We start from the raw sequence: 109,395 nt of genomic DNA on the forward strand, positions 1-109,395 counted from the left end.
CCCCCCCCCCCCCCCCCCCACCCCCCCCCCCCCCCCCCCCGCCAATGGCAGTTTTACCGGCTCGGCGACGCTGTCGAGCAGCGCGAACAGCTTCGCGGGCAACCTCAACCTTGCGCTGTTCGCCGGCTATAACGGCGCGCTGACCGGCCATTTCTACGGCCCCGGTGCGGAGGAGGTCGGCGCCAGCGCCGCATTGACCGACGCCGCGGGCGAGGCCGCCGCCGTCACGCTCACCGGCGCCAGGGCCGCCGGCAGCAGCGCCGCCGGCAGCACGCCCGCGATCCCCGATTTCTCGGGCGATGCCGCCAGCGGCTATGGCATTGTCGGCTTGCCCGGTCTGTCGGAAACGCTGGTCCTGCTCACCGCTGCCGACCGCGAGGCGATCACCAGCGATGTCGGCTTCGACGTCTATCGCAGGGCGCTCGCCACCGGCACCGTGCAGGCGCGGATCTATGACGCCGGCAAGGGCCCGCTGGCGCTCAGCTATGCGAGCTTTGCCGAGCTGAGCTATCTGGCGAGCAACGCCGCGGCGGGCAGCGATCCGCTGCGCTGGTATCTGCCCTTCGGCCAGCGCACCACCGCCGATCAGATGCCGCGCACCGGCACCGCCAGCTACACGGGCCTGGTATTCGGCAGCGGGACCGCCGGCGGCGCCAGCTACACGCTGGGCGGCAGCAGCAGCTTCGCCGTCGACTTCGCCCGCGCCAGCGCCTCGGGTTCGCTCGCCATTACCGGCAGCAATGCCGCCGGCGCCCGCGACTTCGGCAGCTTCGGCTTCCAGGCCAGCGGCCTGTCGAGCAACGGCTTCACGGGCGCGCTCTCCGCCAGCGGCGGCGCGGGCAGCCTGACAGGCTGGTTCTTCGGCCCGCAGGCGCAGGAAATCGGCGCGCGTTTCGATGCGGTCCGCACGCTGGCCAACGGCGACAAGGCGGTTCTCAACGGCGCGACGGTCGCTAAGAAGGCGCAGTGACCGACCGCTCGCTGATCGCCCTGGCGCTGGCCCTGCTCGCGCCTGCCCCCGCCCTTGCCCAGACGACCGAGCAGCGCCAGGTCTCGGCGGTCGAGCTGTTCACTCTCGCCGCCCGCGCCGAGGGTGTCGGGCGCCCGGCCGACGCCGAGACGATGTACCGCGCGCTCGCCAAAGACCCTGATGCCGAGGTCCGCGCCGAGGCGCGCTTTCGGCTCGGCCAGCTGCTCGAACGGCTGGGCCGCAAGCGCGAGGCGGCGACCACCTATCGCGCGCTGCTCGACGAGAAACCCGACGCCGCGCGCGTCCGGCTCGAACTCGCCCGGCTGCTCACCCAGCTGGGGGACGAGAGCGCGGCGCGGCGGGAGCTGCGCCAGGCCCAGGCCGGCGGGCTGCCGCCGCAGGTGGCGCAGATCGTCGACCAGTTCGCCGCCGCGCTCCGCTCGCGCAAGCCCTGGGGCGCCAGCCTCGAGGTCGCGCTGGTACCGGACAGCAACGTCAACCGCGCGACCGACGCGGCGACGCTCGATACCGTGCTTGCCCCCCTCCAGCTCTCGCGCGACGCCCGCGAGCAATCCGGCATCGGCGCGCGCATCGGCGGTCAGCTCTTCGCCCGCGTGCCGGTGGCGACCAACCTCGCGATCGTCCCGCGCCTATCCGGCCAGGGCGATTTCTACCGCCAGCGCCGTTTCAACGATACCTCCGCCTCGGCACTGATCGGCCTGGAATGGAGCCTCGGGCGCGATCGCCTGCGTCCCTCGGTCGGCGGCACCCAGCGCTGGTATGGCGGCAGCCCCTATGCGCGCACCGCCACCGCGGCGATCGACTGGCAGCATCCGCTCGGTACCAGGGCCCAGCTCACCACCAGCGCGACCGTGGCCGACACGACCTATCGCGGCAACCCCCTGCAGGACGGGCTGCTGCTGAACGGCGCGATCGCCTATGAACGTGCCTTCTCCCCCCGCGCCGGCGGAAGCGTCACCCTGTCCGCCACCCGCCAGACGGCGAACGATCCCGGCTATGCCACCGCCGCCGGCGGCGCGACCCTGCTCGGCTGGCGCGAGTTCGGCCGGACCACCGTCTATGCCACCGCCGGCTTGCGTCGGCTGGAGGGCGATGCCCGCCTGTTCCTGTTCGCGGAACGGCGCAAGGACTGGAACGTCAGCCTCGGTGTCGGCGCCACCTTCCGCCGCATCCAGATCCGCGGCTTCGCGCCGATCGTGCGGCTGGATTGGGAGCGCAACCGCTCCACCGTCGGCATCTATGATTTCACCCGAAAGGCGGCGACGATCGGCCTCACCCGGGCCTTCTGAAACCGCCTCCGGGCTCCCCCGGAATGCACCAAGATACAGGGGAGGTTGGCAATGTTTCGTCACACGCGAAGTCCTGCGGCTACGGGCTGCCGTTCTATAAATCGGGGTGACGCTGATCGCGCCGGTTCACAGGAGTCCCGCCGTTGCACCCCGAACTCGCCACCCGCCTCGAATTCGTCGGTTACACCACTGAAAAGCGCGCGTTGCTCAGCGAGGCGCGGGACACCATCCAGCAGGCCATGGCGCCCGCGCTGGACCGTCTCTACACCCAGATCGCCGCGCATCCCGAAACGGCGAAGATGTTCTCCGGCCAGACGCACATCGCGAGGGCCAAGCAGCTCCAGTCCGAGCATTGGGCGCACCTGTCCGGGGCGGCCTTCGACGACGACTATGTCGCGCGCGTGAAGCGGATCGGCGCCCGCCACGCGCAGATCGGCCTGACGCCGCAATGGTATATCGGCTCCTATGCGATCATCCTCGATTCGCTGATCGAATCGATTGGCGCGATGGACACCGGCCCCCGCCTCCCCTTCGGCCGCCGCAAGGCCGACAGCCGCTTCGACCGGTTGCGCGCGATCGTCACCGCCGCGCTGATCGACCTCGAAATGTCGGTCTCGATCTATTTCGAGCAGGAACAGGCCAGCCGCGCCGACGCGATGAAGGCGCTGCAGGAGCGCGAACAGTCGCTCGCCGGCCTGCTCGTCACGATCACCGAGACGGTGGAGGCGATCAAGACCGGCTCGCAGGAGATCGCCCAGGCCTCGGGCGACCTCGCCCGCCGCACCGAAGCCAATGCCGCCAGCCTCGCCCAGACCGCGTCGTCAGTGCAGGAGATGGACCAGCGCCTCAAGGCCACCGCCGACAGCGCCCGCCGCACGGTGGAACGCGCCGACGGCGCCAAGGCGACGGTCGACACCGGCCGCACGATCACCGAACAGGCAGTTTCGGCAATGGAACGCGTGTCGGACAGCGCCAAGGGCATCGACAGCGTGATCGAGGGCCTCGACAAGATCGCCTTCCAGACCCGCGTGCTCGCGATGAACGCGGCGGTGGAGGCCGGCCGCGCCGGCGAGGCGGGCCGCGGCTTCGCGGTGGTGGCCGACCTCGTCTCCGCGTTGGCGATGCGCGCCGAGGAAGAGGCAGGCCGCGCACGCGACCAGCTGACCGCGACCCAGGCCGACATCGTCACCGCGGTGGGGATGGTCGAGAAGGTCGACGGGGCGCTCTCCAACATCTCGGGCGACGTGGCGGCAGTGAACGCGCTGCTGACCGAGATGGCGCGCGACAACCAGGTCCAGGCCGGCGCGATCACCGAAGTCTCGTCGACGATCGGCGACATGGACCGCGCCACCCAGCAGAACGCCGCGATGGTGGAGGAAACCTCCGCCGCCGCGCAGAACCTCGCCCGCGAAGTCGACAAGCTCGCCCGCCAGGCAAGCAGCTTCGGCGGCGCCGGCGCCCCGGCCCCGAGTGCCGGTGCGCGGGCGACGGTACGGGCGCTGAGCGCGATGGCGACGTTCTGAGTTCGGATCGGGCGCGACTCCCGCCCTTGCGCTGACGCCGGATGGGGACACGGGCGGCGTCTCTCCCACACGCATCGGGGGCGATCGGGCGCGATCGGGCCTCGTCTCCGGGAGACATCCCCGATACGGGACGGGCGGGCATGTCCAGCCCCCCGGCCCGAACATGCCCACCCGAGAAGATGCCGCATCCCCCCAGCTGCGGCATCCTGGGAGACTTGGTGCGCCGGAAGCCAAATGGGGAAGACCTCGGCGCCGGTCAGGGTCTGTCATCAGACGGGCCCTTTTGCGCGTGACCGCCGTCACGCCGACCAACAGGAAGTACGGGTCCCCGCAATGACCTTGCATCACGCCGCGCCAGGAGGACCAAATCGCTTGTCGGGGCCATTCCCCCTCGCCTAAAAACGTTGCGAGGGGGAAATATCGTGAAACACTCTGCAAGCTCGATTGCCGCGCTAGCGGCCTGTGTCCTGCTGTCTGCCTGCAGCGGCGGCGGCGGTGGTGGCGGCGTCGGATCGACGCCCGCACCGGGGGCCGGTACGGGAACGGCACCGGCGCCTAGCCCGACACCCGCGCCCAGCACAACGCCCACGCCGAGCCCCACGCCCACGCCGAGCTCCACGCCCAACGCGTCGCTGCTTGCGCTCAGCAACAGCGAAACGTTCGGAACAGACGCTTCGGCGATCGCTGCCAATTATCCAGCAAACAGCGCCGGTACTGTCACCGCAAGTTCGCCCACAATCTCCGTAGCCTTCGACGCCGTGACCGGAAACTATACGGTGACGTCCGGCAACCGAAGCCAGATCTTCCGGCCTGCGGACAAGGACACCGCCAACAGCAGCGCGCAACTCACCATCTTGCAGCGCACCGTCGGAGACACGACCGATTCGCTCACGCTCACCAATACGGGCACGTCGGGCCCATATCGCTATCAATATGTCGGCGCCGGCTTCTGGCAACGCACGGTGCAGAGCGGTGGGGCGTTGTCGGGTACCGTCGACGCCTTCACCTACGGCGTTCGCACCCCCATCTCAGCGGTGCCGCGTACGGGTCTCGCCAGCTATGCGGTCGACCTGATCGCCGTGCAGGCATATCCCGCCGAACTTGCCAGTCTCGCCGGCACCGGCCAGCTTGACGTAGACTTTACCGGCGGCAACCTCAGCATATCCGGAAGTGGCCGAAGCCTTGGCCTCGTTCAGGGCCGAACCGTGGTTTTCGATTTTCTGGGCCGTGCCACGCTTGCCAGCGCCAGCAACCAATTCACCGGCACGATGTCGCTGTCCTCGTTCGGCGAATCCGGTTCGCTCGCTGGCCGTTTCTATGGTCCAGGCGCGGAGGAGATCGGCGCAACCTTCGCCGCCACCAGCAATACCAGCGACGGAGCGATCCGTACCGTTGGCACGATCACGGGACGCAAGAACACGGTCAACACCGATACGCTCGCCAGCGTCGTAACGCCGCGAAGTTTCGATCTGATAACCATGCCGCTAACCTATTATAGCGATAGTGCCACCGGCTTGGTTACCTCGGCCAACGCCGGGAGCCGCAATCTGGATACGCTGCGGTTCGACCGTTCAGCCGGGAGCTATATGCTGTACGGCACAAACTTCACTGCCGCCACCCTGGTCGCCGCCGAAAGCACGGCAAGGATCAAGACATACCGCGTGACCAACGGTAACGACGTCACGACCTTGAAGATCTATGTACCCACCGGCAGCAGCGGTGAGCTGGTGCTGAGCTATTCGGGCTTCGGTGTTTACAACGCTCAAACCAAGCCGGTTCAGGGGCAGGATGGCTTTGCCTTCCGTTGGTTCGGCTATGGATTAGACACGGTGGCTTCGGCCCTGCCACGCAGCGGCTCCGCAAGCTTCACCGGCCAGCTTTACGGTAACGCGCAGCGTCCCGGGGGCAGTAGCGGCTACGATATGCGTGGAACCGGCAGTCTCACGGTCAGCTTCATGACCGGCGGCGGGGGAAGCGTGAGCGGCACCTTATCGCCGGTGTTCACACCCACCGGCGGCGGCGCTTCATTCGACTACGGGCAGCTCAGCTTCACCGGTCAGCTCCCCTCCGGCCTGAACGCATTCGATGGACCGATCACGCAAGCGGTGGGGGCGACACAGACCTTCTCCGGCTATGGTTTCGGAAGGTTCTTTGGCCCGAACGCCGAGGAAGCCGCGCTGCAGCTATCCGGCAACTACAAGCCGGCCAGCGGGGGCACCCCCAACGACCAGCTTTCGGTTAGCGGCGTGTTGATCGCGCGCCGACCCTGAGCGATCTCCCGGGGGGACTGCAGGCCGCACTGCCCCCCGGTACCCCTCGCAGTCGCGGCATTGGCTCCCTATCTCCGATCTGGAAAACCATTCAGAACAAAGATAGAACCCTCCCCTATGGCACTCACCACGATCTCCGTCCGCGGCGCGCGCGAGCATAATCTCAAGGGCGTCGACATCGACATTCCCCGCGACACGCTGACGGTGATCACCGGGCTGTCCGGCTCGGGCAAGTCGAGCCTCGCCTTCGACACCATCTATGCCGAGGGGCAGCGCCGCTATGTCGAGTCGCTCTCGGCCTATGCGCGCCAGTTCCTCGAACTGATGCAGAAGCCCAATGTCGAGCATATCGAGGGCCTGAGCCCCGCCATCTCGATCGAGCAGAAGACCACCAGCCGCAACCCGCGCTCGACGGTGGCGACGGTCACCGAGATCTACGATTACATGCGCCTGCTCTGGGCCCGCGTGGGCGTGCCCTACTCCCCCGCCACCGGCCTGCCGATCGCCGCGCAGACGGTGAGCCAGATGGTCGACCGCGTGCTGGCGCTGCCCGAGGGGACGCGGCTGCTGCTGCTCGCCCCCGTGGTGCGCGGCCGCAAGGGCGAGTATCGCAAGGAACTCGCCGAGTGGCAGAAGGCCGGCTTCAGCCGCGTCCGCATCGACGGCGAGATGTATCTGATCGAGGAAGCCCCGGCGCTCGACAAGAAGTTCAAGCACGACATCGAAGTGGTGGTCGACCGCCTGGTGGTGCGCGACGATATCGGCACGCGCCTGGCGGAGAGCTTCGAGACGGCGCTCAAGCTGGCCGAGGGGCTGGCCTATGTCGACCTGGTGGATACCACGGTCGAGGCGCTGCAGGGTACGGGCGCGGCGGTGCGCGAGGCGCCCCAGACGTTCGCAGCAGAAGGACAGGATAGCCCCCACCCCAACCCCTCCCCTGAAGGGGAGGGGCCTAAGAAGCAGAAGGGGATGAAGAACACCGGCCTCCCCGACAACCGCATCGTCTTCTCCGAGAAGTTCGCCTGCCCGGTCTCCGGCTTCACCATTCCCGAGATCGAGCCGCGGCTGTTCAGCTTCAACGCCCCCCAGGGCGCCTGCCCGGCGTGCGACGGCCTCGGCGAGAAGCTCGAGTTCGACGAGGATCTCGTCGTCCCCAACCACGATCTCAGCATCAAGAAGGGCGCGGTGGTGCCCTGGGCCAAGTCCAACCCGCCCTCGCCCTATTACATGCAGGTGCTGGGCAGCCTCGCCCGCGAGTTCGGCTTCAGCCTCGATACGCCGTGGAAGGACCTGCCCGGCGAGGTGAAGCTGATCATCCTTCACGGCACCGGCGGCAAGGCCGTCACGCTCACCTTCGTCGACGGCCGCAAGAGCTACGACGTCAAGAAGCCGTTCGAGGGCGTGATCGGCAACCTCAACCGCCGCATGCTGCAGACCGAAAGCGCCTGGATGCGCGAGGAGCTGGGCAAGTACCAGGCGAGCCACCCCTGCGAGGTGTGCGGCGGCGCCCGCCTCAAGCCCGAGGCGCTGGCGGTGAAGGTGGCGGGCAAGGACATTTCCTATGCCACGCATCTCTCGGTGGTCGACGCGCTCGGCTTCTTCCAGACGCTGCCCGAGACCTTCACGCCCCAGCAGCGCGAGATCGCCCGCGCGATCCTCAAGGAAATCGACGAGCGGCTCGGCTTCCTCAACAATGTCGGGCTCGACTATCTCAACCTCGATCGCACCTCGGGCACCTTGTCCGGCGGCGAGAGCCAGCGCATCCGCCTCGCCAGCCAGATCGGCAGCGGCCTGTCGGGCGTGCTCTACGTGCTCGACGAGCCGAGCATCGGCCTGCACCAGCGCGACAACGACATGCTGCTCGCCACCCTGAAGCGCCTCCGCGACCTCGGCAACACCGTGCTCGTCGTCGAGCATGACGAGGATGCGATCCGCACCGCCGATTATGTGATCGACATGGGGCCGGGCGCCGGCGTCCATGGCGGCGAGGTCGTCGCCAAGGGCACGCTGGCCGAGGTGCTGGCGACCGAGGGCAGCGTCACCGCCGACTATCTCAACGGCACCCGCGAGGTGCCACTGCCCCCTAAGCGCCGCAAGGGGAACGGCAAGAAGATCACGGTGCACAACGCCACTGCCAACAACCTCAAGGGCGTGACGGCCAGCCTGCCCCTCGGCACCTTCACCTGCATCACCGGCGTCTCCGGCTCGGGCAAGTCGAGCTTCACGCTCGACACGCTCTACGCTGCGGCCGCGCGCCAGCTCAACGGCGCGCGCGTGCTCGCCGGCAAGCATGACAGGATCACCGGGCTCGAACATTGCGACAAGGTGATCGACATCGACCAGTCGCCGATCGGCCGCACCCCGCGCTCGAACCCGGCGACCTATACCGGCGCCTTCACCAACATCCGCGACTGGTTCGCCGGCCTCCCCGAGGCGCAGGCGCGCGGCTACAAGCCCGGCCGCTTCAGCTTCAACGTCAAGGGCGGCCGGTGCGAAGCGTGCCAGGGCGACGGCGTGCTCAAGATTGAGATGCACTTCCTCCCCGACGTCTATGTCACCTGCGACGTGTGCCACGGCGCGCGCTACAATCGCGAGACGCTGGAGGTGAAGTTCAAGGGCAAGTCGATCGCCGACGTGCTCGACATGACGGTGGAAGACGCGGTCGAGTTCTTCAAGGCCGTGCCGCCGATCCGCGACCGCATGGCGATGCTCGCCGAAGTGGGCCTCGGCTATGTGAAGGTCGGTCAGCAGGCGACGACGCTGTCGGGCGGCGAGGCGCAGCGGGTGAAGCTCGCCAAGGAACTGGCGCGCCGCGCCACCGGGCAGACGCTGTATATTTTGGATGAACCCACGACGGGCCTGCACTTCGAGGATGTGCGCAAGCTATTGGAAGTGCTCCACGCGCTGGTGGAACAGGGCAACACGGTGGTGGTGATCGAGCACAATCTCGACGTCATCAAGACCGCCGACTGGATCCTCGACCTGGGCCCCGAAGGCGGCGTGAAGGGCGGCGAGATCGTCGCCGAAGGCACGCCGGAGCAGGTGGCGAAGGTGGCGGGCAGCTATACCGGGCGGTATCTGGCGCCGTTGCTCAAGCCGCGGAAGGCGAAGGCAGCGAAGGTGGCGGCGGAGTGAGGAAATATTCGTTGCAAGTTGCGGGACGAACATGCTCTCTGCCGACAACTGGAGAGAACGATGTTTTTAGAGAAGCACCACCGGTTCGTCCGCCACTATCAGTTTGCATTCACGCCACGTAAGCCGAGTGCGCCACCGCTACCACTGATCGCACCGGAAGGTCAGTTCAGCATCTTCGATGCTCTTAAAAATGCCGCGGATTCAAATAAAGCGCTAGATGTTCGCCCAAATGGTGACATCATCGAATTGATGTCTATCGACATCCATAAGAAAACTGGCGCTGTCGTTGCCCTACTCCATCGCGCAAGTCCTAATGCCGCAGACCCTATGTATCGCCGAAAGGCTCGAGAAGGCGTTAAGTTGCGCAAAGTTAAGCGAGAAGAGGGAGAAGAACCCTCAGTATCAGCGCACCTGATAATTTTGCCAGATCCAATAAAAGAGAACGTATACAACGCAATACTAGAAGAAATCCCGGGCATGAGCATGAGTCTCGTCAAGCCGGTATTGGCAAAGCCATTGCGAGATTACAATTACCTCTACGAAGACAAAAGAAAGAGAGAAGATTCAACTCATATAATACTGAAGCCCCAAGGCGTTAAATCGGAAAGCGTCACGAACGCGCTTAAGACAGGAAACTTCGGCTATATAATATTAAGCCGACCGGCAGAAGCCGCTTTCATTGACGCTGAAGACGTGTTTGAGCCGGTTGACGAAAAGATGAAGATAAAGGTGAAGGGTAGGATCGACCCAGACACGTGGATGGGAATGATCGGAGGTTTAGCACGCCGGGCGCGCGACGCAGGATGGGACGATTTCCAAATTGACATTGAACTAGATGACGATCGCATGCGACGCGTTCCAATCGCACGAGGAGAGGAGGCGAAAGAAGTTCTCTTTATAAGATCATCCGAGATTAATTTAGACACTGAGCTTGAAGTATGCAGCAACGCGGTGGTTGATGAATTTGTCGAGAAGGCCATCCAAGCGATATAATGCCATTTGTCCTTTTCTCTTTTGGATATTTGAATATCCGTAACTCCTCAGGGAGGCTGGCGTTGCTCAGCGACGCCCTGCCCACCCTTGCGCTTTTCACGCCGATAATGAGCACATTTTGCTTGTTAAGGGACGCCAATTTTTTTGGTCAGAATGGTCTTGTGGATAAGATTGGATCGCTCACCGGCTCTTTGACCGGTTTTTACATTGCCGGACTTCTAGCAGTAGCGACCTTTTCAATCGACCAATCACCCCTCGATAAGCCTATAAAAGTTGGCCCAGCCTTTAGATCGAAGGTATGCTTTAATAATAAGAACGCCATGACGAGACGAGAATATACATGTAGCATTTTCGGCTACCTGGCATTCTTGAGCCTGCTCATTGCCTTGTTCTCGGCAATCTTATCGGGTTCAGCAAATTCCCTGTCGAAGGCGCTAATCAAGTTTGAATTTCAGTCATTTGGTTACGTAATAAATCTACGATTATGGGCGAAATATTCCGTAGAAGCACTTTATTTATTGCTAACCACCCATCTAGCTATAACTACTGGTCGCGGAATGTATTATATTATACACAAGATCTACGACCGAGAGCCGATAGTGAAACCCAAGCCACCCGAACCCAAAATTACGATATTTGACGGAGATCACTGAAACTCTTCAGCTGAGCTTCAAATCACTGGCATGCCTGCTGACGAATCTTCTTCTGCCACTTCGACATTCGCGATATCCTCCGGCCATGCCCGAGGACGACTCCGACTTCCCGGACTCCGCCACCGCGCCGCCGGGGCCAATCCCCTCGCCGGAAGCCTATGACGCATGGTTCCGCGCCAAGATCGAGAGGGCGCTCGCCGACCCCCGACCCGGCATCCCGCACGAGGTCGTCATGGCGCACGTGCAGGCGATCCTCGACCGGCACAAAAAGCCGCAGGACTGACGCCGCCATGCCCCACCTCCCCACCAACCCCGCCCATCTCGGCCGCGCCGCCAGCGCCACCGTCGAGCCCGACTTCACCGGCCCCGACTGGTTCGAGGCCTATACCGCCCGCCATGAAGCGGACGGGCAGGAGGGCCGGCTGGTCTCGCAGTTCGCCTTTTCGGAAAGCTGGGATTCGTGGGAGATGCACCCGCACGGCGCGGAACTCGTGATCTGCACCCAGGGCGCCTGCACGCTCCACCAAGAACATGCCGACGGCAGCACCGGGAGCGTGACGCTCGCCCCGGGCGACTATGCGATCAACCCGCCGGGCAGCTGGCACACCGCCGATGTCGCCCCCGGCACCAGCTGCACCGCGATCTTCATCACCCCCGGCATCGGCACCACCCACCGCCCGCGCTGAGGCAGCCGCCCGGCCCTGCGGCCCGGCCAGTGCCCGCCCCGCGCACCGCCGCCGGTTCATGCCGCCCTGCAGCATATCGCGGCACCGCCCCGGCGCGCGGCAGGCGGCGGGCGCTTCGGTGCGCGAATCGGCGACGCGCCGCCAACCGGGGCCTGCGCGGACCAAGCGTCGGATCCGAAACGACTACACTTGTCATCGAAACGGTCGGGGCAGCGGCCGGCGGGCACAGGCGCCGCACTCGTCTTGTGCAGCAACCGCTCTGCCGCAGCGCAGCACAAATGTCGGCGGGGAGCATTGCTACTCCCGAGATTTGATTTAGCTCCCCGGAACATCGCGTTTTCGGAGGAGATCACCGTGATTGCCACGCTCGCCATGCTGTCTGCGATCACGGTCAGCACGAAAGCGCAGCTCAATACCGCCCTCTGGCGGGCGCGGGGGGGCGATGTCATCTCGCTGCAGCGCGGCGACTATGGCGTGCTCAACCTCAAGGGGCGCAAGTTCGCGACGCCGCTCACCATTAAGAGCGTCTCCGCCGATGCGCCCGCGCGGTTCAGCGGGCTTCGCGTGCAGAATGTCAGCAACGTCGTCCTGCAGGACCTGGAGATCACCCGCGCGCGTGGCAAGGATTCGGCCTGGGCCAAGATGGCGGAGATCACCGGGGCCACCAATTTCTCGCTGATCGGCGGCTTCGTCCACGGGCCCGCCAACGGCAAGTGGCAGGACGACATGAACGGGGTGCGCATCACCGATTCCAACGGCGTGCGGATCAGCGGGGTCACCTTTCATGACGTGCGCATCGCGCTGTCGATCGAGGACACCCGCTCCTTCGTGATCGAGAACAACGAGTTCAGCTATATCAGCTCGGACGCGATGGTCATTCCGGGCACCCGGGAGGGGCGCATCGCCAGCAACAGGGTGTCGACGTTCCGGGTGGCCCCGGGCGTCCATCCGGACGGCATCCAGTGCTGGACGGCGGGCAAGCGGAGCGGCTGCAAGAACATCGAGATCACGCGCAACTCGTTCGTCGCGTCGCCGGGGCAGGAATATCAGGGGATCTTCTTCGGCGACGAGGCGGGGGTCGGCGGCTATGACAATGTCCGCATCGTCGGCAACGTCTTCACCAACCTGCTGTGGCATGCGATCAACGTCGCGGGCGCCGGCAAGGCGCTGACGATCAACAGCAATATCGTGACGGCCGGGCCGTGCTGCCGCTCGTGGATCCGCACCGCCGGCGCCGCGAGCGTTTCCGGAAACGTCGCCCCCACCTTCTGGATCGCCGGCAAGAAAGGCGTGCCGGCCGGCAATCGCGAAGGCGGCGTCTACAAGCCCTGAGCCGCGCCCGGCGGATCGCCCCGGTTCGTCGCCCGTTTCGGCATCCCCGCCGCAATCCGGCCCATTGCCATTGCATAAAAGCGCCCAAGCGCCCACATAGGTGCGGCTACAGTCGCAAATCGTTGGTCTCTGGCGCTTTGCGGCTCCGTTTTCCTTCCATCCCTGCCCCTGAAGCGCGAGGTCCGCCCGCACGGGGCGCGCCGACAATGCAAGGAAAACGTTCATGAGCATCACTGGCACCGTCAAGTTCTTCAACGCCGACAAGGGCTATGGCTTCATCGCGCCGGATACCGGCGGCAACGACGCCTTCGTCCACATCACCGCGGTGGAGCGCGCCGGCATGATCACGCTGCAGCAGAACCAGCGCGTGACCTATGAGCTGGAGCAGGATCGCCGCGGCAAGATGGCGGCGGTCAATCTCCAGGCGGCAGACTGACCTGAAATCCAAGACGGCGGCTCCATCCGGGGCCGCCGTTTTCGCATGCCCCTCCCCCTCCAGCGGAGACTGCACCCATGACCGAAATCGAACTGTTCCGCGCCCGTGCCGACGAAGCCGGATCCGCCGCCGCCCAGAGCGATCTCGACAATGTCCGCGAGCGGCACCTGCGTGCCCAGGCCGCATGGGAGGCCATGGCCGTCCGGGCCGAACGCGTCGCCACCCAGCGCGCGCTCAACGAGGCCGAGAAGGAAGCACGCGCCGTCGCCTTCTGAGGGGGACGCCGCTCAGCGCGGCGCCCGCACCTCCATCATCCGCGCGATATCGGCGTGCAGCGCATCGATCTTGGCGTGCAGTTCCTCGATCTGCGCCTCGGCGCGCAGGTTGGTCTCATAGTCCATCCGCGCCTCGAGGCGGTCCTTCGCCGCCTGGCGGTTCTGGCTCATCATGATGATCGGGGCCTGCAGCGCTGCGAGCATCGACAGCATCAGATTCAGGAAGATAAACGGAAACGGGTCGAACGCCCGTGCCGCCAGCACGACCGTGTTGACCAGCGCCCAGGCGGCGAGGAACAGGCCGAAGCCGATGATGAACCCCCAGGATCCGCCGACCGCCGCGACCCGATCGGCAAGACGCTCGCCGAAGGTCAGGCGTTCGTCGAACACCGTGTTGAGGTCCCGCGCCCCGCCGCCGATCCGGCGCAGGTCGTTCAGGAAACGAATGGCTGCATTCATGGATACACCTCACTGCCGACCGGCCCGCCCGGGCCGGCGCGTGAGGTGACCGAGTACGATCAGATCAGCGCGGCGGCCCGGACAGGCGCGGTCGGTCTACTTTGATCGTTACTGGGCATGGTTCCTTCTCGGATCCGTTGCGAAAGAGTCGCGGCTGTCCCGCGACCGCCCCGCAAATGGGCGCGGCCTCGGCGCGTGTCAACCAAGGGAAAGGGCGGCGCGCGTCCCGATGCGACAAGCCGCCGAAACAACGTCCCGCCCCCCTTTGCCGGAAGGCGGGACGCTGGCGATCAGTCGGGCTTCTTCGCCACGGCGACGAGTGCCGGGCGCAGCAGCCGGTCCTTGATCATGTAACCGGCCTGGATCTCCTGCACCACGGTGCCGGGTTCCTTGTCGGCAACGGGCATTTCCATCATTGCCTGGTGCTTGTTGGGATCGAGCGTCTCGCCCAGCGCCTCCACCTTGGAGATGCCGTGGCGGCCGAACACCGCCTCCAGCTCGCGGCCGGTGGCTTCCAGGCCCACGACCAGGCCCTTCATCTTGTCGTCCTCGCGCAGCTCGGCGGGGATCGCCTGCAGCGCACGGCCGAGATTGTCGGCAACGGAAAGGATGTCGCGGGCAAAGCTGGTCGCGGCATAGGCACGTGCATCCGCCACTTCCTTCTCGGTGCGGCGGCGTAGATTCTGCATGTCGGCCTGGACGTAGAGATGCGCCTGCTTGGCCTCGGCCAGCTGCGCCTCCAGTTCGGCGACGCGATCCTGTTCGGATCCCTCGGGGGCGGCCTGTGCAGTCTCCTGCGCCAGCGTTTCGCCTTGGGTCGGTTCGGTATTTTCGGTGTTCTCGGACATGGTTCCCTGTTTTCTTCAGGCCAGCAAACGGGCCAGTGTGGCCGCCGTGAAATCCACCATGGGCACGACGCGGGCATAGTTCAACCGCGTCGGCCCGATCACGCCGACGACGCCGACGACGCGGCCGTCGAGCGCGCGTACCGGCTTGGCGATCACCGACGAGCCGGAAAGCGCGAACAGCTTGTTCTCGGATCCGATGAAGATGCGTGCCGCCTCCCCCTCCCGGGCGCTGTCGAGCAGGCGGGCAATCTCTTCCTTGCCTTCCAGCTCGTCGAGCAGCTGGCGGACACGGTCCAGGTCCTCCGCGGCGCCGGTGTCGATCAGCCGGGCCTGGCCGCGGACGATCAGCACCGGGCGGCGCCCGCTGTCCTCGCTCCATACGGCGAGACCGCGCTCAACGAGATCGGCCGCGGCGGCATCGAGCGCCGCCTGCTGCTGGCGCAACTCCCGCTCGATCCGCACCCGCGCCTCCGCCAGGGTGAGCCCCGCAAGCGTCGCGCTCATATAGTTGGCCGCACGCTGCAGCGACATCGGGTCGACCCCGCCGGGCAGCTCGACGACGCGGTTCTCGACCGAGCCATCCTCGCCCACCAGCACCGCCAGCGCGCGATCCTGGCTCAGCGGCACGAAGCCGAACTGGCGCAGCACCGTCTCCGCCATCGGCACCAGCACCAGGCCCGCGCAGGCAGAGAGGCCGGAAAGCGCCGCCGTGGTTTCCGCGATCGCATCCTCCACCGGCCCGCCGATCCCCGCGCGCGCCTCGATAGCCGCGCGTTCCTCGATCGAGGGTTGGTTCGCCTGCATCATGCCGTCGACGAACAGCCGCAGCCCGCTTTCGGTCGGCATGCGGCCCGCGCTGGTATGGGGCGCGGCGAGCAGGCCCAGTTCCTCCAGATCCTGCATCACGTTGCGGATCGAGGCCGGCGACAGGTTGAGCGCCGAGATGCGCGATATTGTGCGCGATCCAACCGGCGCACCGCTGTCGAGATAGGATTCCACCACAATGCGAAACACGTCGCGCGCGCGGTCGGTCAGCTCGTGGATCGGCGGCGTGATCATGGTGCCCCGTATCTAGGCGGTGAGACGGGCGTGCTTCAAGGGCGCGCGCCGATCAACCCGGCGATCGGCAACAGATCGGGTGCGGACCCCAGCGCATCCGCCATCATGCGGTTCCGCTCGCGATCGCAGCCGAAGTAGAAGGAAAGGGCCCGGTGGCCGGCCTTGCCGTCCCACTGCACCTCCACGCTCGGCATATCGGTGGCCGCCTGCCCGCAGGTAGGTTCGCCGGGAGCATAACGGACCGTGCCGCTTCGGGGTCGATAGGGCGCCAGCCGGGTGAGGAAGGCCGTGTACTGCGCGGGCGTGACGCGGAAGTCGCGCGCGCCGCTGACGGCGGTGAAGCGCTGTCCCTCGAAGGTGCCGGTCCCGTCGGGTCGCACGGTGACCGTGTAGACCGGGCACGCACCGAAGCACGGGCTCGTGGCATAGCGGATCATCTCCCCCCGCACGATCGGGACGGCCGGCGGTGCCAGCGCGCCGGCGGCGACGGGCGGTGGGGCGGGGCGCGACGGCACCGCCGGGGGTGCGGGCGCCGGGCGCATGGGCCGATCGGGCGGGGCCACCTGCGGGATGCAGCCGCCAAGCATCGATCCGCCGAAAACCAGTGCAACCAACAGGCGCATGCGTGTCTTTCTCCCCATGCCTTGTTCTCGCGTTTTTGCGAGACTGGCGGAACGCGCCGCCACGGTCTAGGTGCCCGGCTCGACCTTTAGGGAGACTGAATCGCATGCGCCCATCCGGCCGCGCCCCCGACGAGATGCGGGAAATCACCATCACCCCGAACTTCACCCGCCACGCCGAAGGCTCGGTGCTGATCGGCTTCGGCGACACCCGCGTGCTCGTCACCGCCAGCGTCGAGGAGCGCGTGCCGCCGTTCCTGCGCGGCAAGGGCGAAGGCTGGGTGACGGCCGAGTACGGCATGCTCCCCCGCGCCACCCATACCCGCGGCCAGCGCGAGGCGGCCAAGGGCAAGCAATCGGGCCGCACCCAGGAAATCCAGCGCCTGATCGGCCGTTCGCTGCGGGCGGTCACCGACCTCAAGCTGCTCGGCGAGCGGCAGATCACGCTCGATTGCGACGTGCTCCAGGCTGATGGCGGCACCCGCACCGCCGCGATCTCGGGCGCTTGGGTGGCGCTGCGCCTCGCGGTCAACAAGCTGATGGCCGAGGGCGCGATCACCGTCGATCCGATCACCACCCAGGTGGCGGCGGTGAGCTGCGGCATCTACCAGGGCACGCCGGTGCTCGACCTCGACTATCCCGAGGATTCGTCGGCCGATGCCGACGCGAACTTCGTGCTGCTCGCCAACGGCAACATCGCCGAGGCGCAGGCCACCGCCGAGGGTGCCACCTATGACGAGGAAGGCCTGCTGCGCCTGCTCCGCCTCGCCCGCATCGGCTGTGCGCGCATCTTCGACGCCCAGCTGAAGGCAGTCGGATGAGCGGCGAAGGCGACGCCCCCCAGGCCATCCGCAAGCTCGCCCCCGGCAAGCTGGTGATCGCCAGCCACAATGAAGGCAAGGTGCGCGAGATCCGCGAACTGCTCGGTCCCTATGGGATCGAGCCGGTCTCGGCCGCCGAGCTGGACCTGCCCGAGCCCGAGGAAACCGGCACCAGCTTCGTCGCCAATGCCGAGCTGAAGGCGCTGCAGGCGGCGGACCTGTCGGGCCTCCCCGCGCTTGCCGATGATTCGGGGCTGTGCGTCGAGGCGCTGGGCCTCGCGCCCGGCATCTACTCGGCCCGCTGGGGCATGGCCGCACCAGGCATGGACGGGCTGGCGCCGGTCGCCCCGTTCGAGGGCCGCGATTTCGGCCTGGCGATGCAGCGCGTCGAGGACAAGCTGGCGGCGCTGCCGCCGGAGACCAGCCGTGCGGCCCATTTCGTGTGCGCGCTGGCGCTCGCCTGGCCGGACGGGCATGTCGAATGGTTCGAGGGCCGGGTGCATGGTGAACTTGCATGGCCGCCGCGCGGGCAGCAGGGCTTCGGCTATGATCCGATGTTCGTGCCGCTGGGCCATGCCGAGACTTTCGGCGAAATGGATCCCGCCGCGAAGCACGCGATGAGCCACCGCGCCGATGCATTTCGCCAGTTGGTATCGGCAGTCTTCTGATTGCGGGTGAGATCCGACACCGCAGATATTCGCGATGTGGAAGGTTTAAGCTATACTAACGACGTCCGTATGTTGATCGGATCCCGATCGCTGCCTAAGCGTGTTCCACGATGAGGGAGAAATTGGTGGTGCCGAGCGCCGAACTTTTCCAGGAGGTCGATGCTCGGCTTAGCGAGATCAAGCAGTTGTTCACGCAGTTGGCGAGCGAATCGCCTTCGGCCGTTCCGACGGAAGGTGCTCGGTCGCGCGGACTGGACCACATCGATCTCGCGCGGATGATGCTGTGGGCACGCACCCTGCTGGAAAGCGAAGTCGCCACCGATCTGTTCGCCGATCCCGCCTTCAATATCCTGCTGACGTTATATGTTAGCCGGCACGACGGGCAGGATGTTTCGACCTCCGCCGCCTGCACCGCATCGGGCGTGCCGACCACGACGGCGCTGCGCTGGATCAACGCGCTGACCCGGCGCGGCATGGTGCGCAAGCGTAGCCTGCCCACCGATCGACGCTTCACCTATCTGGAACTGACCGACGATACGCGTGCGGCGCTGGAGCGCTATTTCGATCTCATACTGGACCGCGGTCTGAAGCAACTGGCACCATAATCCCGTACTTGGAAGCAAGTCGTTCCATGGACAGGGAGATGTTCGCCGCTTCGGTATCCTCGCCGAAGCGGTCGAGCAACACGATCGCATCCCGAAGATGCGCGCACGCCACTTCGATCCCAGAACTCCGTTCATCCATCGTGTCAAAAACTCGCGTATCTTTATATCCACAATGGATTTTTATGAACGCGACGACAAGTCAGGAGTTATCCCGGTGCGGGACACACCAAAGGCACGTCTCAACGCATTCGTAATAGACGAGACATTGCACAGCTAAGTCCATTTTGGATATAGGGCACCCTTCCCCTAAAAGGATCGCCCGGTGACGCCGCTTTCTACGCTCCTCGAGCGCGCCGAAGCAATTTACCTCACCCATGGTGCGGGTAGCGCTTCGCATCTGCTCAAACAGATAGAAACCGCGATTCAGCGCGGCGAGCCCGTCCAGCAGATCCGCGAGCTGGACCATCTTCTGCAGCTGATCGAATATCGCGAGCGCACACTGGCGTTGTACGGCAACCGCGAGACATAAAAGGTCCGCTGTTCCGATATACCGCGATCCTGGAGAGGATCGCTCGCAGCGGCGGTGGTGGATAGGGATGGATTCGAACCACCGTAGGGCGAAGCCCGGCAGATTTACAGTCTGCTGCCTTTAACCACTCGGCCACCTATCCATGGAGACCGCCGCTTGCGAGCGAGGGGGCCCAATGCCGAAGCCGGACGTGCCTGTCAACGCCTTGCGTGCACTCTTTTGCCCGCATAGCGTCCCGCGGTCACATTTTTGGGGGAAACCAATGCGCCGCACCATTCTCGCCGTCACGGCAGCCCTGCTCGCCAGCAGCGCGCCCATCGCCGCCCAGACGATTCAGACCAGCGCAACCGATCGGGTGATCGATCAGGGCACCAATCACAGCGAGGTGATGCGAATCGCGCAGTATCTGACCGACGTGATCGGCGCGCGCCTCACCAATTCGCCCGGCATCCGCAAGGCCGAGGACTGGACGCAGGCCAAGTTCCGCGAATGGGGCCTGGTAAACGTCCACAAGGAAGGCTTCGAGTTCGGCCGCGGCTGGTGGAACGAGAAGCTGGCGGTGCGCATGGTCGCCCCCCGCCCGCTCCAGCTGGTCGCCGCGCCCCTGCCCTGGACGCCAGGCACCGGCGGCGCGGTGCGCGGCGAGGTCGTGGTTGCACCGCTGGCCGACGAGGGCGCCTTCGCTCAGTACAAGGGCAAGCTGCAGGGCAAGGTGGTGCTGATCACCGAGCCGCGCGAGCTGGAGGAAGCGACCGAGGCGCCGTTCAAGCGCTGGAGCGTGGAAGAGATGGCCAAGCGCGACTTCTACGACCTGCCCAACGGCGCCGAGGGCGGGCGCGGCTTCAACCCGGCCCGCCTCACCTTCGCCGCCAAGCGCGATGCCTTTCTGAAGGCGGAGGGCGCGATCGGCTATGCCATCATGTCCAGCCGCAACGGCAAGCTGGTGCACGGCCAGAACAGCCAGTTCCAGGTCGGCCAGTCGGGCCAGCTTCCGGGCATCGAGATCGCGGCCGAGGATTATCGCCGCCTCGCCCGCCTCGCCAAGATGGGCGCCAAGCCGACGCTGGAAATCGATGCGATCAACCATTTCGAGGATGGCGACACCAAGGCCTACAACATCCTGGCCGACATCCCCGGCACCGACCCCAAGGCCGGCTATGTCATGGCCGGCGCGCATTACGACAGCTGGGCGATGGGCGACGGCGCGGCGGACAATGCCGCCGGCAGCGCGATGGTGATGGAGGCCGCGCGCATCATCAAGGCATCAGGCATCAAGACCAGGCGGGCGATCCGCTTCGCCCTGTGGTCGGGCGAGGAGCAGGGCCTGCTCGGCTCGATGGCCTATGTCGAGAACCACATCGCCAAGCGCCCGGTCGAGGCCGGCGCGACCGGCATCGTGCGCTACATGACGTGGAGCCGCGCCTTCCCGATCACGCCGGGGCCCGATCACGGCAAGCTCGCCGCCTATTTCAACCTCGATAACGGATCAGGAAAGATCCGCGGCATCTATGCACAGGGCAACACCGCGGTGATGCCGATCTTCGAGCAGTGGTTCACGCCGTTCCACAGCATGGGGGCGACCATGGTCTCCGCACGCCGCACCGGCAGCACCGACCATGTCTTCTTCGACGCGGTGGGCGTGCCCGCCTTCCAGTTCATCCAGGACCCCCTCGACTATGGCTCCATGGTGCATCATACGGACGTCGACACGTTCGATCATCTGAAGGCCGACGATATGCGCCAGGGCGCAACCATCCTCGCCGCGTTCCTGATCAACGCCGCCAACAGCGATCAGCCGCTGCCGCGCGCGCCGCTTGCGACCGCGCCGACGCCGGCCGATCAATTCTATCCCTTCCCGGAGTCCGCACACTGATGAAACGTCGAGGCCATCGTCCCAGCCAGGCATCCGCATCGCGGCCGCGCTTCTACGGCCGCCACGCGGTGCTCGCGGCGCTCGCCAACCCCGAGCGGACGGTGCGCAAGATCTGGGGCACGCGCGAGGCGCTGTCGGCGCTGGACCTGCCCCCGGTCATCCCGATCACCTATGCCGACGTGGCCGATCTCGGCCGCCTGGTGCCGGCCGATGCGCCGCACCAGGGGCTGGTGATCGAGGTCGACCCGCTCGAGGAGATCTGGCTGGGCGATCTCCTGGAGCGGGGCGCGGAGGACAAGCGGCCGCTGCTGGTGCTCGACCAGGTGACCGATCCGCACAATGTCGGCGCGATCCTGCGCTCGGCGGCGGCGTTCGATGCGCTCGGCATCGTCACGCAGGACCGGCACGCGCCGCCCGAGACGGGCACCCTCGCCCGCTCAGCGGCAGGCACGCTGGAAGTGGTTCCCTGGGTGCGCGTGGTGAACCTGTCGCGCGCGCTCGACGAGATCGCCGAAGCCGGCTTCTGGCGCGTCGGCCTGACCGGCCACGCCAAGGCGACGCTCAGCGAGGTGATGGGCGAAGGCCGCGTCGCACTCGTGCTCGGCGCCGAGGGCGAAGGCATGCGCCAGAATACCGAGGCGCATTGCGACGAACTCGCGCGCCTGCCAATCTCGCCCAAGGTGGAGAGCCTGAACGTGTCGAACGCCGCGGCCGTGGCGCTCTACGCGGTGAACACGCGCGGCTGACGGGAGACCGGAGATGGGCAAGATGTGGCGTGCGCTGGCGTTGGTGGTACTGGCGCCGATCGTGCTGGCGAGCTGTGTGTTCGTCCCCGGCAAGTTCGATTCCGCACTGACCATCCACCGTGACCGCAGCTTCACCTTTACCTACAAGGGCGAAGTCGTCGCCATCGACCTGAAGGGCATGGGCGGTGCCTTCATGAAGGCGACCGACGCGGAAGAGGCGAAGAAGAAGGGCAAGGACGCCGAGGCCGAACTGGCCCGCACCGAGGCTGCCAAGGCTGCCAATGCTGCCATAGCCGCCAGGCGCGACGACGAGTATCGCAAGCTCGCCGTCGAACTGGCCAAGGAAGCCGGTTATCGCAGCGTCGAATATCGCGGCAACGGCATCTTCCATGTCGATTTCGCGCTGTCCGGCGTGCTCGATCACGCCTTCGTCTATCCCTACAACCAGGATAACGAGATCATCCTGCCCTGGATCGCGATCGAGCTGCGCGGCAAGGATGCCCTGCGCGTGAAGGCCGCGGGCTTCGCGCGGCAGAAGAGCGATGCGGCGGGGCTTGGCGGCATGGGGTCGGGCCTGATGGACGACACTGCCCAGGCCGCCGACCGGATGGATGGCACCTTCACCCTCACCACCGATGCCGAGGTGCTGAGCCAGAACAACGAAAATGGCGCCGAGACGGTGGGCAGCGAGCGGGTGATCCGCTGGCAGATCGGCACCAAAACGAAGGACGCGCCGATGGCGTCGCTGCGGGTAGCGCCGCTGCGCTGATCGGGGAGCCGCAGGCGGGGGCCGCCTGCACCCCCAAAACAGCGACGGTTGCCGGCCTTACTCCGCCGGCGGTTCCCAAAGCTCGATCGGATTGCCCTCCGGATCATGGATCCGCGCGAAGCGACCGGTTTCGGGCGTGTCCCACTCCGCCCGGGTCTCGATCGCGACACCGGTCGCGTTGAGCTGCTCCAGCAGGCTGTCGATGTCGACCACGCGCAGATTGAGCATCGCGTGCTTGTCGGCGGCGAAATAGCGGCTGTCCTCGGCGAACGGCTGGAAGACGATGCCGCCAGGTTCCGGATACCAGAACCAAGGGCTCGCCTGCCCGCTGGCATCGGTGCCGCAGCCGCCGCCGACGCCGAGCATTTCCTGATACCAGGCCTTTAGTCCTTCGGGATCCTTGGCACGAAAGAAATAGCCCCCGAAACCCACTACCGGCATGCCCTTCCCCCCGATCAGGCGGCCTGGGCGATTTCTTCCCCGGCCGCGGCCTCCAGCAGACGTCGCTCGATCGTCTTGAGTCGCGACGTCGAACTGATCTTATCGCCGATCAGGTCGGTTAGATAGAAAGTATCGACCGCGCGCTCGCCATAGGTCGCGACATGCGCGGAGTGGATCGTCACCTTCGACTGGAACAATGCGTTCGCCAGGCTGTAGAGCAATGCCGGCCGATCGCGGGCATTGACTTCGATGACGGTGAACCGGTTCGACGCCTTGTTGTCGATGAACACATTGGGTTCGATCGAGAAGGCATCGGCACGCAGTCGCACCGGTGCCTTGGTCTTGAGCCGTTCAGAAAGCCGCGCGCGGTTGGCGAGCGCGTCGGCGATGCCGGTCTTCAGCCGGTTGAGCCGCGCTTCCTCGTCGAAGGGCTGACCGAACGGGTCCTGCACCAGGAAATTGTCGAGCGCCATGCCGTCGCGGGTGGTGTGGATGCGCGCATCGATGATGTTCCCCCCCGCGACATGGATCGCCCCGGCGATGCGGTAGAACAGGCCCGGATGGTCGGCGGCATAGACGGTCACCAGCGTCGCGCCGCGATCGGGATAGACCTGCGCCTCCACATGCAGCGTCGCATTGCCCGCCTCCGCCACCATGACGGCATTGCGCGCCAGCACATCGACCGGCTCGGCGATCCAGTAGCTTTCGGTGAAGCGCTTCTTGAACGCGTTCATTCGGCCCGATTCCCAGCCGAGTGCCTCGGCCAGTTCGTCCTGTTTGGCGGCGATCCGCTCCGCGCGGCCGCGCTGCTTGTGGCCGAGCCGCAGCACTTCCTCCGCAGCCTCGTAGAGATTGCCCAGCAACTGCCGTTTCCAGCCGTTCCACACGCCCGGCCCGACCGCGCGAATGTCGACCACGGTCAGCGCCAGCAGCATGCGCAGGCGCTCGGCGCTCTGTACCTGGGCGGTGAAGTCCAGGATGGTCTTGAAGTCGGCCAGGTCGCGCTTGAAGGCAGTGGCCGACATCAGCAGGTGCCATCGCACCAGCCAGGCGACCATCTCGGTCTCGGCGGCGCTAAGGCCGAGGCGCGGGCACAGGCGCTCGGCGACTTCTGCCCCCAGAATCGAATGGTCGCCGCTACGCCCCTTGGCGATGTCGTGCAGCAGCACCGCGACATAGAGCGCACGGCGCGAGGCGAGTTGGTGGAGCAGCCCCGTCGCCAGCGGGTGGTCCTCCTTCAGCTGCCCCTTCTCGATCCGGCTGAGCAGGCCGATCGCGCGGATCGAATGCTCGTCCACCGTATAATGGTGGTACATGTCGAACTGCATCTGCGCGACGACGCGGCCGAAGTCCGGCACGAAACGGCCGAACACGCCCGCCTCGTTCATCCACCGCAGCACGGTTTCGGGATCGCGCGGCGATGTCAGCACATCGAGGAACAGCGCGTTGGCGCGCGGATCGTTACGGACTTCGTCGACCAGCTTGGCGTCGCGCGCGGCGGCACGCATCGCAAGCGGGTGAATCTCCAGCTCGTGCAGGTCGGCGAGTGCGAACAGCTCGATCAGCCGCACCGGGTCCTCATGGAAGAAGCTGTCGCGCGGCAGCGCCAGCCGCCCGCGCTCCAGCACGAAGCCCTTCAGCTTGCGCCGCCCGCGCCACAGTGCCGGCAAGCCGAAACGGCGACCGCGCGCGGCGAACTTCTCGTCCAGATGCGCGAGGAACACGCCCGTCAGGTCGCCCACCACCTTCGCCTGGAGGAAGTAATAGCGCATGAAGCGCTCGACCCTGGACATGCCCGGCCGATCGGCAAAGCGCATGCGGTCCGCGATCTCGCGCTGCACGTCGAAGGTCAGCCGATCCTCGGGCCGGTTGGTGATCAGGTGCAGATGGCAGCGCACCGCCCAGAGGAAGTTCTCCGCGCGGCGGAACTGGCGATATTCGGCCGGTGTCAGCAGCCCGGCCTCGACCAGTTCGGCCGGCTCGCGGACGTTATAGGCGAACTTGCCGATCCAGAAGAGCGTATGGAGGTCGCGCAGGCCGCCCTTGCCTTCCTTCACGTTTGGCTCGACGACATAGCGGCTGTCGCCCATCTTCTTGTGGCGGGTGTTGCGCTCCTCCAGCTTGGCGGTGATGAAGCCGCGCGCGCTGTCCGCCTGCACCTCCGCCTTGAAGCGGCGCGCCGCCTCTTCGTAGAGGCCCGTATCGCCCCAGACATAGCGCGCCTCCACCAGCGCGGTGCACACGGTGACATCGGCCTTAGCCTGGCGCACCATCTCGTCGAGCGAGCGGGAGGAATGGCCCACTTTCAGCCGCATGTCCCACAGCGAATAGAGCATGGATTCGATCACCTGCTCGCTCCAGCCGGTGACCTTCCAGGGCGTGAGGAAACCGATATCGATATCCGAATGCGGCGCCATCTCGCCCCGCCCATAGCCGCCCACCGCGATCAGCGTCATCCGCTCGGTCGCGGTGGGATTGGCGTTCGGATGCAGCCGCTCCACGGTGAAATCCCACAGGAGGCGCAGGATCTGGTCGGTCAGGAAGGCGCCGGCGGCGGCGATTTCCAGACCGCGCGACGGATGCTCCGCCAGCCTACGAGCGATCTCCGCCTGTCCGGCGTCCAGTGCCGCCTTCAGTTCGGTCGCTCCCGCCTGGCGCAGCGCGGCGGTGTCGCGCGCCTGCAGGCCTGCAAGGCGTTCGGCGACGGCGCGGCGGTCGATCAGGGCGCGCCGGTGGGGGACGGAGTCGAAGCGGGACGGCATGAAGAGTCAGATAGGCGGATTTGGCGAGAAGTTCACCCGGCACGGCGATACGCGCGCGATTTTGCTGGGCGGGACCGTGGGTTGGTCAAGCAGAACCGTCGAGCGGTCGGGTAGCGGATCGGAACACCCTCCCGCCCCGGCCCGTTGTCGATGCCGAACCTAAAGGAGATTCCGATGGCATCTGCAAGCAACACGCCCAAGCCCGCCACCCCGCGCAAGCGGGCGCCCAAGGCGGCACCCGCCGCGTCGCCCAAGGCGGGCACGAAGGCCGATCCCGCGGCCGCCAAGCCCACCGCCAAGGCCCGGCCGAAACGCGCGCCCAAAGCCGCCGCACCCGCGACCCACGTCGAGAAGAAGACCTCGGGCATCCGCAAGGCAGGCATCGCCGCGATCGCCGCGACCGGGCTGGGCGCGGTGGGCGCGCTCGCCTTCGGCCTGCTGCGCAATCGCAAGGCTGGCGAGGCCACGACCGGCACCGTCCCCACCGACCTGATGGGCGACGCCCATCCCGACGGCTCGACCCGCGCGATCGAGGACTTCCGCCCCGACCCGTCCGCCCCCGTGCCGGAGAGCGAGCGGGATGCACTCCGCCCGGCGCTGGCGGGCGGCAGTGCCCCCACGCTTGTCGCCGGACAGGCGGACGCGCTGCGCCGCATCGACGCCGCCCCATCCTGAGCCACCCGCAACGGCACGGCCGCGCAACCTTCGCGGCGGTCGCGCATTGCCCGCACACCCCCAACAAGGATCAGGAGAGAGATCCGATGCGCATCTTCGCTCTGGGCATGGTCGCTGCGGCCACGCTGGTTTCCGGCTGTGTCGGCGACGGCTACGGCACCGGTTCGGCCAGCTATGGCGGCTACCGTTCCTACGACTATAACCGGCCGGACCCCGCCTATAACGGCTATTATGCCGACCGCTATTATCGCGACGACGCGCGCTATCGGGAACGCCGCCTGTCGCGCAACGACCGCGTCTATCGCGGGCAGGACGGCCGCTATTATTGCCGCCGCAACGACGGCACCACCGGCCTGATCGTCGGCGGTGTGGCCGGCGGCCTGCTTGGCAACATCATCGCGCCGGGCGGTTCGCAGACGCTGGGCACGCTGCTCGGCGCCGCTGCCGGCGCGGCGGCCGGTCGCTCGATCGATCGCAACAACAACCAGGTCACCTGCCGCTGACCGGATCAGGCCGGGGCCCCGCCCCGGCCCGACTGCATTCCAGGAGCTCCGCCATGACGACGCGTACCGCCACCGCCCGCTACACCGGCTTCGGCAAGACCGGCAAAGGCCAGCTGACCAGCCCGTCGGGCGTGCTGGAAGCAACCCCGTACAGCTTCAACACGCGGTTCGGCGACGAGAAGGGCACGAACCCGGAAGAACTGATCGCCGCCGCCCATGCCGGCTGCTTCACCATGGCGCTCAGCTTCGCGCTGGCCCAGGCCGGTTTCAGCGACGGCACGCTGGAGACCAGGGCGGCGGTGAAGCTGGAACAGGATGGCGACAGCTTCCGGATCAGCCGTTCGGACCTGACGCTGCGCGCCGAGGTGCCGGGAATCGGCCGCGAGCAGTTCGAGGCCCTGGCCAAGGGTGCCGAGGCGAATTGCCCGGTTTCCAAGCTGCTCAAGGCCGAGATCGCGCTCGACTGGGAACTCGCCTGACCGCGTGCGGGCGGCGCGGTTCTGCGCATTCTGGATCAGGAACACCATCAGAAAGGTGACGATGGTGGTGCCGGTGTTGATCACCAGCTGCCAGGTGTCGGACCAGTGGAACAGCGGTCCGCTCAAGCCCCAGACGATGATGATGAGGAAGGCGAAGACGAAGGCGGGCGGTCGACCTGCCCAGCCGGCGACGCTCTGCGCGAACCGTTCGAAAATCCGTCCCACCCGATGCTCCCGATCGATCGACGATGCCGCCGCTGTGGGGAGACGGAGGACGCTTGCCAATGCGGGGGAACACGGTGCGTCAGAAACGCTGAAGGGGCCGACGTCACCGCCGGCCCCCAGCGCATCGATCCAAGGAAACCGTGCCGGAGCGTCGGGTTCCGCAGCATCGACGGCCGGCGCGCTTCCCCATCGGCAGGGAAAGGGAAGCGCGCCATCGGACCCTTCGCGGCGCCAGAACGATCGCACGCGTCGATCCGCGACCCGGCGGAGGCGGTGTCCGATGGACACCGGCACCGGGACGAACCTGTAAGAGGTTGAACAGGCTTGGGTTTCCCGCCAACCAGAACATCCTTCCTTACCCGTTGATGGTCGCACCGAGCGCGAGTCGCACCAAGCCGAATGGAGCGGCCAGCCCCTGTTGATACTGTGGATAACGGGGATAAGCAGCCGTCAGGCGCCCGGCGGCGACCAGCCCGGCGGTGCCAGTTCGAATCCCGCGAAATCAAAGCCGGGCACGACCGTGCAGCTGACCAGCCCCCAACCCTGCGCCGCCTCGGTCGCCTGCCAATGGCCGGCGGGTACCAGCGCCTGCGGCCGTTCGCCGCCGAGCACATCGCCGCCCAGCCGCACTGCCTCCACCGCCCCTCCTTCGGCATCGCCGATCCGCAGGGCGAGCGGCGATCCGGCGTGCCACAGCCACAGTTCGTCGGCATCGACGCGGTGCCAGTGCGAGCGCTGCCCGGCTTCCAGCAGGAACAGGATGGCGGTGCCGGGGGAGCGCCCGCCCGCTACCGTAGGCGCACGCCAGGTCTCGCGATACCAGCCGCCCTCCGGATGCGGGGCCAGCCCCAGTTGCTCGATGATCGCTTGTGCCTCGTCCATGCTTCTGCCTCCCGCCTGAACGGCACGTAGTATCAGGTTCATGCAACCACCGGTAAACCCGACACGTTCGTTTCATCTATCGCAAATCGGGGAGTTTCTGATGCGTACCCTTCTTCTTTCGCTGAGCGCCGCGGCGCTCGCCGTTCCCGCCGCCGTCGTCCTGCCCGCCACCCAGGCCGAGGCCAAGGCGAGCATCGGTCAGGACCGCTATTATCGCGACCATGACGACCGCCGCTACCGCGACGATCGCCGCCGCTATGCCTATCGCGAATGGCGCGGCCGCGACGGCCGCCGCTATTGCCGCAAGCCGGACGGGACCACCGGCACCGTGATCGGCGCGGTCGGCGGCGCGCTGCTCGGCCGCACGATCGACACCAGCGGCGACCGCACCGCGGGCACCGTGCTCGGCGGCGTGGCGGGTGCGCTGGCCGGTCGGGCGATCGAACGCGGCGGCAACAACTGCCGCTGACACGCCGAAGCATTAACCCCGGGGCGTTATAGCCCCGGGCATGCTTCGCGTGCTCGTGCTCTCCACCCTGTTCCCGGATGCGTCGCGCCCGAATTTCGGCATCTTCGTCGAACGGCAGACGCGGGCGCTGGCCGCGCGGGACGGGGTGGAGGTGCAAGTGGTCGCCCCGCGCGGCCTGCCGCCCTTCCCCTTCGACCGACATCCGCGCTACGCCCCGCTCGCCCGCCAACCCGGCAAGGAGCGGTGGAACGGCCTGACCGTCCACCGGCCGCGCTTCACCAACCTGCCGGGAAGCGGCGGCCGACTCCATGCCGCGATGCTGGCCCGGGCCCTGCGCCCGATGCTTGCCGCGCTCCGGCGCGACTTTCCCTTCGACGTGATCAGCGCCGAATTCTTCTTTCCCGACGGTCCTGCCGCGGTCGCGCTGGGCCGCGCGTTCGACGTGCCGGTATCGATCAAGGCGCGCGGATCCGACATCCACCAATGGACCCGCCGCCCCGCGATTGCCCGCCAGATCGCGCGCGCCGGCCAGATGGCCGACGGCCTGCTTTCCGTATCGCTGCCGCTACGCGACGACATGATCGCGCTCGGCATGCCGGCGGAGCGGATCGCGTGCATCGTCACCGGCGTCAACCTTGCCCGCTTCGCGCCCCGCGACCGTCGGGCTGCGAAGCAGGCACTGGGGATGGAGGGGCCGCTTGTCGCCTCGGTCGGCGCGCTGATCCCGCTCAAGGGGCACGACCTGTTGATCGACGCGGTGGCGACGCTGCCCGGCGTTCGCCTCGCGATTGCCGGGCAGGGGCCGGAGGCGGGCCGGCTCGCGGCCAGGATCGAGGCGATGGGCCTCGCCGATCGCGTCCGGCTGCTCGGCGCGATCCCGCCGGAGCAGATCGCCGAGCTGCTCGCCGCCGCCGACGTGATGGCGCTCGCCTCCGCCTCCGAAGGCCTTGCCAATGCCTGGCTGGAGGCGCTGGCGAGCGGCACGCCGGTGGTCATTCCCGATGTCGGCGGGGCCCGCCAGGTCGTCACCGCGCCGGCGGCCGGACGGATCGTCGATCGCACCCCGGCCGCCTTCGCCCGCGCCATCGCCGAGCTGATCGCCGCGCCGCCGCCGCCGGATGCCGTCCGACGCATTGCCGAGCCCTTTACCTGGGCGGCCAACAGCGAACGATTGCACGGGTTCCTAACCCAGTGCGTCGCCCGGTACAGCGGAACCTGAAGGATCGTGCAGGGTTTCCAAGCTGACCGCCTTGGAAGGAACGCGACGATGCAGAAGCCGAAGCCCTATCGCGCCCCGCGCCGCCGCCCCCTTGCGCGCGCGCTGCCCCCGCGTCGCCTGCGCCGCGTCTCCGCGCCGCGTACCGACACCGATTTCGATATCGTGTTCGAATGGGAAGCCGACGCCCCGACCCAGCATTGATTGACAGCACGAATCGGTTGGCGGAAGCTTGGCGCTTCACTCCGGCAAGCGAGGTGCGGGATGGCCGACAAGAAAGCGAAACAGGCGAAAAAGGACGGAAAGACGCCGTCGCTGCTGCCGAAGGTGATCGGAGGCATCAAGCTGCCCAAGGACGCGCGTCGCCAACTCACCGCTCTCGCCAAGCATCCGGTGATCGCCGATCTGCTCGCCGCCGGGCTCGTCGCCCTGGCCGATCGGATCAAGGGCGAGGCATCCAAGCCCGCCCCGGCGCCCGAGCCGACACCCGCCCCGGCGGAACCCCAGCCCGCAGCTGCCCCGGCGACCAAGCCGGTGGTCAAACGGATCCGCAAGCCCGCTGCCAAGCCGTCCGAGCCGGTCGCCGAACCGGCAGCGGCGGCCAAGCCTGCCAAGGCCCCCCCGCCCCGTCGCACCCGCAAGGCAAGCGACGTCGCCCCCAAGCCCCGCACCCGCCGCACACCGCCCAAGACGGACGGCTGATCGCCTGCTAGAAGCGGCCTTGGGGTGAGGGGGAACCGCATGCAGAGCACGCACGCGGCGGAATCGCATGCCCCGGGCCATGCACTGGAACGGCTGATCTTCTTTTCGGACGCGGTCTTCGCGATCGCGATCACGCTGCTGATCATCGAGATCCACGTCCCCGAGGTGCACCCGCCGTTCAGCGACCGGGAGTTCCTGATCGCGCTGGCGAACATCTGGGTGCAGCGCATCGCCACCTCGTCGCCGGTGGTAGGTGAGCGAATCGCCAGGGCGCATTGCCGGGTGATCCGCCAGCGGGGGCTGGCGACACTGCTCGGCACGGTCACGGCCTTCGGCATGGCGCTGGCCTTCCCCTGGGCCGCGCAGGCGACCCTGGCGACGATCCCCCTTTGGCGACTGTTCCTGCAGAAAGTCTCGCCGCCGCTCGGATGATCGCAGCCCATGCAGAAAGGGCCCCGCCTCGCGGCGGAGCCCCTTTGCCTCGATACCGTCGCGAACGGATCAGCGGCGATGGTTGTTGCGATCGTGCTTCTCGTAGCGGATCTTCGCCGAGAGCGCGTCGTAGCGGCGATCGAGGTCGCCGCGCTCCGCCATGGTCAGGCCGGGACGGGACGCACGATAACGGGCCTCCAGCCGGATCAGGCCGCGATACTGGTTGCGGATCTGGGTCGCCTCGCGGCGGCTGAGCGCGCCCGAGCGGATGCCCTGGTTGATGCGCTGTTCGATGCGATCCTGGCGGGCGTTGATGTTCTGCCAGCCGCCCTGGAACGCCGGCGCAGCGGAGGCGGGCACGGCGGCCGCGGCGACACCAAGGCCTGCGATCAGCAGCATGAACTTCTTCATCGGATACTCCTCACTTCGACTGGACCGCCCCTGCGGTCGAGAGCCGTTGTGGAACGCCGATGTCGCATTTTTGTCCCACCGGCCCGGTTTTTGCGTCACCAATTGTCGCAAGCCGGAGAGGTTCGTTCAGGTTCAGGCCGCCAGCAGCCGTTCCGCCTGGGCCCGCGCCTCCGGGGTAATCTCGGCGCCGGAGAGCATCCGCGCGATCTCTTCGCGGCGCTGCTCGGGGGTGAGCGGGGTCACGCCGGTGCGGGTGACGATGCCGTCATGGCGCTTGGCGATCAGCAGGTGCCGCGCCCCGCGCGCCGCCACCTGCGGGCTATGCGTCACCACCAGCAGCTGCGAGCCCTGCGCCAGCCGAGCCAGCCGCTCGCCGATCGCATCCGCCACCGCGCCGCCGACGCCGCGATCGATCTCGTCGAAGATCAGCGTGCGCGCGCCGCCCTCTTCGGCCAGCGCCACCTTCATCGCGAGGATGAAGCGCGACAATTCGCCGCCGCTGGCGATCTTCATCAGCGGGGCGAAGGGCGCGCCGGGGTTGGTCGAGACCTCGAACTCCACCCGGTCCATGCCGGCGGCGCTCCACTGGTTTTCGTCCAGCGGCTCGACCACGGTCCGGAAGCGCGCGGCATCCAGCTTGAGCGGCTTGAGCTCGCTCGCCACCGCCGCATCGAGCCGCGCTGCCACCATCGTGCGCACCGCGGACAGGGTCTGCGCCGCCTCGCGATAGGCGGCATGCGCCTCGGCCGCCGCCTTTTCCAGCTTGGCGATCCCCGCGCCGCCGCTGGTCAGCCGCTCGAACCGTCCCGACAGCTCGGCCAGCAGCGCGGGCAGGTCATCGGGCTGGACCCGGTGCTTGCGGGCGACCGCGCGCAGTTCGAACAGCCGCGCCTCGTCGGCCTCCAGCGCAGCGGGATCGAAGGCCAGCGCCTCGGCGGCGGCATCCACCTGCGCCTGCGCCTCGCTGCCCTCGGTGATCGCGCGGTCGATCGCCGCCAGCGCCTCGGCCAGTGCTGCATGATCGTCGGATATCCGCTCCAGGATGCGCGCCGCCTGGCGCAGCCGGGCGAGCCCGCCATCCGATCCTTCGAGCAGATCGGCGATGCCCTGCAGGTCGGTCGCGATCTTCTCGCCGCGCTGCATCGAGGCGCGACGCTCGGCGAGCCGTTCCTCTTCGCCCTCTTCCGGCGCGAGCGCGGAGAGTTCGGTGACGGCATGTTCCAGCCATTCGCGGTCGCGCTCGGCGCTGTCCTGCTCGGCACGTGCGACCGCCAGCGCATCCTCGGCCGCGCGCCAGGCGCGGTGCGCGATCGCCACCGGCCCCGTGTCGCAGCGCCCGAAGGCGTCCAGCAGCAGCCGGTGCCCGCGCGGGTTGAGCAGGCCGCGATCGTCATGCTGGCCGTGAATCTCGACCAGGTGCGGCGCCAGTTCGCGCAGGAACCCCGCCGAGGCCGGCTGGTCGTTGACGAAGGCGCGGCTGCCGCCATCGGCCTTGACCAGCCGCCGGACGAGCAGAGGCTCGCCCGGCTCCAGTTCCATGCCGTTCTGGGCGAACAGGCTGGCGATCGCACCGTCGGCAGCGGGCGGCACGAAGCTCGCCACGACCACCGCCTGCGCGGCCCCGCTGCGGACCAGCCCGCTATCGGCACGCGCGCCCAGGGCCAGCCCCAGCGCATCGAGCAGGATCGACTTGCCCGCGCCGGTCTCGCCGGTCAGCACGCCGAGCCCTTCGCCGAACTCCAGGTCCAGCGCCTCGATCAGCACCACGTCGCGAATGGATAGCGCGGTCAGCATCGCGGCCCCCTATCGCAGGAACAGAGGAAGAACGGAAGTGGTTTTAGCTCTTGGGCTTGGCAGGCGGGCTGGCCTTGGCGGCCGCCGCCAGCTTGTCCTGATTGTCCTGCATCAGCTGATAGGCATGCTTGTACCAGTCGGTGCCCGGATAGTTGGCGCCGAGCACAGCGGCCGCCTTCTTGGCTTCCTCGGGCACGCCCAGCGCCAGATAGGCCTCGGTCAGCCGCATCAGCGCCTCGGGCACATGGGTGGTCATCTGATAGTTGTCGACGACGGTGCGGAAGCGCAGCACCGCCGCCAGCCACTGGCCGCGCGTCTCGTAAAAGCGGCCGACTTCCATTTCCTTGCCGCCCAGGTGATCGCGCACCAGGTCCAGCTTCAGCCGGGCGTCGGCCGCGTATTTCGAATTCGGGTAGCGGCGGATCAGTTCGCCGAGCGAATCGAGTGCCTGCTGGGTGATCTTCTGGTCGCGGGTGACGTCGCTGATCTGCTCGTAATAGGAAATGCCGATCAGATAATAGGCATAGGGCGCATCGCGGTTGCCCGGGTGGACCGCCAGGAAGCGCTGCGCCGAGGCGATCGATTCGGCATAGTCGCGGTTCAGATAATAGCTGAACGCGCCCATCAGCTGCGCACGGCGCGCCCAAACCGAATAGGGGTGCTGGCGCTCCACCTCGTCGAACAGCGCGGCGGCAAGCTTGTACTGGTGCTGATCCAGCTTCTGCCTGGCCGTGCTGTACAGCGTGCCGACGTCGCGCGCGACATAAGGCAGATCCTTCACCCCGCCGCGCTTGGCACAGCCGGCGGCGGAAAGGGCGAACACCGGAAGAAGCGCGAACGCAAGCGCGCGAGGCAGAGGACTACGCATATGGCGCGGTCTTAGACCGGGGCCGTGGCTGCAAACAATCCTTTTCGGGGCGGGATTGCGGCGGAACCCGCTTCGGGCCACATGCGCTCCCGTTTCCGTGACCGCAATCCAAGGGGATCTTCCGTGCCCGCCACGCTTCTCGCCACCCACCGCGTCGAAAAACCCTGGGGCCGCCACACCCTGTATCCGGGCTTTGCCGATCCCGCCCCGGACGGCGAACCGGTAGGCGAAGTGTGGTTCCAGACCCCCGGCAACTCGACGCCGGACCTGCTGATCAAATATCTGTTCACCAGCGAGAAGCTGTCGGTGCAGGTTCACCCGAACGACGAGCAGGCCCAGGCCGTCGGCCTGCCGCGCGGCAAGGACGAGTGCTGGATCATCCTCGACGCGCAGCCCGAGTCGACGATCGCGCTCGGCACCAAGCAGCCCTATACCCGCGAGGCACTGCGCGCCGGCGCGCTCGACGGCTCGATCGAGGACATGCTGGACTGGAAGCCGGTGAAGGCGGGTGACTTCTTCTACTCCGCCTCGGGCACGGTGCACGCGATCGGCGCTGGCATCACCCTGATCGAGGTGCAGCAGAACAGCGAGACCACCTACCGCCTCTATGACTATGGCCGCCCGCGCGAGCTGCATCTGGACGAGGGCATTGCGGTGTCCGAGCCGGTGCCCTTCGTGCCGCACCCGATGCCGGGCGCCGTCGCGCCGGACCGCACGATTCTGGTCGAAGGGCCCAAGTTCGTGCTCGAGCGCTGGGAAGGCGGCCATCGCCGCTTCGATCTGCCGGAAGGCACGACCGGCTGGCTGATCCCGGTCAAAGGCGAAGGCGTGGTCGACGGTGTCGCGTTCAAGGCGGGCGAGTGCCTGACGCTGGAAGGACATGTCGAGCTGCAGGCCGAGGTCGGCAGCGACCTGCTGTTCGCCTATCCGGGCGACGCGCGTGTCCCGTCGATGGACGCCGCGTGAACCGGGCGTAGTTTACCATTCACGCAACCAGCGGTCGCGGCGGTACGTTCGGCACGCATTGGAAACGATCTGGAGTGATCTGATGCGCATGCTGATACTGGCCGCCGTGGCCGCGCTGACCCTGCCGGTTGCCCCGGCCCTTGCCCAGGGGCATCGCGAACGGGAGGCGCGGCAGGATTGCCGCCGCGATCTCCGCAATGCCGATAACCGGGGCGAATATCGCCGCGAAGCACGCGATTGCCGACAGGACATCAACGAAGCCCGGCGCGACGACCGGCGCGACTGGCGCCAGGATCGCGGCCAGGCCGGCCAGGGCGATTGGCGCCGCTATCGCAACTATGATTACAACCGGCTGCCCGCCGGACAGCGCCGCTATTATGCCGACCAATATTATCGCGACGGCCGCTATTATCAGGAGCGCCGCCAGCGCCGGAACGACCGGATCTATCGCGGCAATGACGGCCGCTATTATTGCCGCCGCAATGATGGCACGACCGGCTTGATCGTGGGCGGCGTGGCGGGCGGCCTGCTGGGCAACGCGCTATCTTCGGGCGGCAATGCGACGCTCGGCACGCTGCTGGGTGCAGCAGCGGGCGGTGCGCTCGGCCGGTCGGTGGACCGCGGCAACGTCCGCTGCCGCTAACGCCTCACGCCACGCACGAAGAGGGGTCCGGTTCGCCGGGCCCCTTTTTTCGTCAGATGAAGCCGCCGGTCAGCATCAGCCGCACCCCGCTGACGATCAGGAGCAGCAGGTTGAGGTTTCGCCCGGCCGTGCCCCGCGAGAGCATCCCCACCACCGTGCCGGTGAGCGCGATCGGGAAGGCGATCCAGTTGATCAGCGGCACGAAGGGGAACGGGATGATCCCAACCAGCGCGAAGGGCAGCGCCACCAGCCCGATCAGCAGCGAGAGTGCGTTCAGCATCGCGGAGATGTGGGGCCGCCCAACCGTATTATCAAAATAGCACACCAACATCGATCGCCCGCCGCAAGCGCTATCGTCGATCGGCGCCGCCGTCTAAGCTGCGGGTCGCGCGGCACCATGCGCGCGCAGGAGGTCTGCCATGCTGCCACCATTCTCGACCGTGCCCCTCGCGCTCCTGCTCGCCGGCGCACTACCGGGCGAACGGACGCTCCCGATCCAGTACACGGTGACCAATGTCGGCGGCGGGCTTGGGGTCTTCGTCGACGAGAAGGTCATCTTCGGTATCGCTTCCCGCGGTCCCGCCGGGCCGCGCTGGATCGCCGAGCGGGTTCGCCACGACCGCCACTGGTGCGGCAAGCAGGGCACGGATGGCAAATGCATCGCCACCGAGACACGCGTCCATGACTGGCTGGACGGCGCGACCTGCACCGCGGTGGCGCCGGCCTTCGCCGCGCTTTGGGCCATCCCGCCCGCCGGCTTCGCGCCCGCGCGGGACTTCGTCATCGTCTCCGATTCGTCCACCGTCACGATCAAGGGCAGCACGACGCAGGCGGGCTTTTTCACCGATATCAGCGTCAGCCAGGAGGCCGGCGATTTCGCGACATGGTGGCACAATTCGAGCAATAGCTGGAAATCCTGCTGGCAGCAGGCCGCACCGCTCGTGGAAGGTCAAGCGCTCACGCCCCACCTGTCCCTTCCTGCAGCCCCCGCCTCCTGACGGCCGAAACCCCGAAACTTCCCCTTTCCCCCGATTCGCGCTAGGGGCGCGGGATGCCCAATCTTTTTCTCGTGATGCTCGGCGGGGCCATCGGCTCCGCGGCCCGCTACGGCGTTGGCCGCTTGGGGCTAGCGCTGCTCGGCCCGGCCTTCCCTTGGGGGACGCTGGCCGTCAACATCCTCGGCGGTTTCCTGATGGGACTGCTCGGCGCCAGCCTGCTGCGCTTCGGCCCCAATGCCGAACAGGCGCGGCTGCTGCTCGGTGTCGGCGTGCTCGGCGGCTTCACCACCTTCTCCTCCTTCTCGCTCGAGACCTTCGCGATGATCGAGCGCGGCGATCTGGTCATGGCGATCGGCTATGTCCTCGCGTCGGTAATCGGCGCGATCGGCGCCCTCGCCCTCGGCATGACGCTGGCACGGGCGGTGACGGCATGAGCGGCGAGAACGACGTCCGCCAGTTCACCGTCGGCCTCGACGATGACGGCATCCGGCTCGATCGCTGGTTCAAGCGGCATCTGCCCGATGTCAGCTTCAACCTCGTCTCGCGCTGGGCGCGGACCGGCCAGCTCCGCGTCGACGGATCGCGGGCGCAACCGGGCGACCGCATCGCCGAGGGCCAGACCATCCGCGTCCCCCCGGCCGAGGCGCCCAAGCCCGCCGCAGCGGCACGGCCCAAGTCGAACCGCCCGCCGCTTTCGCCGGAGCAGATCGAACTGGCGCAGTCCATGGTCATCCACCGCGATGCCTCGGCGATCGTGCTCAACAAGCCGCCGGGCCTCGCGACCCAGGGCGGCACCAAGACGTTCGAGCATGTCGACGGCCTGCTCGACGCGCTGCAGTTCGAGGCGGAAGGCCGGCCGAAGCTGGTCCACCGGCTGGACAAGGATACCTCGGGCGCGCTGCTGATCGCCCGCTCGGCGCGCGCGGCGGCCTATTTCGCCAAGAGCTTCTCCGGCCGCACCGCGCGGAAAATATACTGGGCGCTGGTGATGGGTGTGCCGGACATCGAGGACGGCTTCATCGAGCTGCCGATCGGCAAGCAGCCGGGCACCGGCGGCGAGAAGATGCAGGTCGACATGGAAGAGGGCTCGCCCGCCCGCACCCGCTACCGGGTGATCGAGCAGGCCGGCAATCGCTGCGCCTGGGTCGAGCTCCAGCCCTTCACCGGCCGCACCCACCAGTTGCGCGTGCACATGGCGGCGATCGGCCACCCGATCGTCGGCGACGGCAAATACGGGCTGCAGGAGGCGTTCCTCACCGGGGGCATCAGCCGCAAGATGCACCTCCATGCCCGGCGCATCCGCATCGATCATCCCGATGGCGGGCGGATCGACGTGCGCGCGGATCTGCCGCACCATTTCGCCGAATCGATGCACACGCTGGGCTTCGATCTGTCGGTCGGCAACGCGATCGAGATCGACGACGGCCCGCCGCCGATGAGCAAGGAACTGCTCAAGCAGAAGGCCAAGGCACACGCCAAGAACTACCGCAAGGAACGCCGCGGCGAACGGCGGGGTCGGGGCGCGAAGACGTGACGGCGCTCGGCAAGCAGCGATGAACCGCCTCGCCCTGTTCGATTGCGACGGCACGCTGGTCGACAGCCAGGCGAGCATCTGCCTCGCCATGGAGCATTGCTTCACCGGCCAGAAGCTGGAGCCCCCCGCCCGCGAGTCGATCCGGCGAATCGTCGGCCTCAGCCTGGTCGAGGCGATCGCCCGGCTGCTGCCGGAGGCGGAGGACGATCTCCACCGCCACCTCGCCGAAGAATATAAGCGCGCCTATTTCGCCCTGCGCACCGCCGGCCACATCGAGGACGAGCCGCTGTATGACGGCATCCCCGAAGCCATCGAGACGCTGGACGCGAACGGCTGGCTGCTCGGCGTCGCCACCGGCAAGTCCGATCGCGGGCTGATCCGGGTGCTGGAGGCGCACGGCCTGCGCCGGCACTTCGTCACGCTGCAGACGGCGGACCGCCACCCCTCCAAGCCGCACCCCTCGATGATCGAGACCGCGATCGCCGAGGCGGGCGCGAGCCCCGAGACGACGGTGATGATCGGCGACACCAGCTTCGACATGGCGATGGCGGTGGCAGCCGGCGCGCATCCCTTGGGTGTTGCATGGGGCTACCACACCCCCCATGATCTGCACGCGGCCGGCGCGGTGCGGGTCGTGGAGCATGCGTCGGCGATTCCGGCGCATCTGGAGGCCCTGTGACCGACAGTCCCATGACCGACGCCGATCGGCTGGCGCGCAACCGCTATTTCCTGATGATGGGCGCCAATCTGGTAGGCGTCGCCGGCGCGGTGCTGGCGCTGCTCATCCTCGGTCGCTCGCATACCACCGAACTGACGATGCTGGGCATCGCTCTGATGCTCGCCTCGTTCTGGGTCATGGCGGCGATCCCCAAGATGCTCGCCCGCCGCTGGAGGACACCCCCCGAAGCATGAAACGATTCTGGAAGACCGTCGCCATGGCAGACGGCGTCATCGAACTCGACGGCCGCCCGGTGCGCACGCCCGCGCGCGCACCGCTCGCCCTGCCCACCCCGCAGCTGGCCGAGGCGGTGGCGGAGGAATGGCGCAGCGTCGGCGAGGAACTAGATCCCCGCACCATGCCGCTGACCGGCCTCGCCAATGCGGCGATCGACCAGGTCGCGCCCAACCCCGCCCCCTTCGCGGCGGACCTCGCCCGCTACGGCGAGAGCGATCTGCTCTGCTACCGCGCCGAGATGCCCGAGCCGCTGGTCGAGCGCCAGGCGGCACAGTGGGACCCGCTGCTCGGCTGGGCGCGCACCCGCTTCGACGTGCATTTCGAGACGACCGCCGGTATCATGCACCGCCCGCAGCCGGCGGCGACGATCGCCCGATTGCAGGAGGTGGTGGCGGCGCTCGATCCGTTCCGGCTGGCGGCGCTGAACCCGCTGGTGACGATCAGCGGCTCGCTGGTCGCGGCGCTGGCGCTGCTGGAAGGTGCCGCGGATCGCGACACCGTGTGGCGCGCTGCCCAGCTCGACGAGGACTGGCAGGCCGAGCAATGGGGCGAGGACGAGCTTGCCACCCGCGCCCGCGAAGCCCGCCGCGCGGACTTCGACGCGGCGGCACGGTTTCTGGCGCTGCTGTAAGGCCGTTCAGAGAACGTCCGAGGATTCCCCCGTCGGATCGCCGCGCTTCATCAGGCCGCGGATGAAGCCGATCAGCCCGGTCTGGCGCGAGCGCTTCAGTCGTTCCGCCTTCAGGATGGTGTGGACCGCCTGGAAGCACTGGTCCGCGTCATCGTTGACCAGGACATAGTCATAGCCGTCCCAATGGCTCACCTCATTGGAGGCGCGGGCCATGCGGTGGGCGATGACCTCGGGCGAGTCGGTACGACGGCCTTCGAGGCGGCGATGGAGCTCGGCCATCGACGGCGGCAGGATGAACACGCGCACCACGTCGCCGCCCATCGTCTGGTGGAGCTGCTGCGCGCCCTGCCAGTCGATGTCGAACAGCATGTCGCGGCCCGTGGCGAGCACGGCGTCGACCGGGCCCTTGGGCGTACCGTAGCGATGCTTGAAGACGTGCGCCCATTCGATGAAATGGTGCTGGGCGACCATCTCGCGGAACCGCTCGACATCGACGAACGTATAGTCGACCCCGTTCACTTCGCCCGGGCGCGGTTCGCGCGTGGTTACCGAGACGGAGACGGCAAGATCGGGTTCGGCGGCCAGCAGCTTGCGGGCGATGGTCGACTTGCCTGCGCCCGAGGGCGAGGAAAGGACAAACAAAACTCCGCGGCGATGAAAGCCATGCGGGTCGTTCTGATGCGTGTGGGCCATGCGGGCCTTTGGCGTAGCGGCACCCGGGCCGTCAAGCCCGGGCGCCGCAGTGGATCACGCACCCAGGCCCGTATCGGGACCATGTTCGGTGGTCAGCTTCCGCTTGAGGTAGGTCGCACCGATCGCGCCCGCGCCCAGCACGAACGCCGCCGGCACCACGCGCTTGGCGACTTCCCAGGTCGCGACGCCGACGGCCGCGCCCACTGCGCCGCCTTCGCCGTCCCGCCGGTCGATCTTGCTGCCGATCCACCCTGCAATCAACTTGCCGATCATCGTCTTCTCCTTCGTCGGAAGAACGGCGGTGCGGCGGCAGCGTTCCCGCCACTCGCCGCGACCGTTCAACGGCCGGTCATCGTCTCGGGGCGGACGAACGCGTCGAACGTCGCCTCGTCGACCAGCCCGAGTGCCAGCCCCGATTCTTTTAGCGTAAGCCCCTTCTCGTGCGCGTTCTTGGCGATCTTTGCGGCGTTGTCGTAGCCGATCGCGGGCGCCAGCGCGGTCACCAGCATCAGCGAGCGATCGACCAGTTCCTTGATCCGCGCCTCGTTGGCTATCGCGCCGTCCACCGCGCGCTCGGCGAAGTTGGTCATGCCGATCGCCATCAGCGTGATCGAGCGCAGCACGTTCGCCCCGATCAGCGGCTTGAACACATTGAGCTCGAAATGGCCCTGCATGCCGCCGACGGTGACGGCGGTGTGGTTGCCGATCACCTGGGCCGCGACCATCGTCAGCGATTCGCTCTGGGTGGGATTGACCTTGCCCGGCATGATCGAGCTGCCCGGCTCGTTCGCCGGCAGCTCCAGCTCGCCGAGGCCCGAGCGCGGGCCGGAGCCGAGCAGGCGGATGTCGTTGGCGATCTTGGTGAGCGACACCGCCAGCGTGTTGCAGACGCCGGAGAGGTTCACCAGCTGATCCTTGGTCGCCAGCATCTCGAACTTGTTGGGCGCCGAGACGAAGGGCAGCCCGGTGATCCTGGCGATTTCCGCCGCCACGTCCTCGGCATAGCCCGGTGGCGAGTTGAGCCCGGTGCCCACCGCCGTGCCGCCGAGGGCCAGCTTGAAGATGTCGAGCTCCAGCACGCTCTGGAACCGCGCGCGCGCCGAGGCGAGCATCGCGGCATAGCCGGAGAATTCCTGGCCCAGCGTCAGCGGCGTCGCATCCTGCAGATGGGTGCGGCCGATCTTGACGATGTGATCCCATTCCTGCGCCTTGCGATCGAGCGAGGCGTGCAGCCGCTCCAGCGCCGGGAACAGGTCGAGCGTCACCGCACGCGCCGCGGCGATGTGCAGCGCAGTCGGGAAGCTGTCGTTGGACGACTGCGCCATGTTGACATGGTCGTTGGGGTGGATCGGGCTCTTGCCGCCGCGATTTCCCGTGAGGATCTCGTTGGCGCGGCCGGCGATCACCTCGTTGACGTTCATGTTGGTCTGGGTGCCGCTGCCGGTCTGCCAGATCACCAGCGGAAACTGGTCGTCCAGCGTGCCGTCGATCACTTCCTGCGCGACCTGGTCGATCACCTCGGCGATCTCGGGATCGAGCCCGTGCTTGACGTTCACCCGCGCCGCGGCCTGCTTCACGATCGCCTGGGCATGGACGATGCCGATCGGCATCCGCTCCTCGGGTCCGAACGGAAAGTTCTGGATCGATCGCTGGGTCTGCGCGCCCCAATAGGCATGGGCGGGGACTTCGATCGCGCCGATGGAATCGGTTTCGGTGCGTGTGGCCGTCACTGCATTTCTCCGCTTGCTTTGGGCGCGATTTAGGCGTCCGGGCCCGCGAACCCAAGCGGGATCAGCAACACTAGTTAACTTGCCTTTGCCGTGTTCTGGCGCGCAAAGCTTGGAACGCTACCGGCGAAACAGCCGGAGCAACTGCAGGAGAAGAGCGATGATCCCGTTGATACTGGGGCTGCTGCTCGCCGCCCCCTCTTCCGAAATCGCGCACAGCGTGCGCATCGACCACGCCGCCGGCCCGGTGCATGCCGACTATCGGATGCGGGTCGACGTCCGTCACGAACAGCTCGGCGTCGCCGGCCCGGGTGGCCGCGCCTCCACGCTGCGCTGCCGCTGGCAGGCCGATCTGGTGGTCGACCGCCAGGCGCGCCACGCCGCCGGCACGCTCCAGCGCGCGCTGCGCCAGGACAGCGTCGCCACGGGCAGTCGTCCCGGCTGGTGCACCGCCAATCGCGCGGTGATCGCCAAGGATGTTGCGCGCGCGACGAACAACATGCGAGGCGAGGTAGAAGCGCTGGCCCGGCAGGATGCCGAAGCCCTGCGCGTCGAACTTGATCAAATAGGACGTGTAAACACCTGATGCGTATCCCGATTTCCGTTGTCGCCGCGGCAGCGCTCGCGCTGCCGCTCGCCGCCCATGCCCAGGTGCTTCCCAAGGTGTCCGGCGGCGTCGAGCTTTCGACCGACGAGAGCCGTCGCGGCCTCAGCTGGAGCGAGAACCAGCTGACCGCCTCGGCGGATGCCTCGGCCGGCATCCTTGGCTTCGATGCCTCGGCACGGGTGGCGATGACACGGGAATCGGCACGGCACGCCGGTGCCGATACGGTGTTCGACCTGGAGGCCGGACGCCGATTCGGCATCGGCGCGCTGAACCTGCGCGGCTTCGTCACCGGCCATGTTTTCACCGGTGCCGCCCGCAACATGGATTATGTCGAGGTCGGCGGCGAGGGGAACTTCTCCTTCGGCCCGCTGCAGCTGAACGGCGGCGCGATCTACGCGCCCGATCAGGGGCCGATCGGCGGCGACAACCTCTATCTGCACGCCGGCGCATCGGTGGGGATTCCGTCGACGCCGTTCACCGTCTCCGGTTCGGTGGGCCGCACCACCGGCAGCAATGACGATCCCCGCTCGGCACGACTGCGCCCGACCGGCGACTATACCGACTGGCGCGTCGGCGTGGAGCATGTGATGGGCCACATCACGCTGGGTGTGGACTATGTCGGCACCGACATCGACACGCACCGCGCGGTCACCTCGCCCTATGCGGACCTGCGCCACGCCGGCAACCGCGTGCTGGGACGCGCACGGCTGTCGTTCTGAGGCAAGCTTCCCCGCCCCGGTAAAATCCCCCTCCCGTTTGCGGGCGGGGGATTGGAGGACAAGCTATCGCGCCTCGGCGCCCGGCACCGCCACATCGGCGACCGCGGTCACCGTATGCCCGCTGGCGAAGCGCAGGGTGAGCGGCACCTTCTCGCCGGCATGAACGTTCGGCACGACGCCGAACAGCATCACATGCTTGCCGCCCGGCGCGAACTTCACCTGGCTGCCCACCGGCAGGTCGAGACTGGCGATCTGCGTCATCTTCGCGACGCCGGCGGCGTCCTTGGCGCTGTCGTGCATCTCGGCCCGATCGGCCGCGCGGGTGGAGACGCCGACCAGCGTTTCCGCCTCCCGTCCGCCATGCAGCGTAAAATAGGCAGCACCCGGCTGGCCCGCCACCGCCGGCAGCCGGATCCATGCTCCGTCCACCTTCACGCCGTCCGCCTGGGGCGAACAGGCCGCCAGCAGTGTAACCGCAACAAGCCCCGCCAGAGTGCGCATTCGGCATCCTCCCTCTTTGATTTGGGAAATCTTGTAGAAACCCGGGCGTCTTGCGGCAAGGCACGACGCACCTATATCCCCCCTCGGACATCTGGACGGCGGTCGCCTCTTCTGGGGCCGGCATCCGGAGAACGCTTTTAAACCCTTTTGTTTCGATTGTGGGGGCCAACGAGGACCATGGCTAAAGTTATCGGTATCGACCTGGGCACGACCAACAGCTGCGTCGCCGTGATGGAAGGCGGCAAGCCCAAGGTCATCGAGAATGTGGAAGGCGCGCGTACCACGCCGTCGATCGTCGCCTTCGCCAAGGATGGCGAGCGGCTGATCGGCCAGCCGGCCAAGCGCCAGGCGGTGACCAACCCGGACAGCACCATCTTCGCGGTGAAGCGCCTGATCGGCCGCCGCTTCGACGACCCCGTGACCAAGAAGGACACCGAGCTGGTGCCCTACACGATCGCGCGCGGCCCGAACGGCGACGCCTGGGTCAAGGCCGGCGGCGAGGAATATAGCCCGTCGCAGATCTCGGCCTTCATCCTGCAGAAGATGAAGGAAACCGCCGAATCCTATCTCGGCGAGAGCGTGACGCAGGCCGTCATCACCGTGCCGGCGTACTTCAACGACGCGCAGCGCCAGGCGACCAAGGATGCCGGCAAGATCGCGGGCCTCGAAGTGCTGCGCATCATCAACGAGCCGACCGCGGCGGCGCTCGCCTACGGCCTCGACAAGGACAACAACAAGACCATCGCGGTCTATGACCTTGGCGGCGGCACCTTCGACATCTCCGTCCTCGAAATCGGTGACGGCGTGTTCGAGGTGAAGGCGACCAACGGCGACACCTTCCTCGGCGGCGAGGACTTCGACTCGACCGTCGTCCAGTATCTGGCCGACGAGTTCAAGAAGGCCGAAGGCATCGACCTCACCAAGGACAAGCTGGCGCTCCAGCGCCTGAAGGAAGCGGCCGAAAAGGCGAAGATCGAGCTGAGCTCGGCGCAGACCACCGAGGTCAACCTGCCCTTCATCACCGCCGACCAGAACGGCCCGAAGCACCTGGTGAAGAGCATCACCCGCGCCGATCTCGAGCGTCTGGTCGATGATCTGATCAAGCGCACCCTCGAGCCGTGCCGCAAGGCGCTGGCCGACGCGGGCGTGAAGGCTGACGCGATCGACGAAGTCGTGCTCGTCGGCGGCATGACCCGCATGCCCAAGGTCCGCCAGGTCGTGAAGGACTTCTTCGGCAAGGAGCCGCACACCGGCGTGAACCCGGACGAAGTCGTCGCCATTGGTGCTGCGATCCAGGCCGGCGTGCTGCAGGGCGACGTGAAGGACGTGCTGCTGCTCGACGTGACCCCGCTGAGCCTCGGTATCGAGACGCTGGGCGGCGTGTTCACCCGCATGATCGACCGCAACACCACGATCCCGACCAAGAAGAGCCAGGTCTACTCGACTGCCGATGACAATCAGCAGGCGGTGACGATCCGCGTCTTCCAGGGCGAGCGCGAGATGGCGGCGGACAACAAGCTGCTCGGCCAGTTCGACCTGGTCGGCATCCCGCCGGCGCCGCGCGGCGTGCCGCAGATCGAGGTCACCTTCGACATCGACGCTAACGGCATCGTCAACGTGTCCGCCAAGGACAAGGGCACCGGCAAGGAACAGCAGATCCGCATCCAGGCCTCGGGTGGTCTTTCGGACGGCGACATCGAACAGATGGTTCGCGATGCCGAGAAGTTCGCCGAGGACGACAAGAAGCGTCGTGCCGCGGCGGAAGCCAAGAACAACGCCGAAAGCCTCGTCCACACCACCGAGCGTCAGCTCGCCGAGAATGGCGACAAGGTCGACGCGTCGCTGAAGGGCGAGATCGAGGCGGCGATCGCCGAGACCAAGTCGGCGATCGAGAGCGGCGACGCCGATGCGATGACCGCCAAGGCCCAGAATCTCGCCCAGGTGGCGATGAAGCTCGGCCAGGCGATCTACGAGAAGACGGCTGCCGAAAACGCCTCGCCGAACGCGGGCGCCGCGGCCGGCGGCGAAGCCGGGGCTGAAGAAGTGGTCGACGCCGAGTTCTCGGAAGTGGACGACAACAAGGCGTAACGGATGAACCCGGGCCGTCATGCCAGCCAAGGCTGGCATCTCCCGCCGCGTAGCCCGCGGTTGGAGACCCCAGCGCTAGCCGGGGTGACGGCCGAGGGTTGGGGGCCGAGTGAATGACCACCGAAGTCGATTATTACGAACTGCTCCAGGTCGAGCGCACGGCGGACGATGCGACGATCAAGTCGTCCTACCGCAAGCTCGCGATGAAATATCACCCGGACAAGAATGCCGGGTGCAAGGATTCCGAGGCGAAGTTCAAGGCGATCAGCGAAGCCTATGACTGCCTGAAGGATCCCCAGAAGCGCGCAGCCTATGACCGCTTCGGCCATGCCGCGTTCCAGAATGGCGGCGGTGGCGGCCATCATGGCGGCCAGGGCGATTTCGGCGCGTTCAGCGACATCTTCGAAAGCGTGTTCGGCGAATTCATGGGCGGCGGGCGCGGCGGCGGGAGCCGCCCGCAGCGGCGCGGCGCAGACCTGCGCTACGACATGGAAATCTCGCTCGAACAGGCGTTCCACGGCCATTCGACCGAGATCACCATCGACGTCTCGGGCCCGTGCGACAGCTGCAACGGTTCGGGTGCGACGCCCGGCACCAAGGCCAAGACCTGCACCACTTGCGCCGGCCACGGCAAGGTGCGTGCGCAGCAGGGCTTCTTCATGGTCGAGCGCACCTGCCCCACCTGCCACGGTGCGGGCGAGGTGATCGCCGAACCGTGCCGGGCGTGCCGCGGCGAGGGCCGGCAGGACAAGACCAAGACGCTCAAGATCGAGATTCCGCCCGGTGTGGACGAAGGCACCCGCATTCGCCTGACCGGCGAGGGCGAGGCCGGTGCGCGCGGGGCGCCGGCGGGCGATCTGTACATCTTCCTCCATGTGACCCGCCATTCGCTCTACGAGCGGCAGGGCACGACGCTGTACGCCACCGCGCCGATCAGCTTCACCACCGCCTCGCTCGGCGGCGAGATCCGTATCCCGGGGCTCGACGGCGAGGAGCATGTGATCAAGATCCATGCCGGCACCCAGTCGGGCCGCGAGATGCGCCATCGCGGCGCCGGCATGCCGGTGCTGCAGGGCCGCGGCCGCGGCGATCTCGTCGTGCGGCTGGAGGTGGAGACGCCGACCAAGCTGACGGCCAAGCAGCGCGAGCTGCTCGAGGAATTCCGCAAGACCGAGACGGGCGAGGAATGCCCGCAGTCGAGCGGCTTCTTCGCCAAGCTGAAGGCGGCGCTGGGTTGAGTTTGCTTTCCCGCACCCATCGATCGTCATCCCGGCGAAAGCCGGGATCCATTGGGGTCGCCGTACCGGCTTTTGCCATGACCGAGTGGCGAATGGATCCCGGCTTCCGCCGGGATGACGCACGTGGGGATGACGGCCTGCGGGGCATCGCATGACCCCGCGCGAACTGCTTGACACCGCCGACGTCCCCGGCGGCGAACCGCTGCGGCTGTTCCGCCGCGGCGACGATCACATGATCGTGCTCGAACGCAACGAGCTGATGAACAGCCGGATGAGCGGTTCGGAAGAAGCGCTGGCGGTGATGACGCTCGAACGGCTCGGCAAACGCGAGGCGCGGCTGCTGATCGGCGGCTATGGCATGGGCTTCACGCTGCGCGCCGCGCTGGGCGTACTGGACAATACTGCCAAGGTAACCGTCGCCGAACTGGTCCCCAAGATCGTCGACTGGGCGCGCGGGCCGATGGCGGCGCTCACCAATGGCTGCCTCGACGATCCGCGCGTGAAGATCGTGTTCGACGATGTCGGTCGCGTGATCGCCGACGGCCAGAATGCCTATGACGCGATCCTGCTCGACGTGGACAACGGCCCGGACGGGCTGACCCGTGTCGGCAATGACAGCCTCTATTCGATGCGCGGCCTCGACCTCGCCCGCCAGGCGCTTCGCCCCGGCGGGATCCTCGCCGTGTGGTCCGCCGCCCCCGATCCCGCCTTCGCCCGGCGGATGCGCGACAGCGGCTTCCTGGTCGAGGAAGTCGCCGTGCGCGCGCGCCAGAACGGCAAGGGCCCGCGCCACGTCATCTGGTTCGGCAGGCGCCGGTAAGGCGTCAGGCGCGTACTGTCCGCGCCTTTCTCCCGATATGACGGGAACGCCGGTGTTCCTCCCCAACCGTCGCTAGCTGCTCGTCCACGCTCGCCCCAGTAGCGGACGTTCCGAAAACGTGGCACTAGCGTCGAATGGTGCACGAGCAGCAAAGCAGGGCCAACGCGCGAAAGTGGTATTTCCCCATTTGGCTTGTCCTCACCTTCTTCGCGACCGTCGGCCTGTCGTCCCGATCAGCGATTGATGCTGCCGTGCTTTGCGCATTCTGCGTGGGACTCTGGCTGAACGAATCCCGGGCGCAGCGGCCCGCCCGATCATTTATCAGACTGGCCCTCGGTTCAGCCCTCTTGTTCCTGTTCCTCGTGGTAAAAGTCGCAAGCTGGGGCGGCGATGTGACGATGAGCGCGACGATGTGGCTTGCCGTCACCGTTCTGGGCGCAATCTGGACGATCCACTATGAACGAACCGAGCTACTGATCTGATAGCAGCTTCCCACCACAAGCGGCCACGAAGCACGCCCAGCCTCGCCCAAACTTCCCCCGGTCATCCCGTCTGCGGAACGACATCCATGCCTCGTGCATTCCCAAGGGCGCACGTTCCCAGAAGGAAGCCCGACAATGTCCGACACGCCCGAAACCACCAGCCTGCTCGTCACCGCCCGGGTCGACGGGCTCAAGGTCCGCAGCCGCGACGGCGACGCGCTGGGATCCGTCCAGGCGTTGATGGTGGAGAAAGGCAGCGGCCGCACGCTCTATGCCGTGCTCAGCCTCGGCGGCTTTCTCGGCCTTGGCAAGAGCTACTACCCCCTGCCCTTCGAGCTGATCGCCTATGACGCCGGCGGCGACGACTATGTCGTGACGATCGACCGCCGCGTGCTGGAAGGCGGCCCGAGCTGGGCGAGCAACGCACCGGAATTCACCCAGGCCTATGCCGATCGCGTCTCCGGCTATTACGGCCTGTCGGCGGCCCGCGTGGACCGGATACCGCAGGATTAACCGCGCCGCAGCCGCCGGGCGATCCGCTCCACGCCGAGGCGCCGCACCAGCCATTTCATCCGGGCGACGCCGCCGTCAAAGCCACGCAGCGTCGTCAGCGTCGCCCGGTTGGCGAGCGTCGGCCGCAGGAGCAGCAGGTCGACACAGGCCACGCCGCCGCTTGCCATCTGGCGCTTGTGCTGGCCCTCGCCCTCGGTGAAGTCGAACCAGGCGAAGCGATCGCCGAACAGGTCGCGCAGCGCTTCCAGCTGCAGCACCGCCCCGGGCGAGAGGTGCGACGCCTCCGGATCATGGCCGACATGGGCGTAGAGCAGCGTGTCGCCGTCCGCCCGGCAGCAGAGATAGGCGATCGGCCGGTCGCCGAGCGTGAGCAGCCATGCCCGCACCGCGTCTGCCGCCGCCAGACGCTGCAGCCCGGCAAGGTCCTCGGGCAGCCCGGCGCCGAGCAGCCGCTCCTGATAGGTCCGCGCCGAAAGCGCCCGCGCCGCCGGGTGGAAGACCGCCAGTTCGTCCGGTGTCCGGAACCGGTGCACGTCGAGCCGCCCGCCCGATTCCGCCGCCAGCCGCTTCGCCTTGCGCTTCAGCCCCTGCCGGGTGTTGGCCGAAAGGCCGGCGAACCAGGCATCGAAGCCGATCGACAGATCGACGAAGCTGCGGACATAGCGCTGACGCACGAAGCCGATCATGCCGGATCGGCGAACCGCGTCCAGCTGCGCCTCGGGCAGCGACGTCAGCCAATAGCCTTGGGCGTCGGGCGGCAGTGCCGGCAGCGAGGGCGCCCCGCCGGCACGGGCATCGACCAGCGTCAGCGGCACCCGCAGCAAGCGGGGCCGCAGCGCGAACAGCGTCCGCGCGCCGATCATGAAGCGCAGCGGTACCGGTGTCGCGGCGCTCATCCCGCCCGCTCCTCGATCAGGTTGGACCAGAGCTGCTCGGCCTGGCGCAGTCCGGTGCGCAGATAGGTCGAGACGAGCGGCGCGTCGTCCCGGTCCAGGGGCAGCGGCGGCCGGTCGGCGAAATGCGCGGTCGGCAGCACGTCGCGTCGCGCGGCGAGCAAGCGGCACAGCGATTCGAAGCGGCGGACATGGACGGCGTTCGGCCGCGTGCCGGCCCGATTGGCAAGCTCGAACCCATGGCTGACGATCGTCACCGCGATATGGTCCGCGCGCACCGCATGATCGAGCGCGGCGCGCATCTCCCGGGCGGAAAGCGCGCAGATCTGGAAATGCCGCAGCCTGCGGCCGGCATCGATCACCGTCACCGGCACTTCGGTCACCCCTCGGTGCCGCACCGGCGCGATCTGGCGGGGCGGCAGCCCGATCGCACTCGGCCAGGGATGTTCGGAGCCGTCATGGCTGGAATCGTACACAAAGCCTTGCGCCGCCAGCGCCGTCAGCGTCGCGTCGTTGGCGGCATAGCTGCCGGCACGAAAGGCGATCGGCGGCGCGGCGCCCGCCTCGATCAATAGTGCACGGGCGCGCGCGATCAGGCGTGCCTGTTCCTCGGGGCTATAATCGATCAGCTCGAACCGGCCCGGCATCCGGCTGCGGTCCTGCGCGCAGGCGCCGGTCCAGTTGGGATGGAGATGCAGCTGCACCTCCTGCCCCGCCGCGCGGATCGCCCGCACCATCGCCGCGATCGGCGCGAGCCCATGGACCAGCGCCGGCATCGGATCGACGAAGAAACATGCCTTCAGGCCATGCTCGGCGAGCCGCGCGAGCTGCCAGCCCACACCCACCCCGGCCGGCTCGAACGAGCGGCTCACGATCTCCGTCAGATCGAGACCGGCGACGTGGTGGCGCCACATCAGCTCGGTATCGATCGTCAGGAACACGAAGGGCATGCCGGATCTCGCTCACGCCCCGATCGGGGTCGGTTGAGCCCTGGCCTAGCCCAGCCATCGTGAAGAATTCACGAAAGCCTAGGGCTTGATCCCGTAGCGCGCATATTCGGCATCCACCTGCGGCCGCATCAGCCGCGCCGCCGCCAGATCCTCGGCGGCCGCCTTGTCGCCCGTGCGGGTGCGGATCACCCCGCGCAGATACAGGCTGGAGGTGAGCAGCGGCGCCACGTCGAGCGCGGCGTTGAGGTCGGCCAGCGCATCGTCCATCCGGCCCATGCGGAAATAGACCATGGCGCGGCTGTCGAGGATCGAGGCCGGCTGTTCGGCCAGCTCGATCGCCTTGGTGCAGTCCTTCAGCGCGCCGTCGAGCCCGATACTACCCGTGCCCTTGATCCAGCAGCGGCTGTTGAGCAGCATCGCGTTGCCCGGCGCCTTGGCGATGGCAGGATCGAGCACCGCCACCGCATCCGTCGCCCGCCCCGCATCGGCCAGCAGCTGCGCCTGCAGCGCGACGAAGCCGTTGCGCTCGCTGCCGCCCTTGGCGACCCGCTCGGCCGCCATCGCGACGGCGGCGTCGGGCTGGCCGGCCAGACCGGTATAGGTGGCCAGCATGTTCGCCACCCCGGCATCGCCCGGATCGAGCGTCTTCGCCGCCTGCGCGTCGGCGAGCGCGCCCTTATAGTCGCCGATCGCGGCCCTGATGCCCGCGCGCTGGCTGTACAGCGCGACACTGGGCTGGATGGCGATCGCCTTGTCCAGATCGGCCAACGCCGCCTTCCACTCCCAGGTACCGGCGTAGAAACTGGCGCGGCTGGTCCAGGGCGCGACGTCCTTCGGGTCGGCGGCGATGGCCGCGGCATAGACGTCGAGCAGCGGCTTCAGCGCCCCCGTCCGCTTCGCCTCGGTCACCACCTTCCAGCGGGGCGGCGCATCCTCCGGCCCCAGCGCGGTCAGCAGCCGGGTCTTGGCCAGCGCCACCTGCGCCTTCGCTTCGGCCACCTTGTCGGCGGGCACCTCGGCCGCCTCCGGGCCGCTGCGATCCTCGATCCGCAGCTCGCCGTCGGCCAGCGTGACCTTGCGGGCGAACGAACGCCCCGCCAGCGACGCGGGCAGCACCTGATCCCCGTCCAGCGCGAAGCCCTTGCCGCCCTGCGGCAGGCGGATACGCCAGCGCGCGACGCCGCTCGCCATGTCGTTGACCGCGACCGGAATGTCCTTCCACTCGGAACGTGCGCGGTCGGGCTCGAAGCCCAGGCCGCTGATCGTCTTGTCGAGCACGGTCCGGAAGCGGCCGTCCTCGCGGCGCCAGCTCGACGTGCTGATCCCGCGGATCTGCACGGTCACCGCCGCCGCCTCGCCGTCATAGGCGATGCTGCGCTCGGCGATCAGCGGATCGCTGACGAAGCCGCTGGCGAAGTTCTGCGCCGCCTCGTCCAGCTGGTCCTTGTTCATCTGCCCCGATCCGGCATGCACCATCTCCGCCATCGGGCCGCGGATCGTCAGCCGGAGGGTGAAGGGGGTCGGCAGGTCCAGCCCGGCGCGCTGGTCGAAATCGACGTCCGCCTCGAAGGTCGGTCGCCCCGGCGCCCGCACCGGCAACGCCATCAGCGGCGCGCCTGCCGCGCGGATCGGCAGCACGTTGCGGAACGGCGGCACGTCGGCCAGGTCGGCGAGGCGCGTGCCGCTGCTGGTGCCGTCCAGCCACAGGCTCTGTCCGTCCACCGTCGCATGGACCAGCACATGGTTGAAGGCGCCGGGGGCCGGCAGCCGCTGCGGCACCAGGTCGCCCGCATCGGTGCTGGCCGCCACCGCTTCCGCCTCGACATCCAGCGCATGGAGCAGCGCGAGCAGCAGCAAGGTCTTCGCCTTGCAGTCGCCATAGCGGCGCGACCAGGTATCGGCCGGCGCCTGCGGGCGATAGCTGCCGCCGTCCATGCCGACGAACAGGTAGCGCACATCATCCTGCACCAGCCGCAGCGCCATCGCGACGCGGGTACGCGGATCGCTGGTCTTCTCGCGGATCTTCGCCACTTCGGCCGCGAGCGGACTGCCGGGCGCGATCAGCCCGTCGGTGCGATAGAGCGGCGCCATCACGCGCGAGACCGCCGCCCAGTCGGCATAGCTGGAGGCCTCGATCAGCGTCATCGGCTTGAACCGGGCAGGCGCGTCGTTCGGGATCTCCGGCTGCTTGGCCAGCGGCAGGGCGATGTCGATCAACTGATAGTCGCCGTCGCTCACCGGCTTGGGCGCGGTGCCGCTCATATGCACCTTCCAGCCCAGCTTGCTCGCCTTGGGCCAGGACAGGCGGGCGCGGGCGAACTGTGCCCGCGTCGGATCGGCGAACAGCGGCAGGAAGGCCTGGGTGTTGCCCTGCAGCGCGGCATCCTTGTGGGTGGTGGAATAGCTCAGCCGCAGCACGTCGCCGACGCGCAAGCCCTCCACCGCCAGGCTGGCGGTGAGCGTGCCGTTGATCTGCAGCTGCTCCAGCTGCTGCTCGCGACGCAGCACCTCGAAGCGCTGGCCGGCGGCGATCAGGTCGATATGCTCGGTACCCCGGATGATCTCGGCGCGGTGGATGATCAGGTCGCCCGCATCGGGCTGCCAGGGCAGCGTCACCGTGCCGACATTGCTCAGCATCTGGGCGGAGACGACGCGCTGCGCCTGATCGAAATAGGTCCAGACCTGCCCGTCGGCGACGCGGGCCTGTTCGTCGAACAGCACCACCATGGGATCGCTTTCGGCGTTGCGCTTCGCGTCGGGCTCCGGCGCCACCTTCACCCATCCGGGTGCGGGCTGGTACAACGGCTTGTCGCCGGCATGCGCCACCCCGGCCGTGGACAACAACACGGCCACCAACAACTTCCGCCCCCGCATCTTCCCCGTTCCCCTTCACTTCAGGGCGCCGAATGTACCGCGTCGCGGTGGCCGCTCAACTGTTTCCTGCATGCGGCGGGCGGAATGGCTCAGGGCTCGATCCCCCAGCGGGCGTATTCGCGATCGACCTGCGGATCGAGCAGCCGGGCATCGGCGAGATCGGCCATGGCCTGATTCTTTTTGCCCTGCCGCGTCAGCACCACCCCGCGCAGGAACAGCGTGCCGGCGGCACCCGGGCGCTGCTCCACCGCGGCGTTGAGGTCGGCCAGCGCCTCGTCCAGCCGGTTGAGGCGGAAATAGACCATGGCCCGGCTGTCCAGCGCCATCGCCGCATTCTGATCGCTCAGTTCGATCGCGCGGGTGCAATCCTTCAGCGCCAAATCGAGCTGCAGGTTCAGCGTGCCCTTCAGCCAGCAACGGTTGTTGAGCAGCCGACTGTTGGCCGGCTTCTCCGCAATCGCGCGGTCGATGGCGGCCAGCGCGCCCTGCGCGTCCCCCGCCCGCGCCAGCGCGGTCGCCTTGGCGGAGAGCAGGTCCGCAAGATTCTCGCCGTTCTCCTCGATCTTCGGGTCGAGCAGGGCCAGCGCCTCGTCCTTCTCACCCTGTTCGGCGAGCAACATGGTCAGCCGGCCGAGAACCTCGATCCGGCCCGGCACCAGCGACTGGGCGGTCCGCAGGTCCTCGATCGCACCGGCGGTGTCGCCCAGCGCGTGGCGGAGGCCGGCGCGCTGGAACAGCGTCTCGGGCTTGGCGGCGATGGCGATCGCCTTGTCGAAATCGGCCAGCGCCTGCTTTCGTTCGAAGATCATGCCGAGGAAGCGGCCGCGCGCGACATAGCGATCGGCCTCGTCCGGCCGCTCGGCGATATAGGCGGTGTAGCGCGCCAGCACCTCGTCATACAGATGTGCGCGCTTGGCCGCCTCTACCCCGTGCCACGGTCCCGGATAGCGCGGCGCGGTGCGCAGGCTGATCCGGCGGTTGCGGAAATCGGCGAGCGCGGCGCGCGCCGCCGGCAGATCGGCCGGCTGGATCTCGGCGCCGCTATGCGCTTGTTCGGTCTCCAGCGTCAGCACGTCCCCCGCCAGCGCCGCCTTGACGGTGAGCTGTCGTCCGCCCGGCAGCGCCAGGTCCAGCGCGGTGCTGCCGTCGAGCGCCAGTTCCCTGCCGCCCTCGGGCAGGCGGAAGCGCAGCGTCGTACGGTTGCGTCCCGGATCGCCCGTCTCCACCGGCATGTCCTTCCAGATCGTGCGCGCGCGGTCCGGCAGGTCCGGCACGCGGCCGATCGGCAGCTGGGTGCGATAGCGCAGGTCGCCATAGGCCCAGCGCTGGGTGGCAATGCCGCGCAGCTTCACGGTCGCGGTGCCGACCATATCGTCGAAGCGGATCGTCGCATCGGTCACCAGCACGTCGCTCGCGCCCGCCGGCAGGAAGCCCTGGAGGAAGCGCCGTTGCTCCTGCTTGGGCAGCGCTCCGAGCAGGCTGCGCAGCGAAATGGCGGTCCCGCCGCGCAGCGTCACCTCCGCATCGAGCGGCGCCGGCAGATTGATCCCGCCACGCAGGTCCATGTCGAGCGTCGCGACTCTGTTCGGTCGCGATGGCACCCGGTCCGGCACCTGCAGCAGCCCGGTGCCCGCGGCGCGCAGCGGAAGCACCCAGTGGAACGGCAGCACGTCGCCGATGTCCTCCAGCCGGGTGCCGGTGGCGGTGCCGTCGAGCCACAGCGTCTCCTCCCCCAGATGGGCGAGCACGAAGATATGGTTGAACGCCGCCGCCGAGGGCAGCCGCGCGGAGACCAGGTCGCCGCCGCCGAGATTGGCCAGCGCCGGCTCCGCCTCGATGCCCAGCGCGTGGAGCATGGCGAGCAGCAGCAGCGTCTTCGCCTTGCAGTCGCCATAGCCGAGCGCCAGCGTCTGCGCCGGGGCCTGCGGCACCAAGTTGCCGTTCTCCATGCCGCGATACAGATAGCGCACCTTGCCCTGCACCAGCGCCAGCGCGGCGGCGATACGGCGGCGGGGGTCCTTCTCGGCCGCGGCGATCTTGGCCACCTCGGCGGCGAGCGGGCTGCCGGGCGGGATCAGCCCCTCGGTGCGGTAGAGCGGCGCGAACACGCGCGACACGCTCGCCCAGTCGGCGAAGGTCGAGGCCTCGGCAAAGGGCGGGCGGGCGAAGCGGCCGGGGGCGCCCGGTGCCGGATCGGGCTGGCGCGGCAGCGGCTGGGCGAAGACGAGTTCGTGCCAGCCGTCCGCGTCGCTTTCCTTCGGCACCGCGCCGACCGGATAGGCCTTCCACTGCACCTTGGCGCTGCTCGGCCACAGGAAGCGGGTACGCGCGAAGCCGATCTTCAGCGGCTCGGACAGGATCGGGCCGCCCGCGCTGCTGTTGCCGGCAAGCGCCGGATCCTTGTTGGTCACCGAATAACGCAGGTCGAGTACGTCGCCCGGCCGCAGCCCCTCCACGGCCAGCGTCGCGGTCAGCTGGCCATCGAGCATCATCTTCTCGAGCCCGGCCTCCCGCTGGATCACGGTGAAGCTGCGGCCCTTCAGCGCATCGATCCGCTGCCCGTCGCGCAGGATGTCGACACCGTGGACGATCAGGTCGCCATGGGCGGGCTGCCAGTCGATCTTCACCGTACCCGCCTGCGACACGGCCTGGATCGTCGCCAGCCGCGTGGCACGCTCGACATAGGTCCAGCTGCCGCCGTCGCCGAGCCGGGCCTGCACGTCGCCGATCAGCATCAGCGGCGAATCGTCGGTCAGCGCCTTGGTGTCCGGCGCCGGCGCCGGCTTCACCCAGCCCGGCACCGGCTGGAGGAGCGGCTTGTCCCCCGCATGGGCGACCCCGGCCGCGGTGGAAAGCAGCAGCACCAGCAAAACGGCACGCGACGACATCGGCATCCCACCCCACCCATCAAGACTTTGACGACTCTGACAAAGTCGAGGCCTGCCACGTACAGCCGAACAATAGAAGGGCGGGCCCGCAATTTAATTTGCCATTCATGGCCTTGTAGATATTGTCTGCGACATGGGGAGGCGAAGCGGCATGCGACACTTGTTCTTCCACGCCATGGCACTGGCGATCGCCGTCGGCGTATCGCCCGCTGCCGCGCAGACCTCGCCCGAGACCAGGCAGGACGAGGAGATCGTCGTCGAAGGGCAGACGATCGATCCCAAGGAATTGCCGGTCCGCGTCACCACCCCGCCCCGGCCGCAGGACCGTCAGGCCAGCGCGACGAGCATCTCCGACGCCCGCCGCTTCGTCCGCTGCATGCACAGCGTCGATCCCCGGCTGCTCCACGAAACCATCGATCGGGCATTGAACGACCGCACCGGCCAATGGGCGCTCGACCGGATCATCCGCCAGCGCGCCGCCTGCTACAATACGGTCTTCGCCCGGCCGCCCGCCGACCCGCCCAAATATGGCGAGTGCAACCCGGTCTCCGGCAGCGCAATGTGCCGCAACGTGTTCGATCGGGGTGCGCTGTTCGAATATGCGCTGGCCACCTATGCACCCGATCTTGCGCTGAACCGCGCCGACCTGCAGCGGACGGAGGTTCGTCAGCAGTTCCTCCAACGCGAGCTGCCGATCAGCCAGAACCGCACCGCCGATGATCGCCGCTATTTCGACGTGGCCTCCTGCGTGGTGCAGACCCATCCCGAAATGGCGTTGTCCTTCGTCCGACTCGGCGAGGGCGACACGAAGGAGGCACGGCTGCTCCAGCTGCTGATCGGCCTGTCGCCCAACTGCTTCGGCCGCGCCAAGAAGGTGGCGGTCGATCCCAACCAGTTCCGCCTCTATGTCGGCGAGGCGGTCTATGGCTGGGCGGCGGCGGTGCGGGGCGTGCGCACGCTGATCCCGGAAACGCAACAGGCGCGGGCGGACTGAGCCGCCCCGCGCCCTCTACCGGCTGTGGTAGAAGTCGTATACCTGCTGCGCCACACCCGCCGAGACGCCGGGCGCCTTTTGCAGGTCCTCCAGGCTGGCGTTGCGCACCGCGCGGGCCGTGCCGAAATGCATCAGCAGCGCCTTCTTCCGCGCCGGCCCGATACCGGGCACCTCGTCCAGCGGGCTCGCGCCGATCGCCTTGGCGCGCTTGTCGCGGTGCGCGCCGATGACGAAGCGGTGGACCTCGTCGCGCAGTCGCTGGAGGTAGAAGAGCAAGGGCGCGTTGACCGGCAGCATCCGCTCGCTGCCGTCCATCAGGTGGAACACCTCGCGGCCGTCGCGGCCGTGATGCGGGCCCTTGGCGACGCCGACCATGCACACGTCCTCGATCCCCATCTCCTCCAGCACCGCGCGCGCGGCGTTGAGCTGGCCGCGCCCGCCGTCGAGCAGCACCAGGTCCGGCCAGTCGCCCTGGCTGCGATCGGGATCCTCGTCCTGCGCGCGGGCGAAGCGGCGGCTGAGCACCTCGCGCATCATCCCGTAATCGTCGCCGGCGATCGTCTCGGGGCGCTTGATGTTGAACTTGCGATACTGGCTCTTGCGGAAGCCCTCGGGCCCCGCGACGATCATCGCGCCCACCGCATTGGTGCCCTGGATATGGCTGTTGTCGTAGACCTCGATGCGGTTCGGCGGCTCGGGCAGGTCGAACAGGTCGGCCATTTCGCGGAGCAGCTTGGCCTGGGTCGTGCTCTCGGCGAGGCGGCGGTCGAGCGCTTCCTCGGCGTTGCGCTTGGCCTGGTCGAGCAGCCGGCGACGGGTGCCGCGCTGGGGGACCGACAGCGCCACCTTGTGGCCGGCGCGCTCGCTCAAGGCTTCCGCAAGCAACTCGGCCTCGGGGAGTTCGCGATCGACGAACACGTTCCTAGCCGGCGGCACCTCCTCGTAGAACTGCATCAGGAAGGCGGCGAGCACCTCGTCCTCGGGCACGTCCTGGGTATGGCTCGGGAAGAAGCTGCGATGGCCCCAATTCTGGCCGCCGCGGATGAAGAAGGCCTCGATCCCGATCACGCCGGACTTAACTGCCTGCGCGAAGATGTCGGCATCGCCCACCCCTTCCGCATTGATCGCCTGGCTGCCCTGGATGAAGGTGAGCGCCTTGAGCCGATCGCGCAGGATCGCGGCCAGCTCGAAATCGAGATTCTCGGCAGCGGCCTGCATCTGTTCGCCGAGCTTGGCCTGTACCTTGGTCGACTTGCCCTGGAGGAAGTCGCGCGCGTCGCTCACCAGCTCGGCATAGCCTTGCTGGTCGATGCGGCCGACACAGGGCGCCGAGCAGCGCCGGATCTGGTAGAGCAGGCACGGCCGGTCGCGGCTGGCGAAAAAGCTGTCGGTGCAGCTGCGCAGCAGGAACAGCTTCTGCAGCGCGTTGAGCGTCTTGCGCACCTGCCCCGCACCCGCGAACGGCCCGAAATAATCGCCCTTCGCGCGCCGCGCGCCGCGATGCAGCTGAACGCGGGCGAAATCGTGGTCCTGGCGCAGCAGGATGAACGGGAACGACTTATCGTCGCGCAGCAGCACATTGTAGGGCGGCCGGTAGCGCTTGATCAGCTGCGCCTCGAGCAGCAGCGCCTCGGCCTCGTTGTTGGTCGTGACGATCGTCATCGACCGGGTCTGCGCGACCATGCGCTGGAGCCGCTTCGACAGGCGGCTGACCTGGGTGTAGTTGGTCACCCGGTTCTTCAGCGCGCGCGCCTTGCCGACATAGAGCACGTCGCCGCGGGCATCCTGCATCCGGTAGACGCCGGGGCGAATCGGCAGCGTCTGCAGCACGTTTCGGATCGCGGCGACGCCGGCCTCGAGGTCCGGCGTCTCGGTACCGCGGACCGCGTAGGTGGCCTTTTCCTCGTTGAATCGATCGGGAGAATTGGGGTCGGTCATTGCCGCCGATGTAGGGGTGCGAGACGCGAGATGCCACCAAAGAGAAGCTCCTCCCCGGTACGGGGAGGGTGACCAAGACGCGCAGCGACTTGGCGGAGGGGCCGCGCCGAAAGGCGCGGGGTCCGGCGGCGGCCGTGGGCACACCGCCGCTGGCGCGGCGACCCCTCCATCCCTCGGCTACACCGAGCGGTCCCCCTCCCCGTACCGGGGAGGAATGACCCTACTTCGCCCCAGCCTCGTTCTCGAGCTGGTCCACCTGCGCCTCGATACGCCGCATCATCGCGTCCGCCCGCGCCTTCACGTCGGTCGCGCGCGCATGATCGGTCGCCGCGTGGCGCACTGCCACCACCGCTACAAACGCAGCGAGCGCCAGTGCCACCAAGGCACCGGCGCTCAGCCAGCGATAGGATTTATGTTCCGCCATCACCGCCCCATAGCATGGGCGGCGCGGCAGGCCAGCTCAGTTGAGCCGGCCCAGCCCGGTGATGGTCTTGTCGACCAGCGCCTTGTCGGCATCGGCACCGTGCTTCTCCGCGATCAGCGCGGCAGCAGCGGTCGTGGCGGCATCAGCTGCCTTGGTACGGATCGCCTGGATCGCCGTACGCTCGGCGGCGGCGATCTTGTCCTCGGCCATACGGGTACGGCGGGCGATCAGCTCGGCCGCATCGGCCTCGGCCTTCGCCTGCATCGCAGCCGCCTCGACCTGGGCGTTGGCGACCACCGCCTTGGCATCAGCCTCTGCAGAAGCGGTGCGGGCCTTCGCGTCGGCGAGCATCGCCTCGGCTTCCGCGCGCAGCTTCGACGCTTCGTCGAGCTGGGTGCGGATCTTGGAAATCTGCTTGTCGAGCATGGTGCCGATCATGCTCGGCACCTTCATGAGCAGGATGATCACCACCACGGTCAGCATCGACAGCGCCACGAAACCCGGAGCGGTGATGCCGAACACGGACGGCTCATGATGGAGTTCCACGGTGCCGACCTCCGCGTTCAGGGAATGAGTCTGTTCAGCCATGGGCAAGCGCCGCCTTCACCTTCTGTTCGACGCTGGCGCGGTCGACCGCGACACCCGACACGCGGGCCACGATCGCCTCGACCGCCTCGACGGTCGCCGCTTCGATCTCGACGATCGCCGCCTGCTCACGCTCGGCGATGGTACGGGTCGCATCGGCCAGCCGCGCTTCATCGGCCGCGGTGGCGGCCTTGAGCTTGGCTTCGGCGGCGGCTGCCGCCTGCGCCTTGGCGCCGGCGGTGACCCGCAGCGCCTCGGCACGGGCGGCTTCCAGCCCCGCCTGATAGGCCTCATCGGCCGCCTTGGCGGCGTCGCGCGCCGCCTCCGCTGCCGCGAGGTCGCCGCTGATTCGGGCGGAGCGATCTTCCATCGTCCGCTCGATCTTCGGGACCATCGCCTTGCCGATCCCGAAGTAGATCAGGGCAAATACGATCGCGAGCCAGAAGACCTGCGAGGCGTAGATCTCCGAGATCTGATCTAACTGGGGCATCGGCCGAGGCCTCCGTTCTGCTTACTTGACGACGAAGAGGATCAGGATCGCGACGACGAACGCGATCAGGCCCAGCAGTTCCGACGCGGCGAAACCGATGAACAGGCGACCCTGCTGGCCATCAGCCGCACCCGGGTTGCGCAGCGCGCCTTCGAGGAACGAACCGAACACGTTGCCCACGCCCAGCGCGGCGAGGCCGATACCGATCGCAGCCAGGCCGGCACCGATGTACATTGCACCCAGATCAGTCATGTCTAGCTCCCTAGATAATTCGGTAAAAACGATAATTCGAAACGGGTCGACTTAGTGCAGGTGCACCGCGTCGTGGAGATACAGCGAGGTCAGCAGCGCGAACACATAGGCCTGGATCGCGCAGACCAGCAGCTCGAGCGCGCTGACGCCGACGATCATGCCGAAGCTCAGCACGCCGACCAGGCCGCCCAGCGGCGTGCCGCTGGCAAAACCCTGGACGACGAAGCTGCCGAACACCTCGAGCAGGATGTGCCCGGCGGTCATCGCGACGAACAGTCGCAGGCCCAGCGAGAACGGACGCACCAGGAACGAGACCAGCTCGACCGGGATGATCACCGGCATCAGCCAACCCGGCGCGCCGTGCGGCACGAACAGCGAGAAGAACTTGAAGCCGTGCTTGATCAGGCCGACCGCGAGCACGATGCCGAACGAGAAGAAGGCGAGCACCGCGGTGACGGTGATGTGGCTGGTGACCGCGAAGGTGTGCAGCCCCGGCAGCACCGCCAGCGGCAGCACGCCGACCAGGTTGGCGAACAGGATGAAGAAGAACAGCGAGAAGATGTACGGCGCGAACTTCTTGCCGCCCTTGCCGATGTTCACGTTCACCATCGAGTCGATGAACCCGACCGCGCCTTCCACCATCAGCTGCCACTTGCCCGGGATCAGCTTGCGCTGCAGGCCGCCCACCATGAAGAGGAACAGCAGCGCGGCGACCACGAACATGAACAGCGCCGAGTTGGTGAAGGAGATGTCATAGCCGAACAGGTCAATATGGCGGCCCAGTACGGGCTCGACCTTGAACTGCTCCATCGGATCGATTTTGCCGGCGCTCACTCTGCGCGCTCCTTCGAAATCTTGTAGATGTTGCGAAACGCTACGATCACACTCAACGTCAGCACGATCAGCAACGCCCAGGGGGACGTGCCCAGCCAACGATCAAGCGCATACCCGATCACGCCACCACCGAGCGGTGCGCCGATCAACTCGGCGAGCACCCGGGAGCCCTGCTTATACCCCTTTTCGGGCTTCCGCACCGACGCCTCCTCCGCGCGCACCGCTGCCTTCGCATCGGCGATGCGACGGTCGAGGTCGGCACGGGTAGGGTCGTCAGACAAAGCGAGCACGGCGATCCAGATATGAAAAAGCCGCCGCGCAGCGGGCGGGCGACATACAGCACCGCAAGCCGATGGCCGCGACGTACGGGCGCTTTAGGAAGACCAAAGGACCGAGTCAACCGTTGCGGCAATCTCCGCTTCATCCCCGAATCGGCGCTGCGCAAATCGGCTGCTTCCGCGGAAAACCGGGGTTCGCGCAGCCCTGTGCCCCAGTAGCCGAACAAATTCCCTAGCGCTTGGCCCGCGCGGTGTGTTGCCGATTGCAGCGGGCGCCAAAGGCCTTCATGGTTGCACCGATGTGCAGCGATACGCCCGATGCCGGCGGCCACCGCGCCCGGCTCCGCCAGCGCCTTTTCGAAGGCGGCCCGGAGGCACTGCTGGACCATGAACTTGTCGAGTATCTGCTCGCCCTCACCATCCCCCGCCGAGACACCAAGCCGCTGGCCAAGAAGCTGATTGCCGAGTTTGGCGGGTTCGCCGAGCTGCTGGCCGCGGACCCGGAGGCGATCCTGCGGGTACCCGGCACCGACGACATTCGCGAGCTCAAGGAAACCAACGTCGCCGCGCTGAAGGTCGTGCATGCAGCGGCCCTGCGCCTGCTCCAGACCAGGGTGCGCGAGAAGCCGGTACTGGCCAACTGGCAGGCGCTGCTCGATTATCTCCGGGCAGACATGGCCCCGCACGCGATCGAGCGGGTGCGCGTGCTGCATCTCAATACCCGCAACATGCTGATCCGCGACGAGCTGATGCACGAAGGATCGATCGACGAGGCGCCGATCTATGTCCGCCAGGTGATCGCCCGCGCGCTGCACCTAGGGTCGGCAGCGCTGATCCTGGTGCACAACCACCCGTCGGGCGATCCGAGCCCCAGCCGCGCGGATATCGATGTAACGCGCAGAATCGCCGAGGCGGGAAAGCCGCTCGGCATCGTGGTGCACGATCACATCATCATCGGGAGCGAAGGCCATGCAAGCCTGCGCGCGAAGGGGCTGATATAGGATAGCGCGCGCGACAGGCTTCCTACCCTTGAGGGGAAGGAACCGTGCGATCCTTATTTCTTGCGCTTGAAGTCCACCGAGACGACGTTGGAGCCATCCTCAACCGGCTTGGCCACCGGCGCGCCGTCATTCTCGGCATCGTCATGCTCGTGCGGCTCGGGGCCTTCGGGGCCCTCGGTCGCCTGAAAGCGCAGCTCGAAATTCACCGCCGGATCGTGGAAGCCGGTGATCGCCGCGAACGGGATCGTCAGGATCGACGGAATCTGGTTGAAGCTGAGCCCCACCGAGAATTTCCGGTCGTCCACCGTCAGGTCCCAGTAGCGGTGCTGGAGGACGATGGTCATCTCGTCCGGGAACCGCTCCATCAGCCGCTGGGGGATATCGACCCCCGGCGCCTGCGTCTTGAAGGTGATGTAGAAATGATGCGCGCCCGGCAGGCCGCCCGACTGCGCCACCGATCCGAGCACACGGCCCACCACGGCGCGCAGGGCTTCCTGCACGATCTCGTCATACGGAATCAAACTATCGGGCACGTTGCCGGTCATGCCCCTTGGGTAGCGGCTGAAATGTTGGGGTCAAGATTGCATGCGTCGCTATCGGCGTTATGTGCACGGCCATGCGCACCGCGACCATCAGCCGCAAGACCAGCGAAACCTCGATCGACGTCACCGTCAACCTCGACGGGACCGGCGTCTACACCATCCACACGGGCATCGGCTTCTTCGATCACATGCTCGAACAGCTGAGCCGACACTCGCTGATCGACATGGACGTGAAGACCGTGGGCGACCTCCATATCGACCAGCACCATACGGTCGAGGATACCGGGCTCGCGATCGGCGAAGCGATCGCCAAGGCGCTGGGCGACAAGAAGGGCATCCGCCGCTACGCCGACGCGCTGTCGCCGATGGACGAGACGCTGACCCGCGTCGCGATCGACATTTCCGGCCGCCCCTATCTCGTGTGGAAGACCGAATTCAGCCAGAAGAAGCTCGGCGAGATGGATACCGAGATGTTCGAACACTGGTTCCACAGCTTCGCCCAGACCGCCGGCCTGACGCTGCACGTCGAGACGCTGTATGGCAGCAACAACCACCATATCGCCGAAGCCGCGTTCAAGGGCCTGGCCCGCGCGCTGCGCGAAGCGGTGGAGATCGATCCGCGCAAGGCCGGGGTGATCCCGTCGACCAAGGGAGTGCTGTGATGATCCTCGTGCTGCTGACCTACAAGGTGGACATTGCTCAGATCGACGCGCTGCGCCCCGCGCATGTCGACTGGCTGAAGCAGGGCGTGGCGGACGGCCGCCTGATGGTTGCCGGCCGCAAGGTGCCGGTGACCGGCGGCTTCTTCATGGCGCGCGGGTCGCTCGACGAGGTGAAGGCCTGGGCCGCTGGCGATCCCTTCGCCACGGCAGGTGCTGCCGAGTACGAATTCATCGAAGTCGCCCCGAGCATCCTCGCGCCCGGGCTGGAGGCGCTCGGCCAGTGACCGTCGCGCTGATCGATTACGGCGCGGGCAACCTCCATTCGGTGCACAATGCGCTGAAGGCGGCGGGGGCTGCCGATATCGCGGTGACCGCCGATCCGGCCGTGGTGCTCGGCGCCGACCGCGTGGTGCTGCCCGGCGTCGGCGCATTCGGCGCCTGCGCGTCGGGTCTGCGCGCGCTGCCCGGCATGATCGATGCGCTGGAGACGCGGGTGCTGCGCGACGCGGTACCGTTCCTCGGCGTATGCGTCGGCATGCAGCTGCTGGCGACGACCGGCGAAGAACTCGGCAGCCATGCCGGGCTCGGCTGGATTCCGGGCACCGTCCGCCAATTGCCCGCCGGCCCCGAGCTGCGCGTGCCGCACATGGGCTGGAACGACGTGGTGCCGGTGGCCGATCACCCGCTGATCGAGCGCGGCGAGGCCTATTTCCTCCACAGCTTCGCGTTCGACGGCGCGGGCGTGCTCGCCACCACCGACCATGGCGGCTCGGTGACCGCCGCGATCGGCCGCGACAACATCGTCGGCCTGCAGTTCCACCCCGAAAAGAGCCAGCGCTACGGCATCGCGCTGCTCGAACGATTCCTCGCCTGGAAGCCCTGAGATCCCCATGACCCTGCACATCTTCCCCGCCATCGATCTCAAGGCCGGCCAGGTCGTCCGCCTCGCCGAAGGCGACATGGCACGCGCCACCGTCTACGGCGACGACCCCGCCGCGCAGGCCTCGCTGTTCGCCGAGGCGGGTGCCGAATGGCTGCACGTCGTCGACCTCGACGGCGCGTTCGCAGGCGAATCGGTCAACGGCCTCGCCGTCGCCAACATCCTGGCGAAGACCCCTGCCAAGGTGCAGCTCGGCGGCGGCATCCGGAACCACGAATCGATTGCGCGCTGGCTCGACATGGGCGTGACCCGCGTCGTGATCGGCACCGCCGCGCTGGAAAATCCGGACCTGGTCCGCGAAGCCGCCCGCGCCCATCCCGGCCAGATCGTCGTCGCCGTGGACGCCCGCGACGGCATGGTCGCGACGCATGGCTGGGCCGATGTGTCGGACGTGAGCGTCGTCGATCTCGCCCGCCGCTTCGAGGATGCCGGCGTCGCCGCCCTCCTCTTCACCGATGTCGGCCGCGACGGGCTGCTCAAGGGCTGCAATGTCGAGGCGACCGTGGCGCTCGCCCGCGCCGTGTCGATCCCGGTCATCGCCAGCGGCGGCGTCACCGACATTCACGACATCCATGCGCTGCGTGGCCATGTCGAGGACGGCATCGAAGGCGTGATCTCGGGCCGCGCGCTCTATGACGGCCGGCTCGACCTCGCCGAGGCGATCGAGGCCGGGCGATGACCGTCCGCGCCCGCGTCATCCCCTGCCTCGACGTGGCGAACGGCCGCGTGGTGAAGGGCGTCAACTTCGTCGAGCTGCGCGACGCCGGCGATCCGGTCGAGCAGGCCCGCGCCTATGATGCGGCCGGCGCCGACGAGCTGTGCTTTCTCGACATCACCGCCAGCCACGAGGCGCGCGGCACGATCCTCGACGTGGTGCGCCGCACCGCCGAAGTGTGCTTCATGCCCCTCACCGTCGGTGGCGGGGTGCGCAACGTCGAGGATGCCCGCGCGCTGCTGCTGGCGGGCGCGGACAAGGTCGCGGTGAACAGCGCGGCGGTGTCGCGACCGGAAGTGGTCGCCGAGATCGCCGACCGCATGGGCAGCCAGTGCGTCGTCGCCTCGGTCGATGCGCGGCGGACCGGCGACGGGCGCTGGGAGGTGTTCACCCATGGCGGCCGCCGCGAAACCGGCATCGACGCGGTCGAGCACGCGCTGCGCCTCGCCGAGCTGGGCGCAGGCGAGCTGCTCGTCACCTCGATGGACCGCGACGGCACCCGCGACGGCTATGACCTCGACCTGATCCGCACCATCGCCGACCAGGTGACGGTGCCGGTGGTCGCCTCGGGTGGCGTCGGCGGACTGGACGATCTGGTGGCGGGGATCCGCGACGGCCATGCCTCGGCGGTGCTGGCGGCGTCGATCTTCCACTTCGGCCAGGCGACGATCGCCGAGGCGCATGCCGCGCTGGCAGCGGCGGGGATTCCGGTTCGGGGGTAGGGGGCGACTGTCCGCTTTCGCCCCAATAGCGGTCATATCTAAAGGGCGCGAACCCGCGCCAGCAGCGCCCTTAGCTGCGCCTCGCCATGGGTGGTAAGCGGCAGCGGAACCGCATCTGCCTCTTGCCGGATACGATCGAGTGTGTGGTCGGAAATCGGGATGCTAGTAAAGTCATCCCAGTCCCACTCTTCGCCGCTGCCATCAAGAAAGTCGGATAGGTAGCGGGCCACATCGACGGGGTTGAGGTCGGCGCTCCTCTTGAACCCGAAAAGCCGTTGAATGAAAATCAACAGCAACGCGGACGGGACAGCGACCGGCGCGAAAAGTGCTGCACCCCATCCACTAATGTGCCCTTGCCGATGACGACCCATGTTTGCCTCCACCGCGAACTCTATGCGACCAACGTCCGCTTTCCACCAAAAACAGACATCCAGAGCCCCTCTCCGCAACCTCATAAAACCGTGACCGCCGCCAAGTTCGCCGGTATCGGCTTTGTATGGCAAGAAAGAAGCGCTACCTGAGGGCGACCATGGCCGACGGATGGGTGAAGACGATCGGCCCCACGGCCGCGCCGTTCACGCATTTCTGGCGCATCGTGGCGGTGCTCGACAACGGCAAGACCGAAGTCTTCTGGGGACACAGCAAGTCGCCGAAGGAAGCCGCCGGCAAGAAAACCGCGCTGGCCGAGGCTGCCAGGCAACGCGGCTGGACATCCTATGCGTTCGAAGTTGTGGAGCTTACCGAAGGCAAGCCGTCCTGACGTCGGGAGCGTCGACACCCAGCATCGCGCCGCGCTACACCGCCGTAGGCCGGCTCAGCACATACCACGCGCACCCCAGCATCGCCGCCGCCACGCCGACCGCCAGCCAGGGCCCCGGCCGCGCGCCCCAGGCGAACAGGCCGTAGCCGAGCGCCATGCCCGTACACGCCATCGCCTTGCCCTTGCGCGGGATCGCGCCCTGTTCGCGCCAGGCCACCAGCGTGGGCCCGAATCGCGGATGGTCGAGCAGCCACGCCTCCAGCCGCGGCGAGGAGCGGGCGAAGCAGCCGGCGGCGAGGATCAGGAAGATCGTCGTCGGCATCAGCGGCAGCAGCGCGCCGATGAAGCCGAGCGCGACGAACACGAACCCCAGCACCAGCCACAAGGGTCGCGACAGCCGCCCCTGCCCTGCCCCCGACTCGCGTTCCTGCACCATCGTCCTCCTGCCCTGCTGCCGCGAATCGCTCGCAGCTACCTTAGGGCAAGCCCCGCAATCCCGCGCCCCAGGATTGACAGCGCCGCGCGCCTCCCGCAGCCGGAAACCATGGCCGACCTTCTCGACACGCTCGAACAGACTATCCGCGACCGCCGCCTGGGCGATCCCGCGACCAGCTATGTCGCCAAGCTCACCGCCCGCGGCCGCGCCAAGATCGCGCAGAAGTTGGGCGAGGAAGCCACCGAAGCGGTGATCGCCGCGATCCAGGACGATCGCGGCGAGCTGGTGAAGGAATCGGCGGACCTGCTCTTCCATCTGCTCGTGCTGCTCGCCGATATGGGGCTCAGCCTCGACGATGTCCGCGCAGAGCTCGCGCGGCGCGAAGGCGTGTCCGGGATTGCCGAAAAGGCGGCGCGGGGGGCGTGAGGCTGCCCTCTTCCAATTCCTCCCCGGCACGGGGAGGATCTAAGTCACGGAGCCACCAATGCCGATCGACCCGACCAAGCCCTATAACGACCAGAACATCTTCGCGAAGATCCTGCGCGGCGAGATTCCGGCGAAGAAGGTCTATGAGGACGAGCACGCCCTCGCCTTTCACGACATCGCGCCCCAGGCACCGCACCACATCCTGGTGATCCCGACCGGCGCCTATGTGAGCTGGGACGATTTCTCGGCCAACGCCTCGGACGCCGAGATCGCCGGTTTCGTCCGCGCGGTGGGCGCGGTGGCGCGCGCGGCGGGCATGGTAGAGCCCGGCTACCGGCTCCTCGCCAATATCGGCATGGATGCAGGGCAGGAGGTACCCCACCTTCATGTCCACATCTTCGCCGGCCAGCCGCTCGGCCCAATGCTCGTCCGCTGATTGCGCTGGCACGCAATATTGTTTCGCGTCGGCACGCCGTAAGGGATTGCGCGCCCCGCATTTGGGGCTAGGCTCCGCGCTTTACCAATTTGGGGGCGGCGCAACGCTCGCCGCATAGGGGATCAGGAAATGATATTCGGGCGCGTAAAGCCTCTCGATGCCATTCTAGCCACAGCCGAAAAGAAATCGCTCCACCGCTCGCTCGGCGCCTTCCAGCTGACCATGCTCGGCATCGGCGCGGTGATCGGCACCGGCATCTTCGTGCTAACCGCCGAGGCCGCACAGAAGGCCGGGCCGGGCATGATGATCTCGTTCGTCATCGCCGGGTTCGTCTGCGCGGTGGCGGCGCTCTGCTATGCCGAAATGGCGGCGATGGTGCCGGTCTCCGGCTCCGCCTACACCTATAGCTACGCCGTGATGGGCGAGCTGGTCGCCTGGATGGTCGGCTGGGCGCTGATCCTCGAATATGCGATCGCGGCGGGGGCCGTGTCGGTCGGCTGGGCCGGCTATATGATGGGGTTCATCCAGAACAATTTCGGCATCGTCGTGCCGCTGCAGCTGATCCGAGGACCGTTCGACGGCGGCATGATCAACCTGCCGGCCATGGCAGTCGCCGCGGTCGTCACCGCGCTGCTGGTGAAGGGCACCAAGGAAAGCGCCACGGTCAACGCCGTGCTGGTCGGCATCAAGATCCTCGCCCTGGCGATGTTCGTGATCGTGACCATCCCGGTGCTCAAGACCGGCCAGTTCACGCCGTTCGCGCCGCTCGGCTTTGCCGGCATCTCGGGTGCGGCCGCCTCGATCTTCTTCGCCTATGTCGGCTTCGACGCGGTCTCGACCGCCGCCGAGGAGACCAAGAACCCGCAGCGCAACATGCCGATCGGCCTGATCGGCAGCCTCGCGATCTGCACCATCTTCTACATGCTGGTCGCCTCGGGCGTGATCGGCACCGTCGGCGCGCAGCCGGTCCATGGCCCGGCGGGTGAGGTGCTGTCGCCCGGCACGCCGGCGCTGTCGCAGGCCTGCGCGGCGATGTCCGAACAGGCCGTGGTCTGCTCGAAGGAAGCGCTGGCCTGGACGCTGCGCTCGATCGGCCATCCGTTCCTCGGCTGGCTCGTCGGCGCCGCGGCGATCATCGCGCTGCCCTCGGTCATCCTGATGATGATGTTCGGCCAGACCCGCATCTTCTTCGTGATGAGCCGCGACGGCCTGCTGCCGGCCTTCTTCTCGCGGGTCCACCCGAAGTTCCACACGCCGCACGTCATCACCATCCTGACCGGCATCTTCGTGTCGCTGTTCGCCGCCTTCTTCCCGGTGGGCCTGCTGGCGGACGTGTCGAACTCGGGCACGCTGTTCGCCTTCGCCGCGGTGTCGATCGCGGTGATCGTGCTGCGCAAGACCGATCCGACGCGCCACCGCCCGTTCCGCACCCCCGCGATCATGGTGACGGCACCGATCGCGATCGCGGGCTGCGTCTATCTGTTCTTCAGCCTCTCCGGCCCGACGATCGCCTTGTTCTTCGGCTGGGCTGCGATCGGCCTGGTGGTCTATTACGGCTATAGCCGCTCGCGCAGCCATGTCGGCCGCGGGATCGACGACCACGACGGCCCCGACGCCTATGAGGATCTCGAGCCGCCGGTACCCGGCACCCGCTGATCCATCCCTTGCGCACAAAAAGAAAGGGCCGGAGGAGCGATCCTCCGGCCCTTCTTCTTTGCATTGCTGAAGCGATCAGCCGACCTTGGCGGCGGCGAGCGCCTTCAGATCCTTCTCGGCGCGGGCGCCATAATGCTGGATGATCTCCGCCGCGCAGATCGCGCCGAGGCGGAGCGACTCCTCCAGCCCCTTGCCCTGGGCCTGGCCGTGCAGGAAGCCGGCGGCGAACATGTCGCCCGCACCGGTGGTGTCGACCAGCGCCGCGATCGGCTCGGCGGAGACTTCCACCCGCTCGTCGCCCTGGAGGGCGATCGCACCCTTCTCGCTGCGGGTGACGACGAGTAGCGGCACCTTGCCATGGATGTGCTGGACCGCCGCTTCGAAATCCTCATGCGCGCACAAAGCGAGCAGTTCGGCCTCGTTGGCGAACAGGATGTCGATCAGGCCGTCCGCGATCAGCTTGCGGAAATCATCGCCGTGGCGCGAGATGCAGAACACGTCGGACAGAGTGAAGGCGACCTTGCGGCCGGCGGCACGGGCGATCTCGATCGCCTTGCGCATCGCGGCGCGCGGCTCTTCCGGATCCCACAGATAGCCTTCGAGATAGAGGATCGCGCCATTGGCGATCAGCTGCTCGTCGAGCGCGGCGGCAGGCAGGAACTGCGAGGCGCCGAGGAAGGTGTTCATCGTGCGCTGGCCGTCCGGCGTCACGAAGATGAGGCAGCGCGCGGTGGTCGGCTGGCCGGGGCGGACCGCGGTGTCGAAATGCACGCCGGCGGCGCGGATGTCGTGCGCGAAGACGGTGCCGAGCTGGTCGTCCGCAACCTGGCCGATGAACGCCGCCGTGCCGCCGAGCGCGGCGATGCCCGCCACGGTGTTCGCCGCCGAGCCGCCGGAGACCTCGCGACCCGGGCCCATCTTGGCGTAGAGCGCATCGGCCTCTTCGGGCGAAAACATCAGCTGCATCGAACCCTTGGGCACGCCGATCGATTCGATGAAGGCGTCGTCGGCCTGGGCGAGAATGTCGACGATGGCGTTGCCGATCGCGACCACGTCATAGCTGGGGTTGGTCAAGGTTCAGGGCTCCAATTGCAATGGGCGTCGCCCTAGAGAGAGGCAGATACAAGTGCAACCAAGGGAAACCCGTTTGAACCCCATCCGTCTTGCCACGCCCGCGGTGCCGTTGGCCGCGCTGCTGCTCGCCGCCTGTTCGGGCACGGTGCCGCCCGCGCGCCCGGCGGCGCCCCTGCCGGTACCCGGCCGTGTTCCGGTGCCGGAGCAGCCGGCCAACCTCGCACCGATCCGTGGGCTGAACGCGACCCAGCTGCTCGCCCGCTTCGGCCAGCCCCGGCTGGACGTGACCGAAGGCAAGGGGCGCAAGCTCCAGTTCGTCGGGCCGATCTGCGTGCTGGACGCCTATCTCTATCCACCGGAAAGCGGCAGCGGCACCGCGACCGTCACCTGGGTCGACGCCCGGCAACGCAACGGCAGCCCGCTCGATCAGGCCAGCTGCGTGGCGGCGCTTACGAAACGGAAGTAACGCCTCTTCCGCTTGGTGGAGGGGTGCGCAGGCCTCCCCCCCGCCCTGTCCCTCACGGCAGCAGGATCGTCGACCCCGTCGTCCGTCCGCCTTCGATCGCGCGGTGCGCTTCGGCGGCATCCTCCAAGGCGAAGCGCTGGCCGATCTCCGGCTTGACCGCGCCGCGTTCGAGCATCTCGAACAGCCGCCCCGCACCTGCCGCCCGTTCCTCGGGCGTGACGTAATAGTCGAACAGCTTGGGCCGGGTGACGAACAGCGAGCCATGCTGGTTGAGCGCGGCGAGCTTGACGCCCTCCACCGAACCGCTGGCATTGCCATAGCTGACGATGAGCCCGCGCCGCGCCGCCGAACCGAGCGAAGCCTCCCAGGTCGCCTTGCCGATCCCGTCGAGCACCACCGGCACGCCGGCGCCGCCGGTGATTTCCCGCACCCGCGCCGCGACGTCATCCCGGCGCGAGAGCAGGACATGGTCGCAGCCTGCCGCGCGTGCCTTCTCCACCTTGTCCGCATGGCCAACCGTGCCGATCACCGTGGCGCCGATGCCCTTCAGCCAGCCGACCGCGATCTGGCCCACGCCGCCAGCCGCGCTGTGCACCAGCACCGTCATGCCCGCCTGCACCTTCGCCGCACGCTCGACCATGAACTCGACCGTGCAGCCCTTGAGCAGCACCGCGGCGGCGGTTTCGCTGCTGACAGCATCGGGCAGCTTGAACAGGCTGTCGGCCTTGAGGTTGCGGGCAGTCGCATAGGACCCCAGCGTCGGGCCGAAGGTGGCGGCGCGGTCGCCCACGGCGAAACCGGTGACGCCCTCGCCCACGGCCTCGATCACCCCCGCGCCCTCGACGCCGATGCCCGAGGGCAGTTGCACCGGATAGACGCCGGTGCGGTGATACACGTCGATGAAGTTGAGCCCCGCCGCTTCCGTCCGCAGCCGTACTTCGCCGGGGCCGGGCTGCGGCAGATCCACCTCGACCCATTGCAGCACCTCGGGGCCACCGGTCCGTTCGAAGCACATCCTCTTCGCCATCGCCATATCCTTCTCAATACACCGGCCAGACGGCCATGATCAGCGGCGTCCCTATCAGCAGCACCAGCAGCGACAAGGGCGCACCCAGGCGCGCATAGTCGCCGAACCGGTAGCCGCCCGGCCCCATCACCAGCGTGTTGCACTGGTGGCCGATCGGCGTGAGGAAGTCGCAGCCCGCGCCTACCGCCGTCGCCATCAGGAACGCCTCGGGCCGGTAGCCGAGCTCGCCCGCAAAGGTGGCGGCGATCGGCGCCATCACCAACACCGTCGCGGCGTTGTTGAGGAAGGGCGTCACCGCCATCGCCGCCGCCAGGATCAGCGCCACCGCGCCCCAGGGGGGCAGCGTGGCGGCAAGATGGCCGAGCTGGTCGCCGATGATCTTGCTGGCACCGGTGGTGCGCAGCGAATCGCTGACCGGGATCAGTGCGCCGAGCATCACCAGAATCGGCCATTCGATATGCTCATAGGCCTCGCGCACCGGCAACGCGCCGAGCAGGATGGCGAGCCCCGCCGCCGCAAAGAACGCCACCGCCACCGGAACATAGCCCGTCGCCGTCGCCGCCATCGCCACCGCGAGAATGGCCAGCGGCAGCAGTCCCTTCCGTGCGCTCCCCAGCCGCAGCTCGCGCTGGGCAAGCGGCAGACAGCCAAGCTCGCCCAGCCGCTCGAACAGCAGGTCGAGCGGCCCCTGCAGCACGATCACGTCGCCCGCACGCAGTTCGATCTCGCCGAGACGCGTGGACAGCCGCTCGCCCTGGCGCGACACCGCGATCAGGTTCACGCCGAAGCGTTCGTGCAGCCCGAGCCGGCCGGCGGTGCGGCCGATCAGGGTGGAATCGGTACCGATCACGGCTTCGATCACCCCGACTTCCCCGGTGCTGCCGTCCGGCTGGGCACGGTCCTGCCCCTCCAGGACCAGCGCGTCGGTAGCGATCACCCGTTCGAGATCGTCCGGCGCGCCGGTGAGGATCAGCACGTCCTCGGCCTGCAGCCTGTTGTCCGGAAAGGGGGTGCTGCGGATTCCGCCACGCAGGATGGTGGTGACGGCCACCGCATGGTCGTGCCGTTCGCGGAACGCGGCGACGGATTCCCCCACCGCCTCCGATCCCTCGGGCACCGCGGCCTCGGTCACGTAATCCTCGATGTCCATCGCCTCGCCCAGCGTCGGCGCCGCGCGACGGTCGCGCGGGATCAGCCGGTAGGCGAAGCGCAGGAAAATCAGGCCGACCAGCGTCAGCCCCAGCCCCACCGGGGCATAATCGAACATGCCGAAGGGCTGGCCGGTCATCTCCTCGCGCACGCGGCTGACGATGATGTTGGGCGAGGTGCCGATCAGCGTGATAAGGCCACCGAGCAGCGATGCGAACGACATCGGCATGAGGAAGGTGGCAGGCGAGGCCTTGGAGCGCTTCGCCATCTGGAAGGCAACCGGCATCATCATCGCCAGCGCGCCGATATTCTTCACCAGCGCCGAGGCGAAGCCGACGCTGGCGCTGAGCAGCAGCAGTTGCGAGCGCACCCGCGTCACCCGCCGTTGGAGCAGCAGCATCGCCCGCTCGATCACGCCCGAGCGCTGCACGGCCGCGGAAAGCACCAGCGCGGAGGCGACGATGATGACGATGTCGTCGGAAAAGCCGGTGAAGGCCTCTTTCGGTTTCACCACGCCCACCGCCAGCGCCGCGAGCAGCGCCAGCACCGCGACCATATCGTAGCGCAGCTTTCCCCACACGAAGAGCAGCATCATGCCGGCGAGCACGACGAGCGACAGAATCTGGGGTGTGGTCAAGCGTACCTCGCGGAAGGAGTGCGAGGAAGGAACGCGGGTATGGGAGCTTGGGTCCGGGGCTTCCTACATCCTGCCCCGATGGGGCGGGAATTGCTTCATTCGGGTGCGGGCGCCGTGCCCCTCAGTGCACCGTGCCCAGCGCACGCGGCACCGACAGCAGCACCACCAGCCGCTCGATCTGGCGCCAGCGGCAGAAATGGATGACGTTGCCCAGATCGCGGCTCGCATCGGCGCGGGCAGCCGCTTCGCCGCCCGCCGCTTCGCCGAAGCGCCGAATCAGCTCTGCCGCCTGCATCACGGCGTCCCGATCGCTCAGATAGGGGTAGACGTCCATTCGAACTCCAACACACGGCGAGCCCCCTTGCCCGTACCGGCTTGATACGCAGGTTTCCGTTCCCCTCGGGTGGACGAGGCTGGTGAACGAACAGGCAACCATTGCACGGGCTGGCGCAGACGGGAGTTTCGTGGCAAAGGGGGCCATGCAGTCCACCCCTTCGCGCGCGCCGTTGGCCGGCGGCTTCCTGTTGACGGCGAGCATTCTCGTCGGCGCAGTGGCCGGAGCCCTTCGCGGACAAGCGACGGCGGGGCTGCTGGCCGGGCTGGCGGTGGGGTTCGCCCTCACGCTCGCCGTCTGGCTGATCGATCGCGCGCGAGGATAAAAGGGGCGCGCCTGCCACTGTCGTACGGGCTTGCGGTGCGCCGCGCGTAGCCCCAATTTTTAGGGTCTCAATGTCTATTTCGAATCTACCGACGCGCCTCGCCGAGGCGCTGGAACAGCGTGGCTATTCCACGCTGACCCCCGTTCAGTCCGCCGTCCTGGAAGACCAGGCCGCGGGCCGCGACCTCATCGTTTCCGCCCAAACAGGCTCGGGCAAAACGGTCGCCTTCGGCCTTGCCATGGCGCCGGAGCTGCTCGCCGGCGAAGAGATGCTGCCGCCCGCCGGCGCGCCGCTCGCCCTGATCATCGCGCCGACGCGTGAGCTGGCGCTGCAGGTCAGCCGTGAGCTGATCTGGCTCTACAGCCCGGCCGGCGCGCGCATCGCCACCTGCGTCGGCGGCATGGACGCCTCCAAGGAGCGTCGCACGCTCAACCACGGCGCCCATATCGTCGTCGGCACGCCGGGCCGCCTTCGCGACCATCTCGAGCGCGGTGCGCTCGACCTGTCCAGCCTGCGCGTCGCGGTGCTCGACGAGGCCGACGAGATGCTCGACATGGGCTTCCGCGAGGAGCTCGAGGCGATCCTCGACGCGACGCCCGAAGGCCGCCGCACCCTGCTCTTCTCGGCGACGATGCCGCGCCCGATCGTCGCGCTGGCCAAGCGCTACCAGCGCAACGCCTTCCAGATCACCACCAAGAGCGACGATCGCGGCCACGGCGATATCAGCTACCAGGCGGTGACGGTCGCGCCGGCCGATATCGAGCATGTCGTGATCAACCTGCTGCGCCTGCACGAGGCGGAGACGGCGATCCTGTTCTGCGCGACGCGCGACAATGTCCGCCATCTCCATGCCAGCCTGATGGAGCGCGGCTTCGCGGCCGTGGCGCTGTCCGGCGAGCATTCGCAGTCCGAGCGCAACCATGCGCTGCAGGCGCTGCGCGATCGCCGCGCCCGCGTCTGCGTCGCCACCGACGTGGCGGCACGCGGCATCGACCTGCCGACGCTGACGCTGGTCGTCCATGTCGAACTGCCGCGCGATGCCGAGACGCTCCAGCACCGTTCGGGCCGTACCGGCCGCGCGGGCAAGAAGGGCACCGCGGTCCTCATCGTCCCCTATCCGCGTCGTCGCCGCGTCGAGCAGATGCTGCACGGCGCGCGCATTCCGGCGGTGTGGATCGATGCGCCGACGCCCGAGCAGATTCGCGCGGCCGATCGCGAGCGCCTGATCGCCGCGCTGCTCCAGCCGATCGAGACCGACGAGGAAGACGTGGCCCTCGCCGAGCGCCTGCTCGCCGAGAAGACGCCGGCCGAGATCGCCGCCGCACTGGTTCGCGCGCACCGCTCGCAGCTGCCCGAGCCCGAGGAACTGATCGAGGCGACCCCCGAGGCGCGCCGCGCCGCGCAGCAGGAGCGGCACCGCCCCGGTTTCGACGACACGGTGTGGTTCCGCATGGATATCGGACGTCGCCAGAATGCCGACCCGCGCTGGATCCTGCCGCTGATCTGCCGCCGCGGGCACATCACCCGCAACGAAGTCGGCGCGATCCGCATCGCGGCGAACGAGACGCACTTCCAGATTCCGTCGCAGCTCGCGGCGAAGTTCGCGGCAGCGGTCGACAAGTTCGCGCGCACGGCCGGCGATGACGATGACGGCATCCGCATCGAGCGCGCGACCGAAGCGCCGCAGCCGGGCGCGCGTGCCGATGGTCCGACGCGTCGCGGTCCTCCGAACCGCAGCAACGCCAACGGCAAGCCCGGCGGCTTCCGCAAGGGCCCGCCGCGCCGCTGAGGATTGGGGTGCTCCCCTTCCTGAGGTGGAAGGGGAGCGGCTTGCTCTACTTTAAAGCTGTCATCCCGGCGAAAGCCGGGATCCATTCGCCACTGCGCCAAAGCAAAAGCCGCATCGGCGCCCCCAATGGATTCCGGCTTTCGCCGGAATGACGACATGGGGACGCGGCTTTACTCCGCCCGGTGGCGCTTCCGGCCATCCAGCGCGGACAGCACCCCGCGCAGCGTGCGCAGTTCCTGGCTCGACCAGCGCGGCTTGGTCAGCAGCGTGCGCAGCGTGCGCTTGGTCGACGGCACCCGGTCCGGCGGGAAATAATAGCCCGAATCGTCCAGCATCGCGTCGAGCTGGCCGATCATCCCGTCCAGTTCCTCCTGCGGCGCGGGCGGATCGAGGTCGACCGCGGGCGGGCTTTCCAGCCCGACATGCTTGGACCATTCATAGGCGACCAGGATTACCGCCTGGGCGAGGTTCAGCGAGCCGAATTCCGGGTTGATCGGCACGGTGATGATCGTGCGGGCAAGTGCCACATCGTCGGTTTCCAGCCCCGAGCGCTCCGGCCCGAACAGGATCGCGCTGCGGGTGGCGGCGCCGTGGATCTCGCGCGCGGCGACCTCGGGCGTCACCACCGGCTTGGTCACGCCGCGTTTGCGCACCGTGGTGGCATAGACCTGCGCGCAATCCGCCACCGCATCGGCGACGGTCTCGAAGACCTGCGCCTTTTCCAGCACGATGTCGGCGCCGCTCGCTGCAGGACCTGCCGAGGGGTTCGGCCAGCCGTCACGCGGGCTCACCAAGCGCATCTCGGTCAGCCCGAAATTGAGCATGGCGCGCGCGGCCTTGCCGATATTCTCGCCCAGCTGCGGGCGGACGAGCACGATCACGGGAGAATTCAACTTTTGCCGACCTCGCTGACGTTACCGGCGAATTCCTCGAAGTCCTTCGCCTCGCGGAAGTCCTTATACACGCTGGCGAAGCGGATATAGGCCACCGAATCGAGGCCCTTGAGCGCCTCCATCACCAGCTCGCCGATGCGCTGGGAGGGGATTTCGCTCTCGCCCGTCGTTTCCAGCTGCCGCTGGATGCCCGAGACCAGCCGCTCGATCTGGGCGGGCTGGATCGGCCGCTTGCGACACGCGGTGGAGACCGAGCGCATCAGCTTCTCGCGCTCGAACGGCTCGCGACGCCCCTCGATTCCATTGGCGCCGCTCTTCACGACGGTCAGGTCGCGCAGCTGGATGCGCTCGAAGGTGGTGAAGCGCGCGCCGCACGCCTCGCACTGCCGGCGCCTGCGGATCGCCGCCCCGTCGTCGGTGGGGCGGCTATCCTTTACCTGGCTGGCTTCATTCGAACAGAAGGGGCAGCGCACTTAGCCGCCGTAGATCGGGAAGCGTTCGCACAGCGCGCGGACGCGGGCCTTCACATCGGCCTCGACCGCGGCGTCGCCCGCCTCGCCCTTGGTGCGCAGCCCCTCGAGCACGTCGGCGACCATGTTGCCGATCTCGCGGAACTCGGCCGGGCCGAAGCCGCGGGTGGTGCCCGCCGGCGAGCCGACGCGGATGCCGCTGGTCTTCATCGGCGGCAGCGGATCGTTGGGGATGCCGTTCTTGTTGCAGGTGATCGCCGCGCGCTCCAGCGCCTCGTCGGCATCCTTGCCGGTCACGCCCAGCGGGGTGAGGTCGACCAGCGCGAGGTGCGTGTCGGTGCCGCCCGAGACGAGGTTCGCGCCGCGCTCCTTGAGCGTCGCCGCCAGCACCTTGGCGTTCTCGACCACCGCCGCGGCATAGCTCTTGAACTCGGGACGCAGCGCCTCGCCGAACGCGACCGCCTTGGCGGCGATCACGTGCATCAGCGGGCCGCCCTGCAGGCCCGGGAACACCGCCGAGTTGATCTTCTTCGCGATCGCTTCGTCGTTGGTCATGATCATGCCGCCACGGGGCCCGCGCAGCGTCTTGTGCGTGGTGGTGGTGACGACATGCGCATGGCCGAACGGGGTCGGGTGGACGCCGCCCGCGACCAGGCCGGCGAAGTGCGCCATGTCGACCATGAACGTCGCGCCGACCTCGTCCGCGATCGCGCGGAAGCGGGCGAAATCGATGTGGCGCGGATAGGCCGAGCCGCCGGTGATGATCAGCTTGGGGCTATGCTCCTTGGCGAGCGCCAGCACCTGGTCATAGTCGATCAGGTGATCGTCGGGACGCACGCCATACTGCACCGCGTTGAACCACTTGCCGCTCATCGCCGCGCGCGCGCCGTGGGTCAGGTGGCCGCCGGCATCGAGGCTCAGGCCGAGGATGGTATCGCCCGGCTTGGTCAGCGCGAGCATCACCGCGCCATTGGCCTGCGCGCCCGAATGCGGCTGGACGTTGGCGAAGCCGCAGCCGAACAGCTGCTTGGCGCGATCGATCGCCAGCTGCTCCACCTCGTCGGACGGGTGGCAGCCCTGGTAATAGCGCTTGCCGGGATAGCCCTCGGCATATTTGTTGGTGAACACCGAGCCCTGCGCCTCGAGCACCGCCTTGGAGACGATGTTCTCGGACGCGATCAGCTCGATCTGATACTGCTCGCGGGCGAGCTCATGCTCGACGCCGGCGAACACCGCCGGATCGACATCGGCGAGCGATTTGGTGAAGAAGCCATCCGGCTGAAGGCCTGCCGTAACGGGGTTGGTGCTCATGCGGGGCTCCTTTCGGGGTTGCCAAGCTTCTCCACGCGGCGGACGTGCCGATCGCCGAGGAAAGCCGTTTCGAGAAAACTGGTGATGCAGGCCTTGGCCATCTCGATGCCGATCAGCCGCGCGCCGAGGGCGATGACATTGGCATCGTTGTGCTGGCGCGCAAGGCTGGCCGAGAGCGGCTCGGAAACGAGTGCGCAGCGCGCGGCCGGGTTGCGGTTCACCGCGATCGAGATGCCGATGCCCGATCCGCACAGCGCGACGCCGAAGGTCGCTTCGCCGGTCTCGATCGCCTTGCCCAGGCGGTAGCCGTAATCCGGATAGTCGACGCTCTCCGGACCGTTCGTGCCCAGATCGAGCACGTCATGGCCGAGGCCACGCAACCAATCGGCGAGTTCTGCCTTCATGGCGAAGGCGGCGTGATCCGACGCGAGGGCGATGCGATGTGACATGGCGCGCCCTCTACGCGCGTGTGCGCCCGCTGGCTAGACACCCAGGAGACCATATGCCGAAGACTCTGCCCCTTCTTTTGCCTGCGCTGGTGCTGGGGCTCACCGCCTGCTCGCCGAGCACCGAGGACCGCGTCGACAATTCGCTCGATCGCACCGGCGATTCGGTCTCCAACTTCGCGGACCGCTTGGGAGACCAGATCGAGAATCGCGTGGACAAGGCCGGCCGCGCGATCCGTGAAGGTGCTGACGATACCGGCGACGCGCTCGCCAATGGCGTGGACCGCACCGGCAACGCCATCGACGACGCCGCACGGTGATGCTTCCCCCCTCCCGCTTGCGGGAGGGGGACGCAAGCGGAAGAGGATTCGCTACGCCGCCGCTCTCTTCCCGCGCTTCGGGCTTGCCGACTTGAGCACCCCGCGCCGGAACAGCCGCGCCGCGATGGTCAGCGTGATCGCCACCCACAGCCCCTGCCAGGCAAAGGCGATCGCGTGCGGCCACAGTTCCGGCGCGTTCGCCGCCCGCGCCGCCATCGCCATCGGCGAGCTGAACGGCACGACTTGCGCCGCCGTCGCCACCCAGCTCTCCGGGTTGCCCGCCGCGTAGGACGCCATGCCGAACATCGCGAACTGGAAGATGGTGATCGGCAGCGACAGCATCTGGATCTCGCGCTGGGTGGAGGCGAGCGAGCCGACGCCCAGGAACACCGCGCTCTGCAACAGATAGGCCATCACGAAATAGCCGATCAGCAGCAACGGAAAGATCGGCCCCACCGCCACGCTCAGGTCCGAGAGCGCCCCCGCCAGGCCCGCGGGCATCAGCTTCGGCAGGTTGGCGACCAGCGTGCCCCAGAAGGCGACGAACAGCAGCGCCGAGCCGAAGGCGCCGAGCAGCTTGCCGAAAAAGACGCTCTCGAGCGGCACCGCGGCGGCGAGGATCTCGATGACCTTGTTCGACCGCTCCTCCGCCATCGCGCCCACCGCCTGGCCCGAGAGCATCAGCGTGACAAGGAAGATGGCGAAGGTGGAAAAATAGGCCGCCTGCCCGCGACCGCTGACCGTGGGCGCCTCGCGGGCGACCGTTTCGAAATGGGCTATGCTGCGGATGCCCGCGGCATGTTCGGCACGGAGCGTCTGCGCGGCGAGCGCGGCGAGGTACCGGCCTTCCGCCTCGGCACCGGCGCGGCGCAGCACGGTCGGGCGGTCGAGCGGTCCGTAGAGCACCGCCGCCGCTTCCATCGTATCGGAATCGAACACCGCCCGCGCCTGTTTCGCGGTGTCGGCCTGCTGCGTTTCCAGCCGCAGCCTGGGACGCGCGGAATCGCGGGTGAACACGCTGCGCAGCTCGCGATCCGTGGCGCGCAATGCGTCCTGCTGGCCGGCAGGCGCGATCGCGACGATCACCTGCCGCGCCTCGCCGGCAGCGCCGGCAGCCTGCCCGCTGAGCCCCCCGATCACCACGAAGCCGATCATCAGCAGCGGGCTGAGCAGGAACAGCAGGAAGGTCGGCGTCATCACCGTCGCCTTGAGGTCGCGGCGGGCGATGGTGAGGGCGTGGCGCAGGAAGCGGGGCATCATGCGACCGTCTCCGGCTGGTCGGCCATCGCGTCTGCACCGACGATGCGAACGAAAGCGTCGTGCAATCCGGGCCGCTCGATCGACAGGCCGGAGATGCCATGCCCCGCGTCGATCAGCCGGACGAGCAGCGCCTCGATGCCGCCATCGGGTACGGTGAAGCGCCAGCTGCCCTCCTGCCGCACGGCGTCCGCCGGCAACATGGCCGCGATCGCGTCGGCATCCTGGTGCGGCGTGTAGCGCGCCCGCAGCGGCAGCAGCGCGCGGGCTTCGTCCACCGTCCCCTCGAACCGCACCTGGCCGCCGGCGATCACCGAGATGCGCTCGCACAGGCGCTCGGCATGCGCCATCACATGGGTGGAAAAGAGAATGGTGGCGCCGCGATCCCGCTGGGCGCGGATCAGCAGCTCCAGTCGCTCCTGGTTTACGGGATCGAGCCCCGAAAAGGGCTCGTCGAGCACCAGCAGATCGGGTTCGTGCACCACCGATCCGAGCAGCTGGACCAGTTGCGCCATGCCCTTCGACAGCTTGCGGATCTTGTCGTCGGCGGCGTGGCCGAGGCCGGCGCTTTCCAGCAGCGCCCCCGCGCGCTGGCGCCCGGTATTCCAGGGCAGGCCGCGCAGCGCGCCCATGAAGGCGATCGCCTCCCGACACTTCATGTTGGGATAGAGCCCGCGCTCCTCGGGCAGATAGCCGACGCGGTCGCTCTCGTCGCGCGGGAAGCGGCTGCCGAGCAGGGTGCGCTCGCCCTCGTCGGGCTCGATGATGCCGAGCAGCATGCGCAGCGTCGTCGTCTTGCCCGCGCCGTTGGGACCGAGCACACCGTAGATGAGCCCCTTGGGCACGGCGATCCCGACACCGTCGACGGCGCGGCGATCGCCGAAGCGCTTGACCAGCCCGGAGGCGCTGACGGCCAGTTCCTGCACTTTGCCTCCCCCTCGCAATCACAACGTGGTAGCGGGAGGGCGTGCGACAAGACAAGCCCATCGAAGAACGACTGAAGGCGAAGGCGGCGGAAATCGGCTTCGCGGCCTGCGGCATCGCGGATGCCGACGCCGCCCCGCAGACCGCGGCGCGACTGCAGGCCTGGCTGGCCGAAGGCGCACATGGCGACATGCTATGGATGGAGGAGCGCGCCGAGCAGCGCGGCAGCCCGAAGGGCCTGTGGCCGGAGGTGCGCTCGGTGATCGCGCTGGGCATGAGCTATGCCCCCGCCGCCGATCCGCTGGCGCTGGCGGAGGAGGGCGAGGTCGGCCGCATCTCGGTCTACGCGCAGGGCGCCGACTATCACGACGTGGTCAAGCGCCGGCTGAAGGAACTCGCCCGCTGGCTGGTAGCCGAGGCGCCCGGCGCCGACGTGAAGGTGTTCGTCGATACCGCGCCGGTGATGGAAAAGCCGCTGTCCGAAGCCGCCGGGCTCGGCTGGCAGGGCAAGCACACCAATCTGGTGAGCCGGGCGCATGGCAGCTGGCTGTTCCTCGGCGCGATCTACACCACGCTGGAGCTGGCATCCGACGGCCCGAGCGGCGGGAGCTGCGGCAGCTGCGACGCCTGCCAGACCGCCTGCCCCACGGACGCCTTCCCCGCGCCGTACCGCATCGATGCGCGGCGCTGCGTCTCCTACCTGACGATCGAGAACAAGGGGCCGATCCCGCACGCCTTCCGCGAAGCGATCGGCAACCGCATCTATGGCTGCGACGATTGCCTGGCGGTGTGCCCGTGGAACAAGTTCGCCGTCGCCGCGCAGGCCAACCTCGCCTTCCACCCCCGCGCCGAACTGACCGTGCCCTATCTCGCCGACCTGCTGGCGCTGGACGATGCCAGCTTCCGCACGGTCTTCGCGGGCTCGCCGATCAAGCGCATCGGGCGCGACCGGATGATGCGCAACTGCCTGATCGCCGCCGGCAACAGCGGCAGCGCGCGGCTGGCGCCGGCGGCGACGGCGCTGCTCGACGATCCCGCCCCGGTGGTGCGCGGCGCCGCGATCTGGGCGCTGGCGCGTCTGGACCCGTTCCGCTGGCAGGAAGCGCGCGTCGCCCGTGCCCGCAGCGAGGCCGATCCGCAGGTTCGGGCGGAGTGGGACGGGCTTGACTCCCCTGCCCCTCCCCGCTAGGCGCGCCCCTTCGCAATTGGCCCCGCACCCCCGGTGAAGCGGTGGCCCTGCGCTTTTCTTGACCGAGAAGCACAGGCGAAACCGGGATCGCGATCAGGGCGGTTCGCCACCCGGGTCAACGTCACAGCAGTTGGTAAAGGATTTTACATGTCGAAGCGCTCCAGCGCCAAGCATAAGCTCGATCGCCGCATGGGCGAAAACATCTGGGGTCGTCCGAAGTCCCCGGTGAACAAGCGTGAGTACGGCCCGGGCCAGCACGGCCAGCGCCGCAAGGGCAAGATGTCGGACTTCGGCATCCAGCTGCGCGCCAAGCAGAAGCTCAAGGGCTATTACGGCGACATCACCGAGAAGCAGTTCAAGCGCTCGTACGAAGACGCGTCGCGCATGAAGGGTGACACCGGTCAGAACCTGATCGGCCTGCTCGAGCAGCGCCTCGACATGATCGTCTACCGCGCCAAGTTCGCGCCGACGATCTTCGCGGCCCGCCAGCTGGTCAACCACGGTCACATCCGCGTCGACGGCGAGAAGTGCAACATCGGTTCGCGCCGCATCAAGCCGGGCCAGGAAATCAGCCTGAGCAGCAAGGCACAGGAAATGGCCCTGGTCATGGAAGCGCAGAGCCTCGCCGAGCGCGATATCCCCGACTATGTCGCGCCGGACGGTGCGGCGAAGGTCACCTTCACCCGCGTGCCGACGCTCGACGAAGTGCCGTACCCGGTGAAGATGGAACCGAACCTGGTCGTCGAGTTCTACTCGCGCTAATTTGGCTTCCTTCGGGAACGAGAAACGGGGCGGTCCTTCGGGGCCGCCCTTTTTCGTTGGGCTGGACCGGGCCTGCCGGGCTTGCCAGAACGGGCGCATCAGGAGGACCTCCATGCGCTTTTCGTTGCTTGCCCTTGCCCTGCTCACATCCACCGCGGCCCAGGCGCAAACCGCCCCGGCCATCTCGGTCGACACGTTGAAGACCGTGACCGAGACCCTGTCCTCCGATGCGTTCGAGGGTCGCAAGCCGACGACCGCGGGCGAGGACAAGACGATCGCCTATCTGATCGAGCGCTTCCAGAAGGCGGGTCTCAAGCCCGGCAACAAGGGGCAATGGGTGCAGGACGTGCCGCTGGTGGAACTGAGCGTGCAGGCCCCCAGCAAGCTCGCCTTCACCGGCGGCAGGACGCCGGTGTCGCTCGCCTATGGCAGCGAGGCGGTGTTCTCCACCTACCGCGTCACCCCGAAGATCGAGCTGAAGGACAGCGAGGTCGTGTTCGTCGGCTACGGCATCAACGCGCCCGAGCGCGGCTGGAACGACTATGCCGGGCTCGACGTGAAGGGAAAGACGGTCGTCATCCTGATCAACGATCCCGACTGGCAGACCATGACGCTGGACGGCCCGTTCGGCGGCCGGGCGATGACCTATTATGGCCGCTGGACGTACAAATATGAGGAAGCCGCGCGCCAGGGCGCGGCGGGCGCGATCATCATCCACGATACCGAGCCGGCCGCCTATGGCTGGGGCGTGGTGGAGAGCAGCTGGGGCGGCCCCAAGCTCGAACAGGATACGCCGGGCGACCATGCCGACCAGTCGCAGCTGATCGGCTGGATCCAGCAGGATGCGGCCAAGGCGCTGTTCGCCAGCGCCGGCAAGGACTATGCCGCGCTGGTCGAGGCGGCCAGGCACAAGGGCTTCAAGGCGGTGCCGCTGGGCGTGAAGGCATCGGCAAGCTTCGGCGTGGGGATCAAGCGCCAGGCCTCGAAGAACGTGGTCGGCATCCTGCCGGGCACCGCGCGGCCCGACGAGGTGGTGCTGTTCTCGGCGCACTGGGATCATCTCGGCCGCTGCAAGCCGGTGGACGGCGACGACATCTGCAACGGCGCGGTCGACAATGCCACCGGCACCGCCGGTCTGGTCGCGCTGGCCGAGGCCAATGCCAAGGCGGGCCCGGCCAAGCGCAGCATGGTGTTTCTGGCGGTGACCGCCGAGGAACAGGGGCTGATCGGTTCGCAATATTATGCCGAGCATGCCCTGTATCCGCTCGCGAAAACCGTGGGCGGCGTGAACATGGATGGGCTCAACATCCACGGCAAGGCGAAGGACTTCGTGCTGATCGGCGCGGGCAAGTCCGAGCTGGAGGAGCTGGTGAAGCCGCTGGTCGCCGCCGAAGGCCGGGTGATCGGCGTGGAATCCACCCCCGAAAAGGGAAGCTATTACCGCTCCGACCATTTCAGCTTCGCCAAGCTGGGCGTGCCGATGCTCTATGGCGAAAGCGGCGACGATCTGGTGACGGGCGGCAAGGCGGCGGGTGCCAAGGCCGCGGAGGACTATACCGACCAGCGCTACCACAAGCCGCAGGACGAATATGATCCCAGCTGGAGCTGGGACGGCGCCCTTTCCGACCTGCGCATCTATTACGGACTCGGCCGCCAGCTGGCCGACGGCAACGCCTGGCCGAACTGGTTCAAGGACGCCGAATTCCGCGCCATCCGCGACAAGGCGCGGGCGGGGCAGTAAGCACCGGGCGACGGAGATGCTCGCTCACGCCCCGAGGGCGGCGAGCATCTCCAGCAGGTCCTCGGGAAAAATCGGCTCCGCGTGCGCGGCGATCTCCTGCCGCGTGAACCAGCGCCAGCCGCGCATCACCCGCTGCTCGAGCGCGGTGTGGCCCGAGGTCTCGATCGCCGCTGCTTCGGTGCGGACGAGGAAGTAGCGTTCGTCCGCCCAGACGGGAACGCCTTCGATCGTCACGAACTCCACGATGCGCTGCGCGACCTCCGGGCCCGGATCGGCGCGGATGCCCGTTTCCTCCCACAGCTCGCGGCGGGCGGCATCCTCATAGCGTTCGCCCGGATCGACGGCGCCGCCCGGCGTGCACCAGAAGGGCGGCCGGTCGCCGGGATCGAAACGGAACAGCAGCACCCGGCCCTGCCCGTCCAGCAGCAGGATCCGCGCCGCCGGGCGCGCGATACGGTCGCTCATTCGCCGGGCGCGGTGGCCTTGATCGCCAGCGCGTGGATGCGCGTGGCGAGCAGGTCGGCCAGCGCGTGGTTCACCTTGCGTTGGCGGGCGACGCGGTTCAGCCCGGCGAATGCGGGGCTCTCGATAGTGACGGTGAAGTGCGACTCCCCCGTTCCGTCGTCCCCCAGATGCCCGCGATGCTGGGCGCTGTCGTTGCTGACATGGAGGTGCGACGGGGCGAGCGCGGAGCGCAGGCGATCGGCGATCAGATCGGCCAACGGGCCGGTAGCGAGGTCGGTCATCGCGCCTATATAGGCGGTTTGTTCGAGGGAGTCGCGTGGCTAGCCATCAGCCGAGAAGGGATCGTCCGAATGCCCGTTTCCATGGTCGCATGGAGGCGGAGGGCAGACTGTGCGCAGAGCCGGGCTGCACCGCCCCCGGCGAATTCCGCGCGCCGCCGCTGGAAGGTGCGCGCAGCAGCTTCGACGGCCCGCCGCCGTTCCGCTGGCTGTGCCTGGACCATGTCCGCGCGTTCAACTCCGGCTACAATTTCTTCGCCGGCATGAGCCCGGACGAGATCCACGAGGCGCAACGCCCGATCGCCGGCTGGGAGCGCGAGACGCGGGTATTCAGCGCCAACCCGGACGTGCCGCCGCGCTGGGCCGATTTCGCCGACCCGCTCGACGCGATCGGCGCGCGCTATCGCGACCGGATGAAGGATCGCGGCGAACGCAAGGACGGCAAGCCGCTGTCCGGCGCGGATCGCGATGCGCTGAAGGTGCTGGATCTGGAAATCGATTCGGACCGCACCGCGCTACGCAAGCGCTATTCGGAGCTGGTGCGCAGGTTCCACCCGGACCGCAATGGCGGCGACCGCAGCCACGAAGCGCGGCTCCAGCGGGTGATCGCGGCGTACCAGCAGTTGAAGGGGTCGGCGGCCTTCGCCTGACCGGGAACTGCGCGTTCAACCGCGTCCCCGGCTCGAGACCCGGACGCCCCCCGGATATCAGCGGCACCGGGCGGGCGCTAGGCGCCTGCCCCGCTCAACAGCCCGAACATGGCCCCGTCCGGATCCACCGCCTGCAGCACCCGCTCGCCACCGGGCACGTCCATCGGCCCGTTGATCACCGTGCCGCCCGCCGCTTCCACGTTCGCCCTGGCCGCGTCGACATCCTCGACCCGGAAGTAGAAGCTCCAGCCCGGCTTGGCACCCGGCGGGCAGCGCATGATCGCGCCCATCGGCTCGCCGCCGTCATGGCCGATGAAGCTGTATTCGCCCATCTCGCCCATCGGCATGCCCCCCATATAGGCCAGTCCGAACTGGCGGTGATAGAAGCCGAGCGCCCCCTCGGCATCCGGCGCGAACAGCTCGTTCCAGCCGACATGGCCGAGCCCGCGCCGCTGATAGACGGCGCTCGTCGCCCCCTCGGTCGCGCCGCGCATGACGTAGAAGGGCACGCCCTGCGGATCGGTGACCATCGCGATCCGTCCGACGCCGGGTGCATCCCAGGCCGGTACCAGCACCTTGCCCCCTTCCGCCACGATGCCGGCGACGCTCGCATCGACATCGTCGACGCCGAAATAGGCCAGCCAGGCGGGACTTGCTCCCGCCGCCAGCATCGCCGCGTCCAGCTGGAGCATGCCGCCCGCATGGCCGTCGGCAGCGGAGAACATCCGATAGTCCGGCCCGCCCGGCGGGGGTGCGCCGACCTGCCAGCCCGTCACGGCCGCATAGAAGGCCGCCGCCCCGTCCGCGTCGCGCGTCATCAGTTCGTACCAGATGATCTCACCCTGCCGGTTCGTCATATCCTCTCTCCCTGCTCAGCCCTGCCCCAGCGCGACGATCGGCTCGAACCCGCCCCAGAACATGCGGCGGGTGTCGAACGGCATGTCGAGCCCCTCCATCTCCGGATCGGCCATCATCGCAGCCCATCCCGCGTCGCGCGCAGCCTTGTCCGGCCACACCACCCAGGCGAAGACCACCGCCTCCCCCTCCTCGGCATGGGTCGCGCGGTAGAAATCGGTGGCCTTGCCATGGGGCACGTCCTGCCCCCAGCATTCCATCACCTGATGCGCGCCCAGCGCCCGCAGCTTCTCGGCCGTATTCCTGGCGAGATCGGTATAGGCCGCACGGTTGCCCTCCGGCACCGGCAATACATATCCGTCGACATAGGCCATGCTCCTGCTCCTCTTCCTTCAGACGGGGTCGGCGGCGGCCTCCATCGCGGCGGCAGCGGCGGCCATGTCCATGTGGAACGGCTCGAAGATGTGGCCGTCGGGATCGGTGAAGCTGCGGCCGTACATGAAGCCCATGTCCTGAACCGGGTGGATATCGCCCGAGCCGCCGCCCGCTACGGCCTTGTCGACCAGCGCATCCACCGCGGCGCGGTCCGCCAGCGGCAGCGCGATCAGCACCTCGGTGACCGCGCTCGCATCGGCCACGGCACGCGGGGTGAAGGTCTGGAAGAAGGCGCGGTCGAGCAGCATGAAGGTCAGCGCCTCGGACCAGACCATCGCACTGGCGGTGGGGCCGCTGAACTGCCGGTTCATCGTGCAGCCGATCGTTTCGTAGAAGGCGGTGGCGCGCGGCACATCGGCCACCGGCAGGTTCACGAACACCGGCTGGACCATCTTCTCTCTCCCCGACGGCCTTCCTTGAGTCGCCGCCTGCTTGATTTGTGCCTTGCCCGATCCTAGAAAACAACCGTGAAGTTAGAAAAGATAACTAACCTGGATAAGAGGCGGCGCTACGAAGACGCGTGCGGCACCGCCCTCGCGCTGGAATTCGTCGGTGAACGCTGGGCACTGCTGATCATCCGCGAACTGCTGCTTGGGCCCCGCCGGTTCGGCGAGATCCGCGCCGGCTTGCCGGGGCTCAGCGCCAACGTCCTCACCCAGCGCCTCGCCGGGCTGGAGGCGGACGGCATCGTCGTGCGCGAGAAGCTGCCGCCGCCGGCAAGCGTGCAGGTCTATGCGCTCACCCCTTGGGGCTATGAGGCCGAGCCGGTGGTGCTGGCGATGGGCCGCTGGGCGCTGCGATCGCCGCGGCACGATCCTGCCCTGCCCTTTTCGCGCGTATCGCTGATGCTGGCGCTGCGCATGCTGCTGCTGCCCGACCAGGCCGCCGGATGGTCGGGCCGGATCGGCTTCCGGCTGGGCGAGGAGACCTATCTGGCGGCGGTGGAAGCCGGCGTGCTCGCCATCACGCGCGGCACCCTGACCGGGGCCGAAGCGGTGTTCGTCGGCGAACCCAATGATTTCCTCCCCGTGCTGTTCGGCACCATGCCCCTGGTCGCAGCGTTGTCCGAAGGCAGGTTCGTCGTGGAGGGCGACGTATCCCGCGCGGCCGACTTCGCCACGCTGTTCCTGCTGCCGCCAAAGATTGCCGCCTGACCTGCCCACTGGGACATGCGGTTGCAGTGCGGCAAACAAGCCTCTAGGTCCCGTTCGGACTCAAGGATTCAAGACCATGGCCGATCTGCCCAACACCTTCCCCGAAAGCCGGGATTCCACAATCCTCGCCGCGCCCGACAAGATGGTGAAGGTGCGCGATCTGTTCGGGATCGACATCGACATGGAAGTCCCCGCGTTCAGCGAGGCGGACGAGCGCGTGCCGGATCTGGACCCCGCCCATGTGTTCGATCCGGACACCACGCTCGCGGTGCTCGCCGGCTTCGCCCACAACCGCCGCGTGATGATCCAGGGCTATCACGGCACCGGCAAATCCTCGCACATCGAGCAGGTGGCGGCGCGGCTCAACTGGCCGTGCATCCGCATCAACCTCGACGCGCATATCAGCCGCATCGACCTGATCGGCCGCGACGCGATCGTGCTGAAGGACGGCCAGCAGATCACCGAGTTCCGCGAAGGCCTGCTGCCCTGGGCGCTCCAGACCCCGACCGCGCTGGTGTTCGACGAATATGACGCGGGCCGCCCGGACGTGATGTTCGTCATCCAGCGCGTGCTGGAGACCGAGGGCAAGCTGACCTTGCTCGACCAGAACCGGGTGATCCGCCCGAGCCCGTGGTTCCGCCTGTTCGCCACCGCCAACACGGTGGGCCTGGGCGACACCAGCGGCCTCTATCACGGCACGCAGCAGATCAACCAGGGCCAGATGGACCGCTGGAACATCGTCGTCACGCTCAACTATCTGCCGGCGGCCACCGAGGCGCGGATCGTGCTCGCCAAGTCGGGCGAATATGACAAGCCCGGCGGCAAGGAGACGGTGGAGAACATGGTCCGCGTGGCCGAGCTCACCCGCCGCGGCTTCATCAACGGCGACATCTCGACCGTGATGAGCCCGCGCACCGTGATCACCTGGGCGCAGAACGCGCTGATCTTCGGCGATGTCGGCTTCGCCTTCCGCCTGTCGTTCCTCAACAAGTGCGACGATGCCGAACGCGCACAGGTGGCCGAATATTACCAGCGCGTGTTCGGCAAGGACCTGCCGGAGAGCGTGGTCGGGCGGGTCTGAGGCTAACGGGTCCCGAGCCGCCAGCGCAATGCGTGGACGAACGGCTCGGGATCGTCGAGGCGGAAGGCGATGGCCGTGCGCGGCCGGCGCCAGGCGGGCAGCGGCGCGTTCAGCCGGAGCACGAGATTTGGCCAGGCAAGCAGCCCGGCGTTGAGCGTCACCCTGTCCTTCACCAGCGCGGAGTCGAAGCTGGTCTCCAGTCCCGTGATCGCATCATAGGGGACGAAGTGATCGATCAGCAGGCCGGCGCGCACCCGCACACCCTCGGGCGTCAGCAGCACCGGGCGCAGTCGGAAGGACTTGATCAGCGCGATCATGTAGACCATCCCCGCGTCGCTCACCACGAATAGCAGATAGGCCGCAAACGCACTCCAATGTGCGAGCAGCAGATGGTGGACCGCCACCTCGATCGCCTGCAGCGCGAGCAGCGTCACCGCCATGGGCGTGAGGTGCTTGTGGTAGGCGAAGCCCTGGCATCCGGCCGGCACATCCGGCGCACCGCCCCAGCGGAACAGGCCGATGTGCAGCCAGCGAAGCTCCGCCGCCGCGAGCCGGACGAGCGGCGCGGGCAACAACTCGGAAAGCGCCGCCACCCAGCGGCCTTCGCCCGCCGTGCCGAGACGCCTTCCGGCTGCGTGCAGGCCCCAGGCGAGGTGGACGAGCACCACAATCGCCATCGCAACGGCCAGAGCCGGCAACGACAGAAGCGCCGTGCGGACCACCGGCGGCGATACGATCGATACGGCAAACACAGCGACGGCAAGCGCCGAGACGATCTGGCGCGGTTCCGGCCGGCGGCGCGGCGCGCGCGCGATCAGGGACAAAAGCCGACTGTCGCTCGCGATCCACAGGAACAGCAGACCGGCAACAAGGGGATGGGCCGCGGCCAGCGGCGTGCGGACTGCCCAACCAGCGAGCAGCAGCGCAGCAAAGGGGAGAAAACGCGCCACCAGCGCCGAACGAGATGGTGCATAGTGCAGGACCGTCATCCGCGTCTCCTTGTCGTCGCGCGATCCTAGCAGCCCTTGCCGGCCTTTGAAGCCCTGATCAGGCGTCCGCCCAGCGGCGCAGCAGGTTGTGGTACACGCCCGTGAGCGCCACCACCTCGGCATGGCCCTGCCCCAACTCGGCCGCCAGCGCCTGGATCGACCGATCGAGATCGAACAGGATCCGCCGTTCGCCATCGTCGCGCACCATCGACTGGAGCCAGAAGAAGCTCGACGTCCGGGCACCGCGCGTCACCGGCTCCACCCGGTGCAGGCTCGACGAGGGATAGAGGATCGCATGCCCCGCCGGCAGCTTGACACTCTGCTCGCCGAACAGCCCCTCGATCCGCAGCTCGCCGCCGTCATAGGCCTCGGGCGGCTCGAGAAACACGGTCATCGACAGGTCGGAGCGGATGCGGAAGTCGCTGCCGCGCTGGATGCGGATGGCATTGTCGACATGGGTGCCGAACGCCTGCCCGCCGGCATAGCGGTTGAACAGCGGCGGAAAGACCTTGAGCGGCAGCGCGGCGGCCACGAACAGCGGAGAGCGGGCCAGCGCGTCGAGGAGGATCGCGCCGGCCTGGCGGTGCGCCTCCCCGCCTTCGGGCAGCTGCTCGTTGCGCTTGGCCAGCGCCGACTGCGCGCCCGAGGTGACGTTGCCGTCAACCCATTCCGCCGCATCGATGATGCCGCGGATCTGCGCCACTTCGGCGGCGCTGAGCAGGTCGGGAATGGGGATCAGCAAAGATGGGTCTCCAGCTCCGGCCAGGGCGAGCGGCGGAGCCAGTCGCGGGCCTTTTCGACAAAGGCCGGAGTCGCGGTCTCGCGGCAGCGCGTCAACCAGTGTGCCGCCGTGTCGAGCAGCCCGTCGGCCGCCAGCATGCGGGCATGGTTGAACGCGCCGCGGAAATCGCCGCCCTCGGCCGCGCGGGCATAGCATCCCGCCGCCTTGGCCATGTCCTGCGGCACCACCCAGCCATCCTCGTGGAAGCTGCCGACATAGTTGATCGCCTTGGCATTGCCCGTCGCCGCGGCCTTTTCGAACCAGGCGAGCGCGGCGGCCTTGTCCTCGGTCAAACCTTCGCCGAGCGCCAGCGCGGTCGCATAATTATACATGCCCCAGTCGAGCCCGCGCTCGGCGGCGACCCGGAAGCATTCGGCGGCGCGCACCTTATCGATGCCGGTGCCCCAACCGAGATCGTAGCAGCGCCCCAGCATGTTGAGCGCCATCAGATGCCCAGCCCGGGCGGCGCGGCCGAACCAGCCGAACGCCTCGGCCTTGCGGCCCTGGTCGAGCAGCATCTGCCCCCACACCGCCTGCGCTTCCGCCACCCCGGCTTCGGCGCCTTCCTGAATCAGCGCCGCCCGCGCCTCCGGTGAACCGGAGAGGCGGGCGGCGATATCGTCGGGGCGCAACGCGTCGAGCGATACGCGCATCAGAATTTCACGTTGAGCGTCGCGAAGGCCGAGCGACCCGGCGCGATCGTCGCATAATGCGAGGTGAAGGCTGCGGTGTAGTAGGTCTTGTCGGTGAGGTTCTGGATGTTCGCGCTGATCTTGATCCTGTCCGTCAGCTGGTAGCCCATTTGCGCATCGAAGCGCCAATAGGACGGAACGGTCCGTGCCAGCACCCGGGTCGCCGGGTTCACCGTGACCGCGCCGGCAGCGTCTTGCGTGGCGGTGCGGTTGTCCTGATAGCCGCCGAACACCCGGCTGGTGTAATAGGCGCCACCGCCCAGGCTCAGCCGCTTGGTCGGCTTCAGGTTGGCGGACAGGGTGAAGCTGTCCTTCGGCGTCTGGGGCGCCTGGCGACCGGTGGTGACCGCCGGCACCAGCACCACCCGGGCCGGCTGGCTGCCGACCACCGGTGCGGTAAGCGCCGTGAACCCGCCATCGACGATCACCGCATCGAGATGGGTGTAACCGCCGAACACGCTCAGCCAGTTGGTGACGTTGCCGTTGAACGTCAGCTCCAGCCCGCGGATGCGGCGCTTGCCAATGAATTCGACGGTATTGTCCGGGCCGGTGACGCGGGCATTGTTGGTATCGGTCTGGAACAGTGCCGCACCGAGCGCCAGCTGCTCATGGAACAGGCTGGCCTTGGCGCCGACCTCGTACGACTTGGTCGTTTCCACCTTCAGGCTATCCAGAAGGGCAGCGGCGCTGATGGCCGTGCCAAGACTGTTGCCTTCCTGTCCCTCGCCCACGAGGCTGTTCGGCGGCGTCGCGGCCGTCGCGTAGCTTGCGTAGAGGCTGGTGTTGCGGGTCGGCTTGAACACCAGGCCGGCCTGCCAGTTGAACAGGTTGCTGGTCTTGCTGAGCTGGAAGGTGCTGGTGGCGGTCGCGGTCTGGCCCGGCGTGACCGTCGACTTGAAGCGATCGTACCGCGCGCCGACGTTGAGGATCAGCTGCGGAAGCAGCGTGATCGAGTCGAAGCCGTAGACCGCAACGGTGCTAGCGTCGTTCTGCGTCTCGGTGATCGGCGCGTTCCTGGCGATCGCGGCCGGCGTCGTCGAGGTATCGCTGGCGTAGTTCACCCAAGGGTCATTGGGCGTCGGATTGAACAAGCTGGTGCAGCTGTAGCGCGCGAGCGTGCCGGCGTTGCAGCGCGGGCCGGTCGACGGGCGCCCGTCGGCCACCGCGAAGGTGCCCCGCCGCGCCTTCTCCCAGCTGATCTCGACGCCGGTCGAGAAACTGTGCTCGATGCTGCCGGTCTTGAAGGTGCCGTACAGATCGGTCTGGTTGGTCAGCGTCTCGGTATAGCCATAGCGGGTGTTGGCGCGGCGCCATACATAGCCGCCCTGGATCTGGTCGCCGCGCGTCGCCGCCGCACCCGTCGGCGCCGTCGCGCTGGTGCCGTAGACATTGCCCTGACTGTCGTCCGGCTGCGTGAAGATATAGGACTGGTTGGTATAGCCGTAGCGCGACAGATTGCGCAGCGTAATGCCGCCGAAATCATGCTCAGCGCGCAACGTCGCCTGCTGCACCTGGGTGTCGCGGAAGTCGCGGTTCTTCAGGCCGTAAAAGGCGCTACGGGCGATCGTCCCGCGGGTGCCGCCGATGGTGGTGAACTCCCCCATGGCAGGCTGGCTGTAGATCGTGCCGGTCCCCGGCGCGTTCGCGAGGACGTAGCTGTACGGGATGCCCGTATCGGGCAGCTCGTGCGTCTCGTAGTAATAATACGCCGCCGTCAGACGGGTGTCGGTGCCCATGCCGAGCGTGATCGAGGGGGCGATGCCCCAGCGCCGGTTCCAGATCGCGTCGCGGCCGGCGACGTCTTGATCGTGGAACATTCCTGCGATGCGCACGCCGATACGATCGGTCACCTTCTGGTTCACGTCGAGCGTGAAGCGGCGGAATTCCGCCGTACCGACACTGGCCGATCCGGCGATGAAGTTCCCCGCCACGGGCAGCTTCGAGATAATGTTGATCGATCCGCCGGCGCTGCCGCGGCCACCCAGCGTCGAGTCCGAACCGCGGACAATCTGCACCTGCTCGGTAGCGAAGACTTCGCGCGTCTGGGCGCCGATGTCGCGCACACCGTCGAGGAACGTCGAGCCCTGGCTGTCGAAGCCGCGAATGAACGGCCGGTCGCCGATCGGATTGCCGCCCTCCGCCGCACCGAAGGTGATGCCGGGGACCGTGCGCAACGCGTCGGCTAGCGTGGTGGACCCGGTCTGCTCAATCAACTCGTTGGAGAGCACGACCACCGAACGCGGCGTGTTGACCACCGGCGCGACGGCCTTGGGGCCGACCAGTTCGTTGTTGCGCTGGCCGTTGACGACGATTCGATCCTGATCGTCCGAATCCGGGCCGGTGCCATCGGTATCGGCATGGGCCGGCGCGGTCGCGACGAAACCGACACAGGCGAGGGCGAGGAAGGCAGGAACGCGGGTAGACACGGCAGGAGAGGAAGAACGCAACGCAGGTAACCCCCATATGATCGTTCCGGCCCTGCTATTGCGAACGCCTCGCAGAGTCAACGCTAATGCGAGCGGTTTGCAGATTTTTGCGCGCGGTACCGGGAATCGCCAAGCTGGTTACGCACATTTTTCTGCTAGTGTCGTATAGGTTCAGTGCTGTAGCATCGTCATGAGGCCGGCGATCCCGATGACGAGGGCTGCGGCGGCGAGCGTCTCCCGCTTCGAGTGGCGGTTCCATTCCCAGAAGCGATAGCCCGCGAATAGCGGCATGTTGCGCCGAAGGCCGCTGCCAGACTGCTCGATCCACTGATATTCGCGCTACGTGATCTCGCGCGCGATGCACACCGCGATCGCGCAGAAGGCACCCAGCCAGACACCGGGCACCCATGCCACGCCCAGCGCGCGGGCCAGCAGGACAGTCGATGCCTGGAGCAGCAAGGCTAGGGGCAGATGCGCGAGCACGCGGCGGAAACGCTCCCCAGCCAGGGTGGTTCACCGCCCCCCCCAGACCCGTAGAAGAATGCGATCGTTTGTCGTGGTAGCGCTATCAATTTTGTTGGACAAAGGCCGTGCGGCGCTGGATAGTATGCCGCATAACTAACGACGATCGAAGGAGAGGAGCATGCCGCAACGCATTCCCACCACCATTGCGCGCGTCCGCCACGGGCTGGCGCTAGGCGCAGTGGTGCTCGCCGGCGTGGCGACCCCGCCCGCGCTGGCGCAGAACGACAAGATGGCGCCGATCGCCACGCCGGCGCAGCCGGGCGCGATCGAGCTCGGCACCGGGCCGCTGCCCGGCGCCAAGGCCGCCGAGAGCTGGCACAGCCAATATGGCAGCGTCTTCACCCGCAACGTGACGGTGGCGACGCTCACCCCGTTCCTGCCCGATCCCGTCAAGGCGAACGGCACCGCCGTCATCGTGGCACCCGGCGGCGGCTTCACCTCGCTGTCGATGCAGAACGAAGGCTGGGATGTGGCCAAGGCGCTGACGGCGCACGGGGTCGCGGCGTTCGTGCTCAAATACCGGCTGAACCAGACGCCGCAGGAACTGGCAGGCTATGAAGCGGCGATGAAGGCCCGCTTTGCCGGCGGTGCGGGCGGCCCGCCGCGCGCCGCCGACCCCAAGGCGATGATGGCCGGGATCGCGACCCAGGTCACCGATGCGCGCGCCGCCTTCGCGCTGGTGCGCAAGCAGGCGGCGGAATGGCATGTGCAGCCCGAGCGGATCGGGATGGTCGGCTTCTCCGCCGGCGCGATGCTGACGCTGGCGACCGCACTGGACGGGCAGGATGCCAAGCCCGCCTTTATCGGCACCATCTATGGCCCGCTCAGCAATTTCCAGGTGCCGGCCGACGCCCCGCCGCTGTTCGTCGCGCTGGCGGCGGACGATCCCCTGTTCGGCAATAACGGCTTCGGCCTGATCGACAGCTGGCGCGCGGCCAAGCGGCCGGTGGAGTTCCACCTGTTCGAACAGGGCGGCCACGGCTTCGGCATGTACCCGAAAAAGACCACCAGCACCGGCTGGTTCGACGAATTCGTCCGCTGGATGACGATGCACGACTGGATCAAGCCGGCGGCTTGAACGGGCCATCCGGAGCGGCGGACGATCGCCGCTCCGGATGGCTCAGCGCGCGATCAGCCGATCGGCGCGCACTTGGCTTCCAGCCAGGCGCGCTCCTCGCCTTCCAGCTGCGGGCCGACGATCGCCAGCACCTGCGCATGATAGGCGTCGAGCCAGGCGCGCTCCTCGGGCGAGAGCAGCTCGGGCAGGATCAGGCTGCGTTCGATCGGCGCGAAGGTAAGCGTCTCGAAGGCGAGCATCGGCTTGTCGCCGCCCGGAATCGTCCGCTCTACGATGTGAACGAGGTTCTCGATGCGGATGCCATATTCGCCCGCCTTGTAATAGCCCGGCTCGTTCGAGAGGAACATGCCGGCGCGCAGCGGCTCCAGCGCCTGCCCGCCCGGATAGGAAGGCGGCGCGATGCGCTGCGGCCCCTCGTGCACCGAAAGATAGGCGCCCACGCCGTGGCCGGTGCCATGGGCGAAATCGAGCCCCGCTTCCCACAGCGGTCGGCGGGCGAAACCGTCGATCTGCGCGCCGGTGGTGCCGTCCGGGAAGATCGCGGTGGCGATGGCGATATGGCCCTTGAGCACGCGGGTGAAGCGGTCCTTCATCTCGTGGCTCGCCGCGCCGACCGGCATCACGCGGGTCACGTCGGTGGTACCGTCGCCATATTGGCCGCCCGAATCGATCAGGAACAGCTGGCCCGGCTCGATCGGCAGGCTCGATTCTTCGGTGACCTTGTAGTGCGGGATCGCGCCGTTCGGGCCGGTGGCGGAGATGGTGTCGAAGGAAAGATCCTTCAGCTTGCCGGTCGCCTCGCGGAAATCGCGCAGCTTCTCGGCCACCGACAGTTCCGTGAGCCCGCCTTGCGGCGCGGTTTCCTCGAACCACTTCAGGAATCGGCTGAGCGCGGCACCGTCGCGCGCCTGGGCGGCCTTGTGGCCGGCGACCTCGGCGGGGTTCTTGATCGCCTTGGCGAGGATGACGGGATCGCGCAGCGCGACCACGGTGGCGCCGCCCGCCTCCAGCGCGTCGAAGACCGCCGAAACGGCCGTGCCGGGGTCCGCCACGACGCGCTTGCCGGCAAAGCCGCCCAGCGCCGGCGCGAAGGCGGCGCGATCCTGGATGCGCACCGCGTTGCCGAGGTGCTGGCGCACCGCATCGGTCACCTTATCCGGCGCGACGAACAGATCGGCGGTGCCGTCGGCATGGATCACCGTATAGGCCAGCGCGACCGGCGTATGGGTCACGTCGTCGCCGCGTATGTTGAAGGTCCAGGCGATCGAATCGAGCGCGGCGATCACCACCGCATCGGCATGGCGGGCCTGCAGCCAGTCGGCGATCTCCGCGCGCTTGGCGGCGGAGGACTTGCCGGCAAGCGCATCGTCCAGCACCGTCAGCGGCGCATCCGAGGGGCCCGGCTGCTCGGCCCAGACCGCGTCGATCGGGTTGCGCGTCACCGCGACGAGCGTCGCGCCCTTCTCGGCCAGTGCCGCGCGGGCTTCCTCCACCCAGGCACGGGTGTGCAGCCAGGGATCATAGCCGATCCGGCCGCCGTCCGGGGCGTGTTCGCCCAGCCAGTCGGCGATGCTGGTGGCGGGAACGCCGACATAGTCCCACTGATCTGCCGAGACCTGCTGGCGCACCTGCAGCGTGTAGCGGCCATCGGTGAAGATCGCCGCCTGTTCGCTGAGCACCACGGCGGACCCGGCCGAGCCCTGGAAGCCGGTCAGCCAGGCCAGGCGCTGGGCATAGGCACCGACATATTCGGACATGTGCTCGTCGGTGAGCGGCACGACGAAACCGTCGAGGGCGTCACGGGACAGCTGGTCCCGGAGGGCCTTCAGACGATCGGCATAGCTGGACATACACGTACTTCCTGCATCTTTGGGGGCGGCGCGATCTGCCGCGCGAATGGCCGGTTTCTGGCCGATGCAGGCGCATTTGGAAAGGGGCGGGCCAAGGCCCGCCCCTCCGGTTTCGTCAGCGGCGGACGCGGACGTAGGTGCAGCGATTCTTGGCGGTAAGCGTACGATCGATCGCGCGACCGCCCAGCGCGCCGGCGACACCGCCCGCGGCCGCGCCGAGCAGGCCGCCGCCGACCACCGACGGACCGGCGAGCGCACCGGCGACACCGCCCGCGATCAGGCCCGCCTCCCCCTTGGAGCGGCGGCACTTCTTCACATAGCGGTAGCGGCTCGACTTCGACTTGCCTTCGTAGCGCGACTGGGCGCTCGCGACGCTGATCGGCATCGCGACCGGCATCACCAGGGCGAAGGCGGCAAAGGCGGCAATTGTCTTACGCATGGTTGGACCCCATCTTCGGTTCGTGTTCGATGCGTATCAATGTGCCATGCCACATTTCGGTTGCATGAACCCGCAACGATCGTGGGGCCGCCGATGAAATCGGCGCGGCTCCGGCTGCGCGGCGCGGCGGCGGCGATCGCCGTGGAAGCCTTGCTGGCGGCGCTGCTGTTCGCCGGGCTTCGCGCGCAGACGGTGATGCGTTCGGGCGATGCGCCCGCATTGCTGAGCTTCGACGTGCCGCCGCCCGCGCCGCCGCCCGCGCCCGAGCCGGCCGTCCGCCGCGCGGCACCCAAGGCCGAGGGCGCCGCCGCGCCGCCCAATCGCGTGTCGAAGGCGACCGAGGTTGCGGCGCCCCCGCCGCCGATCCTGCTTCCTCCCCCGCCCCTGGTGACCGCCCCCAGGCCCGCGACGGCGGCCGACACCAGCTCCGGCGCGGCCCCCGTCGCGGGGCCGGGCACCGGCGCGGGCGGCGCAGGCCAGGGCACCGGCAGCGGCGGAGACGGCGACGGATCCGGCGGCGGCGGCGGGGAACCGCTCCACTGGATCGGCGGCCGCATCACCGATGCCGATTATCCGAAGGCGGCGCTGGAGGCCGGCGCCAGCGGCACCGTGGGGCTGCGCTTCGTCGTGGGGGTGAACGGCCGGGTGTCGAGCTGCACCGTCACCCGATCGAGCGGGAATCGCGACCTGGACGAGACGACCTGCCGATTGATACAGAAGCGCTTCCGCTATGTGCCGAGCAAGGATGCCGCCGGGCGCCCCTATGCCGATACGGTGACCGGCGAGCACCGCTGGGCCCTGTATGGCAGCCCGGACGAGGGGGAGTGACGCCTACCCTGCAGGGAAGGACCGCCGCTTACCCCTGCACCAGCGCGTCGATCGCGGTCGCCAGCTGGATGTCGCGGGTCGAAAGGCCGCCGGCGTCGTGGGTAGTCAGCAGCACGTCCACCCGGTTCCACACGTTGGACCATTCGGGATGGTGGTCCGCCTTCTCGGCGATCAGCGCGACGCGGGTCATGAAGGCAAAGGCCTCGACGAAGTCGGCGAACTGGAAGCGGCGGGTGATCGCGTCGCGGCCCGGCTCATAGGTCCAACCCGGCAGGGCGGCGAGCGATTCCTCGCGCAATCCGTCGGTCAAACGCGCAACCATGGTGTGCCTCCTTGCTCCTTCTCCGCCGCTCCGCCTATGCATTCGGCCATGCCGGAGCAAGCGCCAACCTTCGCCCCCGATGCGGCCCTGATCGAACGCCTCGCCCGCGACGCGCTGGCGCGCATTCCCGAACCGTTCCAGTCGCATCTTGCCGATGTGGTGCTGCTGGTGGAGGAGTTTGCCGACGAGGAAACGCTCGACGCACTGGAGATCGACGATCCCTTCGCGCTCAGCGGCCTCTATCACGGCCGCCCGGTCGGCGAGAAATCGGCGTTCGATTCGGGTGGGCTGCCCGATCGCATCCACCTCTATCGCCGCGCGATCCTCGACGAATGGGTGGAGAGCGGCGAATCGCTCGAACGGCTGGTGCACCATGTCGTGATCCACGAGGTGGGCCATCATTTCGGCTTGTCCGACGACGACATGCATGCGCTGGAAGACGCCGCCGATTGAGCCCGGCCCTCGCCTTTGACGATGTCACCTGCCTGCGCGGTGGGCGGATTCTGTTCGAGCGCCTCGGCTTCGCGCTGGGGCCCGGCGATGCGGGGCTGGTGCGGGGCCCGAACGGCGTCGGCAAGTCGAGCCTGATTCGCATCGCCGCCGGGCTGCTCGCGCCGCTGGAGGGACGCGTGACCGGCGACGGCGCCCGCGCGCTGTTGAGCGAGAGCGCCGCGCTGGATGCAGAACAGACGCTGGCGGCAGCGCTGGGCTTCTGGGCCGGGCTCGACGGGGGCAAGGCCTGCGTGGCCGAAGCGCTGGACGCGGTGGGGCTGGCCGAGATTGCCGAGGTGCCGGTGCGCCTGCTCTCCACCGGCCAGCGACGGCGGGCGGCGTTCGCCCGTGTGCTCGCCAGCGGCGCGCCGGTGTGGCTGCTCGACGAACCCGGCAACGGCCTCGACACCGCCTCGCTCGCGATGCTGGAGGCTCGGATCGCCGCGCACCGGGCCGCCGGCGGCATCGTGCTGGTCGCGACGCACCAGCCGATCGCCCTGCCCGACGCGCAGGAGATCCGGCTGTGACCGCGCTGGTCTGGCGCGAGCTGCGGCGGGCATGGAGCAGCGGCGGGCTGGTGCTGCCGATCGCCTTCTTCCTGCTCGTCGCCATCCTGTTCCCCTTCGCGGTGGGGCCGGACGGGCGCCTGCTCGCGCGGATCGGCGGCGGCGTGATCTGGGCGGCGGCGCTGCTCGCAGCACTGCTGCCGGTGGAGCGGCTGGTCGCCCCCGATGCCGAGAGCGGCGTGCTCGACCAGCTGGTGGCGCGCGGCTTTTCCGATGCAGGCATCGCGGCGGCGAAGATGCTCGGCCATTGGCTGGGCTTCGGCCCGGCCCTGCTGGCGGCAACCTGCGTGGCGGCGGCGCTGCTGCACGTGCCGGCCGGCGCACTCGCCACGATCCTGCTCGGGCTGGCGATCGGCACGCCGGGGCTGGCCGCGTTGGGCGTTGCCACGGCCGCGCTGGTGGCGGGGCTGCGCGGCGCGGGAGCGATCGCCGGGCTGGTGATGCTCCCCTTCGCGGTACCGCTGCTGATCTTCGGCGCGGGCGCCACCGGCGGCGAGCCCGGCGCGATCAAGCTGCTGGCGGCGATCAGCCTGCTGCTGGTCGCCGGCTGCCCGTTCGTCGCCGGGGCGGCGATGGGGATGGGGCGCGGCTGACACGCGGGCAGCCCCCTGCCCCCTCGGTCATCCACCCTGCGCCTTCCTTGACTTCTGCCCCGTGCGGCGCATGTGGGAGGGATGGCGCAGGATACTCCCCTCGATCGGTTTCGCGACGTGCTCGCGGGCACGGCACGCGCGCTTTCGGGTGCCGACGAACTCGAATTCGGCTTCACCGCCGACGCGCCGTTCCAGAGCGGCAAGACGATCAAGGTGCCCGCGCCCGCGCGCGCGCTGCCGCCCGAGCAGGTGGCCGAGGCGCGCGGCTTTGCCGACAGCTTTGCGCTGCGCATGCGCCACCACGACGCGACGCTCCACGGCCGCACCGCGCCCCGCGAGCCGGTCGCCCGCGCCGTCTATGACGCGGTGGAAACCGCCCGGGTCGAGGCGCTGGGGTCGCGCGGCTATGCCGGCATCGCCGACAATCTGGAGCAGGCGCTGGCGATGCGGCTGCGCTCCGACCCGATCGGCCGCGCCCGCACGCGCGACGAGGTGCCGCTGTCCACCGCGGTGGGGCTGATGGTGCGCGAGCGGCTTACGGGTCGCGAATCGCCGTCCAGCGCCGCGCTGGGGCTGGCGCTGGTGCGCGACTGGATCGAGGAAAAGGCGGGCTCCGACCTCGATGCGCTGGCCACCGCGATCGACGACCAGCACGCCTTTGCCGCACTCGCCGCCAAGCTGCTCCAGGATCTGGAGCTGACCGAGGGCGAGATGGTCCCCGACGAGGCCGATGAAAGCGGCGGCGAGGAGGAGGGCCAGGAAGAGCAGCAGGAACAGGGCGAAGAGGAAGGCGAGTCCCAGCAGCAGCAGGGCGAAGGCCAGACCGAAGCGCGCGGCGAGCAGCGCGAGTCCGAACAGGGCGAGGACGGCGAGCAGGACCAGCAGTCCGAGGGCATGGACGACGGCGACGGCGAGCCCGGCGACGATGGCGACGAAGGCATGATGCCCACCCGTCCCAATCGCCCGTGGAGCGACCTGCCGCCGAGCTTCGAATATCGCCCCTACACCACCCAGTTCGACGAGGTCGTCGCCGCCACCGACCTGTGCGACACCGACGAGCTGGAGCGGCTGCGCTCCTATCTCGACCAGCAGCTGGTGCATCTGCAGGGTGCGGTGACCAAGCTCGCCAACCGGCTGCAGCGCCGGCTGATGGCGCAGCAGAGCCGCAGCTGGGACTTCGACCAGGACGAGGGCCTGCTCGATGCCGCGCGGCTGGCGCGGGTGGTGGTGAACCCGATGCAGTCGCTCAGCTACAAGATCGAGCGCGACACCGAGTTCAAGGACACGGTGGTGACGCTGCTGATCGACAATTCGGGCTCGATGCGCGGGCGGCCGATCTCGATCGCGGCGATCAGCGCGGACATCCTCGCGCGCACGCTGGAGCGCGTCGGCGTGAAGACCGAGGTGCTCGGCTTCACCACCCGCGCCTGGAAGGGCGGCCAGTCGCGCGAGAAGTGGCTGGGCGAAGGGCGCGTCGCGCAGCCGGGCCGGCTCAACGACCTGCGCCATATCGTCTACAAGCAGGCCGACGAACCGTGGCGCCGCGCCAAGAAGTCGCTCGGCCTGATGATGCGCGAGGGGCTGCTCAAGGAGAATATCGACGGCGAGGCGCTGCTCTGGGCGCACAGCCGGCTGATCGCCCGGCCCGAGGATCGCAAGATCCTGATGGTGATCTCCGACGGCGCCCCGGTGGACGATTCGACGCTGTCGGTGAATTCGGGCTCCTATCTGGAGCGCCACCTGCGCCAGGTGATCGCCTGGATCGAGTCGCGCTCGCCGGTGGAACTGGCGGCGATCGGCATCGGCCATGACGTGACCCGCTATTACAGCCGCGCCGTGACGATCATGGATGCCGAACAGCTGGCCGGCACGATGGTCGAGCAGCTGGCCGCGCTGTTCGACAGCGAGTGACGCGGTGGCGGCGCTGGAGATCGTGCCGCCGCCGGGGGGCTTTCACGGGCCGGTGAAGCGATCGATCACGATCGCCGGGCATCCGACCTCGATCAGCCTGGAACCGATCTTCTGGGGCGCGCTGGAGACGGCTGCCGTCGCGGCGGGCCTGCCGCTCAGCGCGCTGGTCGCCGCGATCGACCATGCGCGGATCAGCGCCGAGGATCCGCCGAACCTCGCCAGCGCCATCCGCACCTGGCTGATGGCGCAGCAGCATCGCTGACGCAGGCCATCGGGCTGATTCGGTCAGTCCTGCGCGGAACGATTCAGCCCCTCTCCCGCAGCCTCGGCCTTCGCTTCCCGCGCCTGCGCCTTCCGCCGCCGCAGGTTTTCACGCAGCTTTTCGGCCAATCGGGCCTGCTTATCCACATCCTTCATGCGAAAAGTGATAAACCGGCGCGATAGCGGTTGACAATCGCCGGCCTCCCTGCACATAGGCCCCTCCCGCACGGCGCTGGTCGCCGCGGTTGGAAAAACAGTGCTGCCGTAGCTCAGTGGTAGAGCGCATCCTTGGTAAGGCTGAGGTCGCGAGTTCAATCCTCGCCGGCAGCACCATTTTTCCCTTCTGACAAAACAACTTGCCCGCAAGGGCCCCGCTACCTGAGCACGGCTCCGGTCGCCAACACACCCATGTTTGTCATCCCGGCGAAAGCCGGGACCCAGTCGCCTCTCGATGTCAGCTGGAGCCGAAACGGCGGCCCCAATGGATCCCGGCTTTGGCCGGGATGACGACTGGTCGGACAAGGGCGGCCGGTTCCCGCCGCCCCCTCCCGCTCACGCCCGGCGCAGCCCGTCGATCCGCACCACCGGCACCGTGCCCAGCCCCTTTGGCAGCGTGACCGCCAGTCCGGCGTCGGACTGGCGGAACGCCACGTCGCCGCCGCCGAGCAGACGCGCCCGCGCCACACGGCCCGCTTTCAGCCCCAGCGCCTGCACCGTCACGGGCGCACTCGGCGCCTTGAGGAAGAACAGGTAGAGCGCGTCGCCCTTGCTGGTGAAGCGCACGTCCTGCTCGGCAAAGCCCTTGAAGCCGTCCTCGTTCTGCATGCCCGAGGCGAGCTGGGTCGGCCCCTCGCCATAGCTGCGCCACGGCCGGCTGCCGAACACCGCCTCGCCGTTCACCGCCATCCAGGCGGCAAGATCGTCGAGGATGCGCTCTTCCTCCGAATCGATCGTGCCGTCGCCGCGCTGGGGCACGGAGAGCAGCAGGTTGCCGTTCTTGGAGATCACATCCGCCAGCCGGGTGAGCACATCGTTCGCCGACTTGTACGCCTTGTCGGTATAGAGGCTGCGCTTGTAGAACCAGTCGCCCAGGCAGGTATCGGTCTGCCAGGGCTCGTCCCACAGCCGATCGGCGAAGCCGCGCTCGACATCCTGCACCAGCCCGAAGCGGGCATAGGGCTTCAGCTGCTTGGCGTTGAGCACCACGTCGATCTTGCCGCTCTTCGCGATCGAGCGGTTGTAGTAATCGGCCGCTGCCGCCAGCCCGATGGGGCCGAAGGGCAGCTCGTAATCGTCGAAATAGCAGAGATCGGGCTGGTATTTGCTGACGAGGTCGACCTGGCGCTGCAGCCAGCGGGTGGCATAGGCGGCATCGCCGGCAGGGCCATGCTCGACCCACTGGCCGTCATGCGCCTCGTGCCACTTGCCCATCGCCTTCATGGTATCGATGCCGTCGGGCGCAGCGATGTGCTTGCCGGTATAGAGCAGCTGCGGATCGAGCCCCTCCCACCATGTGCCGGCGCCGTCCGCCTTGGTCAGGCGGAACGCATCGTAGCGCTCGCCCTTGCGCGGACCTTCGGGGTCATAGCCATAGGCGGTCTGGAACCAGTGCCAGGCATGGGCGGCATGGTTGGAGACGCCGAAGCGCAGCCCGTGTTCACGCGCCACCTTCGCCCAGGTGCCGACCACGTCGCGCTTCGGCCCCACGCGCAGGCTGTTCCAGCCATGATACGCGCTGTCGTAGCAATCGAGATTGTCGTGATGGCAGGCGAGCGACACGAAATATTTCGCGCCGGCCTTCACATAGCGCCTCATGAGCTCCTCGGGGTCCCAACGCTCGGCGGTCCAGCGGTTCTGGACCTCCATGAAGCCGACATCGGCCGGGTGGCCATAGGTCTTGCGATGGAAGTCCGAGGCGGGGTGGCCCTGGATATACAGGTGCCGCCCGTACCAGTCGCCCTGTTCGGGCACCGATTGCGGGCCCCAGTGCGACCAGATCCCGAACTTCGCATCGCGAAACCAGTCCGGGTAGCGATAGTTGGCCACCAGCGACGGCCAGTTGGGCTGTACCGGCCCCTGCGCCATCTGCTGTGCCCGCGCCACCGCCGGCAGGGCGGCGAGCCCCGCCAATACCCCGCGACGCCGCCACCCTGATCCGATCATTATTACCTCCGCTGAACCACCACAGTACCACCTTGATACCGCACTTCGGTGTCAAAGCCATTGTCGTCGGTGACCGGCTTGCCGGCGCTCACCCATTTCACGCGGAAGCTGCGTGCCGTCGGCATGCCCGCCCAGCCCTTGCCCTCGCGCGCGCCGATCGTCAGCGTGCCGGCCTTGTCGTCGTAAGTCAGCGGAATGCGGCTGAACGCGCCGCTCTTGTACTGTTCGCTGCGGCCGTCATCCTCGTAGAGCGAGAACGCGCCGTTCGCGCCGGTATAGACGGTGATCGTCAGCGGGGCGCCCGGCTGCTGGTCGACATATTGCGTCACCGGCCCCATCGGCACGATCGCGCCTGCCTTGACGAACAGCGGCATCCGCTCGGCAGGCGCCTGGATGCCCGCAATGGTGCCGCCGCGATAGGTCTTGGCGGTGCCGAAGTCGTACCAGGTGCCGGTGCCGGGGAAGTACACGGTGCGGCTGCGCGCCTTGTACTCGGTCACCGGGGCTACCAGGAACGCATCGCCGAACAGATACTGGTCGTCGATGTTGCGGGCCTTGGCATCGGCGGGGAAGTCCATCGCCAGCCCCCGCATGATGCTGCCGTCCTTCATATAGGTATCGGCACCCAGCGTGTAGATATAGGGCATCAGGCGGTAGCGAAGCTGATCGTACCAGACCATCGAGGCGCGCATCGGCGAGCCTTCGGGCGCGATCTCGTAGATCTCGCGATAGGGCACCTCCCCGTGGCTGCGGAACAGCGGGCTGAACGCGCCGAACTGGAACCAGCGCAGGTTGAGCTCGCGCCATTCGGCCACGTCCTCGGGCTTGGGGTTCTTCGCCTCGTAGCGCGGCTCGACCGCGAAGCCGCCGATGTCGTGCGTCCAGTTGGGGATGCCCGACATGGACGCATTGACCCCGGCCGAGATCTGCGCGCGCAGATCGTACCAGCGGGTGGCGACGTCGCCCGACCAGATCGCCGCGCCATAGCGCTGCAGCCCGCCGAAGCCCGAACGGGTGAGCAGGAACGGCCGGACATCGGGCTTGAAGCTGCGCCAGCCCTCGAAGAAGGCGCGGGCGTTCATCAGCGCATAGCTGTTGAAATATTGCTGCGCCGGCCCGATCGCGGTGGGGCCCATGGTGTCGATCCGCTCCTCGATCGACAGGTTGGAATGCATGTCCGGCTCGCTGGCATCGGCC

The 109,395-nt window shown here is 67.9% G+C and carries 125 protein-coding genes, 2 tRNA genes and 1 pseudogene (1 of these 128 only partly in view); 71 read left to right on the forward strand and 57 right to left on the reverse strand.

The features are described 5' to 3' along the window. The 12 genes from KK7_RS0108945 to KK7_RS0108995 form a co-directional block, all read left to right on the forward strand. Positions 1-970: transferrin-binding protein-like solute binding protein (locus KK7_RS0108945; protein ID WP_010544304.1), on the forward strand; the 970-nt coding region annotated here is incomplete at its 5' end. Then, the gene (locus tag KK7_RS0108950) at positions 967-2,280 is read left to right on the forward strand and encodes a surface lipoprotein assembly modifier (protein ID WP_010544305.1); all 1,314 of its coding nucleotides are present in this window, start codon (positions 967-969) and stop codon (positions 2,278-2,280) included. The genes KK7_RS0108945 and KK7_RS0108950, both read left to right, overlap by 4 nt. 143 nt (positions 2,281-2,423) lie before the next feature. After that, positions 2,424-3,803 (forward strand): globin-coupled sensor protein, encoded by a 1,380-nt coding sequence (locus tag KK7_RS0108955; RefSeq protein WP_010544306.1) that lies wholly within the window; start codon positions 2,424-2,426, stop codon positions 3,801-3,803. Positions 3,804-4,225: 422 nt separating this feature from the next. Further along, entirely contained in the window at positions 4,226-6,073 is a 1,848-nt protein-coding gene (locus tag KK7_RS23160; RefSeq protein WP_193378008.1) for a HupA family protein, read from the forward strand. 117 nt (positions 6,074-6,190) lie between these two features. Next, positions 6,191-9,208, forward strand: a complete 3,018-nt coding sequence (gene uvrA / locus KK7_RS0108965) for an excinuclease ABC subunit UvrA (RefSeq protein WP_010544308.1) — start codon at positions 6,191-6,193, stop codon at positions 9,206-9,208. Positions 9,209-9,268: 60 nt separating this feature from the next. Beyond that, positions 9,269-10,201, forward strand: a complete 933-nt coding sequence (locus KK7_RS22535) for a hypothetical protein (protein ID WP_138983939.1) — start codon at positions 9,269-9,271, stop codon at positions 10,199-10,201. After that, a complete protein-coding gene (locus KK7_RS22540) occupies positions 10,201-10,854 on the forward strand; it encodes a hypothetical protein (RefSeq protein ID WP_138983940.1) in 654 nt (217 codons plus the stop codon). Before KK7_RS22535 ends, KK7_RS22540 begins: the two co-directional genes overlap by 1 nt. A gap of 85 nt (positions 10,855-10,939) precedes the next feature. Continuing rightward, positions 10,940-11,137: a type II toxin-antitoxin system RelB family antitoxin gene (gene relB / locus KK7_RS0108975; RefSeq protein WP_010544310.1), complete on the forward strand. Its 198-nt coding sequence runs from the start codon at positions 10,940-10,942 to the stop codon at positions 11,135-11,137. 7 nt (positions 11,138-11,144) lie between these two features. Beyond that, entirely contained in the window at positions 11,145-11,540 is a 396-nt protein-coding gene (locus KK7_RS0108980) for a cupin domain-containing protein (protein WP_010544311.1), read from the forward strand. 372 nt (positions 11,541-11,912) lie between these two features. Further along, positions 11,913-12,872 carry a right-handed parallel beta-helix repeat-containing protein gene (locus tag KK7_RS0108985; RefSeq protein ID WP_040598196.1) on the forward strand — a complete coding sequence of 320 codons (960 nt, stop codon included), beginning with the start codon at positions 11,913-11,915 and terminating at the stop codon, positions 12,870-12,872. A 223-nt stretch (positions 12,873-13,095) separates the two neighbouring features. Beyond that, the gene (locus KK7_RS0108990; protein WP_010544313.1) at positions 13,096-13,308 is read left to right on the forward strand and encodes a cold-shock protein; all 213 of its coding nucleotides are present in this window, start codon (positions 13,096-13,098) and stop codon (positions 13,306-13,308) included. A gap of 77 nt (positions 13,309-13,385) precedes the next feature. After that, the gene (locus KK7_RS0108995; RefSeq protein WP_010544314.1) at positions 13,386-13,583 is read left to right on the forward strand and encodes a hypothetical protein; all 198 of its coding nucleotides are present in this window, start codon (positions 13,386-13,388) and stop codon (positions 13,581-13,583) included. A gap of 12 nt (positions 13,584-13,595) precedes the next feature. Here KK7_RS0108995 and KK7_RS0109000 read toward each other — a convergent pair whose 3' ends face one another. From KK7_RS0109000 to KK7_RS0109015, 4 genes are all read right to left on the reverse strand, one after another. Next, positions 13,596-14,042: a DUF1003 domain-containing protein gene (locus KK7_RS0109000; protein ID WP_010544315.1), complete on the reverse strand. Its 447-nt coding sequence runs from the start codon at positions 14,040-14,042 to the stop codon at positions 13,596-13,598. 290 nt (positions 14,043-14,332) lie between these two features. Beyond that, entirely contained in the window at positions 14,333-14,890 is a 558-nt protein-coding gene (grpE, locus tag KK7_RS0109005) for a nucleotide exchange factor GrpE (protein ID WP_010544316.1), read from the reverse strand. A gap of 15 nt (positions 14,891-14,905) precedes the next feature. Continuing rightward, on the reverse strand, positions 14,906-15,949 hold the full coding sequence (hrcA, locus tag KK7_RS0109010) for a heat-inducible transcriptional repressor HrcA (RefSeq protein ID WP_010544317.1): 1,044 nt from the start codon (positions 15,947-15,949) through the stop codon (positions 14,906-14,908). Positions 15,950-15,984: 35 nt separating this feature from the next. Then, a complete protein-coding gene (locus KK7_RS0109015) occupies positions 15,985-16,572 on the reverse strand; it encodes a DUF6438 domain-containing protein (RefSeq protein WP_010544318.1) in 588 nt (195 codons plus the stop codon). A 104-nt stretch (positions 16,573-16,676) separates the two neighbouring features. Between KK7_RS0109015 and rph the strand changes: the two genes are divergently transcribed. From rph to KK7_RS0109035, 4 genes are all read left to right on the forward strand, one after another. Beyond that, positions 16,677-17,390 (forward strand): ribonuclease PH, encoded by a 714-nt coding sequence (gene rph, locus KK7_RS0109020; protein WP_010544319.1) that lies wholly within the window; start codon positions 16,677-16,679, stop codon positions 17,388-17,390. Further along, on the forward strand, positions 17,387-18,058 hold the full coding sequence (rdgB, locus tag KK7_RS0109025) for an RdgB/HAM1 family non-canonical purine NTP pyrophosphatase (protein WP_010544320.1): 672 nt from the start codon (positions 17,387-17,389) through the stop codon (positions 18,056-18,058). Before rph ends, rdgB begins: the two co-directional genes overlap by 4 nt. Positions 18,059-18,186: 128 nt before the next feature. Beyond that, positions 18,187-18,663, forward strand: coding sequence for a helix-turn-helix domain-containing protein (locus KK7_RS0109030; RefSeq protein WP_237709171.1), 477 nt, complete (start codon positions 18,187-18,189; stop codon positions 18,661-18,663). A 322-nt stretch (positions 18,664-18,985) separates the two neighbouring features. After that, a complete protein-coding gene (locus KK7_RS0109035; protein ID WP_010544322.1) occupies positions 18,986-19,192 on the forward strand; it encodes a hypothetical protein in 207 nt (68 codons plus the stop codon). Positions 19,193-19,247: 55 nt separating this feature from the next. On the opposite strand, the gene KK7_RS0109040 is transcribed toward KK7_RS0109035, so the two are convergent. Continuing rightward, positions 19,248-19,334 (reverse strand) — tRNA-Tyr (locus KK7_RS0109040). Between the two features lie 120 nt (positions 19,335-19,454). Between KK7_RS0109040 and KK7_RS0109045 the strand changes: the two genes are divergently transcribed. The 3 genes from KK7_RS0109045 to KK7_RS0109055 are packed head-to-tail and all read left to right on the forward strand — an operon-like array spanning position 19,455 to position 22,580. After that, positions 19,455-21,065 (forward strand): M20/M25/M40 family metallo-hydrolase, encoded by a 1,611-nt coding sequence (locus KK7_RS0109045; RefSeq protein ID WP_010544323.1) that lies wholly within the window; start codon positions 19,455-19,457, stop codon positions 21,063-21,065. Beyond that, positions 21,065-21,811 carry a 23S rRNA (guanosine(2251)-2'-O)-methyltransferase RlmB gene (gene rlmB, locus KK7_RS0109050; protein ID WP_010544324.1) on the forward strand — a complete coding sequence of 249 codons (747 nt, stop codon included), beginning with the start codon at positions 21,065-21,067 and terminating at the stop codon, positions 21,809-21,811. The genes KK7_RS0109045 and rlmB overlap by 1 nt, the downstream gene beginning before the upstream one ends. 13 nt (positions 21,812-21,824) lie before the next feature. Further along, positions 21,825-22,580 (forward strand): hypothetical protein, encoded by a 756-nt coding sequence (locus tag KK7_RS0109055; protein WP_010544325.1) that lies wholly within the window; start codon positions 21,825-21,827, stop codon positions 22,578-22,580. A gap of 57 nt (positions 22,581-22,637) precedes the next feature. On the opposite strand, the gene KK7_RS0109060 is transcribed toward KK7_RS0109055, so the two are convergent. Beyond that, positions 22,638-23,021, reverse strand: a complete 384-nt coding sequence (locus tag KK7_RS0109060; RefSeq protein WP_010544326.1) for a VOC family protein — start codon at positions 23,019-23,021, stop codon at positions 22,638-22,640. Between the two features lie 14 nt (positions 23,022-23,035). Further along, a complete protein-coding gene (locus KK7_RS0109065) occupies positions 23,036-25,783 on the reverse strand; it encodes a [protein-PII] uridylyltransferase (protein WP_010544327.1) in 2,748 nt (915 codons plus the stop codon). A 174-nt stretch (positions 25,784-25,957) separates the two neighbouring features. On the opposite strand from KK7_RS0109065, the gene KK7_RS22190 reads away from it, so the two are divergent. The 3 genes from KK7_RS22190 (at position 25,958) to KK7_RS0109080 (ending at position 27,440) form a co-directional block, all read left to right on the forward strand. Next, positions 25,958-26,458: a hypothetical protein gene (locus tag KK7_RS22190; RefSeq protein ID WP_010544328.1), complete on the forward strand. Its 501-nt coding sequence runs from the start codon at positions 25,958-25,960 to the stop codon at positions 26,456-26,458. 86 nt (positions 26,459-26,544) lie between these two features. Beyond that, entirely contained in the window at positions 26,545-26,961 is a 417-nt protein-coding gene (locus tag KK7_RS0109075) for a glycine zipper 2TM domain-containing protein (protein ID WP_010544329.1), read from the forward strand. Positions 26,962-27,014: 53 nt separating this feature from the next. Further along, positions 27,015-27,440 carry an OsmC family protein gene (locus tag KK7_RS0109080; RefSeq protein WP_010544330.1) on the forward strand — a complete coding sequence of 142 codons (426 nt, stop codon included), beginning with the start codon at positions 27,015-27,017 and terminating at the stop codon, positions 27,438-27,440. A 15-nt stretch (positions 27,441-27,455) separates the two neighbouring features. Here the strand turns inward: KK7_RS0109080 and KK7_RS21850 are convergent. Next, positions 27,456-27,665 (reverse strand): annotated as a pseudogene (locus KK7_RS21850) (low affinity iron permease family protein); the annotation flags it as partial. Positions 27,666-28,115: 450 nt separating this feature from the next. Continuing rightward, positions 28,116-28,547 (reverse strand): cupin domain-containing protein, encoded by a 432-nt coding sequence (locus tag KK7_RS0109085; RefSeq protein ID WP_010544331.1) that lies wholly within the window; start codon positions 28,545-28,547, stop codon positions 28,116-28,118. 100 nt (positions 28,548-28,647) lie between these two features. On the opposite strand from KK7_RS0109085, the gene KK7_RS0109090 reads away from it, so the two are divergent. From KK7_RS0109090 to KK7_RS22880, 5 genes are read left to right on the forward strand one after another with little or no spacing between them, the layout of a single operon-like run. Then, positions 28,648-29,016: a glycine zipper 2TM domain-containing protein gene (locus KK7_RS0109090; protein ID WP_010544332.1), complete on the forward strand. Its 369-nt coding sequence runs from the start codon at positions 28,648-28,650 to the stop codon at positions 29,014-29,016. Positions 29,017-29,056: 40 nt separating this feature from the next. Next, the gene (locus KK7_RS0109095) at positions 29,057-30,235 is read left to right on the forward strand and encodes a glycosyltransferase (RefSeq protein WP_010544333.1); all 1,179 of its coding nucleotides are present in this window, start codon (positions 29,057-29,059) and stop codon (positions 30,233-30,235) included. 48 nt (positions 30,236-30,283) lie between these two features. Beyond that, entirely contained in the window at positions 30,284-30,436 is a 153-nt protein-coding gene (locus KK7_RS22875) for a hypothetical protein (RefSeq protein ID WP_157999997.1), read from the forward strand. A 60-nt stretch (positions 30,437-30,496) separates the two neighbouring features. After that, positions 30,497-30,934 carry a hypothetical protein gene (locus tag KK7_RS0109105; protein ID WP_010544334.1) on the forward strand — a complete coding sequence of 146 codons (438 nt, stop codon included), beginning with the start codon at positions 30,497-30,499 and terminating at the stop codon, positions 30,932-30,934. Between the two features lie 39 nt (positions 30,935-30,973). Then, a complete protein-coding gene (locus KK7_RS22880) occupies positions 30,974-31,366 on the forward strand; it encodes a TMEM175 family protein (protein WP_010544335.1) in 393 nt (130 codons plus the stop codon). 69 nt (positions 31,367-31,435) lie between these two features. On the opposite strand, the gene KK7_RS0109115 is transcribed toward KK7_RS22880, so the two are convergent. The 3 genes from KK7_RS0109115 to KK7_RS0109125 form a co-directional block, all read right to left on the reverse strand. Further along, positions 31,436-31,777 (reverse strand): hypothetical protein, encoded by a 342-nt coding sequence (locus KK7_RS0109115; RefSeq protein ID WP_010544336.1) that lies wholly within the window; start codon positions 31,775-31,777, stop codon positions 31,436-31,438. A 132-nt stretch (positions 31,778-31,909) separates the two neighbouring features. Next, positions 31,910-33,571, reverse strand: a complete 1,662-nt coding sequence (recN, locus tag KK7_RS0109120) for a DNA repair protein RecN (protein WP_010544337.1) — start codon at positions 33,569-33,571, stop codon at positions 31,910-31,912. Positions 33,572-33,614: 43 nt separating this feature from the next. Next, positions 33,615-34,439: an outer membrane protein assembly factor BamD gene (locus KK7_RS0109125; protein WP_010544338.1), complete on the reverse strand. Its 825-nt coding sequence runs from the start codon at positions 34,437-34,439 to the stop codon at positions 33,615-33,617. Between the two features lie 123 nt (positions 34,440-34,562). Between KK7_RS0109125 and KK7_RS0109130 the strand changes: the two genes are divergently transcribed. Both KK7_RS0109130 and KK7_RS0109135 read left to right on the forward strand, forming a co-directional pair. After that, entirely contained in the window at positions 34,563-35,405 is an 843-nt protein-coding gene (locus KK7_RS0109130) for a class I mannose-6-phosphate isomerase (RefSeq protein ID WP_010544339.1), read from the forward strand. Between the two features lie 82 nt (positions 35,406-35,487). Then, positions 35,488-36,048 (forward strand): glycine zipper 2TM domain-containing protein, encoded by a 561-nt coding sequence (locus tag KK7_RS0109135; protein ID WP_010544340.1) that lies wholly within the window; start codon positions 35,488-35,490, stop codon positions 36,046-36,048. A gap of 52 nt (positions 36,049-36,100) precedes the next feature. On the opposite strand, the gene KK7_RS0109140 is transcribed toward KK7_RS0109135, so the two are convergent. After that, positions 36,101-36,328, reverse strand: a complete 228-nt coding sequence (locus KK7_RS0109140) for a hypothetical protein (protein ID WP_010544341.1) — start codon at positions 36,326-36,328, stop codon at positions 36,101-36,103. 139 nt (positions 36,329-36,467) lie between these two features. On the opposite strand from KK7_RS0109140, the gene KK7_RS0109145 reads away from it, so the two are divergent. The 6 genes from KK7_RS0109145 to KK7_RS0109170 are packed head-to-tail and all read left to right on the forward strand — an operon-like array spanning position 36,468 to position 40,166. Next, positions 36,468-37,046 (forward strand): hypothetical protein, encoded by a 579-nt coding sequence (locus KK7_RS0109145; RefSeq protein ID WP_010544342.1) that lies wholly within the window; start codon positions 36,468-36,470, stop codon positions 37,044-37,046. Positions 37,047-37,099: 53 nt separating this feature from the next. Next, the gene (gene crcB, locus KK7_RS0109150; RefSeq protein WP_010544343.1) at positions 37,100-37,480 is read left to right on the forward strand and encodes a fluoride efflux transporter CrcB; all 381 of its coding nucleotides are present in this window, start codon (positions 37,100-37,102) and stop codon (positions 37,478-37,480) included. Then, positions 37,477-38,580, forward strand: coding sequence for an RluA family pseudouridine synthase (locus KK7_RS0109155; protein ID WP_010544344.1), 1,104 nt, complete (start codon positions 37,477-37,479; stop codon positions 38,578-38,580). Before crcB ends, KK7_RS0109155 begins: the two co-directional genes overlap by 4 nt. Positions 38,581-38,599: 19 nt before the next feature. Further along, a complete protein-coding gene (locus KK7_RS0109160; protein WP_010544345.1) occupies positions 38,600-39,259 on the forward strand; it encodes an HAD-IA family hydrolase in 660 nt (219 codons plus the stop codon). 11 nt (positions 39,260-39,270) lie between these two features. Next, positions 39,271-39,492 (forward strand): hypothetical protein, encoded by a 222-nt coding sequence (locus tag KK7_RS0109165; protein ID WP_010544346.1) that lies wholly within the window; start codon positions 39,271-39,273, stop codon positions 39,490-39,492. Then, positions 39,489-40,166, forward strand: coding sequence for an ATP12 family chaperone protein (locus tag KK7_RS0109170; RefSeq protein WP_010544347.1), 678 nt, complete (start codon positions 39,489-39,491; stop codon positions 40,164-40,166). The genes KK7_RS0109165 and KK7_RS0109170 overlap by 4 nt, the downstream gene beginning before the upstream one ends. 6 nt (positions 40,167-40,172) lie before the next feature. Here the strand turns inward: KK7_RS0109170 and gmk are convergent, their stop codons facing one another. The 3 genes from gmk to fumC all read right to left on the reverse strand — a co-directional run bounded on the left by gmk (position 40,173) and on the right by fumC (position 42,589). After that, positions 40,173-40,859 carry a guanylate kinase gene (gene gmk / locus KK7_RS0109175; protein ID WP_010544348.1) on the reverse strand — a complete coding sequence of 229 codons (687 nt, stop codon included), beginning with the start codon at positions 40,857-40,859 and terminating at the stop codon, positions 40,173-40,175. A gap of 54 nt (positions 40,860-40,913) precedes the next feature. Continuing rightward, positions 40,914-41,132 (reverse strand): hypothetical protein, encoded by a 219-nt coding sequence (locus tag KK7_RS0109180; protein WP_010544349.1) that lies wholly within the window; start codon positions 41,130-41,132, stop codon positions 40,914-40,916. 65 nt (positions 41,133-41,197) lie between these two features. Further along, positions 41,198-42,589: a class II fumarate hydratase gene (gene fumC / locus KK7_RS0109185; RefSeq protein WP_010544350.1), complete on the reverse strand. Its 1,392-nt coding sequence runs from the start codon at positions 42,587-42,589 to the stop codon at positions 41,198-41,200. Between the two features lie 157 nt (positions 42,590-42,746). On the opposite strand from fumC, the gene KK7_RS0109190 reads away from it, so the two are divergent. Further along, positions 42,747-43,172 carry a hypothetical protein gene (locus KK7_RS0109190; RefSeq protein ID WP_010544351.1) on the forward strand — a complete coding sequence of 142 codons (426 nt, stop codon included), beginning with the start codon at positions 42,747-42,749 and terminating at the stop codon, positions 43,170-43,172. Next, the gene (locus tag KK7_RS0109195; RefSeq protein ID WP_010544352.1) at positions 43,172-43,912 is read left to right on the forward strand and encodes a TorF family putative porin; all 741 of its coding nucleotides are present in this window, start codon (positions 43,172-43,174) and stop codon (positions 43,910-43,912) included. The genes KK7_RS0109190 and KK7_RS0109195 overlap by 1 nt, the downstream gene beginning before the upstream one ends. Before the next feature lie 63 nt (positions 43,913-43,975). Here the strand turns inward: KK7_RS0109195 and KK7_RS0109200 are convergent, their stop codons facing one another. After that, complete coding sequence (locus KK7_RS0109200; RefSeq protein ID WP_010544353.1) at positions 43,976-44,413, reverse strand: copper chaperone PCu(A)C; 438 nt, start codon at positions 44,411-44,413, stop codon at positions 43,976-43,978. Between the two features lie 177 nt (positions 44,414-44,590). On the opposite strand from KK7_RS0109200, the gene dnaK reads away from it, so the two are divergent. From dnaK to KK7_RS0109225, 5 genes are all read left to right on the forward strand, one after another. Continuing rightward, positions 44,591-46,501 (forward strand): molecular chaperone DnaK, encoded by a 1,911-nt coding sequence (gene dnaK / locus KK7_RS0109205; protein WP_010544354.1) that lies wholly within the window; start codon positions 44,591-44,593, stop codon positions 46,499-46,501. A gap of 113 nt (positions 46,502-46,614) precedes the next feature. Next, complete coding sequence (dnaJ, locus tag KK7_RS0109210; RefSeq protein WP_010544355.1) at positions 46,615-47,739, forward strand: molecular chaperone DnaJ; 1,125 nt, start codon at positions 46,615-46,617, stop codon at positions 47,737-47,739. 151 nt (positions 47,740-47,890) lie between these two features. Continuing rightward, on the forward strand, positions 47,891-48,559 hold the full coding sequence (locus tag KK7_RS0109215) for a spermidine synthase (RefSeq protein WP_010544356.1): 669 nt from the start codon (positions 47,891-47,893) through the stop codon (positions 48,557-48,559). Between the two features lie 134 nt (positions 48,560-48,693). Beyond that, positions 48,694-49,041: a hypothetical protein gene (locus KK7_RS0109220; RefSeq protein ID WP_010544357.1), complete on the forward strand. Its 348-nt coding sequence runs from the start codon at positions 48,694-48,696 to the stop codon at positions 49,039-49,041. Between the two features lie 135 nt (positions 49,042-49,176). After that, positions 49,177-49,554 carry a PRC-barrel domain-containing protein gene (locus tag KK7_RS0109225; RefSeq protein WP_010544358.1) on the forward strand — a complete coding sequence of 126 codons (378 nt, stop codon included), beginning with the start codon at positions 49,177-49,179 and terminating at the stop codon, positions 49,552-49,554. On the opposite strand, the gene KK7_RS0109230 is transcribed toward KK7_RS0109225, so the two are convergent. The 4 genes from KK7_RS0109230 to KK7_RS0109245 form a co-directional block, all read right to left on the reverse strand. Beyond that, positions 49,551-50,450 carry a GNAT family N-acetyltransferase gene (locus KK7_RS0109230; RefSeq protein WP_010544359.1) on the reverse strand — a complete coding sequence of 300 codons (900 nt, stop codon included), beginning with the start codon at positions 50,448-50,450 and terminating at the stop codon, positions 49,551-49,553. The genes KK7_RS0109225 and KK7_RS0109230 overlap by 4 nt on opposite strands. After that, positions 50,447-51,397 (reverse strand): polysaccharide deacetylase family protein, encoded by a 951-nt coding sequence (locus tag KK7_RS0109235; protein WP_010544360.1) that lies wholly within the window; start codon positions 51,395-51,397, stop codon positions 50,447-50,449. Before KK7_RS0109235 ends, KK7_RS0109230 begins: the two co-directional genes overlap by 4 nt. Positions 51,398-51,475: 78 nt before the next feature. Continuing rightward, positions 51,476-54,250 carry a DUF3857 domain-containing protein gene (locus KK7_RS0109240; RefSeq protein WP_237709172.1) on the reverse strand — a complete coding sequence of 925 codons (2,775 nt, stop codon included), beginning with the start codon at positions 54,248-54,250 and terminating at the stop codon, positions 51,476-51,478. 110 nt (positions 54,251-54,360) lie between these two features. Next, the gene (locus KK7_RS0109245) at positions 54,361-57,159 is read right to left on the reverse strand and encodes a DUF3857 domain-containing protein (protein WP_040598225.1); all 2,799 of its coding nucleotides are present in this window, start codon (positions 57,157-57,159) and stop codon (positions 54,361-54,363) included. Positions 57,160-57,310: 151 nt separating this feature from the next. Here KK7_RS0109245 and KK7_RS0109250 point away from each other — a divergent pair, with 151 nt between their 5' ends. Then, positions 57,311-58,153, forward strand: a complete 843-nt coding sequence (locus tag KK7_RS0109250) for a hypothetical protein (RefSeq protein ID WP_010544363.1) — start codon at positions 57,311-57,313, stop codon at positions 58,151-58,153. A 15-nt stretch (positions 58,154-58,168) separates the two neighbouring features. On the opposite strand, the gene uvrC is transcribed toward KK7_RS0109250, so the two are convergent. The 7 genes from uvrC to KK7_RS0109285 all read right to left on the reverse strand — a co-directional run bounded on the left by uvrC (position 58,169) and on the right by KK7_RS0109285 (position 62,957). Next, positions 58,169-60,091, reverse strand: coding sequence for an excinuclease ABC subunit UvrC (gene uvrC / locus KK7_RS0109255; protein ID WP_010544364.1), 1,923 nt, complete (start codon positions 60,089-60,091; stop codon positions 58,169-58,171). 220 nt (positions 60,092-60,311) lie between these two features. Then, positions 60,312-60,515, reverse strand: coding sequence for a hypothetical protein (locus KK7_RS0109260; protein ID WP_010544365.1), 204 nt, complete (start codon positions 60,513-60,515; stop codon positions 60,312-60,314). Positions 60,516-60,551: 36 nt separating this feature from the next. After that, the gene (locus KK7_RS0109265) at positions 60,552-61,103 is read right to left on the reverse strand and encodes a F0F1 ATP synthase subunit B family protein (protein WP_010544366.1); all 552 of its coding nucleotides are present in this window, start codon (positions 61,101-61,103) and stop codon (positions 60,552-60,554) included. Beyond that, positions 61,096-61,590, reverse strand: a complete 495-nt coding sequence (locus tag KK7_RS0109270; protein WP_010544367.1) for a F0F1 ATP synthase subunit B family protein — start codon at positions 61,588-61,590, stop codon at positions 61,096-61,098. Before KK7_RS0109270 ends, KK7_RS0109265 begins: the two co-directional genes overlap by 8 nt. Before the next feature lie 21 nt (positions 61,591-61,611). Continuing rightward, on the reverse strand, positions 61,612-61,824 hold the full coding sequence (locus KK7_RS0109275) for a F0F1 ATP synthase subunit C (RefSeq protein WP_010544368.1): 213 nt from the start codon (positions 61,822-61,824) through the stop codon (positions 61,612-61,614). A 69-nt stretch (positions 61,825-61,893) separates the two neighbouring features. Next, positions 61,894-62,652, reverse strand: a complete 759-nt coding sequence (locus tag KK7_RS0109280; protein ID WP_193378009.1) for a F0F1 ATP synthase subunit A — start codon at positions 62,650-62,652, stop codon at positions 61,894-61,896. 20 nt (positions 62,653-62,672) lie between these two features. Then, complete coding sequence (locus KK7_RS0109285; protein ID WP_010544370.1) at positions 62,673-62,957, reverse strand: AtpZ/AtpI family protein; 285 nt, start codon at positions 62,955-62,957, stop codon at positions 62,673-62,675. A gap of 284 nt (positions 62,958-63,241) precedes the next feature. Here KK7_RS0109285 and radC point away from each other — a divergent pair, with 284 nt between their 5' ends. Further along, entirely contained in the window at positions 63,242-63,955 is a 714-nt protein-coding gene (gene radC, locus KK7_RS0109290) for a RadC family protein (protein ID WP_010544371.1), read from the forward strand. A gap of 53 nt (positions 63,956-64,008) precedes the next feature. On the opposite strand, the gene KK7_RS0109295 is transcribed toward radC, so the two are convergent. After that, positions 64,009-64,500 (reverse strand): SspB family protein, encoded by a 492-nt coding sequence (locus tag KK7_RS0109295; RefSeq protein WP_010544372.1) that lies wholly within the window; start codon positions 64,498-64,500, stop codon positions 64,009-64,011. 71 nt (positions 64,501-64,571) lie between these two features. Between KK7_RS0109295 and hisB the strand changes: the two genes are divergently transcribed. From hisB to hisF, 5 genes are read left to right on the forward strand one after another with little or no spacing between them, the layout of a single operon-like run. Then, positions 64,572-65,159, forward strand: a complete 588-nt coding sequence (hisB, locus tag KK7_RS0109300) for an imidazoleglycerol-phosphate dehydratase HisB (protein WP_010544373.1) — start codon at positions 64,572-64,574, stop codon at positions 65,157-65,159. Beyond that, positions 65,159-65,443 (forward strand): YciI family protein, encoded by a 285-nt coding sequence (locus KK7_RS0109305; protein WP_010544374.1) that lies wholly within the window; start codon positions 65,159-65,161, stop codon positions 65,441-65,443. The genes hisB and KK7_RS0109305 overlap by 1 nt, the downstream gene beginning before the upstream one ends. Beyond that, positions 65,440-66,042 carry an imidazole glycerol phosphate synthase subunit HisH gene (hisH, locus tag KK7_RS0109310; RefSeq protein ID WP_010544375.1) on the forward strand — a complete coding sequence of 201 codons (603 nt, stop codon included), beginning with the start codon at positions 65,440-65,442 and terminating at the stop codon, positions 66,040-66,042. The genes KK7_RS0109305 and hisH overlap by 4 nt, the downstream gene beginning before the upstream one ends. A gap of 7 nt (positions 66,043-66,049) precedes the next feature. Beyond that, positions 66,050-66,778, forward strand: coding sequence for a 1-(5-phosphoribosyl)-5-[(5-phosphoribosylamino)methylideneamino]imidazole-4-carboxamide isomerase (gene hisA / locus KK7_RS0109315; protein WP_010544376.1), 729 nt, complete (start codon positions 66,050-66,052; stop codon positions 66,776-66,778). Next, the gene (gene hisF, locus KK7_RS0109320; protein WP_010544377.1) at positions 66,775-67,536 is read left to right on the forward strand and encodes an imidazole glycerol phosphate synthase subunit HisF; all 762 of its coding nucleotides are present in this window, start codon (positions 66,775-66,777) and stop codon (positions 67,534-67,536) included. The genes hisA and hisF overlap by 4 nt, the downstream gene beginning before the upstream one ends. Before the next feature lie 38 nt (positions 67,537-67,574). Here the strand turns inward: hisF and KK7_RS20450 are convergent, their stop codons facing one another. Next, positions 67,575-67,832, reverse strand: coding sequence for a hypothetical protein (locus tag KK7_RS20450; RefSeq protein WP_051121292.1), 258 nt, complete (start codon positions 67,830-67,832; stop codon positions 67,575-67,577). 200 nt (positions 67,833-68,032) lie between these two features. Between KK7_RS20450 and KK7_RS0109330 the strand changes: the two genes are divergently transcribed. Further along, complete coding sequence (locus tag KK7_RS0109330; RefSeq protein WP_029623135.1) at positions 68,033-68,296, forward strand: hypothetical protein; 264 nt, start codon at positions 68,033-68,035, stop codon at positions 68,294-68,296. A 34-nt stretch (positions 68,297-68,330) separates the two neighbouring features. Here KK7_RS0109330 and KK7_RS0109335 read toward each other — a convergent pair whose 3' ends face one another. Continuing rightward, a complete protein-coding gene (locus KK7_RS0109335; protein WP_010544380.1) occupies positions 68,331-68,732 on the reverse strand; it encodes a YbaN family protein in 402 nt (133 codons plus the stop codon). A 108-nt stretch (positions 68,733-68,840) separates the two neighbouring features. Between KK7_RS0109335 and KK7_RS0109340 the strand changes: the two genes are divergently transcribed. The 3 genes from KK7_RS0109340 to KK7_RS0109350 all read left to right on the forward strand — a co-directional run bounded on the left by KK7_RS0109340 (position 68,841) and on the right by KK7_RS0109350 (position 71,250). After that, positions 68,841-69,158 (forward strand): phosphoribosyl-ATP diphosphatase, encoded by a 318-nt coding sequence (locus KK7_RS0109340; protein ID WP_010544381.1) that lies wholly within the window; start codon positions 68,841-68,843, stop codon positions 69,156-69,158. 58 nt (positions 69,159-69,216) lie between these two features. Next, entirely contained in the window at positions 69,217-69,594 is a 378-nt protein-coding gene (locus tag KK7_RS0109345) for an HIT domain-containing protein (RefSeq protein ID WP_010544382.1), read from the forward strand. Between the two features lie 129 nt (positions 69,595-69,723). Then, on the forward strand, positions 69,724-71,250 hold the full coding sequence (locus KK7_RS0109350; protein ID WP_010544383.1) for an amino acid permease: 1,527 nt from the start codon (positions 69,724-69,726) through the stop codon (positions 71,248-71,250). A 75-nt stretch (positions 71,251-71,325) separates the two neighbouring features. Here KK7_RS0109350 and KK7_RS0109355 read toward each other — a convergent pair whose 3' ends face one another. Then, the gene (locus KK7_RS0109355) at positions 71,326-72,324 is read right to left on the reverse strand and encodes an adenosine kinase (protein WP_010544384.1); all 999 of its coding nucleotides are present in this window, start codon (positions 72,322-72,324) and stop codon (positions 71,326-71,328) included. 73 nt (positions 72,325-72,397) lie between these two features. Here KK7_RS0109355 and KK7_RS0109360 point away from each other — a divergent pair, with 73 nt between their 5' ends. Further along, on the forward strand, positions 72,398-72,790 hold the full coding sequence (locus tag KK7_RS0109360) for a hypothetical protein (protein WP_010544385.1): 393 nt from the start codon (positions 72,398-72,400) through the stop codon (positions 72,788-72,790). 52 nt (positions 72,791-72,842) lie between these two features. On the opposite strand, the gene KK7_RS0109365 is transcribed toward KK7_RS0109360, so the two are convergent. The 3 genes from KK7_RS0109365 to KK7_RS0109375 all read right to left on the reverse strand — a co-directional run bounded on the left by KK7_RS0109365 (position 72,843) and on the right by KK7_RS0109375 (position 75,937). Next, a complete protein-coding gene (locus KK7_RS0109365) occupies positions 72,843-73,817 on the reverse strand; it encodes a quinone oxidoreductase family protein (RefSeq protein ID WP_029623137.1) in 975 nt (324 codons plus the stop codon). Positions 73,818-73,830: 13 nt separating this feature from the next. Continuing rightward, complete coding sequence (locus KK7_RS0109370; protein ID WP_010544387.1) at positions 73,831-75,603, reverse strand: SLC13 family permease; 1,773 nt, start codon at positions 75,601-75,603, stop codon at positions 73,831-73,833. 121 nt (positions 75,604-75,724) lie between these two features. Next, the gene (locus KK7_RS0109375) at positions 75,725-75,937 is read right to left on the reverse strand and encodes a hypothetical protein (protein WP_010544388.1); all 213 of its coding nucleotides are present in this window, start codon (positions 75,935-75,937) and stop codon (positions 75,725-75,727) included. Positions 75,938-76,019: 82 nt separating this feature from the next. Here KK7_RS0109375 and KK7_RS0109380 point away from each other — a divergent pair, with 82 nt between their 5' ends. Together KK7_RS0109380 and KK7_RS0109385 are read left to right on the forward strand one after the other, a co-directional pair. Continuing rightward, positions 76,020-76,262, forward strand: coding sequence for a hypothetical protein (locus KK7_RS0109380; RefSeq protein WP_138983941.1), 243 nt, complete (start codon positions 76,020-76,022; stop codon positions 76,260-76,262). 70 nt (positions 76,263-76,332) lie between these two features. Beyond that, positions 76,333-78,051 (forward strand): DEAD/DEAH box helicase, encoded by a 1,719-nt coding sequence (locus KK7_RS0109385; protein ID WP_010544389.1) that lies wholly within the window; start codon positions 76,333-76,335, stop codon positions 78,049-78,051. A 170-nt stretch (positions 78,052-78,221) separates the two neighbouring features. Here the strand turns inward: KK7_RS0109385 and KK7_RS0109390 are convergent, their stop codons facing one another. Genes KK7_RS0109390 through rpiB form a run of 4 tightly spaced genes read right to left on the reverse strand, consistent with a single transcriptional unit; the run spans position 78,222 to position 81,174 of the window. Then, the gene (locus KK7_RS0109390; RefSeq protein ID WP_040598215.1) at positions 78,222-78,944 is read right to left on the reverse strand and encodes an RNA methyltransferase; all 723 of its coding nucleotides are present in this window, start codon (positions 78,942-78,944) and stop codon (positions 78,222-78,224) included. Then, complete coding sequence (nrdR, locus tag KK7_RS0109395) at positions 78,941-79,417, reverse strand: transcriptional regulator NrdR (RefSeq protein ID WP_010544391.1); 477 nt, start codon at positions 79,415-79,417, stop codon at positions 78,941-78,943. Before nrdR ends, KK7_RS0109390 begins: the two co-directional genes overlap by 4 nt. Beyond that, complete coding sequence (glyA, locus tag KK7_RS0109400) at positions 79,418-80,725, reverse strand: serine hydroxymethyltransferase (RefSeq protein ID WP_010544392.1); 1,308 nt, start codon at positions 80,723-80,725, stop codon at positions 79,418-79,420. Beyond that, positions 80,722-81,174, reverse strand: coding sequence for a ribose 5-phosphate isomerase B (gene rpiB / locus KK7_RS0109405; RefSeq protein ID WP_010544393.1), 453 nt, complete (start codon positions 81,172-81,174; stop codon positions 80,722-80,724). The genes glyA and rpiB overlap by 4 nt, the downstream gene beginning before the upstream one ends. Positions 81,175-81,227: 53 nt before the next feature. Between rpiB and KK7_RS0109410 the strand changes: the two genes are divergently transcribed. Continuing rightward, complete coding sequence (locus KK7_RS0109410) at positions 81,228-81,491, forward strand: hypothetical protein (protein WP_010544394.1); 264 nt, start codon at positions 81,228-81,230, stop codon at positions 81,489-81,491. 51 nt (positions 81,492-81,542) lie between these two features. Here the strand turns inward: KK7_RS0109410 and KK7_RS0109415 are convergent, their stop codons facing one another. Continuing rightward, on the reverse strand, positions 81,543-82,751 hold the full coding sequence (locus tag KK7_RS0109415; RefSeq protein ID WP_010544395.1) for an ABC transporter permease: 1,209 nt from the start codon (positions 82,749-82,751) through the stop codon (positions 81,543-81,545). Beyond that, positions 82,748-83,674 carry an ABC transporter ATP-binding protein gene (locus tag KK7_RS0109420; RefSeq protein ID WP_010544396.1) on the reverse strand — a complete coding sequence of 309 codons (927 nt, stop codon included), beginning with the start codon at positions 83,672-83,674 and terminating at the stop codon, positions 82,748-82,750. Before KK7_RS0109420 ends, KK7_RS0109415 begins: the two co-directional genes overlap by 4 nt. 41 nt (positions 83,675-83,715) lie before the next feature. Here KK7_RS0109420 and queG point away from each other — a divergent pair, with 41 nt between their 5' ends. From queG to KK7_RS0109435, 3 genes are all read left to right on the forward strand, one after another. Continuing rightward, complete coding sequence (gene queG / locus KK7_RS0109425) at positions 83,716-84,861, forward strand: tRNA epoxyqueuosine(34) reductase QueG (RefSeq protein ID WP_010544397.1); 1,146 nt, start codon at positions 83,716-83,718, stop codon at positions 84,859-84,861. A gap of 147 nt (positions 84,862-85,008) precedes the next feature. Next, positions 85,009-85,623, forward strand: coding sequence for a 30S ribosomal protein S4 (gene rpsD, locus KK7_RS0109430; RefSeq protein WP_010544398.1), 615 nt, complete (start codon positions 85,009-85,011; stop codon positions 85,621-85,623). Positions 85,624-85,735: 112 nt separating this feature from the next. Then, a complete protein-coding gene (locus KK7_RS0109435) occupies positions 85,736-87,364 on the forward strand; it encodes a M28 family metallopeptidase (RefSeq protein ID WP_010544399.1) in 1,629 nt (542 codons plus the stop codon). Positions 87,365-87,388: 24 nt separating this feature from the next. Here KK7_RS0109435 and KK7_RS0109440 read toward each other — a convergent pair whose 3' ends face one another. Further along, a complete protein-coding gene (locus KK7_RS0109440; RefSeq protein ID WP_010544400.1) occupies positions 87,389-87,829 on the reverse strand; it encodes an NUDIX hydrolase in 441 nt (146 codons plus the stop codon). After that, entirely contained in the window at positions 87,826-88,110 is a 285-nt protein-coding gene (locus KK7_RS0109445) for a BolA family protein (protein WP_010544401.1), read from the reverse strand. The genes KK7_RS0109440 and KK7_RS0109445 overlap by 4 nt, the downstream gene beginning before the upstream one ends. Positions 88,111-88,199: 89 nt before the next feature. Here KK7_RS0109445 and KK7_RS0109450 point away from each other — a divergent pair, with 89 nt between their 5' ends. Beyond that, positions 88,200-88,757 (forward strand): J domain-containing protein, encoded by a 558-nt coding sequence (locus KK7_RS0109450; protein ID WP_010544402.1) that lies wholly within the window; start codon positions 88,200-88,202, stop codon positions 88,755-88,757. A gap of 77 nt (positions 88,758-88,834) precedes the next feature. On the opposite strand, the gene KK7_RS0109455 is transcribed toward KK7_RS0109450, so the two are convergent. From KK7_RS0109455 to KK7_RS0109465, 3 genes are read right to left on the reverse strand one after another with little or no spacing between them, the layout of a single operon-like run. Next, complete coding sequence (locus tag KK7_RS0109455) at positions 88,835-89,614, reverse strand: VOC family protein (protein ID WP_010544403.1); 780 nt, start codon at positions 89,612-89,614, stop codon at positions 88,835-88,837. A gap of 15 nt (positions 89,615-89,629) precedes the next feature. Continuing rightward, positions 89,630-89,986 carry a DUF1428 domain-containing protein gene (locus KK7_RS0109460; RefSeq protein WP_010544404.1) on the reverse strand — a complete coding sequence of 119 codons (357 nt, stop codon included), beginning with the start codon at positions 89,984-89,986 and terminating at the stop codon, positions 89,630-89,632. Positions 89,987-90,004: 18 nt separating this feature from the next. Beyond that, entirely contained in the window at positions 90,005-90,439 is a 435-nt protein-coding gene (locus tag KK7_RS0109465) for a VOC family protein (RefSeq protein WP_010544405.1), read from the reverse strand. Between the two features lie 75 nt (positions 90,440-90,514). Between KK7_RS0109465 and KK7_RS0109470 the strand changes: the two genes are divergently transcribed. Both KK7_RS0109470 and cobS read left to right on the forward strand, forming a co-directional pair. Next, positions 90,515-91,201, forward strand: a complete 687-nt coding sequence (locus tag KK7_RS0109470; protein ID WP_010544406.1) for a winged helix-turn-helix transcriptional regulator — start codon at positions 90,515-90,517, stop codon at positions 91,199-91,201. 76 nt (positions 91,202-91,277) lie between these two features. Continuing rightward, a complete protein-coding gene (gene cobS / locus KK7_RS0109475; RefSeq protein WP_010544407.1) occupies positions 91,278-92,282 on the forward strand; it encodes a cobaltochelatase subunit CobS in 1,005 nt (334 codons plus the stop codon). Positions 92,283-92,284: 2 nt separating this feature from the next. Here cobS and KK7_RS0109480 read toward each other — a convergent pair whose 3' ends face one another. From KK7_RS0109480 to KK7_RS23370, 5 genes are all read right to left on the reverse strand, one after another. Continuing rightward, the gene (locus tag KK7_RS0109480) at positions 92,285-93,271 is read right to left on the reverse strand and encodes a hypothetical protein (protein ID WP_010544408.1); all 987 of its coding nucleotides are present in this window, start codon (positions 93,269-93,271) and stop codon (positions 92,285-92,287) included. A 58-nt stretch (positions 93,272-93,329) separates the two neighbouring features. Then, on the reverse strand, positions 93,330-94,013 hold the full coding sequence (locus tag KK7_RS0109485) for a Fe2+-dependent dioxygenase (protein WP_010544409.1): 684 nt from the start codon (positions 94,011-94,013) through the stop codon (positions 93,330-93,332). Then, entirely contained in the window at positions 94,007-94,705 is a 699-nt protein-coding gene (locus tag KK7_RS0109490) for a tetratricopeptide repeat protein (protein WP_010544410.1), read from the reverse strand. The genes KK7_RS0109485 and KK7_RS0109490 overlap by 7 nt, the downstream gene beginning before the upstream one ends. Then, positions 94,705-97,170: a TonB-dependent receptor gene (locus KK7_RS0109495; protein ID WP_010544411.1), complete on the reverse strand. Its 2,466-nt coding sequence runs from the start codon at positions 97,168-97,170 to the stop codon at positions 94,705-94,707. Before KK7_RS0109495 ends, KK7_RS0109490 begins: the two co-directional genes overlap by 1 nt. A 339-nt stretch (positions 97,171-97,509) precedes the next feature. Next, on the reverse strand, positions 97,510-97,653 hold the full coding sequence (locus tag KK7_RS23370; protein ID WP_237709173.1) for a hypothetical protein: 144 nt from the start codon (positions 97,651-97,653) through the stop codon (positions 97,510-97,512). A 160-nt stretch (positions 97,654-97,813) separates the two neighbouring features. On the opposite strand from KK7_RS23370, the gene KK7_RS0109510 reads away from it, so the two are divergent. Continuing rightward, positions 97,814-98,773: an alpha/beta hydrolase gene (locus KK7_RS0109510; RefSeq protein ID WP_010544412.1), complete on the forward strand. Its 960-nt coding sequence runs from the start codon at positions 97,814-97,816 to the stop codon at positions 98,771-98,773. Positions 98,774-98,826: 53 nt separating this feature from the next. On the opposite strand, the gene KK7_RS0109515 is transcribed toward KK7_RS0109510, so the two are convergent. After that, a complete protein-coding gene (locus KK7_RS0109515; RefSeq protein WP_010544413.1) occupies positions 98,827-100,623 on the reverse strand; it encodes an aminopeptidase P family protein in 1,797 nt (598 codons plus the stop codon). 115 nt (positions 100,624-100,738) lie between these two features. After that, on the reverse strand, positions 100,739-101,062 hold the full coding sequence (locus tag KK7_RS0109520; protein WP_010544414.1) for a hypothetical protein: 324 nt from the start codon (positions 101,060-101,062) through the stop codon (positions 100,739-100,741). A 93-nt stretch (positions 101,063-101,155) separates the two neighbouring features. Here KK7_RS0109520 and KK7_RS0109525 point away from each other — a divergent pair, with 93 nt between their 5' ends. Next, positions 101,156-101,890, forward strand: a complete 735-nt coding sequence (locus KK7_RS0109525) for an energy transducer TonB (RefSeq protein WP_010544415.1) — start codon at positions 101,156-101,158, stop codon at positions 101,888-101,890. 28 nt (positions 101,891-101,918) lie between these two features. Here KK7_RS0109525 and KK7_RS0109530 read toward each other — a convergent pair whose 3' ends face one another. Continuing rightward, entirely contained in the window at positions 101,919-102,212 is a 294-nt protein-coding gene (locus KK7_RS0109530) for a 4a-hydroxytetrahydrobiopterin dehydratase (RefSeq protein ID WP_010544416.1), read from the reverse strand. Positions 102,213-102,260: 48 nt separating this feature from the next. Here KK7_RS0109530 and KK7_RS0109535 point away from each other — a divergent pair, with 48 nt between their 5' ends. The 5 genes from KK7_RS0109535 to KK7_RS0109555 all read left to right on the forward strand — a co-directional run bounded on the left by KK7_RS0109535 (position 102,261) and on the right by KK7_RS0109555 (position 106,036). After that, entirely contained in the window at positions 102,261-102,665 is a 405-nt protein-coding gene (locus tag KK7_RS0109535; RefSeq protein ID WP_029623141.1) for a metallopeptidase family protein, read from the forward strand. Next, positions 102,662-103,231: a heme ABC exporter ATP-binding protein CcmA gene (gene ccmA, locus KK7_RS0109540; protein ID WP_010544418.1), complete on the forward strand. Its 570-nt coding sequence runs from the start codon at positions 102,662-102,664 to the stop codon at positions 103,229-103,231. Before KK7_RS0109535 ends, ccmA begins: the two co-directional genes overlap by 4 nt. Next, positions 103,228-103,863, forward strand: coding sequence for a heme exporter protein CcmB (locus tag KK7_RS0109545; protein ID WP_010544419.1), 636 nt, complete (start codon positions 103,228-103,230; stop codon positions 103,861-103,863). The genes ccmA and KK7_RS0109545 overlap by 4 nt, the downstream gene beginning before the upstream one ends. An 81-nt stretch (positions 103,864-103,944) precedes the next feature. After that, on the forward strand, positions 103,945-105,774 hold the full coding sequence (gene cobT / locus KK7_RS0109550; RefSeq protein ID WP_010544420.1) for a cobaltochelatase subunit CobT: 1,830 nt from the start codon (positions 103,945-103,947) through the stop codon (positions 105,772-105,774). 4 nt (positions 105,775-105,778) lie between these two features. Next, positions 105,779-106,036: a ribbon-helix-helix domain-containing protein gene (locus KK7_RS0109555; protein ID WP_010544421.1), complete on the forward strand. Its 258-nt coding sequence runs from the start codon at positions 105,779-105,781 to the stop codon at positions 106,034-106,036. A 23-nt stretch (positions 106,037-106,059) separates the two neighbouring features. Here KK7_RS0109555 and KK7_RS23590 read toward each other — a convergent pair whose 3' ends face one another. After that, positions 106,060-106,191, reverse strand: a complete 132-nt coding sequence (locus KK7_RS23590; RefSeq protein WP_272941570.1) for a hypothetical protein — start codon at positions 106,189-106,191, stop codon at positions 106,060-106,062. 102 nt (positions 106,192-106,293) lie between these two features. On the opposite strand from KK7_RS23590, the gene KK7_RS0109565 reads away from it, so the two are divergent. Next, positions 106,294-106,368 (forward strand) — tRNA-Thr (locus KK7_RS0109565). A gap of 219 nt (positions 106,369-106,587) precedes the next feature. On the opposite strand, the gene KK7_RS0109570 is transcribed toward KK7_RS0109565, so the two are convergent. Then, on the reverse strand, positions 106,588-108,198 hold the full coding sequence (locus tag KK7_RS0109570; RefSeq protein ID WP_040598219.1) for an alpha-L-fucosidase: 1,611 nt from the start codon (positions 108,196-108,198) through the stop codon (positions 106,588-106,590). A 2-nt stretch (positions 108,199-108,200) separates the two neighbouring features. Next, on the reverse strand, positions 108,201-109,395 hold the 3' portion of the coding sequence (locus KK7_RS0109575) for a glycoside hydrolase family 31 protein (RefSeq protein ID WP_010544424.1). Its footprint extends 1,676 nt past the window's final position; only the last 1,195 of its 2,871 coding nucleotides appear in the window; its start codon lies beyond the right edge, outside the window; it ends in the stop codon at positions 108,201-108,203.

Source organism: Sphingomonas elodea ATCC 31461, assembly GCF_000226955.1.
Classification (GTDB): Bacteria; Pseudomonadota; Alphaproteobacteria; order Sphingomonadales; family Sphingomonadaceae; genus Sphingomonas; species Sphingomonas elodea.

Coding starts and splice junctions, on each gene's coding strand:
- uvrA (WP_010544308.1), top strand. CDS start 6,191: ATGGCACTCACCACGATCTCCGTCCGCGGCGCGCGCGAGCATAATCTC.
- KK7_RS22535 (WP_138983939.1), top strand. CDS start 9,269: ATGTTTTTAGAGAAGCACCACCGGTTCGTCCGCCACTATCAGTTTGCA.
- KK7_RS22540 (WP_138983940.1), top strand. CDS start 10,201: ATGCCATTTGTCCTTTTCTCTTTTGGATATTTGAATATCCGTAACTCC.
- relB (WP_010544310.1), top strand. CDS start 10,940: ATGCCCGAGGACGACTCCGACTTCCCGGACTCCGCCACCGCGCCGCCG.
- KK7_RS0108980 (WP_010544311.1), top strand. CDS start 11,145: ATGCCCCACCTCCCCACCAACCCCGCCCATCTCGGCCGCGCCGCCAGC.
- KK7_RS0108985 (WP_040598196.1), top strand. CDS start 11,913: ATGCTGTCTGCGATCACGGTCAGCACGAAAGCGCAGCTCAATACCGCC.
- KK7_RS0108990 (WP_010544313.1), top strand. CDS start 13,096: ATGAGCATCACTGGCACCGTCAAGTTCTTCAACGCCGACAAGGGCTAT.
- KK7_RS0108995 (WP_010544314.1), top strand. CDS start 13,386: ATGACCGAAATCGAACTGTTCCGCGCCCGTGCCGACGAAGCCGGATCC.
- KK7_RS0109000 (WP_010544315.1), bottom strand. CDS start 14,042: ATGAATGCAGCCATTCGTTTCCTGAACGACCTGCGCCGGATCGGCGGC.
- grpE (WP_010544316.1), bottom strand. CDS start 14,890: ATGTCCGAGAACACCGAAAATACCGAACCGACCCAAGGCGAAACGCTG.
- hrcA (WP_010544317.1), bottom strand. CDS start 15,949: ATGATCACGCCGCCGATCCACGAGCTGACCGACCGCGCGCGCGACGTG.
- KK7_RS0109015 (WP_010544318.1), bottom strand. CDS start 16,572: ATGCGCCTGTTGGTTGCACTGGTTTTCGGCGGATCGATGCTTGGCGGC.
- rph (WP_010544319.1), top strand. CDS start 16,677: ATGCGCCCATCCGGCCGCGCCCCCGACGAGATGCGGGAAATCACCATC.
- rdgB (WP_010544320.1), top strand. CDS start 17,387: ATGAGCGGCGAAGGCGACGCCCCCCAGGCCATCCGCAAGCTCGCCCCC.
- KK7_RS0109045 (WP_010544323.1), top strand. CDS start 19,455: ATGCGCCGCACCATTCTCGCCGTCACGGCAGCCCTGCTCGCCAGCAGC.
- rlmB (WP_010544324.1), top strand. CDS start 21,065: ATGAAACGTCGAGGCCATCGTCCCAGCCAGGCATCCGCATCGCGGCCG.
- KK7_RS0109055 (WP_010544325.1), top strand. CDS start 21,825: ATGGGCAAGATGTGGCGTGCGCTGGCGTTGGTGGTACTGGCGCCGATC.
- KK7_RS0109060 (WP_010544326.1), bottom strand. CDS start 23,021: ATGCCGGTAGTGGGTTTCGGGGGCTATTTCTTTCGTGCCAAGGATCCC.
- KK7_RS0109065 (WP_010544327.1), bottom strand. CDS start 25,783: ATGCCGTCCCGCTTCGACTCCGTCCCCCACCGGCGCGCCCTGATCGAC.
- KK7_RS22190 (WP_010544328.1), top strand. CDS start 25,958: ATGGCATCTGCAAGCAACACGCCCAAGCCCGCCACCCCGCGCAAGCGG.
- KK7_RS0109075 (WP_010544329.1), top strand. CDS start 26,545: ATGCGCATCTTCGCTCTGGGCATGGTCGCTGCGGCCACGCTGGTTTCC.
- KK7_RS0109080 (WP_010544330.1), top strand. CDS start 27,015: ATGACGACGCGTACCGCCACCGCCCGCTACACCGGCTTCGGCAAGACC.
- KK7_RS0109085 (WP_010544331.1), bottom strand. CDS start 28,547: ATGGACGAGGCACAAGCGATCATCGAGCAACTGGGGCTGGCCCCGCAT.
- KK7_RS0109090 (WP_010544332.1), top strand. CDS start 28,648: ATGCGTACCCTTCTTCTTTCGCTGAGCGCCGCGGCGCTCGCCGTTCCC.
- KK7_RS0109095 (WP_010544333.1), top strand. CDS start 29,057: ATGCTTCGCGTGCTCGTGCTCTCCACCCTGTTCCCGGATGCGTCGCGC.
- KK7_RS22875 (WP_157999997.1), top strand. CDS start 30,284: ATGCAGAAGCCGAAGCCCTATCGCGCCCCGCGCCGCCGCCCCCTTGCG.
- KK7_RS0109105 (WP_010544334.1), top strand. CDS start 30,497: ATGGCCGACAAGAAAGCGAAACAGGCGAAAAAGGACGGAAAGACGCCG.
- KK7_RS22880 (WP_010544335.1), top strand. CDS start 30,974: ATGCAGAGCACGCACGCGGCGGAATCGCATGCCCCGGGCCATGCACTG.
- KK7_RS0109115 (WP_010544336.1), bottom strand. CDS start 31,777: ATGAAGAAGTTCATGCTGCTGATCGCAGGCCTTGGTGTCGCCGCGGCC.
- recN (WP_010544337.1), bottom strand. CDS start 33,571: ATGCTGACCGCGCTATCCATTCGCGACGTGGTGCTGATCGAGGCGCTG.
- KK7_RS0109125 (WP_010544338.1), bottom strand. CDS start 34,439: ATGCGTAGTCCTCTGCCTCGCGCGCTTGCGTTCGCGCTTCTTCCGGTG.
- KK7_RS0109135 (WP_010544340.1), top strand. CDS start 35,488: ATGCGCATGCTGATACTGGCCGCCGTGGCCGCGCTGACCCTGCCGGTT.
- KK7_RS0109140 (WP_010544341.1), bottom strand. CDS start 36,328: ATGCTGAACGCACTCTCGCTGCTGATCGGGCTGGTGGCGCTGCCCTTC.
- KK7_RS0109145 (WP_010544342.1), top strand. CDS start 36,468: ATGCTGCCACCATTCTCGACCGTGCCCCTCGCGCTCCTGCTCGCCGGC.
- crcB (WP_010544343.1), top strand. CDS start 37,100: ATGCCCAATCTTTTTCTCGTGATGCTCGGCGGGGCCATCGGCTCCGCG.
- KK7_RS0109155 (WP_010544344.1), top strand. CDS start 37,477: ATGAGCGGCGAGAACGACGTCCGCCAGTTCACCGTCGGCCTCGACGAT.
- KK7_RS0109160 (WP_010544345.1), top strand. CDS start 38,600: ATGAACCGCCTCGCCCTGTTCGATTGCGACGGCACGCTGGTCGACAGC.
- KK7_RS0109165 (WP_010544346.1), top strand. CDS start 39,271: ATGACCGACGCCGATCGGCTGGCGCGCAACCGCTATTTCCTGATGATG.
- KK7_RS0109170 (WP_010544347.1), top strand. CDS start 39,489: ATGAAACGATTCTGGAAGACCGTCGCCATGGCAGACGGCGTCATCGAA.
- gmk (WP_010544348.1), bottom strand. CDS start 40,859: ATGGCCCACACGCATCAGAACGACCCGCATGGCTTTCATCGCCGCGGA.
- KK7_RS0109180 (WP_010544349.1), bottom strand. CDS start 41,132: ATGATCGGCAAGTTGATTGCAGGGTGGATCGGCAGCAAGATCGACCGG.
- KK7_RS0109190 (WP_010544351.1), top strand. CDS start 42,747: ATGATCCCGTTGATACTGGGGCTGCTGCTCGCCGCCCCCTCTTCCGAA.
- KK7_RS0109195 (WP_010544352.1), top strand. CDS start 43,172: ATGCGTATCCCGATTTCCGTTGTCGCCGCGGCAGCGCTCGCGCTGCCG.
- KK7_RS0109200 (WP_010544353.1), bottom strand. CDS start 44,413: ATGCGCACTCTGGCGGGGCTTGTTGCGGTTACACTGCTGGCGGCCTGT.
- dnaK (WP_010544354.1), top strand. CDS start 44,591: ATGGCTAAAGTTATCGGTATCGACCTGGGCACGACCAACAGCTGCGTC.
- dnaJ (WP_010544355.1), top strand. CDS start 46,615: ATGACCACCGAAGTCGATTATTACGAACTGCTCCAGGTCGAGCGCACG.
- KK7_RS0109215 (WP_010544356.1), top strand. CDS start 47,891: ATGACCCCGCGCGAACTGCTTGACACCGCCGACGTCCCCGGCGGCGAA.
- KK7_RS0109220 (WP_010544357.1), top strand. CDS start 48,694: ATGGTGCACGAGCAGCAAAGCAGGGCCAACGCGCGAAAGTGGTATTTC.
- KK7_RS0109225 (WP_010544358.1), top strand. CDS start 49,177: ATGTCCGACACGCCCGAAACCACCAGCCTGCTCGTCACCGCCCGGGTC.
- KK7_RS0109230 (WP_010544359.1), bottom strand. CDS start 50,450: ATGAGCGCCGCGACACCGGTACCGCTGCGCTTCATGATCGGCGCGCGG.
- KK7_RS0109235 (WP_010544360.1), bottom strand. CDS start 51,397: ATGCCCTTCGTGTTCCTGACGATCGATACCGAGCTGATGTGGCGCCAC.
- KK7_RS0109245 (WP_040598225.1), bottom strand. CDS start 57,159: ATGTCGTCGCGTGCCGTTTTGCTGGTGCTGCTGCTTTCCACCGCGGCC.
- KK7_RS0109250 (WP_010544363.1), top strand. CDS start 57,311: ATGCGACACTTGTTCTTCCACGCCATGGCACTGGCGATCGCCGTCGGC.
- uvrC (WP_010544364.1), bottom strand. CDS start 60,091: ATGACCGACCCCAATTCTCCCGATCGATTCAACGAGGAAAAGGCCACC.
- KK7_RS0109260 (WP_010544365.1), bottom strand. CDS start 60,515: ATGGCGGAACATAAATCCTATCGCTGGCTGAGCGCCGGTGCCTTGGTG.
- KK7_RS0109265 (WP_010544366.1), bottom strand. CDS start 61,103: ATGGCTGAACAGACTCATTCCCTGAACGCGGAGGTCGGCACCGTGGAA.
- KK7_RS0109270 (WP_010544367.1), bottom strand. CDS start 61,590: ATGCCCCAGTTAGATCAGATCTCGGAGATCTACGCCTCGCAGGTCTTC.
- KK7_RS0109275 (WP_010544368.1), bottom strand. CDS start 61,824: ATGTACATCGGTGCCGGCCTGGCTGCGATCGGTATCGGCCTCGCCGCG.
- KK7_RS0109280 (WP_193378009.1), bottom strand. CDS start 62,652: ATGGAGCAGTTCAAGGTCGAGCCCGTACTGGGCCGCCATATTGACCTG.
- radC (WP_010544371.1), top strand. CDS start 63,242: ATGGTTGCACCGATGTGCAGCGATACGCCCGATGCCGGCGGCCACCGC.
- KK7_RS0109295 (WP_010544372.1), bottom strand. CDS start 64,500: ATGACCGGCAACGTGCCCGATAGTTTGATTCCGTATGACGAGATCGTG.
- hisB (WP_010544373.1), top strand. CDS start 64,572: ATGCGCACCGCGACCATCAGCCGCAAGACCAGCGAAACCTCGATCGAC.
- KK7_RS0109305 (WP_010544374.1), top strand. CDS start 65,159: ATGATCCTCGTGCTGCTGACCTACAAGGTGGACATTGCTCAGATCGAC.
- hisA (WP_010544376.1), top strand. CDS start 66,050: ATGACCCTGCACATCTTCCCCGCCATCGATCTCAAGGCCGGCCAGGTC.
- hisF (WP_010544377.1), top strand. CDS start 66,775: ATGACCGTCCGCGCCCGCGTCATCCCCTGCCTCGACGTGGCGAACGGC.
- KK7_RS0109330 (WP_029623135.1), top strand. CDS start 68,033: ATGGCAAGAAAGAAGCGCTACCTGAGGGCGACCATGGCCGACGGATGG.
- KK7_RS0109335 (WP_010544380.1), bottom strand. CDS start 68,732: ATGGTGCAGGAACGCGAGTCGGGGGCAGGGCAGGGGCGGCTGTCGCGA.
- KK7_RS0109340 (WP_010544381.1), top strand. CDS start 68,841: ATGGCCGACCTTCTCGACACGCTCGAACAGACTATCCGCGACCGCCGC.
- KK7_RS0109345 (WP_010544382.1), top strand. CDS start 69,217: ATGCCGATCGACCCGACCAAGCCCTATAACGACCAGAACATCTTCGCG.
- KK7_RS0109350 (WP_010544383.1), top strand. CDS start 69,724: ATGATATTCGGGCGCGTAAAGCCTCTCGATGCCATTCTAGCCACAGCC.
- KK7_RS0109365 (WP_029623137.1), bottom strand. CDS start 73,817: ATGGCGAAGAGGATGTGCTTCGAACGGACCGGTGGCCCCGAGGTGCTG.
- KK7_RS0109375 (WP_010544388.1), bottom strand. CDS start 75,937: ATGGACGTCTACCCCTATCTGAGCGATCGGGACGCCGTGATGCAGGCG.
- KK7_RS0109385 (WP_010544389.1), top strand. CDS start 76,333: ATGTCTATTTCGAATCTACCGACGCGCCTCGCCGAGGCGCTGGAACAG.
- glyA (WP_010544392.1), bottom strand. CDS start 80,725: ATGAGCACCAACCCCGTTACGGCAGGCCTTCAGCCGGATGGCTTCTTC.
- rpiB (WP_010544393.1), bottom strand. CDS start 81,174: ATGTCACATCGCATCGCCCTCGCGTCGGATCACGCCGCCTTCGCCATG.
- KK7_RS0109410 (WP_010544394.1), top strand. CDS start 81,228: ATGCCGAAGACTCTGCCCCTTCTTTTGCCTGCGCTGGTGCTGGGGCTC.
- KK7_RS0109415 (WP_010544395.1), bottom strand. CDS start 82,751: ATGATGCCCCGCTTCCTGCGCCACGCCCTCACCATCGCCCGCCGCGAC.
- rpsD (WP_010544398.1), top strand. CDS start 85,009: ATGTCGAAGCGCTCCAGCGCCAAGCATAAGCTCGATCGCCGCATGGGC.
- KK7_RS0109435 (WP_010544399.1), top strand. CDS start 85,736: ATGCGCTTTTCGTTGCTTGCCCTTGCCCTGCTCACATCCACCGCGGCC.
- KK7_RS0109440 (WP_010544400.1), bottom strand. CDS start 87,829: ATGAGCGACCGTATCGCGCGCCCGGCGGCGCGGATCCTGCTGCTGGAC.
- KK7_RS0109445 (WP_010544401.1), bottom strand. CDS start 88,110: ATGACCGACCTCGCTACCGGCCCGTTGGCCGATCTGATCGCCGATCGC.
- KK7_RS0109450 (WP_010544402.1), top strand. CDS start 88,200: ATGGAGGCGGAGGGCAGACTGTGCGCAGAGCCGGGCTGCACCGCCCCC.
- KK7_RS0109455 (WP_010544403.1), bottom strand. CDS start 89,614: ATGACGAACCGGCAGGGTGAGATCATCTGGTACGAACTGATGACGCGC.
- KK7_RS0109460 (WP_010544404.1), bottom strand. CDS start 89,986: ATGGCCTATGTCGACGGATATGTATTGCCGGTGCCGGAGGGCAACCGT.
- KK7_RS0109465 (WP_010544405.1), bottom strand. CDS start 90,439: ATGGTCCAGCCGGTGTTCGTGAACCTGCCGGTGGCCGATGTGCCGCGC.
- cobS (WP_010544407.1), top strand. CDS start 91,278: ATGGCCGATCTGCCCAACACCTTCCCCGAAAGCCGGGATTCCACAATC.
- KK7_RS0109480 (WP_010544408.1), bottom strand. CDS start 93,271: ATGACGGTCCTGCACTATGCACCATCTCGTTCGGCGCTGGTGGCGCGT.
- KK7_RS0109490 (WP_010544410.1), bottom strand. CDS start 94,705: ATGCGCGTATCGCTCGACGCGTTGCGCCCCGACGATATCGCCGCCCGC.
- KK7_RS0109510 (WP_010544412.1), top strand. CDS start 97,814: ATGCCGCAACGCATTCCCACCACCATTGCGCGCGTCCGCCACGGGCTG.
- KK7_RS0109515 (WP_010544413.1), bottom strand. CDS start 100,623: ATGTCCAGCTATGCCGATCGTCTGAAGGCCCTCCGGGACCAGCTGTCC.
- KK7_RS0109520 (WP_010544414.1), bottom strand. CDS start 101,062: ATGCGTAAGACAATTGCCGCCTTTGCCGCCTTCGCCCTGGTGATGCCG.
- KK7_RS0109525 (WP_010544415.1), top strand. CDS start 101,156: ATGAAATCGGCGCGGCTCCGGCTGCGCGGCGCGGCGGCGGCGATCGCC.
- KK7_RS0109530 (WP_010544416.1), bottom strand. CDS start 102,212: ATGGTTGCGCGTTTGACCGACGGATTGCGCGAGGAATCGCTCGCCGCC.
- KK7_RS0109535 (WP_029623141.1), top strand. CDS start 102,261: ATGCCGGAGCAAGCGCCAACCTTCGCCCCCGATGCGGCCCTGATCGAA.
- cobT (WP_010544420.1), top strand. CDS start 103,945: ATGGCGCAGGATACTCCCCTCGATCGGTTTCGCGACGTGCTCGCGGGC.
- KK7_RS23590 (WP_272941570.1), bottom strand. CDS start 106,191: ATGAAGGATGTGGATAAGCAGGCCCGATTGGCCGAAAAGCTGCGTGAA.
- KK7_RS0109570 (WP_040598219.1), bottom strand. CDS start 108,198: ATGATCGGATCAGGGTGGCGGCGTCGCGGGGTATTGGCGGGGCTCGCC.